A 108,921-nucleotide genomic window follows, 5' to 3' on the forward strand; every position below is an offset into this window, starting at 1 on the left:
GGAGGGATCAGGGCCGCAGCTGTTTGAGCGAAGCGAGTTCTGCGGACCCCCTCCGGAGTCGAGCACCGCAGGTTGCCCGTAGCGAAGCGAAGGGACGCAGACAGTAGGGTCGCCTTTCTTTTGCCTACTTTTCTTTGGCGAAGCAAAGAAAAGTAGGTCGCCCGCCGGGGCGAGACCCGGCCCCGGAACGCAAACACGCAACGAGAAGCAAACCGGCTCAAACCGCTTCCTCCTCAATCACAGCCCGCCGCGAGCTCCCCCCACCCAACCGATCAAACGCAAGGTAGATCACAGGCGTAGTGAACAAAGTCAGCAGCTGACTAACAATCAACCCCCCAAAAATCGCCAACCCCAACGGACGCCGCAATTCAGCACCTTCGCCAAAGCTCAACATCAACGGCACAGCAGCAAACAAGGCAGCCAGCGTAGTCATCAAGATAGGCCGAAACCGCAACAAAGCAGCCTGATGAATAGCCTCCCGAGGAGACTTCCCCTGAGTCCGCTCCGCATCGATAGCAAAGTCGATCATCATGATCGCGTTCTTCTTCACGATGCCGATCAGCAGAATGATCCCGATGATCCCGATCACCCCAAGGTCGTTGCCAGTAATCATCAAGGCAAGCAGGGCCCCGACCCCAGCAGAAGGCAGCGTAGACAAGATAGTCAGCGGATGCACATAGCTCTCGTACAGCACCCCCAGCACGATGTACACGCAAACCACCGCCGCCAGAATCAGCCACAACTGGTTCGACAGCGACTTCTCATAAGCCCCTGAAGCCCCAAGGAAAGTCATCGTCACGCTGCCGGGCAACCCGATCTCCTTCGCCGCCGCGCGAATCGCGTCGACCGAAGTCCCAAGGGAAACCCCGGGCGCCGTATCGAAGTTCAGCGTGCTCGCCGGGTACTGCGCCACGTGCGTGATCTGCAGCGGCGCCTGCTGCTCGGTGATGTCCGCAATCGCGGACAGCGGCGTCGCCGTGCCGGAGCCCGCAATCAGGCTCAGCTGCCCCAGCGTCTGCGGCGTATTCACCATGCCGGGACGCGCTTCGAGAATCACCCGGTACTGGTTCGTCTCGGTAAAAATCGTCGACACGATGCGCTGGCCGAACGCGCTGTAGAGCGCATCGTCCACCGTGCTGGCCGTGATCGACAGCCGCGCCGCGGTGTCGCGGTTCACGTTGACGAACGCCGCCAGGCCCTGCGCGCCGGCATCGCTGCTCACGTTGCGCACCTTGTCCGAAGTCTGCAGCTTGGCCACGAGCTTCTTCATCCACTCGGTGATCGCCGCGCTGTCCACGCCTTCGAGCGACACGCGGTATTCGGTCGGACCGGTCTCGGCATCGATGGTCAGGTCTTGCGTGGGCTGCAGGTACAGCGTGACGCCGGCCACCTGCCGCACGCGCTCGCGCAACCTGTCCATCACGTCCTGCTGGTTGCCGCGGCTCTTCGTCAGGTTGATGAGCATGCTGCCGGTGTGCAGCATGGTGTTGTTGGCTGCGTCCACGCCGACGAAGGAGCTGAGGTTCTCGACCTCCGGGTCTTCGAGAATGGCCTGCGCCGCTTGCAGTTGCAGCTGCGACATGCGATCGAAGGACACGTCCTGCGCGGCCTGCACGCGGGCCTGCAGCTGGCCGGTGTCCTGCGTGGGAAACAGGCCCTTCGGGATCGTGAGGTACAGCACCACCGTCAGCACCATGGTCAGCAGCGCGACCAGCAACGTGAGCGGCTGGTGCTCGATCACCCAGTGCAGCGAGCGGTCGTAGCGCACCATCACGCCGCTGAAGAAACGCTGGGCGCGTGCGCCGAAGCCATGGCCGGCCGGGTCTTTCTTTTCTTCGTGCTTGAGCCAGCGCGCCGACATCATCGGCACCAGCGTGAGCGACACCACGGCCGAGATCAGGATGGTGATGGCCAGCGTCACCGCGAACTCGCGGAACAGACGGCCCACCACGTCGCCCATGAAGAGCAGCGGAATCAGCACCGCGATGAGCGACACGGTCAGCGAGATGATGGTGAAGCCGATCTGCGTGGCGCCCTTGAACGCGGCCTGCAGCGGTTTTTCGCCCTCCTCGATGTAGCGCGCGATGTTCTCGATCATGACGATCGCGTCGTCCACCACGAAGCCGGTGGCGATGGTCAACGCCATCAGGCTCAGGTTGTTGAGGCTGTAGCCCAGCAGGTACATCAGCCCGAAGGTGCCGATGAGCGAAATGGGCACTGCGATGCTCGCGATGACGGTGGCGCGCAGGCTGCCCAGGAAGGCGAAGATCACCAGCACCACCAGCACCACGGCCAGCACGAGTTCCATCTCGACGTGCTGGACCGACGCGCGGATGCCGGCCGTGCGGTCGCTGAGCACCTCGATCTTCAGCCCTGCGGGCAAGCCGGTCTGAAGATCGGGCAACTGCTTCTTGATGGCATCGACGGTGGCGATCACGTTGGCGCCCGGCTGGCGCTGCACGTTCATGATGATCGCGGGCGACAGCTTGTTGGTGCCGTCGGCCTTGTTGCCGGCCCAGGCGCTCAGCTGGTTGTTCTCGGCGCTGTTGACCACCTGCGCCACGTCGACCATGCGGATCGGCGCGCCGTTCTTGTAGGTGACGATGAGGTTCTTGTAGTCGTCGACCGTGAGCAGCTGGTCGTTCGAGTTGATGGTGTAGGCGCGCTTGGGGCCGTCGAAGCTGCCCTTGGCGCCATTGGAGTTGGCTGCCGAGATGGCCGTGCGCAGCGTGTCGAGCCCGATGCCGTTGGCTGCCAGTGCCTGCGTGTTGGCCTGGATGCGCACCGCCGGGCGTTGCCCGCCGCTGAGCGACACCAGCCCCACGCCCGAGACCTGGCTGATCTTCTGCGCGAGCCGGGTGTTGACGAGGTTCTGCACCTCGGTGAGCGGCAGCGTGTCGGACGTGATCGAGAGCGTGAGCACCGGCGCATCGGCCGGGTTCACCTTGGCGTACACGGGCGGCGCCGGCAGGTCGGCCGGCAGCAGCGAGCCGCCGGCATTGATGGCGGCCTGCACTTCCTGCTCGGCCACGTCGAGCGTCTGGCCCAGCGAGAACTGCAGCGTGATGATCGACACGCCCGCGGCGCTGGTCGAGCTCATGCGGTCGAGCCCCGACATCTGGCCGAACTGGCGTTCCAGCGGCGCGGTGACGGTGTTGCTCATGACCTCGGGGCTGCCCCCGGGGTAGAGCGTCTGCACCTGGATGGTCGGATAGTCGACCTGCGGCAATGCCGACAGCGGCAGGAAGCGGAACGCCACCAGGCCGGCCAGCACGATGGCGACCATCAGCAGCGAAGTCGCCACCGGCCGGAGGATGAACGGACGTGACGGGTTCACCGGACGGCCTCCGTGCTACGGCTGCAGCTGCGACCGCTCATGGGCGGCGCCCACCCTGGCCACCTTCGCCGCCGCCTTCGGACATGCGCTGCCAGCGCTCCAGCGCCGCCGGGTCGCCGCGGTCCAGTGCTTCGAGGAAGCGCTTGCGGCGCTCCAGCTGCTGCGGGTCGTCCTTGGCGGCGTCGAGCATGCGCTGGCGCTGCTCGGCGGTCGGGAGCTTGGCGGGTGTTGCGGGTTCCGCTGCGGGAGCGGCAGCAGCCGGGCCCGATGCACCTGACGCGCCTGATGCGCCGCCCTTCGGCGCTGCCGCGCCGCCTTGACGGTGTTGTCCACGGCGCGAACCGCTCGCAGGCGCTGACGCCGCACCGGCCGGGCGTTCGACCTGGGTCTGCACGCGCGCGCCGTCCTTCAGCCGGTCGCCGCCTTCGATCACGACCTGCTCGCCGGCCTTCAGGCCCGACATGATCGCCACGTTGTCCACGCTCGATTCACCGCGCGTCACCGGCCGCTGCGACACCGTGCTGTCGTCGTTCAGCACATACACGTAGTCGCCGTTGGGGCCGTGGCGCAGCGCCGTGACCGGCACCACCACCGCGCTGGCCACGGTGCGCAGCAGCAGCCGCAGGTTGACGAACTGGTTCGGGAACAACGCGCTGTCGGCGTTGGCGAAGCGGGCCTTGGCCTTGACGGTGCCGGTGGCGGTGTCGACCAGGTTGTCGAGCGTGGAGAAGGCGCCGTTCGCAAGCTGGCGCGTGCGCGTGCGGTCGAAGGCAGTGGCGTCGAGCTTGGCGCCCTGCGCAAGGCGCTCCTGCACTTCGGGCACGCGGTCTTGCGGAATGGCAAATTCGACGTCGATGGGCGCAATTTGCGTGATGGTCGCAATGCCGTTGGTGGTGCCGGTCGAGATGTAGTTGCCCCCGTCCACCGGCCGCAGGCCGATGCGCCCGCTCACCGGCGCGGTGATGCGGCTCCAGGCGAGATTGAGCTTGGCCGTGTTCTCGTTGGCGCGGTCGATGGCCACGGTACCTTCGAGCTGCTTGACCAGCGCGGCCTGCGTGTCGACGTCTTGCCGGGCGATGGAGTCCTGCCCCAGCAGGGTCTGGTAGCGCTGCAGCGTGACGCGCGCCGCCGCCAGCTGTGCCTCGTCGCGCTGCCGCGCCCCGGTGGCCTGCCCCAGCGCGTTCTGGAACGGCTGCGGGTCGATGGTGGCGAGCACGTCGCCCTTCTTGACCATCTGCCCTTCCTGGAAGAGCACGGCCGTGAGCACGCCCGACACCTGCGGCTGCACGATCACGTTGGCCAGCGGCGTGACGGTGCCCAGCGCCTCGAGTTGCACCGGGATGTCCGCCTGCCTGGCCGTGGCAACACCGACCGTGCTGGAGGCTCCGCCACCGCCGCCGCGCCCACCCGGGCCGCCCGGCCCACCGGGGCCACCACCCTGCCGGCCGGCGCCAGGAACGCCACCAGGGCCGGCCGCGGGCGTCTTCGACCGCTGGATCAGATACCAGGCGCCAGCGCCCAGTGCCACGAGCAGCAGCAGGGTCAGCAGCCCGCCCACCCACCGGCGTCTGCGCACCGTCGGATGTGTTGGCGAGACGGTGGAAGGCAGAGGCTCGGGTGGTTTTTCTTGTTCCATGGGCGGTGCGTGCGAAAGATGCAGGGGGTGCGGACCGGGGTAGTACAGCGCGGAATGGTAGTCCCGCTCTTTGCTGCGCCGTAAAGCGACGGTAAAGCTGCCCGCACGGCATCCGCAATTCACGCCGCCCGGCTGCAATTCGCGCCGCATGCATGCATTCCGTCGCAAGCCGGTGGCTGGGGCGGGCGGGCGCCGGCACAGTCCACTCCATCGATTCCCTTGTGTCCCTTTCTTCAAGTTCTTTTCAAGATTTCTTCCACTTCAACGGAGCGCCACCATGCTGATGCAAATCATCCTTCACACGCCCAAGTGGGTGTTCGCCGTGTTCTTCCTGCTGCTGTGGCTCGGCGCCAGGCAGCTGCTCACCAACAACGTGAGCCTGAGCCGCGTCACGCTGATGCCGGTGGCCATGGGCGCGCTGTCGATCTACGGCGTGGTCTCCGTCTTCGGCGACTCCTTCGGCGCCCTGCTGGGCTGGGCCGCCGCCGCGGTGGTGATGCTGGCGCTGGTACTGCAGCGCCCGCTGCCCGCCACCACCAGCTACGACGCGGCCGAGCGCCGGTTCCACGTGGCCGGCAGCCCTGTGCCGCTGATGCTCATGATGGGCATCTTCCTGACCAAGTACGTGGTGGGCGTAACCCTGGCCATGCACCCCGAGGTGCGCCAGCAAGCCGCCTTCGGCCTCGTGATCCCGGTGCTGTACGGCGCCTTCAGCGGTGTCTTCGCGGCCCGTGCGGTGCGCCTGTGGAAGCTGGCCATCCGCACTGACGCTATGTCGGCCACGGCCCGCGCGGCCTAAGATTCCCTCGGCCACGACTTTCATCCAGGACCCGCCACCATGAACGCGCTCTTGCTGATCCTCAAGATCTCCGTCACGGTGGTGCTCGTCGCCTCCATTGCCGAGGCGCTGGTGCTCTCGTGGCGCAACGGCTGGCGCAGCTACGACTGGAAGGCGGCCGGCGTCTCGGTGGTCGACTTTCTTGTACGCGAGTACCCGTTGCGCTGGCTGCTGCCGCTGGCCTTCTGGACCGGCGCGATGGACTGGTTCTACGCCCACCGCCTCTTCACCCTGCCGATGGACCACTGGAGCGGCTGGGCCGCCTGCTTCATCGGCCAGGAGTTCTGCTACTACTGGTACCACCGCGCGGCGCACCGGGTGCGCTGGTTCTGGTGCACCCATTCCATCCACCATTCGCCGAACCAGCTGAACCTGTCGGCCGCCTACCGCTTCGGCTGGACCGGTCGCCTCACCGGCACGCTGGCCTTCTTCATGCTGGCACCGCTGCTGGGCATGCCGCCGCGGGTGATCCTGCTGATGCTCACGCTGAACCTGCTGTATCAGTTCTGGATTCACGCGACCTGGATCCCGCGCCTCGGGCCGCTCGAATGGGTGCTGAACACACCCTCGGCCCACCGCGTGCACCATGCCTCGAACCTGGAATACCTGGACGGCAACTACGGCGGCGTGCTGATCGTGTTCGACCGCCTGTTCGGCACCTACATTCCGGAGCGCGCCGACCTTCCCTGCCGCTACGGGCTGGTGAACCCGATCACCTCGCACAACCTCTTCGAGATCGAGTTCAGCCAGTGGCGCGCGCTGTTTCGAGACCTGGCCTCGGCTCGTTCGGTGCGCGCCTTCGTCGGCTACCTCGTGAAGCCGCCCGGCTGGAAGCCCGACGGGCCCGGCGACACCACCGAGGAGCTGCGGCAGCGCGCGGCATTGCAGACAGCACCTGCGCCGCAGCCCGCCTCTTCCGATTTCATTCCTGTTCAATACAAGGAGCTGTCATGACCTCTTATGCACCTTCCGATTCCTCCCGCTCCGACGTGGAGCGCCTCGCCCGCCGCCGCGCCGGCGCCAAGATGGGCTGGTACATCCACGCCTTCGTCTACGTGGTGGTCAACCTCGGCCTCGTCACCATCTCGGCCGCCAACGGCCACAGCTGGGCGATGTATCCGCTCATGGGCTGGGGCCTGGGCCTGCTGATCCACGGTGCGGTGGTCTGGTTCGTCGCGCCCGGCGGCGGCTTCTACGACCGGCTGGTGGAACGCGAACGCCGCGCGCTGGACGCCAGGGACCGCGGGTGAGCCTGGACCAGGCTGCCACCAACCAAAGGTTCAGGTCTGAAAACCTGAGGTCCATGCTGCGGCATGGCCTGATCACCGCTGTCTTCTGCTGCCTCATTGCCACCGTGATGACCATCACCGGTGGCGGCAACTGGGCCGGCCACCTGGTCTATTCGCTGTCGATCGGCACCGTGAGCTGGCTGTTCATCGACGGCGGCCGGCTCCTGCTCAGCGGGCACCGTGAAACCCTCTGGCCCGGATGGCCGTGGGGCTTTCTCCTGATCGCGGCGGGCGCGGCCGTCGGCTTCTTCGTCGGCAACCTCATCGGCGACGCCCTGTTCGGCGCACCCGCATTCGACTTCCTCGAATTCAAGGGCCACAAGCTGGCCACCGGCGTCACGATCACCATCATTGCGACGGTCGGCATGTGCTTCTTCTTCTACAGCCTCGGCAAGAGCAAGCACATGCAGGGCCAGATCGACCTGGCGCAGCGCAACGCCACCGAGGCGCGGCTGAAGCTGCTCGAAACGCAGCTGGAGCCGCACATGCTGTTCAACACGCTGGCCAACCTGCGCGTGCTGATCACCGTCGACCCGCCGCGCGCCGTCGCCATGCTCGACCGACTCAACAGCTACCTGCGCATGACGCTCAGCGGCTCTCGCGCGCTGTCGCATCCGCTGTCGGCCGAATTCGAGCGGCTGGGCGACTACCTGGAACTGATGTCGGTGCGCATGGGCGAACGCCTGCACTACACGCTCGACCTGCCGGAAGACCTGCGCGATGCGCCCGTGCCGCCGCTGCTGCTGCAGCCGCTGGTGGAAAACAGCATCCGCCACGGACTGGAGCCGAAGGTGGAAGGCGGCGAAATCGTCGTGCGCGCCCGCAGGGAAGCAGGCCAGCTGGTGATCGAGGTGAGCGACACAGGCGTGGGCCTCGACGCGGCACCGCCTTCGGAAGGCAGCGGCTTCGGGCTGGAGCAGGTGCGCGACCGGCTGGCCACCATGTACGGCGACCGGGGGCACATGAAGCTGGTGCCCTCGCCCGCCGGCGGGACCCGTGCCACGCTGAGCTTCCCTACGCCTGCCTGAACCACTCAACAACGACAAGATGAACCCCACCGCCCTCATCGCCGAAGACGAGCCCCTGCTCGCGCAAGCCCTCAAGGCCGAACTTGCGGTCGCCTGGCCCGAACTGCAGATCGTCGCCACCGCCGGCGACGGCCGCAGCGCCGTGCGCGAGGCGCTGCGCCTGCTGCCGCAGGTGCTGTTCTTCGACATCCGCATGCCCGGCCTCGACGGCCTCGGCGCCGCCGCCGAGCTGGCCGACTGCTGGCCGACCGATGAGGCGCCCATGCCGCAGCTGGTGTTCGTGACGGCTTATGACGAATACGCCACCCGCGCCTTCGATGCACAGGCCATCGACTACGTGCTCAAGCCCCTGCAGCCAGAGCGCCTGCGCAAGACCGTGAGCCGGCTGCGGCAGGCGCTGGCCGCCCGGCAGCCGGCGCCCACGCCAGCGCTGGCCGACGCGGCGCTCGAACAGACGCTCGCCCAATGGCGCCAAGTGTTGACCGCAGCCGGCGCAGGGGCGACGTCCGCTCCCGCACCGCTGCGCATGATCGCCGCCAGCGACGCTGGCGGCAGCACCGTGCGCATGGTGCCCATCGACGAGGTGCTGTACTTCGAAGCCGCCGACAAATACCTGCGCGTGCTGACCGCCACGCACGAATACCTGATCCGCACACCGCTCAAGCAGCTGCTGCCCCAGCTCGACACCGACACCTTCTGGCAGGTACATCGGGCAGTGGTGGTGCGCAGCGCGGCCATTGAGTCGGTGCATCGCGACGAGGCCGGCAAGCTGCATTTAATGCTGCGCGGCCGGGCCGAGAAGATTCCAGTCAGCCGCCTGTACGCCCATCTTTTTCGCGCCATGTGAAATTAGCCAGAAGCGCACCCAAAGAAAAAGCCGGCCCTTTCGGGGCCGGCTTTTTTCATTCAGTCACGAATGCCGTGGCGTTTTAGCGCCAGTGGCCATGGCCGCGGTAGTAGCCACGACCGTAGTAGCGCGGGCCGTAATACGCCGGCGGCGCGTAGTAGACCGGGGCCGGACGGTAGTACACCGGCGGCGGCGCGTAGTACGGCGCTGGCGGGGCGTAATAGACAGGGGCCGGCGGCGCGTAGACCGGGGCCGGGTAGTAGGCCGGACCGCCCACGCCCACTGCCACGCCGGGAACGCCGACACCGATGGACCAGCTGACGTCGCTGCGGGCGCTCGCCGAAGTGGCGGCAAACAATGCACCGGCTGCCACGACGCCTGCGGCGGCCCATTTGAAGAAGGTTGAACGTGTGAGGCTCATGATTCGGACTCCTTGTTACGGTGGGCTGCGTTCGGGTGTGAACCGCCCATGTGTGTATTGAACGCGGCAATTGCAAAGGGGGTGCACCGGGCAATGTGAAGAACGTTGCCAAAGGTAACTCATAGAGGGTGCCCCCTAAAATGCCACGATGACCTCCCCGACCGACAAAAGCGGCGCCAAGACGACCGCTGCTCCGAGCAATTTCCTGCGCCACGTGATCGAGAACGACCTCGCACAAGGTGCCTATTCTGGCCGCAAGTGGGGCGGTTCGCCCGGCAACGCCGCCCATCACGCCCAGGGCATGGTCGATCCGGCCAAGGTGCGCATGCGCTTTCCGCCCGAACCCAACGGTTACCTGCACATCGGCCATGCCAAGAGCATCTGGCTCAATTTCGAGCTGGCCAAGGAATACGGCGGCGTGAGCCACCTGCGCTTCGACGACACCAACCCCGAGAAGGAAGACCAGGAATACGTCGACTCCATCCGCGACGCGGTGAAGTGGCTCGGCTACGAAACCTACCTGGCCGACCGCCCCAGCGCCCCCGGCACGCTGCAGCCGCACGAATACTTCGCGAGCGACTACTTCGACTTCATGTACGAGGCCGCCGAATACCTCATCGGCGCCGGCCTCGCCTACGTAGACGAGCAAACCGCCGACGAAGTGCGTGCGAACCGCGGCGACTTCAACACGCCCGGCACCGACAGCCCCTTCCGCACCCGTACGCCCGAAGAAAACCTCGCCCGCTTCCGCGCCATGCGCGACGGCCAGGTGGCCGACGGCGCCGCCATCCTGCGCGCCAAGATCGACATGGCCAGCACCAACATCAACATGCGCGACCCCGCGCTGTACCGCGTGCGCCGTGCCACCCACCACAACACCGGCGACAAGTGGTGCATCTACCCGATGTACACGTATGCGCACCCCATCGAAGATGCGCTGGAGCAGATCACCCACTCGATCTGCACGCTGGAGTTTGAAGACCAGCGCCCCTTCTACGACTGGCTGCTCGACCGCCTCGCCGAAGGCGGCCTCATCGCCAGCCCGCATCCGCGCCAGTACGAATTCGCGCGCCTCAACGTGACCCACGTGCTCACCAGCAAGCGCAAGCTGCGCCAACTGGTCGAAGAAAAATACGTCGACGGCTGGGACGACCCGCGCATGCCCACCATCGCCGGCCTGCGCCGCCGCGGCTACACGCCAGAGGCACTGCGCCTGTTCTGCGAACGCAGCGGCACCACCAAGTCGGGCGGCTGGATCGACTACGCCAGCCTCGAAGCCGCGCTGCGCGACACCCTCGACCCCGTCGCCCCGCGCGCCATGGCCGTGCTCGACCCGGTGAAGCTCGTCATCACCAACTGGGGTGAGCTGATGGGTGGCGACAACGTGCTCGACGACTGCTCGGCGCCCGTGCACCCGCACCACCCCGAAATGGGCAAGCGCGACTTCAAGCTTGGCCGCGAGGTGTGGATCGAACGCACCGACTATGAAGAAGTGCAGCCCAAGGGCTTCTTCCGCCTGTTCCCGGGCAACAAGGTGCGGCTGAAGTACGGCCACGTCATCGAATGCACCGGCGGCACGAAGGATGCGAGCGGCAAGCTCGTCGAAGTACAGGCCACGCTGGTGCCCGACACCAAGAGCGGCACGCCCGGCGCGGACGCGATCAAGGTGAAGGGCAACATCACCTGGGTGGCGGCTGCGGATGCGGTGCAGGCCGAGGTGCGGCTCTACGAGCGGCTGTTCGCGGCGGCGAACCCGGGTAGCAGCGAACTGCTGGACGAGCTGAACAAGCAGAGCCTGGAAGTCTGCTCGGCGTTCGTCGAGCCTTCGCTGGCCAAGGCGGAGCCCGGCGTGGGCATCCAGTTCGAGCGGCACGGGTACTTCGTGCGCGATTCGAAGGGCGGTACGGACGGCAAGCTGGTGTTCAACCGCGCGGCCGGCATGCGGGACAGCTGGGGCAAGTAACCCGGTCGTTCTTGGCTGCTTATTCGGGCCGCTTGTAGACCACGCCGATCACCGCGCTGTTCTCATCGGTGGTGCACACGGCGGAGCGGCCCTGCGGCCCGACCTTCAGGTTGATCGTGTAGACACCGTCGCGCGGCGTCGTCCCCTTGTCCGCAAGGATGCTGGCCGCAGGCACCCTGAGTTCTCGCGCGGCGGCAGCCACGCAGTTCTTGACGCTCGCCTCAGGCGCGCCGCCCACGCGGATGCCTGGGCTGTTGCACGCCGCCAGCAGAAGGCCTGCAATCGCGGCGCAGGCAAGATGGATGAAGCTTCGCATCGTCATTCCAGGTTCTCCTGTGTGATGAACCGATTGGAACCGCCAGGACCATCGAATGTTGCAGGACAGACCCGGGCTATCCTGTCGGCCAATGAATTTTCCGAGCCCTTCTTCCCGCCTGATCCGCTTCAACAAGCCCTACGGCGTACTCAGCCAGTTCACGCCCGAGGGCCGCTGGCGCGGCCTGAAAGACTTCATCGACATTCCCGATGTCTACGTCGCCGGCCGGCTCGATGCCGACAGCGAGGGTCTGCTGCTGCTCACCGACGACGGCAAGCTCCAGGCGCGCATCACCGATCCGCGCTTCAAGATGGAGAAGATCTACTGGGTGCAGGTGGAAGGCATGCCGACCGAAGCTGCACTCGCCTCCTTGCGCAGCGGCGTGCAACTCAACGACGGCCTTACACGCCCGGCGAGGGCGCGGCTGCTCGACCCACCGCCCGAAGTGTGGGAGCGACAGCCGCCCATCCGCGAGCGCAAGAGCATTCCCACCGCGTGGCTGGAGCTGGCGATCAGCGAAGGCCGCAACCGCCAGGTGCGGCGCATGACGGCGGCCGTGGGGCTGCCGACACTGCGCCTGATCCGCGCCGCCATCGGGCCTCATACGCTCGACGGACTGGCGCCCGGCACCTGGCGGGAATAAGCAACCAGCGCGGCAACGCACGAACAGCCGCACAACCTTCATTCTTCAAGCCTCTTCCATGCACATCCCCAATCTCGCTCCCCTTGTCCTGAACCGCCGCAGCACCATGCTCGGCGCCATCGGTCTGCTTGCATTGCCCGCAACGCACGCCAACGCCGCAACCCCGGCCAAGACGAAGAAACAGCCGGCGCAGCCCGGCGTGTGGCCGCACGCGTCCCAGGTGCCGGGTGGCGTGGCCCGCTTGTCGCTGGGCCCATCGGCCAAGCGGCCTCAAGCCTTCGCGGGCGACGTGCCCCTGCTCGTGCTGGGCGACGCCATCGAATGGACCGCACTGGTCGGCATTCCGCTCGCAGCCGAATCCGGCGAAGCCAGCATCGCAGTGCGCACCGAAGGCAAGCCCGAGCGCCAGATCGCCTATACGGTGGCTCCGAAGCAGTACCGCGAACAACGCCTGACAGTGGCACCCCGCACGGTCGACCTGTCGCCCGAGGACCAGGCCCGCTACGAGCGCGAACGCGACCACCAGGCCACCGTGATGGCCACGCTCACGGACATGCGAGCGGATGCATCGCTGCAGATGCGCGTGCCCGTACCGGGCCGCCGCTCAAGTTCGTTCGGCCTGCGCCGGGTGTTCAACGGCCAGTCGCGCAATCCGCACAGCGGCATGGACATCGCGGCGGGCACAGGCACGCCGGTGCTGGCGCCGCTACCCGGGAAGGTAATCGACACGGGGGACTATTTTTTCAACGGCGGCACCGTGTGGCTCGACCACGGTGGCGGGCTGCTGACGATGTATTGCCATCTGAGCCGGGTCGATGTGAAGGTCGGCGACGTGCTGAAGACCGGCGAGCCACTGGCTGCCGTGGGTGCGACCGGTCGGGTGACGGGGCCGCACCTGCATTGGTCTGTGATGCTGAACCGGGCGATGGTGGACCCGGCGCTGTTCATCGCGGCCTGAGATCCAGCGAGGAGCCACATTACACTCGGCACCATGCGCCCCTCTGAAGCTCTGCTCCAGCATCGCGATCGCATCCGCGAGATCGCGCTGAGTCACCACGTCAGCAGTGTGCGAGTGTTCGGTTCCGCTCTGCGCGGCGAGGACGGGCCCGACAGCGATCTCGATCTGCTGGTGGAGCCCACGGCGCAAACCACCCTGATGGACATCGGAGCCATCAGGTACGAACTGAAGAGCCTTCTGGGCATGGAAGTAGACGTGCTCACGCCCAACGGCTTGCCTCCCAAGTTTCGCGATCAGGTGCTGCGCGAGGCTGTACTGGTATGAGTCGAAGAGATCCGCAACGTGTGGCGGATTATCTGGGCCATATCCTCCAAGCGATCGACAGCATTCGCGACTACACGAGCGGCGCTACTGCCGACAGTTATCTCGTCGACCGGAAAACGCAGGACGCAGTGGTGCGCAACCTGGAAGTGATCGGTGAAGCCAGCAACAACATCGTGAAGCACCATGCGGAATTCGCCGCCGCCCACCCCGCCGTTCCCTGGCGCTTCGCCTACGAGATGCGCAACGCGCTTTCCCATGGCTACTTCACCATCGACCACACCATCGTCTGGCAAACCATCCAGCACGATTTGCCATCGCTTCGCGAGCAGATTGCGAAGCTGTTGGAATCCTGAGCCTCGCCGCTTCATGAGTCGAGACGTCTGAAGACGCCGCTGCGCCACGCACTCAACGCCAGCACTAGCGGTTCATTGCGGGCGCGGTGCTCGTCTGCCGATCAGCCTCAAATCGGCTTGGTCAGATACACCGCCTCGCGCCCCACGATCGCCCTCTGCGCCGGCATGAAGATCGTGCAGTCGTCGCACAGCGCGCGGATTTCCTCCGCGCCGTTTGTCGCAATCAATTCGCCCTTGGCAAAAGTCTCGAAGCCGATCAACGGGCGCACGAACGCAAAGTCCGCCGACTTGATGACATGCGTCTGCAGCAGCTGAAAGCGCCGCTGCGGTTCGGGGGCCGGCGTGGCCGGGTCCTTGTCGACGAGGCCGAAATACGCGAGGAAGTCGTAGGTGACGGCAGTGGCCAGTTCCGAGGCGGAACGCAAAAAGTGCTGGCCGCACTCAACCACCATCGCCACGCCCTTGCCGTCCGGGCCGCCGTGGCTGCCGTACTGGATCAGCGGCGTGCCCGAGCCCAGGCCGTCGGGCATCACGAGGTGCACCGACGGGCGGCCGATGGCCAGCGCGACCTTGGCGTTGCGCTCGAACGCCGGGTACACCCAGAACGGCACGACAGGCTGGCTGGTCGAATGGATGTCGAGGATGTGATCGGCCGCGTCCACCACCGGGCGCAGGACGCGCGCACGGCTCAGCTCGGGGCTGTCTTCGGTGCCATCGAGCCACTCGGGCGACCAGATGCGGTTGAGGTTGTGCACGAGCTGGCGGCTGTCGAAGGGCAGCGCCTCGTTGAACGATTCGTACGCTGCCACGTTGGCAAAGCTCACTGTGAGCGTGCCGATCTTCGGGCGCACGTCGTTGTCGAGCAGGTGCGTGGCCGCCGTCATGCCGCAGATCTCGTTGCCGTGCGTGAGTGCGTTGATCAGCACGTGCGGGCCGGGCTTGCCGGACTCGAAGCGGTGTACGTAGTCGACGCCGACGTTGCCCTTGCGGTAGGCGGAAAGATCGCGAGGGAGGACTTCGAGGGCGGGGGGAGATTGGGTCATGGGGCCGTGGGGTGTGAAGCGGAGCAGTCGGGCAAGTTTGCTACAGGGCGCACATTCGTGCTGAGCGGCCCTGGCCCTGCCTGCCCGGAAACCCTGCAGGGCTTCCACCTCGCCACGCTGGCGACTACCAGTTGACCTCCCGCTCCGGTGTGGCCGAGATGTGGTGGATCGACAGGTCGGCGCCGTCGTATTCCTCCTCCTGCGACAGCCGCAGCCCCAGCGAAGCCTTGAGCGCGCCGTACACTGCTGCGCCCGCCAGCCCCGCCCATGCCACTCCGATGACGGTGCCGATGAGCTGCGCCCACACGTTCACGCCGCCGATGCCGCCCAGCGCCTGCGTGCCGAAGATGCCCGCCGCGATACCGCCCCAGGTGCCGCACAGGCCGTGCAGCGGCCACACGCCGAGCACGTCGTCGATCTTCCATTTGTTCTGCGTGAGCGTGAACATCTTGACGAAGATGGCGCCCGCCACGCCGCCCACCACCAGCGCGCCCAGCGGGTGCATCAGGTCGGAGCCGGCACACACGGCCACAAGCCCCGCGAGCGGGCCGTTGTAGACGAAGCCCGGGTCGTTCTTGCCCATGGCCAGCGCCACCAGCGTGCCGCCGACCATTGCCATCAGCGAGTTGACGGCCACCAGGCCCGAGATCTTGTCGATGCTCTGCGCGCTCATCACGTTGAAGCCGAACCAGCCCACGCACAGCACCCACGCGCCCAGCGCCAGGAACGGAATGTTCGACGGCGGATGCGCACTCAGCGAGCCGTCGCCCCGGTAGCGGTTGCGCCGCGCGCCCAGCAGTAGCACCGCGGGCAACGCCAGCCAGCCGCCCACCGCGTGCACCACCACCGAGCCCGCGAAGTCGTGGAATTCGTGGCCGGTGAGCGAGGCGATCCAGCCTTGGATGCCGAAGTGCTTGTTCCACGCGATGCCCTCGTACAGCGGGTAGACGAAGCCGACGATCACCGCCGTGGCGATCAGCTGCGGCCAGAACTTGGCGCGCTCGGCAATGCCGCCCGAAATGATGGCCGGAATGGCCGCCGCGAAGGTGAGCAAAAAGAAGAACTTCACCAGCTCGTAGCCGCTTCTTGCCGACAGTTCGGTGGCGCTCACGAAGAAATGCGTGCCGTAGGCCACGCCATAGCCCACCAGGAAATACACGATGGTCGACACCGAGAAGTCGACCAAGATCTTCACCAGCGCATTGACCTGGTTCTTCTTGCGCACTGTCCCCAGTTCGAGAAAGGCAAAACCGGCGTGCATGGCCAGGACCATGACGGCGCCGAGAAGGATGAACAGCGCGTCTGCGCCCTGTTTGAGTGCGTCCATTGGAGCTTCTTGCTGATTTTTGGTTTGAATTGGTGCGCCGCACCCGAATCACCCGGAGCGGCGGGCCAATGAAGCAAAAATGGTGCCAAAAGCTCTTCTATGGTGCGCAATGAACCAATAGCGGGCTCCGGCTAGCCCGCCATGCACCGGATCAGCCCGCGCCGGCGCGCAGCGCGTCCCGGTAGCGGCGGCTGCAGGGCACGGTGGTGCCGTCGTGCATGTGCAGCCGGGCGTCGCCGCCGTCCAGTGGCTCGATTTCCTTGATGCGCCCCAGGTTCACGGCGTGGCTGCGGTGCACGCGTACGAAGCGGGCGGGGTCGAGTTGAGTCAGGAAGTCGGTCAGCGTGGCGCGCAGCAGGTAGTCGTGGCCGTTGACGTGCAGGCCAACGTAGTTGCCTTCGGCCTGCAGCCAGTCGATGTCGGTGGCGGCGATGAGGAATTCGCGGCGCAGCTTGCGCACCAGAAAGCGCTCGGGGCGTGCAGGCTGCGAAGGCGGGGTATCGGGTTCGGAGGGTTCGACCGCCTCCGGTTCCGCCGGAGCCTCCGGCGCATCGAGCACCCGCGCCTCCCCCTGCAGCCGGAGCATGAAAAGCCGGTAGGCCCAGATGCCGAAGACGATGCTCACGTACACCCGCACGTCCTTCAGGTACTCGTAGCCCCACTGGCCGACCCAGCCGCCGAAGTCGTAGCGCTCGCCAGCCACGGCATACACCAGCGCCCGCAGCCCGAACATGCCCACCACGTGGACCGCGCTGAACACCACGCTCGCCACCGCATGCCAGACCACGAAGCGCAGCACATGGCCGCGCACCAGCGGCGACAGCCGGCGCTCGACTGCAACCAGCGCCGGAACCAGCAGCAACAACACCAGGTGGCTCGATCCCTCCCAGGTCGCGACCTCCCAGTTGGCACGCGGCACGGCGCGCGTGCGCGCATCGATGATCGCCACCATCGTGCTGAACACGGCCTGCAGCGTCATCAGAACGATCCAGAAGGCCACCTCCACGTAGCGGCGGACCGGCTCGTAGCGCTCGTACAGGTTCTTGCGGGGGTCTCCCATGGCCGGGATTCTCCCGAAAACGGGCCTTGGGGCGGCGAATTTCGTCCCGTTTCGTCCCTCGGGGCTACCGCTCGTCACAAAGCGGGGGCGATCCATCCCCCCGGTGCGCCGGGCAAGGGTCATGAGGTCGAGCATCGCTGCTCCCAGCTTCGAGGAGTCTCCAGATGACCGCCCCAACCCTCCCGCCCGACCATCGCCGCCACGACATCGACGCCCTGCGCGCGCTGGCCTTCCTGTTCGTCATCCTCTATCACGTGGGCATGTACTACGTGGCCGACTGGCCCTGGCACCTCAAAAGCCCGCATGCAGCCGAATGGCTTCAGTGGCCGATGCGCGTGCTGAACCTGTGGCGCATGGACCTCGTCTTCCTGATCTCCGGCGTGTCGCTCGGCTTCCTGAGCCGGGGCCAGGGCACCTGGGGCCTGCTGCGCAGCCGGGGCCTGCGGCTGATGCTGCCGCTGGCCTTCGGCATGGCGGTGATCGTGCCCTACCAGGCCTATGCGCAGGGCGTGGCCAGCGGGCTGGTGGCGCCGGGCTTCGGCGCCTTCCTGCTGCGCTACCTGTCGATGGCCGAACCGTGGCCGAAGCGGGCCTTCGATGGCGCGGAATTCGGCATCACCTGGAACCACCTCTGGTACCTGCCCTACCTCTTTACCTACACGGCGCTCGTCGCGCTGACGCTGCCGCTGTGGAACTCCGCCGCCGGCCAGTGGCTGCGCCGCGGCTTCAACAGCCTGCGCGGCTGGAAGCTGCTGTTGCTGCCTATGGTGCCGCTGCTGGTCTTCACGATGCTGCTGGCCTCGCGCTTTCCGCCCACGCACAACCTGGTGCGCGACTTTCACCTGCACAGCCTCTACTTCACGATGTTCCTCTACGGCTACTGGATGGGCGTGGACACCGGCATATGGAAGGAGTTGGAACGCCTGCGCCGCGTGTCGCTCGCGCTGGCGGTCGCGGCGATCGCCACCTTCATCGCGCTGCGCGTTGGCGCGAAGGGCCCGGCCTCGGGCCCGCTGATGGACACCCTGCGCATGCTCTACCTGTGGCTGGCCGTCGCCACCATCCTCGGCCATGGCCACCGCTACCTGAACCGCCCGTGGCCCTGGCTGCGCTGGGCCAACGAGTCGGTGTACCCGTGGTACGTGCTGCACCAGACGCTGATCATCGTCGGCGTGACCGCGCTGGCCCCGCTCGCGCTCGGCCCGGTGATCGAGCCCGCGCTGCTGGTGCTGCTGACGCTGGTCGGCTGCTGGGCACTGACCGACGGGCTGATCCGCCGCTTCAACCTGCTGCGGCCGCTGTTCGGGCTGAAGCTCAGGCGCGCGGCTTCAGTTGAAGCTCGTCCACGGGAACGAGGATTGCGTTCCCCGTCGCCACGAGCTTGAGCGCATCCTCGCCCTTGCCTTCAGGCTGCGCATAGAGCTCGGACGCGACAAACACCTGCTTGCGCCCGGCCTTCGCCACGCGCCCGCGCGCCACGAAGGCACTGCCCACCGCGGGCGACATGAAGTTCACCGAGAAGTGCGAAGTCATCACGCGGCCTGCCAGCGTGCCGGCCGCGTAGCCGCTAACGGTATCGAGCAGCGCGGAGATCATTCCTGCATGGAGGAATCCGGCGAACTGGCCCATGTCCTCCGCGCGCCAGTTCATGCGCAGTTCGGCTTCGCCGTTGCCGGCCCGCGTGGCCTCGATGCCGGCCCAGCGATTGAAGGAAGCGGCCGCGTTGGTGGCCTTGACGATTTCGAGCATGGCGTGTCCTTTGCGAGTGGGTGAGGAGTGGTTCGATCCACTCTACGAACCGCACATGACAAGCACCGTCACGCACGCGACGAAAGGGGTCGCGCGCAGTTGCATTGGCGACAGCCGCGCTCCCGAACGCCCTCAGAAATCGAACTTGGCCGACAGCTCGAAGGTCCGACGCGGCGCCAGCAGCACCTGGCTGGTCGCACGCCCGGCCCAGGTGGCGTAGAGCTTGTCCGTCAGGTTGCGCACGCGAAAGCTCAGCAGCGCGTTGCGCAGCCGGTAGCTCACGGCTGCGTCGAGCGTGGTGAAGCCGTTGATGCGGATCTGGTTGGCGTTGTCGGTGTACATGTGGCCGGTGCGGTTCAGCGAGGCGAAGTACTCGAACTTCGAGCCCTCGGGCCGGTAGGTCGCGAACAGGTTGGCCACGTGCTCGGGCACGTTGGGCGGCGTCTTGCCCACGCGCGAGACGTTGCCCGCTTCCACCAGCGTGTCGAAGCGCGCGTCGAGCGCGGCGATGTTGCCGGCCAGCGTCCATTCGCGCGTCGGCCGCCACACGGTCGACAGCTCGATGCCGCGCGACGACTGGCTGCCGTTGTTCACCGTGTTGTTGGGGTTGTTCGGATCGCGCGAGAGCACGTTGCCCAGCTCGATCCTGTAGGCGGCAGCCGTCCACTCCAGGTTTGCCGCGGGAATGCTCTGCTTGAAGCCCACCTCGGCCTGCTTGCCGCGCGACATCGGAAAGGCCGCGTTCGAAGCCGACAGCAGGAACAGCGAGTTCACCGGCAGCGTGGCGTTGGTGTACTGCGCATAAACGCTGGAGTCGGGCGTGATGTCGTACACCGCGCCGATGCGCCCCGAGGTCGCGCGATAGCTGGCGCCGAAGCGCGTGTAGCTGCCCAGATTCAGGTCGGCAATGCCGCGCTCTACCTCGGTGCGGTCGTGCCGCAGGCCGCCCACCAGCGTGAGGTTGCGCACGGGCTTCAATGCGTCTTCCACGAAGACCGAACTCACCTTCACGTTGGCGCTGGTGTTGGTGCGGTTGCCGGAGCCCGTGCTGAGCGCCGGGCTCTCGTTGAACGGCGCCAGGTACGGATCAAACACCGGCACGCGCAGCAGGCTGGCGGTGGCGGCACTGCTGTCCGAGAAGCGGCGCTGGCTGCCGAAGCGCGTTTCGCTGTATTCGCCGCCGACGACGAAGCGGTTGTCCATGCCGCCGAGCGTGCCCTTGTGCGTGGCGTCGAAGCGGTTCAGCCAGAAGTCCTGGTCGTGCGTGATGAGCGTCTGGTCGCGCGCGATGTTGGCCGGCGCCACGAAGACGGCGCTTTCGGAATTGCGGAACACGCGGTTCGCCTTGTTGGCCGAGAACTCGTTGCGCCACGACCAGCCGCCGTCGAGCTGCCCGGTGAGGCGTGCACGCAGCCAGTAGGTTTCCGAGCTGTTCTCGTCGTCGGGCACGTTGTAGTTGTTGCCGATGAGGCGCCGGTCGATCACGCGGCCGTCCGGCGTGCTGACCACGTTCGTCGGCTGCGTGGCGAAGCTGCGCGGCACCAGCGGCGTGCCCCAGTAGGCCTGGTTGTCGTCGCGCAAGTAGTCGAACGACAGGTCCAGCTTCACCGAGCCGCCGAAGTCGACCATCAGCCCGCTGGTGAAATGGTCGATGCGCTCGCCGTTGCGCGCGATGGTGCCGACCTTGCTGTCGTTGCGGCTGTAGTCCAGCCGGTAGGCGCTCGCATCGCCCAGTGCGCCGCCGAAACCGAAGGCCGCGCGCGTGGCGCCGTAGCTGCCGTACGAAAGCAGCGCTTCCTTGTGCGGGTTGTCGCGATCGGGCCGCTTGGTCACGAAGTTGACGACGCCGCCGATGGCGCCCTCGCCGTCGAGCACCGAAGCCGGGCCTTTCAGCACTTCGATGCGGTCGTAGTTCCAGGTGTCCTGCACGCGGTTGGTCACGCCCGCGCCGGAGCTGCGCACGCCGTCGTACAGGTACTGCAGGCTGGTGAAGCCGCGCGTGGACAGCGTGGTCGGCGACGACGGCGGCCCGCCGCCCGACAGGCCCGCCATGCCGCGTAGCGCCTCGCTGAAGGTGCGCGCGCCGCGCTGCTGGATGGCGTCCTGCGTGAGGATCTCGACCGAGGCCGGCGTCTCGCGCACCGACAGGCCGAGCCGCGAGGCGGTGCCGCTGGACGCACCCAGGTGCAGGCTGTTGGCGTCGCGGCTGTCCTCGACGGTGACGGTGCCTAGCTCGGCTTCTTGCGCATAGGTCGACGGGAATGCCGTGGCGGCGGCCACCGCCATGGCCGTGCGGATGAACAGGGTCATTTTTTTGAAGTTTGAGGAAGAAAAACCGGGGCCGCTCACGCGACGGAGAAGCGACGCAGCCGCCATGCGGCCAAGCCGAACAGCAGCAGACTCGGCACCAGCAACTGCAGCACGGCCCATGCAGCATGGCCGCGCACGAGACTCGCGGGCTCCTCCTTCCATGCAAAGGCAGGAATGCGGTCGAAGTCGGCCGGCGAGAGCGCGTCGCGCGCGTCGATGCGCTGGGAGAAGAAGCGCTTCCACGCCTCGTGATGCGCGACGGTCTGCGCCTCGAAGCGTGCCTGCCGCCGCGTGCCGGTGCCGGCCAGCGCGGTCATGCCTTCGTAGGCCACGGCCGCTGGCGACACCGCGCTGAAGCGGCCCAGCAGCGCCTGCTGCCCGGCCTGCTGCGCATCGAAGCGGTCGAGCTCGGGCTTGATGGCCTCGTCGACTTCCTTCTCGATCAGGTAGTTGCCCAGCAGGCGGCCGGCGATCTCGATCTTGCCGTCGCGCGGCACGAGGATGGCACCGCGGCCGACGTGCTGGTAGTCGGTACTCATCAGGTCGGCATGGCGCTTCATGGCCTCGGCCGTGACGATGCGTTGGTGCGTGGCGAGTTCGGTGCGCGACGGCGCAGGGCTGGCATGCGTCACCGCGAGGTTCAGCAGCACGGGCACGACCAGCACCAGCAGCACCCAAGCGATGACCAGCACCATCGCGTTGGTGGCCGACGAAGCGCCGAAGGCGTTGACCGCGACCACCAGAGCGAACCAGAAGAGCGCATACGCCGCCACCAGCAGCGCCCACCAGAGCGTGACGTCCGAGGAGCCGGCAAGGCCCGCCTGTCGCGCCACCAGCAGCACGGCCACCGGCAACAGCACTGCCGGCCCCAGCAGCACCGCGGCGCGCACCGTGAGCTTGCCCGCGAGCAGCGTGCGCAACCGCAGCGGCTGCGAAAGCAGCAGCCTCAAGGTGCCGTTCTCGCGCTCGGCCGACAGCAGGTTGTAGCTGAGCGCGAAGATCAGCAGCGGCAACAGGTAGACGATGACGAAGGCCAGGTCGAAGTGCCCGCTCAGCAGGTGCCACGGGCTTTCGATGTCGCTCGGGTTCATGAACACCACGCGGCTCTGGCTCGTGACCTTGAACTGGCTGGGGAACAGGTCGCTCTGCCCCAGCGCGACCGGGTCCAGCGGCGCGGTCGGCAGGATCGCGCTGTGCCCGCCGTAGCCGCTGGCCATGCGCGACGGATCGGCCGGGTTCTCGAAAGGCGTGGGCTGCGTGGTGCCGGCGAGGATGCCCTCGAGCAGCACGCGCTGCGCGGCGCGGGTGTCGCGGTCGGCCTGCGCGACGGCTGCCTGCGCGCGGTCGCGGCTCGCTGTCTGCAGCAGGCCGTTGCCCAGGGCGTAGGCCACGAGCAGCAGAAAGAGCGCGCCAACGGCCCAGAGCGAACGCTCGGCGAACATGAGGCGGCATTCCTGGCGCATCACGGCGAGCAGGCGCCTGCCCTGCGGCGGGTGAAGAGAGGGGTTCATCGCCATGTCTCCTCAGAGCGCGCGCTGGCCCGTGGCGGCGAAGGCCGCGAAGGCGGCGGCCAGCAGCAGGCCGCCACACAGCACCGCCAGGCTGCGCAACTGGTGCCACAGTGCCCAGCCCGCGCTGGGCGGGTGAAAGTCGAACGGCGGCACGGTGGCCCACAGCTCTGGCGTGGCCTGGTAGGCGAAGTGGCGGTCGCCCATCGGGTCGGCATGCGCCACAAGGTCTTCGCTCATCAGGTCCTGGATGTGGCGGCGGTGCAGTTCGGCGGAGGTGGTGAAGCTGCGGTGGTGCGCGAAGTCGGTGCCGGCCATGCCCATCGAGAAGCTGCGCACGGCCAGCAGCGGCAGCAACAGGCCGCTCCACTCCTGCACTTTCTGCTGTTGCTCCCAGGTGTCCCACAGGCGGCCGTAGTGGCGGTCGTACACGGGGTACGAGGCCTGGTCGTCGAGCCGCAGCGCGATGCCCCATTTTCCCAGCGGCACGTCGCGGCCCCAGCGCTCGGTGGTGCCGAAGTTCTTCTGCCAGACCTGGTCGGACACGGCCTTGAGTTCCGCGCCCAGCGCCTGGTTGAACTGCAGCCGCGTGGGGCTGGGAAACCATGCGCGCGACAGCTCGGACAGCACGCGCGGCGCCATCACCGCCTGCGCGACCCACAGCGCGAGCAGCAGCGTGATCGCCATGCGCGAGCTCGACGAAAGAGCCGACACGCCGAGCACCAGGAACACGAAGATGCCGAGGTACACGGCATGGCCGAGCGACCAGGCGGCAAGCCGCAGCAGCGCATCGAGCCGCTCGCCCTCCCCTGCGCCAACGGCGACCGCAACCGCCGCAATGAGCGCGGCCGGCACCAGCAGTACAGCCAGCGAAGCCGCGAGCGCCAGCGCCTTGCCGGCCAGCAGCCGCAGCGGTGAGACGCCGAGGCTCAGCGTCTGCCGCAGGATGCCCTGTTCGCGCTCGCCCGCGAAGGCGTTGAAGCCGAGCACGATGACCAGCAGCGGCCCGAGCACCTGCAATATCCAGCCGACCGACAGGTTGCCGAAGCGCTGCAGGCCGGTCGCGTCCTGCGCGGCGTTGAACTTCACCTCGCTCTGGCGATGCGCCTGCAGCCAAACGGTGCTGCCGATGAAGGGGTTGATGCCCGGATCGATCATCGACAGCGCGGCTTCGGGCTTGAAGGCATGCATGCCCTGGTGTGCCGCGTCGTGCGGATGGCGGCGGTCCTGATGCAGCCAGTCGCGGTAGTCCATCGCTTGCGCGGCCTGCTGCTCGGCCCGCGCGTCGCGCTGGTGCGCCCAGCCCACGACCAGCGCGGTGAACAGCAGCACCGCGACCAGCCCGCCGGCCCAGTACAGGCGCCCGTCGCGCAGGCGCTCGAGAAATTCGCGTCTTGCGATCCAGTTCAGCAGCAGCATGAATCTCATCCCCTCATGTGCTGCAGGTACAGGGACTGCAGGTCGGTGCGCGCGATCTGCTCCTCGCCATTCAGGCTCTCGACGAGCCGCCCGCGCTTCATGATCCCGACGCGCGTGGCGGTCTGCTGTGCATGGAACAGGTCGTGCGTGGTGGTGAGCACGGCCACTCCGTTGTCGGCGGCGCGGCGCAGCAGGCCCGAGAACTCGGCGGCGGCATGGGGGTCGAGCCCCGAGGTCGGCTCGTCGAGCAGCAGCGCCTTGGCCTGCTTGGCAATCGCCACGGCGATCCACACCTTCTGGCGCATGCCTTTCGAATATGCGGACACGCGCTTGTCGGCGGCTGCATGGTCGAGCCCCACCTCGGTCATCAACTCCAATAGCCGCTCCCGCGGCAGCTCGCGGCCCAGCGCCAGTCCCGCAAAGAAGCGCAGGTTCTCCAGCCCCGAGAGCGTGCCGTACAGCGTGACCTGCTCGGGGATGTATGCCACGTGCTGCTTGGTGGCGACGGGGTGGCGCGTGACGTCGATGCCGTTGATCTCGACCGTGCCGGCCGTCGGCTCGATGAAGTTCAGGAACAGGTTGACGGTGGTGGTCTTGCCCGCGCCGTTCGCACCCAGCAGGCAGTAGATGTCTCCGGCGCGGATGTCGAGATCGAGGCAGTCGAGCGCGGTGTGCGTGCCGTACTGTTTGGTGAGGCCGGTGGCTCGGAGCATGGAAGCAATCCAGGTTGGGAGGAAGACGCGCGCAGGCTCGCGCCGGCGCACGGGCGCCGAGGCGTTGCTCGTTCAGTGTTCGTGGAAAGGCCGGCGCTCGATGTGCACCGGCCGGCGCTTCATGTCAGCGCTTGTTCTTGTGCTTCGCGCCGCCCTGCCTGGCCTTGAAGCGCGGGTTGGACTTGCAGATGACGTAGGTGCGGCCGCGCCGCGTCACCACCTGGCAATCGCGATGGCGCTTCTTTGCTTCCTTGAGCGAGGAAAGGACTTGCATGGTCGTACAGGGGCCGTAGGTTTCGGACCCGCGACTATACGCTATTGAGAATTCATTCTCAATAACACGAGAACGCTGACTGGCAGCCAACTTGCCGCCGGTGGCGCGGTCAATGCGCCCTGGGTGCGCGCCCCTTGGGGCTGGTGCCGGCGCACGACGCGCACAGGCCGTGCAGCGTCACCTCGTGGCTCTGGACCTGGAAGCCCTTCGGCACCAGGTCCGTCATCGGCCCGGGGCATGCGTGCAGCAGAAAGACCTGTCCGCAGTTCGAGCAGTGAAAGTAGTGGTGATGGTGATCGGCTTCGTGCCCGTCGTGCTTCGAGTGGCCATGTCCCTTCGCATGTGCGTCGGGCTTGCAGGCCACCTCGTAGCGGGCGGGCTCGCCGGGCAGCTCGACCTTGGCGATCTCGCCGTCCGCCAGCAGCAGCGACACCTGACGGTACACGGTCGACAGGCTGATCTCGGGCACGATCTCGCGCGCATGCGCCAGGATTTCGGGGGCGGTGAGAACGCGACCTGCGTCGCTGAAGGCGGAGAAGACGGCGTTGCGTTGGCGCGTGAGACGTTGCATCTGGATTCGGATTGCTGGCTGCTGGCTGGCTTCGCGGGTGGATGGATGGATAGGCGGCGTACGGCATTCAGCCGACGGTGCGGATCACGTTCCCCTGCGGGTCCCTGATTGTCGTCTTCTGGACCTTCCAGCGCACGGCGCCGAAGCCCGGCACCTCATACGTACCTGCGATCGGCTTCAGCGTGCGGGCCAGTTCGCGCACGGTGGCGTCGCTCAGGTGCAGCGTCAGCTTGCCGTCTTCCGCGGCCACGCGGTCGGCCTCGCCGTGCTCGAAGACCAGCGCACGCTCGCGGCTCGCGAAATGAAACCCGCGCCCGAAGGGCAGCCGCAGCGGCAGCAGCGCGACCAGCTCGTCGACCTGTCGCGCGCCAATCGTGATCTCGGTGATCGGTGCACGCAGCAGCCGCTTGCTCGTCTCCCAACCGAGTACGTCGGTGAAGAGAAAACCGCTGGACGAGCCGTCGCGCGCCGCGCCCTCCTCCACGCGCCGGCGCACCTCGGGGTCTTCGAGCAGCGATGGCCGCGCGAGGTCGGTCACCCACAGCGGCATCGCGGGCAGCAGCGCATCGAGCAGCTTGCGCGTGTCCCAGCGCTTGCATGCCTGTTCCTCGTCTTCCGTCAGCCCGACGACCTGGAGGAAACGCATGCGCCCGTTCGGCGTGTCGATGGCTGGCAGCTCCGGGTCGAACACAAAGCCCATCGAACGGATCAGCGTCTCGCGCTCCAGCGCAATGGGGCCGTTGGCGGTCATCCAGTGGCCGTCGTCGAACACATTGCCGCTCTTGAACACGTAGCGCGCGAGGTTCTGCAGGAAGTTGATGGCCCATGCGGGCGGCTCGGCCTCGTCCGGCTCGCAGGCCAGGCGGAAGGTCAGCTCGAAACCGTAGCCGCTGATGTCGGCGTCGCTCGATTCCTTGGCGTACAGCTCGCTCAGCCCATAGCTCAGGTAGTGCCAATGCGGCACCGGCTCCATGCGCTTCCACACGCTCACGCCGTCGAGCGGATCGGGCCCGCCGAGCATCCACTTGAGGACGGTGGCGTAGTGCTTCGGCTCCTGGCCCGGATAGAGGCGCTCCAGTGCGGCGGTGATGGCGTCCCAGCCCGGCGAGAGATCGTCGTCGTTGTCCTGGCCTTGCGCTGCCTGCGTCATGTCGGTCCTTGCGGTGTCTGTCGATGGCGGCAAGCCTACACCGGGCCATCCTCAGGCCCGTGTCAGGCCGGCGTGGCATCCTCGGGCGTCGAATTGCTTTTTTCGGGAGACAGCAACGTGAGATGGATCCATCGGCGGGACGCATTGGCCCTGTCGGCTGCCTGCGCCGCGTCCGCCCTGCTCGCCGCAACGGGCTGCGGGCAGAAAGACGTGCCCGCCGCCTCCGCACCGACCCCGCCTTCACCCGGCAGCATCGAGATCACGCAGGCAGACATCGACTGGTTCCGCCGCAGCCGGGCCGAGTGGATCGACTGCGAATCGGGTGCGCCGGGCATGGTGCCGCCCGACATGTCGCTCGAACAATACGAAGACCTGCTCGACGGCGGCAGCTCGCCGGCCTTCGACCGGTTCGTGAACGTAACCACCGCCTTCTTCCTGCATGCGAGCTTCGTCGCCGGGCACTACACCTTCGAGCCACCCTTCGCGCAGCGCGCGGCCTTCGACGTGACGGACGAGCACATCCGCCTGCTGCGGCGCGCGAACTGGCTCAGCTTCCTCATCGACTGCAAGCGCCCCTACGGCGACTTCACGCATTTCGAGATCGACATGGCCGACATCCTCGGCCTGCCGGTGACGAAGGACGCGAAGGGCTACGCGCAGATCGGCAAGGACGCGGAAAAGCGCATGGACGCGCTGCATGCCGACATGCTCCCGACGCTGCAGGCGTACATCCGCTTCGCGCGGCTCAACCCCGGTCGCTACGTGGTGCCCGGGCGCGGCGTGGCGCAAACGGCGGGGCGGCCGCTGTGCCGGCCGGTGTCGGCCACGCGCCTGGCGATGTATCAGCGCGCGCTGGCGGCCGCCGGCCCACGCTCCGATTCGCACCGCGTCGCCGCGCTCGACGAGGCCGCCAGGGCGCTGTTCGCGCTGGACTGAGCCGCTGCCGTTGTCGCCACTGCGGCACGCGCGCACAGGGCAGCGAGCGCCAGCCCGAACGCCAGCGCACTAGCCACGGTGCGCCAGAGATTCGCGGCGTTCCAGCGCAGGCGCGTCTGAGCCCAGTCGGACGGCAGCGCCTGCGGGTTCCACGACTCGGTGTAGGCGTTGAGCGGCAGGTTGACCTGCGCCGTGAACACCACGATGCCCAGGCCGTAGAGCACGCCGGCCAGCAGCAGGCACCACCACCAGCCCTCGCGGCGCGCGGCCCATGCCGCGCCCACGGCCAGCGTGCATAGCAGCGGCGGCCCGAAGAAGAAGCCGAAGAACATCGCGTGCCGCACGTTGCGGTTCAGGCTCGACTGCACGAGTGCGTAGGTGGCGCCGTCCATCTGCAGGGTGGCGAAGTTGACGTTGGCGCTGTAGGTCCAGAAGAAGCCGGCCATCACGCCCAGCCAGAAGATGGCGAGCGCATGGCACATGAGCGACAACCGGATCATCGACGGGCGAAAGCACATGGCAGGGACCTCCTGCCCTCACTGTCGGGCCGCCGCCGGCCTGGCGCCTTAACCGTCGATAAGTCCCATCTCTGCACGCAGCCGCGACAGCGACACGTCGGTCATGCCCAGGTACGACGCCAGATGGCGCAGCGGAATGCGGCCGGTCCATTCGGGGCGCTCACGCAGCAGGGCCTCGTAGCGCTGGCGCGCCGTGCACTGCAGAAAGACCTGCTCGCGCCGCATCTTGTCGTCGAGCAGCCCGGCCAGCGCGCGCAGCTGCAGCGCGGTCCACGAAGGCAGCGTGCCCACCGCGGCCTGCAGCGCGGCATACGGAAGGCGCCAGGCCGTGGCCGGCGTCAGCGCCGCAATGAAGAAGGCCGCGGGCTCGCGCCGCATCGTCTCGGTCACGGGCCAGATGAACGCGTCTTCGGCGTGGAAGTTCTTGTTTGACTCGCGCCCTTCGCTGTCGATGTAGAAGAGCCGCAACAGGCCGCGCTCGACCCAGAACGCGTGCTGCCACGCGCTGCCGGCTGCCAGCAGCGTCTGGTGCGCGTCCAGCGACTCGCTGCGCGCCTGATCGGCGAGTGCTGTCAGCGATGCTGGCGACAGCTCGGGAAAGCGCCGCGCCAGCGCCTGCTGCCAATCGGACACGGCAGGCATCGCAGCAGCCTCAGGCGTCCTGTTCGGGCGCAGTCTCGGGCTTCGGCTTGCCCTTTTGCTTGCGCGCCGCCTTCTTCGCCGCGCGCTCGGCATCGGCGCGCTGGCCATCGGCCAGCCACAGCGCGAACTCGTCGGGCGTTTCGAGCGTGACGCGCCCGAGGTTGCCGGCGCGGAACTCGTGCATCACGATCTCCGCCGCCTTCTGCAGGTTGACCTTGCCCTTGCCCAACAGCGCGCCGCGCTTGCGGCCGATGGTGTCGAGCAGCGATTCGTCCTTCATGCTGGCCATGGTCTCGGCGTCGAGCTCCACGAGCTTGAAGCGCGCGGCCACGCCGGCGGCGTAGTGCGTCTTGAGGTAGTTGAGCAGTTCCAGTGCCACCTCTTCCTCGTCGAAGGCGTTGCGCCCCACCGCACCGCTGGCCGCGAGGTTGTAGCCGCTCTTGGGCACGATGATGCGCGGCCACAGCATGCCGGGCGTGTCCCAAAGGTAGAAGTCGTCGGCCAGCGTGATGCGCTGTTCGAGCTTGGTAATGCCGGCCTCGTCGCCGGTCTTGGCCTTGCGCCCGCCGGTGAGCGTGTTGATGAGGGTGGACTTGCCCACGTTGGGAATACCGCAGATCAGCACGCGCATGGGCTTGGCCATGCCGCCGCGGTTGGGCGACAGCTCGTGGCAGGCCTTCACGAGCTGCTGCGCGGGCGTGGTCTGGCTCGCGTCCAGGCCGATGGCACGCGTGGCGGGCAGCGCGTTGTAGTGCGCCAGCCAGAGCACGGTGCGCGCCGGGTCGGCCAGGTCCTGCTTGTTGAGCACCTTGAGCGTGGGCCGGCCGGCCGTGAGTTCGGCCAGCATCGGGTTGGCGCTGGAGCCGGGCAGGCGCGCATCGAGCAGTTCGATGACCACGTCGATGTCCTTCACCCGCTCGGTGATGGCCTTCTGGGTCGAATACATGTGACCGGGGAACCACTGGATCGCCATCGATGGGCTCTTTCTTTCGCACTGTCTCTGTCTGGGAATGGGGTGGCCCGTCAAGGGGCCGGGTGCGCATTGTGAACTGCGAACCTGAACGGGAGCTTGTTGCTACGCTTTCGATAGCTGCAAGCGGGCATTCTGCCTTCGCTTTCGGCTTGTTCGACCCTAGAATCCGCGCGCTGCTCTCCGCAGCAATTCAAACAACTCCGAGGGAAATCCATGTTCAAGCGCCTTGCCGCTGCCGCCCTGCTGGCAGCCACCGTCGTGCCCGTATCCGTCGTCCACGCCCAGCGGCCCTCCCCGCCGCCCGGCCAGCTGATCAACGGCTTCCTGTGCTGCAACATGCGCACCTACGGCGACTCGATCAGCGACATCAACTACGACGAGCAGGGCACGCGCATCGTCGCCGTGGGCACGCCGGCGCGCATCACGGCCTACGACTTCCGCTGGTTCAGCCTCGACCTCGCCGGCAAGCCGCAGCGCATCAAGAACGACTACAGCCGCAACATCCCGTTGCCCGCGTTCGCGCAGCGCTACGTGGTGACCCAAGACCCGAAGCAGAAGATGGCCGCCTTCCCGCCCGCGGTCCGCGACGCCATCCTCGCCGGCAAGGTGATGCCCGGCATGACGCGCGAGCAGGTGCTGATGGCCATCGCCTACCCCGTGGCCAGCGAGAACCCGAGCCTGGACGCCCCCGTGTGGCGCTACTGGCGCGACAGCTGGTCGGAGTTCCAGGTGCAGTTCGACGAGAAGGGCCTCGTGAAGGCGGTGGTGGGCGACCCTGTGGCGCTGAGCCGCGTGCTGGCGGCGGCGCAATAACCCTAAATTCTCGCGCGACTCACTCGCGCCCTCGCAAGGTCAGCCGCGTCATCTGACCGGCATCGCCCGTGAAGTTCAGTTGCCCGTTGGCATCGTGGCCGTGAGCCAGCCCGACTGAACTCACCCGCCACCTGCTGGTAGTTTGCATAGCGCTGACCCCAAGCTACTTCGCTCTGTAAGGGCCAATCTTCCGGGACGCCAGCAGCGCTGTCGCTCTGCTGGCCATTCGCTCCAGCTCGGGCAGCAAAGGCGTTGTCCTTTTTAGAAGCTATATCAGGGCTATGTTCTGTCAGGCTCAAGCAGCTTCACCAGCTTGCTCACCATCTCACTGTGGTCCACCTCGCCCAGGTTCGAGATAATCCCGTAGCTGCCATGCTGGCGGTACATCTCGCGCACCCGCTCGCCTACCCAGGACGGGAACTGCTTCAGCAGTTCGGGATCCTCGTACTTGACGATCCGGCCGGCAACAGCAAAGGCCAAATCGTCCTTAAAAAACTCGGCGTCTTCGCTCTCCAGATACTCTCGACGGAGCATGTCGACTTCGTCTTCAGGAGTCATGTCACTTCCTTCCATTTCCGCTCAGCATATTGCGGAACTGCTGTAGCCACCAGTCACCAGTCACCAGTCACCAGTCACCATCTTGAACCGCTTCCCAGTGCAGGTTGCCCACTCGATCAGAACGTATCAAGTGCTTGTACTCGGTCGTTGACATCGGAGAGGGCAAGTACTTCAAGCCCTGCGTCTCGTGGATTTCGTGCGACAGAATCTGCGCGATCGCCTCGTCGCTGTTGAAGACATCCTTGCGAACGTAGACCGGGATCTTGGATGAACCGTCCGCCATCCGACTGGCGGTGCCCTGCTTGAACGACACAGAAGATACCTCCCCCGATACGTTGCCGTAGGTGGCGTCAAAGTCGAAGCCAAGCCTCTTTGCCCGCTCTCGGTACGCGTCCTCACTCAGCTTCACGATCCGATACTGAGCCAACGTCTCCGCATCGTGTCCCACGCACTGCAGCAGCTGCAGCGCCTCCTCCGGCGAACGCAGCGCCTCCCAGGGTGCGCGGAGCGCGCATCAACTGACCCGCAGGAACGAAGGGCGCCAGCACCTCCATCGTCAAGCCGAACGCAGGCGTGTCATACGTTGCCCTCAAGTCGGAAGGCCTCGGGATGTCCAGGCCGAAGGCTCGATAGGCTTTGCGCGCCAAGCCACTCGCCGAAAAGGCCATCTCGCTGACTTCGGATGCATCCATCAACAGGTTCCACGGCACCCTGGCCGTTTCTTTCGCAGCGCTCCACAGCGACTGGTTGTCTGCGGTGGTTGGCGCGAACTGTCCGGAGCCATTCAAGAAGTCCGTGGTTGTCTTGACCATGCGCGCTCGCAGTGCCGCGCTGGCCGCAATCTTTTCCTTCGACGCAGGAAGCTGGCGACCATTGGCCGCCGGACCGACAGCATCGTCTCCGAGTGCATCCCACCTCTGCGCAGCCTCAATCGACAGAGGGCCTGCGCCTGCCTGGAACGCCCGCCTCTGCGCATCCGTCAGGGGCGGCGCCGACTTTTGCAGGACTTGCGCCGCAGCCGCGTGCGCTCCCACGTCCACGTCTGCGTCGTCCCAGTTGAAGACAGCGCCGGTTCCTTGCGGCTGCGACTGACTCGCAAGGCTCTCGCCCGGCACATTGCCGAACGCATTCACAAGTCCTTGCAGTGCACACGTCCCGATCACTAGGTTCGCAAAGCCTTCACGTCTACTCCATCCGAGAGTTCCATCACATCGACGTCCTGCTGTTCTCCGGTGGCGCGGGTCAACTGCCAAGGTTGGTCGACGGTTTGTGGCTCGAGTAGCACCTCCATCTGGACCGCAATGGCCAACCCTCGCATTGCCTTCTGAGGGCTTATAACGGGAGCGACCGATTCAGGCCATGACAGAAGGAAACTTTGGCGAAATCCCATCGAATGCATATCGACCTGCAAAAAACCAATTGCGTTCTCAATCTTAACATCCAGAGATTCAACAGAAAATCCGAGCGTAGAATTTAATTCTTTCAAAATCTTAGTTTCAGGGCATTCTTTTTTCAAAAAGAATTGAATACTTTGAACTGAAACCATGATTACCTCCTCTGCTTGACAACATCGATAAGACTCTGAGTGCGCGTCACCTGTTCTGGAGTAAGAATATTTTTAGCGGCAAGATTTTCCAAAGTCATTAACGCACGATCACTTCCTTGTTTTTGCGCTTGAGCCAGTATTTTATATTCCTGCGAAGAAACGTTAATTACATCTGGCCCAGATATAGGGTGCAGCGATGTGTCATGCATTCCCCATACACGACCTGACGATGTAGTAAATTCTTGGCCATCTCTAATCGCAAGACCTCGCTGAATCTCAGTGACATCTACGAATGCGTCAGACCTATCACCTATAAACAAAGAATTTCCTGTGGCTTTCGGAATAGTCAATTTCCCCAATAGATGGCGCTGCGAAAGCGTAAGACTACTCCAATTCTCTAAGGCTGGAGCCCATCCTTCAGGCGTTCTTGGCCCAATGAATTTAGGATCATCGACGCTTCCAGAATAGGATCCTGCTTGAAAGGTTGGCCTAAATGCAGATCGATTCGAAGGCCCCGCATAGGGTCCCGTCGTTCTGATGCTCGACGACATTGACCCGCCCATCATCATCGATGCGCCGCCCACCCCGTACATCTCAGGACCGTCCATTGTTTCCATAGGACTCAGCAAGCCGCGGCTTGCACCGGCGGTATGCAGGCTCAGCGCTGCGCTCTGCAACCACAATCTTTCTTCGTTCGAGCCCGCATTTTTTATAGCCGTTCGCACGTCCGTAAGTGCGCCCTGCAATTCCGCGCGCGTCAGGTCCCTGCTATCGGCCACGTTGTGGGCTGCATCGACCGCGAGCCGCGTTCGATCACGTGCAGTTAGGAGTGATCCGGCCACGTCTGCATAGTTGATTGACGCGCCGCTGTTCATTGGTGCTGGAGCGCGGGTCGCCCAGTTGTTGAGCTCTGCAGTTTCATAGCTAGCGGTTGCCGCCTGCGCCGATCTTTGTTTTTCCGTCGCGACGAGTTCAGCCCGTCGGTTCAGCCCCGCAGCATTGTTGCTCTCGATGCTGCCACCAGCCGCCAAGAGCTCGCCCAACCGATCATTGCTCATCACATCCAGGCTCGGCGCCAGCACCGTGCCACCCGCATAAATCAGCGGACTGCCCCATTGGTTCGTCCTCAGGTTGTTTGCACTTTTCATCACCGCCATGCCGGCGAGCCAGTTGTCTCCGTAGGTCTGCTTGGCCAGACCTTCGAGAGTGCTGTCGCCTCGCACGTTCAGTCGCGTGCTGGCGATGCCCGGACCGTGCTGGGCCACATACAGGTCGTCCTGCATATCCATACCGTTTCGGGCATTCAAGCCTTCGGCAGCCGTTGCAGCGCTATAGGTCGGCAGTCCCATCGGATTCATGACAGCGTCGCGCATCGCACGGACTTCACCAAAGTCAGGCGTGGCCGACACGCCGGCCCATCTGCCGTTGCGTGCGATGAGATCGCCCAGCGGGTCATCGCTGCCAGAGCCCTGCCCGTTGGCGCCCGCGATGGAGTCCCCCAACGCATTGCCAACGCCAGTGATGCCACTGGCTGAGCCGCTGTACCCGTAACCCTTGCCGACTGGAATGTTTCCCCATTGGAAGTCTTCACCAAACACAGGGGTTCTTGCCCGCTGCCCATTTGCCGCTGCGAGCGAGTCTCCGATCACATTGCCGAAAGCGTCAGACGCCAGCGCAGCCGCACTGATCTTGCCGCCGCGCACAGCCTGCACCACGAGGCTTCCGCCCAGACCCGAGGCCAGGCTCTTTCCGATCTCGAAGCCATTGAGCGGGTTGTAGTCCATCGCCGCATTCAGTGCCTGGCTGACACCTGCACTGGCCGCGGATGCGGCGACCGATCTCCAGTTGAACTTGTCCTGCAGCCCCGTGACCACGGCGATGCCTTGTGTGGCGGCATTCGACAGCGCTTGCGTGACGATCCTGCCCACGAGGGGCGTAGTCGCCTTGGCCACAGCGCTCCCCAGACCAGTAGCCCCAAGCCCTGCGGAGATGGCGCCACCCAACGCCCCCAGCGCCACGCCCTTCCAACTGAACGAGTCCTGCGCTCCGATGGCGATGCCTACGGTCTGCCCCGCGACGGAGCCTGCAGCCCCGGCCGCAGCGGCGCCCGCGACGCTCTCGACGCCGATATAGACGCCCGTGTAGACCGCCACCACAACCGAGACGATGGCCACAATGACCTGCCCGAACCCACCACAGCTCTCCTTACCCCCTCCCCCCGGCATCGCCATCAGCGCCGGGCTGGTGTCGCCGATGATCTTGCTCGGGTCGTAGGGCTTGAAGGTGTCCGCGTTGTTCGCGCTGCTCACATGCGTGGGCACGATCAGCACTTGGCCCCGCTGGAGCTCGCTGCCACTCGCCACGCCGTTCGCGTCCGCGAGCAGGTACCACAGGCTCGAGTCGCCGTAGACGCTCTTGGCAATGCTCTGCAGCGTGTCTCCCGCACGCACCACGTAGCTGCCCGGCGTGGCCGCCGGATGGTCCCCATCGATGGGCCGGTAGCCGAATCCGAAGCTGGCCTTGGGCACGAAGAAGTGCGGCAGGTTCGGCGGGTTCACCAGCATCTGCTCGTTCACGCTCAACCCGTAGCGCCCCAGCACTTCGCCATTGACCACCAACTGGCGTTGCGCCTGGCCACCCATGTAGCTGGTGTACAGCGTCGTCCCGTTGACGTCGTTGACGAAGATGCGGTTGTCCTTGCCCAGCAGTTGGATGTTCTGGTCGCCCGCTGCGGCCATCTGGCCGTTGGCATCGAAGATATGGAAGCTACGGCCGATCGACTGGGCACTGTTGGGCGTGCCCACCGTGGTGTTCAGCACCCCGGTCGACTCCGTGCGGTAGCCCTCGGCGCGTCCCACGTTGTTGGTCACGTAGGTGAAGCTGGTGTTGCCCGGCATGAGGTTGCCGCTGAAGTAGCCCAACAGGTTGCCCGCCTTGTCGTAGCCGATGCCAGACCCTTTTCCGAAGCCCAGGATGTCCAGGTTGTGCGCGGCGTTGTCGTAGATGGTGCTGTCGCGCCTTATCCCGTACTCGTAGCGGTTCTGGGTCAACAGCTGGCCGTTCTTGTTGTACGTGTTGATGCGCCCGTCAATCGCACCGCCGGCCATCGCGTAGTAGGGCGCGCCGTTGGCGGCCATGTGCGCGAACGCATAGTCGAAGGCCAATCCCACGGAATGGTTCGCGCTGGTCACCACGCCGCTGGCCACCACGCGGCTGGCGCCATCGTAGAGGCGCTCGTCCACCCGCACACCGTCGCGCGTGACGGTAGACAGGCGGTTCATGCGGTCGTAGGTGTACTCCTCGGTCGTTTCTCCCCCGACGCTGGTCCACTGGCCGTTGATCGACGCCAGGTGTGTGCCCGTGCTGGTGTCCCTGGTGCGGTTGCCGTTGTAGTCATAGCTCAGGCGGTGCCCATCGGGGCCGAGCGTGCTGCCATCGGTGCTCACGGAATCCACCAGGGTCTGGCGGTTCATCGCGTCGTAGGTGAAGTACCTGTCGTTGTCGACGCCCACGCCAGTGGCCGGATCGTTCACCCTTGTATGGATACGGGTGCGATTGCCGACCTTGTCGTACTCGATGTCGATGGTTGCACGGCCCCCGCTGTCGCCCACCCAGCGCATGCGACCCAATGCATCGTAGGCAATGCTATTGTCCTGATAGGCAATGCCTGCCTGCTCGGTGGTCTCGCGCACACGGCGCCCCGCCAGGTCGTAGGAATAGCGGGCGGTCTTGCCGAGACTCGCATCGTGAACCTGCAACAGCTGACCGGCCGCGTCGTACTGGTAGCTCAAGTCCTGAGTCGGATTCGAAGAGCCAGGGAATGTCACCGCGTTGGAAGCGTTGGTGCTCGTCTGACGGGTCAACTGTCTGGCGTTGTCATAGCTGTAGCTATAGGTAGCGCCGCCGATGTCGCTGCGGCCCTGGAGCCGGCCGAAGTAGTCGTACTTCCAAGTGGCCAATGCACCGTTGCCATCCATTTCGATGATCTTGCGGTTGCGCGCATCGTAGGCGGCCTGGGTCACTTCACCCTCGGCCAGGGTCGTGCGAATGAGGTTGCCGCGCAGGTCGTAGGAATAGCGAATGGTGTCGCCGTTGCCGTTCGTCTGGCTGGTCTTACGGCCCGCTGCATCCCAGGTGTTGGTCTCCACGACCTCGCGATTACCTTGCGGCGCGACCTCCAGATTGGCGCCTTGATAGACCGCCACAGCCTCATGCACGGTCTTCAGCGAGCGATTGAACTTGTCGCTGAGGAACCGTTTTCTCTTTCCTTCGGCATCGATGGTGCGTACCTTGCTGCCGAAGGCGTCGTAGGCATGGCTGACCACGCCGGTGCTGACACCGTTGCCGTCGGCATGCAATTCACGCACGAGATTTCCACCGGCATCCCACTCCTGGCCATTGATGCGTTCTTTGGCATCGCGTACCGCCACCTGACGACCCATCGCGTCGTAATAGATCCTCGTCACAGCGACGTTGGGGTTGACGATGTTGCCGTATGCATCAACACCCGAATTGCCGTCGCGATCCGTCTGGACCTGCGTGGTCAGCTGGTTGTTGGCGTTATAGCGATAGTGCGTGATCCACCCGGCAGAGCGCGGATCGCTAATGCTCACGACGTTGCCCCAACGGTCGACGTTCTGGTTGATCACGGGGCGCTGCTGTGCCCCGGGGTTGTCCTGAGGCGCGCGCTCTGCCAACGCCTGGAAGACAACGCGGCCCAGAAGATCGTATGTGGTGTCCGTACGGCGCACGTCGGACAACTGACTGGCCTGGGCAGCATTGTTCAAGCTAGCGAGGTCGAGGTTGCCCCTCCCCGAGCCCGCGCTGCGAACTTCGCTTGTCTGACGGCCCAGAAGGTCGTACAGCGCGACCTTGTCCACACCATCGCCTGCGTTGGTACGCCACAGACGCCCCGCTCTGTCGTAGTCGAAATACTCGCCGGCCTGTCCATTGACACGCTTGGACACCATCTCGCCAAAGGCGTTGTAATCCATGACCGTTTCGACGACTTGCCCCCCGGCATCTCCTATGTTCAGGTAGCCCTCGCCATTGGCTTCGGCGGGAGTGCCCTGCCACAGCAGAACCCATTTGCCGCCGGCATCCTGCTGCAATATGCGGATAGTGCTGACAGTACCGATCGGATCGGTTGGCGTGAGCTTCACACCCTGGGACAGCTCGACACCGGATGCCTGATCGAACACCTGCGAGAAGGTCGCAGGCTCGCCGGGATTCATCTTTGGCGGAACGCTTCCGTCATCGGGGGCCGCAGTTTCGGGCGTGACGAAATCGAATTCGACCTTCACCGCGCCACCGTTGGCCTTCACGATGTTGGCCATCTGAACCACAACTTTGCCGTTGGCGGACTCTTGCCCCGGCGCGTTCGGATTGACGGACTCGGGAACGCCCAGCATCAGAGTTACCTTGGGGTTCGCAGCGTAGACCCCGTCGGCTCTCGCACGCCCCTCTGTGTAGGTCGCGTTGTCGCTAGCGGTGCCGGGGTCAATCACACGGGTCTGGCGGCCCAATTCGTCGTATCCGTAGCGGCGGAACAATCGCTGTTCCGTCTTGTCCCCGCCGCGCACGTTCTGCCATTCCTCGGTAATCTGTCCGCGATCGTTGTAGTTGCTGTAGTGATTAACGCCCATGGCGTCGGTACTCTGCACCACACGCCCGAGCACATCGTATTGCGCATAGCTTGTACGGTCAGTGCTGGAAACCAGCTCAGCATCCTCATAAGGATCCATCTGTACCGTATCGGGCAGATAGAAATGGTCTCCGACAAGCGGGTTGTACATGCGCACGAGGCCTGTGTCGAACTGTGCGCTCCGCGCATCGCCGACATAGCCGACGATGCCCTGAGGCGTGGCTCCGGATTTCCGCACGAGATCGTCGACCTCATCCTTGCTGGTAGTCAGCAAATAGTAGGCCGAGAAAGGCTGGAGTTCAGGCGGCCAGAAGGGCGGCAGACGCAGTTGGACCTTGTACAGCGGCACGGTTTTTTCCTGCTGCCAGGAAGCGACATACCCAATGATTCCCTCGTCATGCCAGAGGCCCGACGCCACCAGTTCGTCACGCTTTTCGATCGATTGCGTGTAGTAGTGCAAGGGACCGAAGAAATCAGTACGCACCCTGTAAACAGCTTCTCCGCCGTCGAAGGGTGTCGCCGACATATAGCCGATGTTTCCATTCAACTGCCAGCCGATGGCCTGTGCGCGGGCGACCTCGGGGTTCGGCACTGCAAGAAACGCCGGCATGGGGCGAGGATCGGCGGGCTTGTCCTCAACGTCGGCGCCGTTGATGTACTCGGTCTTGGTGACCACGTTGCCGTGGGCATCGCGGCGGAACACCGTGAGCGGGGTCACACGAGTTGCCCCGTCGCTGCCCGCACGCGTGGGTTCCGCCACCGCCGTCACGCGCCCGAGCGCATCGTAGTAGCTGTAGGTTGACGCGCCCGCCGCATCGGTGGTGCGCGTAAGGTTACCCACGGCGTCATAGCCGTAGCTGGTGGTCAGGTTGCCGCGTTCGCTCGTCCCGTTGGCAGCGGTGCTGTATTCGACATGTACCCGCGTCTCGCTGGTCTTTCGGTTGTTGCGGTTATAGATGGTCGTCGTGCGCCGATCATTGGCAGCATCCGCGGTTGGGATCGGCGTGCGGGTAGTTCGTGTGTCGGCTATTCCTTTCCACATCGCGAGGTTGGAAGTGCCGATCCATCCAGAGAGCGATCTGGCGTACTCGACGCGATCCACCACGTTGCCAGTCGCATCGAAGACCTGGGTGGTGAGGTAGCCCAGCGCATCGACCGTAGCGACCTGCTGCCCACGCTGGTCATAGTAGTTGGTGGCCGCCAGTACCCAACTGTCCGAATTGAGGCGCTGTGCCACCTGCACGAGGTTGCCGAAACCATCGTAGGTGTTGCGGGTTGACTTGCCCTCGAAACCATACCTGGCACCGGAGCCCGCCGCGCTGTCATGGAATGAGACGGACGGCTCCTTGACTTCGATGGCCCGTCCCAAACGGTCATAGCTGGTGAGGATGGTGCGGTCTGCGTCCCCGGGGCGCAGCCCCGCCATCACAAACTCGGCAGACGGTTCGCGCCGATATGGCCAATCGGCTTCGGCTCCCAGGTCAATGCCCCGCGCATAGCGTGTGAGCGCCGTCGCCTCCCCGAAGACATTGCGCTGATAGCCCGTGACGTACCCGAGGGCATCAAGCTCATGAACCACACGGCCAAGGGAGTCGTACGTCTTGTAGCTCCAGTTGCGGCTCACGTCGAGATTGGCGGTGGCGTTTCCGAAGGCATCGTAAGCAGTCTCGGTGCGGGGACCGAATTCCGATCCAATATTCTCAGGGTATTCCACCCAGACTTGGCGCCCAAGCCTGTCGTAACCGTAGCGCGTGGTTCGAGACTCCAGATAACCACGGCCCCAGGCCTCCGTTCGCGATTTCATGTTGCCAAGAGCGTCGTACGCCATCTTGGTGACAACCGAGTCCTCGCCGCTGCGGCTCTCGTCGACTTCCAGACGTCCCTTCGAGCCCGGTCTCACCGCCGTGAGAGCGACCCGCGGCGAAGTCTCCGAAATCATTCGCCCCATGCCGTTGTACTCATAGGTCCAGACAGCGCCCTTGGCATTGGTGTAGCTGGTCTTGTTACCCCTTGAGTCGTACGTCCACGATTCGGTGCCATTCATGGCATCGACACTGAAGACGACGCGTCCAAGGGCATCGACCTCGAAACTCTTGCTGCGGTCGTCCGGATTGATTGCAATGGCTGCCGCAACGGCGGTGCCGTCCGTGCCCTGCGGAATGGGCCGCGCGTACTGCGTGGTGCCGCGTACGCGCCCAACTCCGTCGTAGTCGGTCTTGCTGACGTAGCCCAAAGGATCCACGCCGTAGATCAAACGGCCACTTGCATCGAAGACCTGGCGCGAAACGCGATCGGCAGTCGCGTCAGGTGTCGTGCGAGAACGCATATCGTTGGGGGCAGCCACACTACTCAGCCCCGTCGTGTCAATCGCGCGCGCATACCTGCGGGTCTTGATCACCCGGCCGATTCCGTCGTAGCCGACCTCGGTGATAGCACCCGATGCGTCGACGGTGAAAACCTGACGCTGCGCCTGATCGTAAGCAAAGCGTGAGATGCGATCCGCCCCGCTCTTTGTCACTCCGGCAGGATTGAAGGCTACCTGATTGGTGCCTGGACTCGATACAGGCGGGGCGACACGGCTGGCATAACTTATTTGCTGCGTGAGATTGCCAAAGGCATCGTAGGCGTTATGGATGACGCCCCCCATGGCGTCGATTGTGAAAGTACGTCGTCCTGCACCGTCATAAGCCATCACAGTAACGCGATCGGCCGACGCATCAGGCGTCAGTTCGGCTTCGAGCATGGCAGCGCTCAACCTCCAGAAGTGGTTCGCGCCCATTTCAGTGAAACGACTGTCCGTCAGAGTTCTATCCAAGGGCAGATTGCGCCTCCACCCCCCAAAGGCGGTAACGCCAGTGACATCCCTGACTACATCGGCAAACTGCCGACTCTGAATCATCCGCCCCGCGCCGTCATAGCTGTTTCGCGTTACGCCGCCTTCGGCATCCACGGAATAGGTCAGGCGCCCCGCCGCGTCATATACGAAATAGTTGCTGCGATCAGCCTGGTGCGTCTGACCGGTCGACGCCTTCCATGGCAAAGTCGCGTGCACTGTTTGCCGCAGCAAATGGCCTGCCCCGTCGTAGTCGTACGATATTTCCTCGCGGCTATCGAGCGAAGGGCCGTATGGCCCTCCCATTGAACTTCTTCCCTGCCACTTCGACCGGTACGACACACGATTGGCTGCGTCGTAGATGTAGTGGGTGACCAGATCCTGATAGTTGTCCTGCACGCTGTCCGGCGATGCGTCGCGCCCAACGGTGTCGACGAACCGGGTGCGGTATGTGACATTGCCATTGGCATCGTATTCATTCGACGTCACGGACCCTTCGCCATCTACGCTCCATGTCAGCCGACCCGCAGCGTCGTAGATGTTGCGAACATGTTGATCGAGCTCGTCATCGGCCTGCGGCAACGGCGGGGTTTTTCCGTCCCACGCGGCTAGCGCCAAGGCGTCGAGGCGGTTGGCATAGGCTCGCCGCTCGAGAGCATTACCGTTGCCGTCATATGCAATGCGGAGTACGCCTCCAACGCCATCGACCTGCCAGGCGGCACGATTCGCGGCATCAAAGACGGTACGCAAACGCTGGTCCCGCGTGTCGTCGGCCATGACAGTCGGTACGGAGCGACCGTCCCATGCATCGAACGCCGCACCGGTCAGGGCATTCGCATAGGTGCGGACTTCGGTGATGTTGCCGTTGGCGTCGTAGCTGTTGCTACTTACGCCGCCGGCGCCACCCACCTTCCAGGCAGCTCGGTTGAGTGCGTCGTAGACCGTACGTACGCGTTCGTCGCCAGCATCGGCAACGACAGCGGGATCCGAGTCCGGCTTCCAGGCGGCCAGATCGATGCGCCGAGCGTAGGCGCGGGTCTCGACAAGATTGTTCGACGTGTCGTATCTGTACTCGATGACAGCGCCTGTTCCATCCACGGAGAAATGCAATCGTCCGTCGCGGTCGTAGCGGCGGCTCTGCACCATGTCCGTGGCCGGATCGGCCACCACATAAGCGGCAATATCGATTGCACTCGGCGCGTCGGACAGCTTGTCACGCTGCACCGGGGTGGTATAGCGAATGGCTCGGGTCACGCGACCTTCGCTGTTGTAGACACTCCGAGACACGTTGCCGAGCGCATCCAGTGTGTACTCCAGTCGATTGTTCGCGTCGTAGGCGTAGTTCGTGACGTTGCCATTCGCATCGAGGGCTTTCACCATGTTGCCGTTGCCGTCGTACGTGTAGCTACGCGCAAGGTTCAAAGGACCGAGTCTGTCATCCTGGGAGGACAGCGGATCGTTCGGATCGAGCACTTCCTTGACGCGCCGCCCCACACCGTCGTAGGTGTACTGCGTGACAACACGGTTTGGATCCGTGACGCTGAGCACCTTGCCCGTGGTGTCGTATTCGTAGGCGGTGGCAAGGGCCAGGCCCTGAGGGTCGACAACCTGGCGCACAACCTGCCCGCCGCGATTGAATTCGGTAGTTGTAACAACGCCTCGGGGATCTTTGACGCTGATCTTCTGGCCTTTGGCGTCGTAACCGTAGGTGGTCACAAGGTTTAGACCCGCGGCATCTACCGTTCGCGTGAGCAGCCGGTTGGCGGCGTCATAGCCGTAGTCGGTAATAACGCCGTTGGCATCGGTGCTGCTGAGCGTGAAACCAGCCTTGTCGTAGGTGCTTCCCGTAGCGATGCCCTCGGGGGCCTCGGTGCGCAGCAGGTTGCCGCTCTTGTCGTAACTGTAGGTGGTGGTATTGCCTCGGCCGTCACTCACGCTATGGATCTGGCCCTGACGGTTGCGCACCGTGGTCATGCGCACGCCTTCCGGCGTTGTCACGGTCATGCTGCGGTTGACCTGGTCGTAGCTATAGCGAGTGACATGCTTCAACGTGTCTCGCTGTGTCAGTACGCGGTCGAAGGCATCGTAGGTCGTGGCCCGTTGCGCGCTGAGCGCATCGGTCATGGCGACCGTCCGGCCGAGCCGGTCATAGGTGAACAGGCTTCGATTCTTGTTACCGTCCAAGCGCTCGGTCACTCGGCCAAACGCGTCGTAGGTTCGGCCCTCGACAACGAGATCACTGTCCCTGGAATTTTTTACCAACAGGCCACGCCGATCAAAGCTGGCCGTATCGATCACGCGATAGCCGGTCTGCAGGGCGTAGCTGCTGGAAATGGCTTCGCGGAAGGCGTTGTACGAATAGTTGGTGATGTCGCCCAGTGCACTGGTGCTGCTGGCCTTGGTGCCAGTGGCGTTGTAGCGGCTCAGGACGCGGGTGTCCTTGGCGTCATCGGCCACACCGTCAAGCAAGCGGATCAAGGTCTCGGTGTTCAGACCGCCGGGTGTCGCGGTCGCCAGGGTGGAGATATCCACGGGGGTAGCGTAGACGACTTGCTCGGAAAGCTGACCTTGAGCGCTGTAACGGCTCTCGGCAACCTCGCCGAGATCATTGACGGTGTAGGCCAGGCGTCCGACGGCATCGTAGAAAAAGAGCGTGCGGCGGCCATTGGCGTCCGTTGTACTGGCGCGGCGTCCGGCAGCATCGTAGGTGTGTGTCAGGCCGTTGGTGGCCCACAGGCTCAAGGGGTCGGAGAGCGCAACGGCGTCGCTGCCGCGCCCGTCAAGTTCTCCGATGAGGCGGCCTTGGATGTCGTAGCGCCGCCGGCTGGTAAGTTCATCCACCGTGCCAACCGCTGTGGTGGTCTGCACAAGCTGGCCAACGCGGTCGTAGGTGAATTGGGTGAGCGTGCCCTCCGCATTGGTGCGGCTCAGGAGTTGGTTGGCGGCACTCCATGTCTGGACTATCCGCTGATCTTGAGCGCGGTCGGCCGCGGGGCGAATGCTCTGTAGCGTAGACGTGCTGCTAACTGCGCCAGCCTTGTTAGCGTACCGGATGGTCTGCGTGATGTTGCCACGAGCATCGTAGGCGGTCTCGCTCAAGTCGCCTTCGCCATCGACCTGGCCGACCAGCCGGCCTCGGGCATCGTAGAAGTTGTAGGTGTGGACATCATCGACACTCTCACCGCGACGCAGCCCGGCGAGACTTTGCCTTGCACGAGCGTTTGCAACGGCGGGCGCGCGATCGATCACAGTGATCGCGCGCTCAGCATAGCGGACGGTTTCGATGAGTTCGCCTGCGGCGTTGTACTTGTACTCGGTCAGATAGCCTTCACCGTCCAGCAATCCTTGCAGTCGGCCATCGCGGTCGTACAGGCGGCTGACTGTGCGGTCCTGAGCCGCGTCGGGTTTCACTGGCGGCGTGGCGCCACCTGCGGCGCCTCTCACCGATTGCGTGAAAGTCAATTTGGAGCCAACCGTGTCCGCGTCGCCCGCATAGATGGCCGTGATGAGCTGATTTCCTGGCGACAGGCGTGCACCTGCCAAGGTGGCCATGCCATTGATCGCCGAGGCGGTGCCCAGAAAGTCCAACCCTTGGTAGAAGCTCACCAGGCTGCCGGCGCGCGCGCCATGAAAATCCACGGCCAGCGCGCCATCTTGTGCAATGGATACCTCACTATGATTGGCAAGCGCGGTACGCGCCTTGCCGGTCGAAACGGTCGAAACGGTCGAAACGATCGAAACGATCGAAACTACGGTGGAAGCCTCCGAGCCAGCGTTGTTACCATCTCCCGAGTACACCGCCTTGATCACGTGATCACCGACCGTGAGGCCGCTCTCGAAAAGTTGGCTCCGCCCGTAGTACACACTCGCGGTGCGCAACAATGTGCTTCCATCGTAGAAGCTCACCCTTCCTCCATCAGGGACACCTTGCCCCTCGATGCTGGCCTGAAGCATCAGTGATGAGCCATAAATCTGGGGTTCCAGCCTCATCGAACTGACTGCCGGCACCGCCCGTATCTGCTGCCGGAGCTCCCCGTCCCAAGGCGTGTAGGTGTAGGCTTGGTAGTTGGCATCGCCGGAGTATCGAACTGCGAGGCTGTAGGAGCCGGGCGGCAGATCGCTGACGGTGAGGGTCGCAAACCCTCCGAACAAGGCGGCCGTACCCAGCGTTCGGCCCGAGTCGAAGATCGTGACCGTCCCGGTAATCGGCGGGGCATCGACGTCACTGTCATCCGAATTCCGGATCGTGACAGAAAGGGTCAGTGGCTGCCCCGCCACTGACACCTGCCGGGACGAAGTGAGTTCGCCCAGAGCGGGGCGACCCGGTCGCACGTGCACCCGGGTTGTTGCTACGGCGACCGGCGCGTTCGTCCCGTCCACGTACACCACCGTCAAGTCTTCCTGGCCGACCTGAAGTCCAGCGATCCGAATCCGCCCCGGTGATGCAGGATCCACCGCATGGTTTCCAATCAGCGTCTGCCCCTTGAAAACAGCGAAGGAGCCCCCCTTGAATCCACCAGCGCCGCCGATGTTCTTCAGTTCGATGCTAAGGGGCTGGCCCACCGTGCCGTCGTAGCTCGACGAAGCGAAGGACATGGCTCGCGTGACTGGCGGTTCCACGCTCTGTCCACCAGGAAGTACCTGGATCGCCCGGATCGTGGCTCTCCCATCGTCCCATCGCATCTGTATACCTAGACCAGTCTGATAGGCATCATCCCCCCCGTAACTCGCGCTGAGGATGATGCTCGAGCCGACTGGAAGATTGCTGGTCGTGAAGCTGGCCAATCCATTGACCACCGCAGCCGAACCAAGGAACTGTGTGTCGGCAAAGAAACTCATCAACCCGCTTGCGGGGATTCCAGCGGTGCCCTGCACCTGCGCCGTCAATGTCACCGGCTGCCCTTGCATCACGCTCGTGGCCGGGGTGTTCAAGTCGACGTAGGAAGCGTAGGAAGGAATCTTCGGAACTGAAACTTCCAACAAAGCTTCGCTTGCTGCGTAGGTGGTATCGCCGCTGTAAACAGCGCGCAACCCATGCACCCCCACTGCAAGTCCGCCCGCCGGCAAATAGACCAGTCCATCGGAGACGGTACCGATACCCAGCAGCTGTGTGCCGTCATAGAAGCGCACGGTGCCGGTGAGCTCTCGGACCGCCATATCACCGTCGCCGACCGAGAGAGCCAGGGAAAAGGGCTGCCTTGCGATGACAGTTGCGGGCAAGATGGTCAAGTTCGTGCGGACCTGTTTCGTATTCGCAGACGCCACGACCTTCTGTATCAACGCGGACTGCGCGGACGCTGAGGGATCGCCAGACGGCTCATGACTGTCATCACCCGAATAGCTCGCGGTGATGCTGTGGATACCCAGGATAGGATCATTCCGCTCCAGCTTGGCCGTGCCGTCGACTATGTCGGCCACGCCCAAGGCAACGCCGTCGCGGTAAAAAGTGATCGTTCCCGTGGGCTGAGAATCGCCCGCAGCCCGAACGCGCGCCGAGAAAGTCACCGGACTGCCGCGCACCGCAGCCTGCGACTGCGTGGACGATGCGAGGTCGATACGGACTAGAGCGCGCTCGACAACTACCTGCACCGTGCCCGTCGAAACCCGTCCTTGCGCAAGTTCCCCGTCATACACCAGCGTCAGGTCGTGCGTGCCAACCGGCAGGCTGGGCAACATGATCCAGTCGCTGTTTCCGGCTTGGCCGCGCCCGATCAGCGTCTTGCCGTCGAAGACCAGGAAATCACTCGCGGACGGGTTGGAGACTTGAGGAACCGTCAGTTTGATGCCGATCAATTCTCCGATCACTGCGCGCCCGACCTGATCGATCAGGAGCGATTGGACCCGCGGCGGGGAAACGTCCTGCGATCCGGCGACGACCTCTAGGCCCGGTCCCTGCACGACGATGGCGTTGGCACCGTTTCCGTCGAGCCGGTAGCTCGCACTGAGCACAACTTGCGATCCCACCGGGAGATAGTTGGTGACCAATGTCGCCCGGCCATTGACGACCTCAGCGGTGCCAAGGTACCGGCTGTCCGCAAAGAAACCCACTCTTCCGTCTGCCGACTTACCGATCACCCGCATGCTCAGGGTGACCGGGTCGCCCTGTACGGTGCTCGTTGCGGAGGCTTCAAGCGTCACGAAAGGGTCCGCATGACGGTCGCTTTGCACATGGTGTGCATCGCCTGTGTACTCAACCCGGTAAGACGCCTTGCCACCCACAGGCGGAGCGACGTCCAGTGTCGCAATGCCATTGAGCAGCGACGACTGGCCGATCACATTGTTGCCATCGTAAAAAACGACAACACCCTGCGGCAACGGCGGAAACTCGCCGTGCCCCACGACCGTCGCTTTCAGGCGCAGCAATGCATCCTGGCGGGACACCTGAAGGGTCGTTTTAGTGGCGGTCTTTTCGACCGTGATCTGTGTTTCAGCCGAAACCGTTTCATACGTCGAGTCCCCGGCGTACACCGCGCGGATGCTCACGCTCCCGACCGGAAAAATCGGCGCTTTGAGCATTGCCAGTCCGTCGATGACGGAAGCAGCACCGATCAAGACGCCATTGCCATAGAACTGCACTTCGCCCGTCGCTCCGGGAAGGCTCACAGGCAGTGCATGCGTCAGGGCCATCGACAGGACGACCGCGTCTCCGCTCACAAGCTGAGACGATGAAAGGGTCAGTTGCGCGCTGGTTCGTGCAGGCATCACGGTGACTTGCGCCGCCGAAGACATGCTTGCGAGTTTTTGCGCACCGGTCGTGTACGAGGCGCGAATGCTGTTGACACCGCCTGGCAGCTCGTCGGAAACGAAAGTGGCAGTGCCGCCAATCACCGGCGCGCTGCCGAGGGCTGTATCGCCGCTGAAGAAAGTGACTATGCCATTGCTGCTCGCGTCAGCGACGCTGGCAGTCATAGTCACCGCAGTACGGATTGGCACCGGGCCAGCATCCGCGCGCAATGTCACCGCGACGTTGCCTAACTCTCTAGGGCCATTTTTCGCCTCCAGAAGACGCACGTCCACCGGATTTGCAAGTTTGGTGGTTGACAGCACTCGCGAAGCGCTGTCATAGACAGTCTGCGTGACGTAACCCAACCCATCGACCTGAAAGGCCAGCCGGTTGGCTCCGTCATAGAAGTTCCAGACTTTCTGGTCTTCCGGCTTGGATGCCGGACGCAGCGCGGCGAGGCTTGTGGTGGTGTTGGTAGCCGACCATGCTGTGGTGGGCAAGCTAGCTCCATCCACCAGCACACCGGTATCGATTCTTTGGCTGTACGCAATGGTCTGCCGCAGCGTCCCGTTGGAGTTGTACGCATACTCGATCACTGCACCAGTGGCATCGATGTCCGCGATCTTTTGATTTGCCTCGTCGTACAGCATCCACTTGCGTGCGCCAGCGGGGTCCTGCGTCATCAGCAGGTTGCCGCTCTTGTCGTAGATGTACAAGGTAGTGCCGAGCACGCCGGCACCCGCGCTTTGCTGCGTCACACTGACCAAGCGCCCTGCACGATCGTAGGCTGAAGTGGTGACCAAGCCACTGGCGATGCTGATCGTGGCTTTGCCACCGGCGTCGTCGTAGCTGGTGAGCGTGGTGTTCGGTGTAACGCCACCATCCAACGAGGGGCCACTGGCACTGAGCACACGCCCCAAGCCGTCGTAGGTGTAGGTCGTGGTTGAGGCAGCATCGCCCGGCTCGATCTTCTGCAGCAAGAGACCGCGAGCGTCGTAGATGTACCGTGTCGTCGCCGCGCTTGCAGCAATACCCTGCCCATTGGCTCCGACTTCGGCATAGACCGTGCTGCTGCTCAACGCACCTCGGCCATCATAGACATAGTCGGCGCGCCGGGTCTTCGCGAGGTTCTGCGCTTGTTGCCAAGCGACCATTTGAGCCTCGTCGGGCATCCGGCGCGATGCCTCCCAGGCCGCGTAATAGTCATAGGTGCCCTCCCTGTATTCGATAGCAACAGTGCGCTGACCATAGGCGTCGTAGCGGTATTCGGTGACGTTGCCTTGAGCACCGATGACGAAGCGCAATCGGCGCGGGTTGTCTTGCGCATACATATAGCGCACGGTCTCGGGAGAAGAGCCCGATGTTCCTGGCGGGCCTTCTACATGAGTCGTCTCGCTCAGCAATTGGTTCTGCTCGCCATATTCACGCGAGCGGTAGCCCCGGGCAGAGTCGTGTTCCGCGCTCAAGTTGCCGCGCTGGTCATAGATGAAGTTGACCCGATAGCCCTCCCCATCGCTTGCCTCCTTCACGTTGCCGGCGGCGTCATACGAATAGCTGACCTGGCTCGTGCCACTCGGATGGTTGGCCGTAACGCCTTGACGCAGCTTCAGCAATTGACCTTGCGCGTCATAGCTGTAGACGCTCTGGGCGCCCAAGGGATCGGTGACGATGGTGGCGCCTTGCGCGGTGTCATAGCTGAAGCGGGTGACAGCGCCAAGCGAGTCAGTGACGCTGGCGACTTTGTAGGCACCACCATATTGCACGTAGGTGAAGGCAAGCGTGGTGCCATCACTCTGGGCAACGCTTGCCACTCGGCTGCTCGTGCCGTCGTAGGTGTAGGTCGTGACGTAGGTTCGACCATCGGCGATGCTGCCATCCTCCGGGCTGAGGTCGACGGTGACGGTGGACAGGCGGCCGCTCTTGTCGTAGCCGTATCGCACCCGAGTCAGACTGGCGCCGCCCGCATCGACGCTACGGATCTGGATCAACTGGTTGCCGCTGTAGTCGTAGTAGGTGACCTCGCCATTGGCATCGGTTAACGACTGGACGGTTCCATTGGCGTTGTATGCGTACCTGACGGTGTTGCCATCCGAATCCGTGGCGGACACAAGGCGCCCTTGCCCGGTGGACTGATAGCGCTCGGTGAGGCCGCTGTCACCATCGGTCCAGACGAACTGCGAGGCACTGCCGTCATATGCGACAGTGTCGAAAGCACCCGCACCGCCGGTGCTGACGTAGCGGCTACTGGCCACATCCCAGGTGTAGACAGCCTGGGCTCCGTCGCGGTCGGTTCGCCTGAGGCTACTGTCAAAAGAAGCCACGGCCCCCGTGAGCGCCACCTTCTGGCCAAAGGCGCCTACGCGCCAGTTGTCGGCGTTGTCGTCGTCCAGCAGGCCCTGGCTGTTGTAAGTACGCACGCTCAGGACATCGGGGCCACGGCCCACCAGGAGTTCGTCCCTGTTCTGCAGCACGAGGTTGCCTGTGGCAGCGTTGACGAAAGACTGCTCACCGTTGCGCCCTTGGGCCGCAGAGCCATGAACACCGCGTTGACCCAGGACGGCCAGAGAAGACAAGCTCAAGCCCAGACCATTGCCGCTGACGATTGAAACCATTTTTATTCCATCCCTGTTCGATGTATGACACACCGCCGGCGGCGTCCCGCTGGGACAGGTCAGCACCCCAATCTCTCTACTGGATTACTGGCCGCGCGACTCTCGACCAATACATCCAAAGGGGTTGGAATTTATTCAGCGAAAGACCGCTCGATCAGTCTGTTAACAACTAAACAGATCGTGATCGGGCTGGAGGTGGCAAGTAGGTTGCGATCTGCAGGACACGTCGCGTGTCGGTCAATCCCACATCTCAGCTCGAAGCCCTGTTTGAGGTCTTGATAGACGCGCTCGACATGCAATACGCCAGCGCCAATGACGCGACACCGACCGCTTGGTTAACAACACGCAGATCTCGTCAGTCATTTCCCCGCTTCAGCAGATTTCTTTTTTTCTTTACCGAACTGCGAAGACGATGGCTCTATCGACGCTTTCCTTCAGGATTGAGAGTGGCGGCCAAAGTCACCCATCGCACCGGCATGAACTAGCCCATTTCCAACTTCAAGTCGGACACCCGCGTCTATCTACCTGAAATCCCTGACACGAATGCATCCACGGCTGCATCCCTCGTCCGGATCAACTGCGCGGTCGAGTGACGCTTGGCGATAGCACTTGCCGCCACCGTCAGGGACTCGTCATCCAAAAGCCTCCTGACGCTTGCCGCCACTGCACCCATGCGAGGCATCCAGGTGATTCCCGCACCGTGGCCTTCCACCCGCCGGGCAAACATCAGCTTCTCTACATCCATCGGCATCATCAGCTGTGCCTTTCCCGCAAGTACGGTGGAACACACCACCGAACCCGAGCCGTAGTTCACAACCACGTCCGCCCGCTCAAGAGCTTCGGTCAACCTGACGGGAGAACGATCGATCTGAATACAGGAGCCTTCGTAGCGATGTAGCGCCACATCGGTCGCGTCAGGCCATACACAACAGGTGGCAACGCCAGCAAGGCGCAGCGCTTCGAGGACAGCACCCACACTTGCCATCCCCCCACGCAGATAGGCAAAGGCATGCTTGCCGCTTCGCCCGCTTGCTTTCGGCCAGCGAGGTGCAGACATGGCCCGCTCCAGGGTAAAAGGACCCGCATAGGAAAAATCGGCACGCGCTCCATACGGGTCCGTCTCGGGGATTGCATCGGACAACTTTCTTGGCCACGCGAAAAACTTCTCGAGACAAAGCTCCACACCGAAATCCTTGCCGACGCGGTGGATCGTTTCTGAAAGCCGTTCGATGCCCTGACTTCTTGCCAGGTTGACCAACGGGCCTCGCGCATGGTCATCGAAAGCAGGGAATTCGACGGGAGGTGCATCGAATCCGTTCGTCAACTGCATAGCCTGGAGGTTTCCCAGGCAGGCAGCCAACTGCGCCACTGGGGCGTAGTCACACAATATGGAGATTGGTCGGATGGACTCGAACAGCTTCAGCCATTGACCCACCGCGACTGAGACGGCCTGGGCGTCCGCGAAACCCTGCGCCAAGAGAATGTCGGCGAACGAACCGAACCGTTCAGATGTCGGGGCGCCTGCGGCAGCAAACGCCCTGCGAGGTCTAAGCACAGGCGCGGGATGACAACAATTGCCCCCGATCCCGGCCCAGGGGTGAGCAAACTGAGCTCGGGGGATGACCCAGACCGGCTCTCCATGCCTTCCCCTGATCAATGCATCCATCTCGGCCAGCCGAGTCAGATGACCGAGATTTCGTCCCTGCTCCCAGGCCAACAAGACGCGACGAAGACTCATGACAAGAAATCCCTCCAGACAGTCGGATCAGCAGTGGAATTGGCCCTGATCCGGTTTCCTTATTGCTTTTGGGTTGGATTCTCCGACTCTTGGTCGCACTGCAACCCGGTCTTGGCCGCAAGTTTCAGTGCAAATTCCATTTGCTCCTCTGTGAACCTGCTTCTCTTCACGATATGCCTCCAATTTCAACGGGTGAAAAGAGCCTTGCTAGAGGGTTTTGCATCGCGGAGATGCTTTCCGCCCCTATGATTTGACCGAGTGCGGCGCCCGAGCGTCGGTCGAATCGAAAACCCTTTGATGGAGTTACCCGCGATGAAACCCGTCTCCGAACTGCTCAAGCGCCATGATTCCGCAGCATGGCGCACCTCCCCCGACACCAGCGTGTTCGACGCGCTGGCCACCCTGGCGCACTTCGAGGTCGGCGCGCTGATGGTGATGGAAGGCGAGAAGCTGGTGGGCTTTCTCTCCGAACGCGACTACACCCGCAAGGTCGCGCTGCAGGGCAAGAACTCGAAGGAAGTGAAGGTGCGCGAGATCATGACGCCCGACGTGATGACCGTCACCCCGCAAACCCGCACACGCGCCTGCATGACGCTGATGAGCCAGCGCAAGTTCCGCCACCTGCCGGTGGTCGACGGCGACAAGGTGGTCGGCATGATCTCCATTCAAGACCTGATGGACGACATCATCTCGGACCACGAGGCCACCATCGAGCAGCTGACCACGTACATCCAGAGCTGACCCGGCTCGCCGCATTGCGGACCCTGCCCGGCACATGGGTAGGGAACAGGCCTACGTGCACCGCGGCGCTTCAGCGCGCAAAGTGAGCTTTCGTTCATCCATCCAGCAGGGACATTGCATGCAGATTCAGGTCAACACGAGCAACGGAATCACGAACAAGGACGCGCTGGAGCGTTGGGCCGACACCGAGATCAAGCAGCACCTGAGCCGTTTCGTCGAGGACGTGACGCGCGTCGAGGTGCACCTGAGCGACGAGAACCACGACAAGACCGGCGGCGGCGACAAATGCTGCGTGATGGAAGCGCGCCTGGCGCACCACCAGCCGCTGGCGGTAACACAGCACGCGGCCAGCCTCGACGAGGCCTTCCGCGGCGCGGCCGACAAGCTCAAGCGTTTGCTGGACAACACGCTGGGCCGCCTTCACAACCACCGCGACCGCGGCTCGATCCGCACCGACCCGAGCTTTATCGCGGAGTAGCCGGAGCAACAGGTGCCGCAACGCCGCGCCTGCCGCGTTTCGGCGGCTTCAGGCTGGGCGTCTCGGCGGGGATGAGTGGCGGGCGGTGGCCGCTGGCCATCCACTCGTCGTAGAAGTCGATCTTGCGGTCGACCAGCGACAGCGCCCGCTTCCACTCGGCGATGGTCTCGGTCACGCGCTCGCGGTGGGCCGCAAGCATGTCGCGCCGCTGGCGCAGCGTGACCTTGCCCTGCACCGCCAGCGTGGTGTATTCGCGCATCTCGGCAATCGACATGCCGGTGCGGCGCAGGCGCTCCATCAGGTCGAGCCAGCCAACGTGCAGCTCGACGTACAGGCGCCGGCCGCCCTCGTCGCGCGCCACGCCGGGCACGAGGCCCTGCGTCTCGTACCAGCGGATGGCATGCACCGTGCGGCCGGTGCGCGTGGCCAGCTCGCCGATGTGAAAAGGCGTTCCCGTATCAGCCGGCATGTGCGGCCGCTGTGACCGAAGGCGCCTGCAGCGCCTCCTGGACCAGTGCGGTGTCGAAGTACTCAGTCAGCTCTTTCACCTTGCCTCCTTCGAGTCGGTAGACGTAGCAGTAGCGGTTGTTGTAGCGCTTGCCGGCCTTGGTGGGCACGTCGCCGCTGAACAGCACCACCACCCGGTCGCCCTCGGCGATGATGCGCTCGGTCTTGCTCACATAGGGCCCCGCGAACTGCGCGAAGAGCGGGTTTAGCAGCTCTTCGCGAATGGCCTTCTTGCCCCGGTAGGTGCGCGACCACGGGGTGCTGCCTTCGAGCTTCCAGCTGGCGTCGTCGGCAAGGCTGTCGACGAAGACCTGGCCGTTGCCCTTGTCCAGCTCGTCATGGATGCGCTGGACCAGGGCCTTGTTGTCGATCGTGTTCATGGCTTGATTTCCTTGGGTTGAATGAATGAACCGGACACCCGGTGAATTCATTGGAAATGCTCGAGTGCACTCGAGGTCAAGCGCGCCATGAACACTGGGGCCGGTCAGCCCCTCTTCGCGTTCGCCATGCCCTTGGCGACTTCGTTCGCGCCCTGTGCGGTGCCGCTCTGCGGCACGGCCTCGCCCTCGCGATCGGTCACCTCGGACAGACGCGCCGCCAGCTGCTCGGGCGTGTCGGCGGCAATGCCCAGCCAGGCGCCCTGCGTCAGCGTGATGTGCGCGGCCTCGAAGGTGCCGGCACCGGCGCAGAGGATGGTGCGGTTGGGCGCGTCCTGCGCGGCCAGCACCAGCATTGCGGGCACCACGGCCTCGGGGCGGAAGGCTTCGAGCATTTCCTTGGGGAACAGGTCCTCGGTCATGCGGGTGGCGGCGGTGGGCGCCAGGCAGTTCACGCGGATGTCGTTCTTCGCGCCTTCGATGCTCAGCGTTTGCATGAGGCCCACCAGCGCAAGCTTGGCCGCGCCATAGTTGCTCTGGCCGAAGTTGCCGTACAGGCCGGTGGACGATGTAGTCATCACGATGCGGCCGTACTTCTGCTCGTTCATGAGCGCCCAGACGGCCTTGGTGCAGTTCACCGCGCCCATCAGGTGCACATCGACCACCAGCTTGAAGTCGGCCAGCTCCATCTTGGCGAAGCTCTTGTCGCGCAGGATGCCGGCGTTGTTGACGAGGATGTCGACGCGGCCCCAGGCATCGACTGCCTGCTTGACCATGGCCTGCACCGCCTCGAAGTCAGTCACCGATGCGCCGTTGGCAATGGCTTCGCCGCCGGCCGCCTTGATCTCGTCAACCACCGCCTGCGCAGCGCTTACCGAGCCGCCGGAGCCGTCGCGCGCGCCGCCTAGGTCGTTCACCACCACCTTGGCGCCGCGCGCCGCCAACGCCAATGCATGCTGGCGGCCCAGGCCGCCGCCCGCGCCGGTCACGATGGCCACGCGGCCCTTGAAGTCGATGTTGCTGCTATTGCTGTTGCTCATGTCTCTCTGTCGCTTTCCTGGGGAGTTGCCGTTGTCCGGTTGCCGCTCCTGCGGCAGCGTGGCGTTTTACCCCAGAAAGGCGCACGACCCAGTCATGCGCGCGTCAGCCGGCATCGCCCGGCGTCACCCGGGAAGCGACGCGCGCACCTGCGCACAGAAGTCCACCAACTGGTCGAGCTCGGCCGACTTGTCGAAGAAGGCATCGGCGCCCAGTTGCCGCGAACGCTCGCGCATGGCGGAGTTGGCGTAGTTGCTCAGCACGATCACCTTCTGGTGCGGCGCCCGGTGTCGGCAGGCGCGGATCACGCCCAGCCCGTTGCCGCGCCGCAGGAACAGGTCGACGATGGTCAGGTCCCAGTCGCCGGTGTGCTGGTCCAGCCAGGCCACGGCCTCCTCCTCGGTGCTGGCGGAGGCCACCACCTTCGCGTCAGTCACGTCTTCCAGGAATCCGACGAGGTTCTCGCGAATCACGGGGCTGTCCTCGACTAGATAGGCCTTGAAAGTCATGGGGAGGTCGCGAGGTCGGTGCTTGCGCGGTGCATGGAGGCATCCTCGCAGCCCCACGGCCGCACGCGGTGAGCCATGCAGGCCAATGCCTGTAGGTCATCGGCCACCGCTGCTGTCGGTCATTCCGTGCCTATGGGCGTCTGCCGAGTCCTATTCCGGGCGTCGGCAACTGCTGAATGCCCTGCCGGGCGGCGGCCGCGTCCTGCACCGCCATTGCGCGCTCGAAGCCTGCGCGCGAGCTCAGGCGCTTCCAATACTGCTGTACCGCGGGGCCGAAGCGCTCTTGATGGCCTAGCACCCTGGCCAGCAGCAACGCGTAGCCGATCGAGATGTCGGCCGCCGTGAACCGGTCGGCGCATGCGAAGTCTTGCGTTTCCAGCAGCCTTTCGAGCGCCCGCAGGCGCACGAAAAAGAACTGGGCGTAGTCCTCCGCGGCCTGGGGCTGGCGGCGGTCTTCCGGCTCCAGCAGGGTGTAGCGAAGCACCAGGGTCTGCGGAAAGGTCAGCGAGGCCTCGCCGAAGTGAAGCCAGTTCAGGTAGTCCCCGTAGCCGGCCTCCTCGCGCTCCACATTCAGCGAGGTGGGGGCGTTGATGCTGGCCAGGTACTGGCAGATGGCCGCCGACTCGGTCATGCGCGTTTCGCCATCGACCAGCAGAGGCACCGTGCCCTGCGGGTTGATCTTGAGGTACTCGCGGTGCAGCACACGCGGCGGAAACGGCAGCATCTCCAGCCGGTAGGGAACGCCGAGCTCCTCGAGCATCCAGAGAACGCGGAACGAACGTGCATTCGCGCAGTGGTAGAGCGTGATCATCGGATGGAGGGCTCGACGCCGGAAGTTGCCGCGCCGATGGTCGCACGCGCACTCCACGGCGCCTTGCGTCGATTGGCTGCGGCGAGCACAGCCAGTCGGCGCAAGTTTTCTTCCGCGCCGGCGAATAGCCTGCGGACTCTTGCGATCGACGATCGCGATTGCGGAGTGTCCATGCCGTCCCTGAAATCGAAAACCCTCTTCATCACCGGCGCCAGCCGTGGCATCGGCAAGGCCATTGCCCTGAGGGCCGCGCGCGATGGCGCCAACATCGTGGTTGCGGCCAAGACGGCGACGGCCGACCCCCGCCTGCCCGGCACGATCCACAGCGCAGCCGAAGAAATCGTCGCCGCTGGCGGACAGGCCCTCGCGGTGGTGGTCGACGTGCGGGACGAAGCCCAGGTCCGCAGCGCAGTCAACGCAGCGGTGGAGCGCTTCGGCGGCATCGACATCCTGGTCAACAACGCCAGCGCGATCCACCTCGAGACTGTCGAGCGCACGCCGATGAAGCGCTACGACCTGATGTTCGAGATCAACGCGCGGGGCAGCTACCTGTGCGCGCAAGCCTGCCTGCCGCATCTCGAAAAGGCGGCTAACCCGCACATCCTGACCCTGTCGCCGCCGCTCGACATGAACCCCAAGTGGTTCGCGCGCCACGCGGCCTACACCACCTCGAAGTACGCGATGAGCATGCTCAGCCGCGGCCTGGCCGAAGAGCTGCGCGGGCGCGGCATCGCGAGCAATTCGCTGTGGCCGCGCACCGTCATTGCCACCAGCGCCCTGCGCATCGCGGCGCCCGACGTGGCGGGACAGGCGCGCCTGCCAACCATCATGGCGGACGCTGCGTGGCACATCCTGATCCGGCCGAGCCGCGAGCTCACAGGCCAACTGCTGACCGACGAGCAGGTGCTGCGCGATGCCGGCGTCACCGACTTCGAGCCCTACCTGGTAACACCGGGCGTCGAGCCGCTGATCGACTTTTTCGTGGAACCGTGACCAGGCCACCGTGCCGCCCCAAGGAGACCATCGCATGCAAGCAGCCGACGCCGAACGCGCAAGCATCGCCCGCATTTCGCTCGCAGACGTCGTGCGGCGCAGCGCGAGGCGAGATCCGGACAAGATCGCAGTCATCCAGGGTGATCGACGGATCACGTTCGCGGCGCTCGATGCCGCGAGCGAGCGCGTAGGCGAGGCACTGCGCGACCACGACTTCGCCGACCGCCGCATCGCGACGATGTGCGTCAACTCGATCGAGCACCTCGCGGCCATCCAGGCCATCCACAAGTCGGGCAACGTCTGGGTGCCGGTCAACGTCCAGCTCGATGCGGCCTCCATCGAGCATGTGCTGAGCCACGCCGAAGCCAGCGCGGTTTTCATCGACGCAGCGCTGTTCGAAGTGGCGGCACTGCGCACACTGGTGGAGCGCCTGGGCCTGTTGACGGTGGTGATCGGCGCACAACACCAGGCCACCGCCGGCACGCTGCATTTCGACGCGCTGGCATCGCGCCCGCCAGCGCAGCCGCTGTCCATCGCCCGTGGCGACGATGACCTCGCACTCATCATGTACACCAGCGGCACCACGGGAAAGCAGAAGGGCGTGATGCATTCCCATCGCTCGGTCCATGGCGCGCTGCTGAGCTGCGCGCAAAGCTTCGAGGCCACCGAACGCGATGTCGTCGTCTCGGTGCTGCCGCTGTTTCACTGCGCCCAGCACGCCATCAGCACCGGCGCATTGATGGTCGGCGCAACGCTGTGGCTCGCCAACGGCTTCGATCCCGCGGCCATGCTGGCGGCCATCGGGCGCGAACGCATCACCTGGCTGTCGTGCCTGCCGATGATGTTCGATGCGCTGATGAAGCACCCCCAGCGTCCGCAAACCGACTTCTCGTCGCTGCGCCTGTGCATGTACGGCCTGGCGCCGATGCCGAAGAACCTGCTCGCGGACATCCGGCGCGACATGTGCGCCGACGTGCGCCTGGGCACCGGCCAGACAGAGATGTACCCGCCGACCATGGTCTACCGCGCAAGCGACCATCCCGACAAGGACGGCAACTGCTGGGGCGTGTCGGTGGCGGGGGTGGAGACCGCCGTCATGGACGACGACGGCCGGCTGCTCGGGCCGGGCCAGGTCGGCGAGATCGTCCATCGCGGGCCCAACGTCTTTCTCGGCTACCTCAAGGACCCGGAGGCCACCGCCGCGGCTCGCCGCTTCGGGTGGCACCACACCGGCGACATCGGCATGTTCGACGCCGACGGGCACATGCTGTTTCTCGACCGCAAGAAGGACATGATCAAGACCGGCGGCGAGAACGTTTCCAGCGTCAAGCTGGAGGCCGTGCTGCTCGCCCACCCCGCTGTCGGTGCCGCGGCGGTGGTGGGCCTGCCGCATCCGCATTGGGGCGAGGCGGTTGCTGCGTTCGTGGTCTTGCGTCGCAATGACGGCTCGTGCAGCGAAGATGAACTGCTGTCGTTCTGCAAAGAGCGCCTCGGCCGGTTCGAGGTGCCCAAGTCGATCCGCTTCGTCGACGGGATGCCGATGACGCCGACGGGCAAGATCCAGAAATTTCAGCTGCGCACGGCCCACTTGGCGCTCTTCGAGTCCGGGGAGGGATAGGCGCAAGGCTCAAGGCAAGCTGAACGCCATGAGTTCCCCGGTCGACTCCCCACCCATGCCGCCCGGCAGAAACAGGCCGCCACCGACATAGAGATGTTTGCCATCGGTGGCAGCACCGGCGGCATGGCGGCCTCGCGGCATTGGCGCAAGCGTTCGCCAGGTGTTGGTCTTCGGATCGAATCCTTCGTTCTCCGCAAAGGTTCTTTTCTCCTGCGGGAATTCACCACCCAGCACAACCGCAAGGCCCTTGTAGTAGGCATAGGCCAGACCACTGCGCGCAGTGGGCAGCGGTGGCGCCGAAGTCCAGGTGTTGCTGGCCGGATCGTAAATATCGTGCAGGTCGGTTCGATCGCCTGGGTTGGTAAAACGACCACCAATGACATGGATCTTGCCGTCGGCGGCAATCACCGCTGCGTGATCCCGGGCCTTAGGCAACGGCGCAAGTGCCGTCCATGTGTTTGCGACCGGATCGTAGACCTCGTTGGTGGTGACCGTGGCGTTGGCCGGATTGCGCCCCCCAATGGCATAGACCTTGCCGTCGAGCACGGCCACGCCCACGGAACCGCGGCCGGCGCTCATCGGGGCGAGCGTTCGCCATGTATCTGCGGCCGGGTCGTATTCGAATACCGCCGCCTGCCCGTCCTTGTGCACCACGCCGACAAAACCACCGACGGTGATGATTTTTCCGTTCACCACCGCGACACCGAGATGGTCGAGCGCGCGAGGCATGGACTGACGCACGCTCCAGGTATCGGCCGCGATGTCGTACGCCTCATTGCGAGCCACCGAGGTGCCGTCGATCATCCCTCCCAGCGCGTAGATCTTGCCGCCGACCACGGCAAGCGATAGCTCGGCACGGGGCGTGATCATCGGCGCCTTCTGAATCCAGGTGCCGGCAACCGGGGCCGTCTGGCAATGTCCACTCGAGGCGGCGGCGCCGAGCACGAGGGCCAGGGCGCGCACGACAAGGCATCTGAAGATCTGCATGGAAGCTTCCTGTTCGATTCACTGGCCCAACCCGAAGAAGGTCCGGCCGCAGGATGACAGAGCAATGTCGACATTGGCAATTCTCATGTTCATCTATCGGACAAGACCATGGTTTCAAAGGGCCGGTGCCAGAACAATCCGTACTTGTGCAGCAACGGATTGGTTGCCCCGTTTGTTGGAGCACAGAACGCCAACCCAGCCCCTGGAAAACCATGTTCTTCTACTTTCCCGAAAACTACCGCTGGTCTCTTGCCGTGCTTCGCGCCATCGCCGCGGGCGGACTGTTTGGCGAAATCGACTGGGCCTGCTCCCGCCTGAAAGACGCGGCGCGGGTGCAGCCTTCCGGCGACGTGGAGGCCTGGCATCGCGCGTGGGGAGAACTTGGGCGCCAGCTGGAGCAGTCGGCGGCCGACGCCCTGTCGCGCGGCCATCGCGTCAGCGCCAGCGATTTCTCCCTGCGCGCCTCGGTCTACCACCAGTGGGCCGAAGGGCTGCTGGACCCTGACGACCCCCGCGCCGAACTTTCCTACGCCAAGCACCTGTCGTGCTTCGAGACCTTCGCGCGGCACCGCGACCCCGCCATCGAGCTGGTCGACATTCCTTTCGAGGGCAGCGTGATCCCGGCCTACCTGGTGCCCGCCGTGGGCCGCAGCGGCCCGGGGCCGGTGGCGCTCCTGTCGGATGGGCTGGACGCAAACAAGGAAGAGATGTTCTACGTGGCGTTGAATCTCGCGCGGCGCGGAATCACCACCCTCGCCTTCGACGGGCCGGGCCAGGGCTCGGCGCTGCGCGTGCATGGCCTGACCGCCCGCCACGATTTCGAGAAACCGGTGACGGCCTGCGTCGACTGGCTCGTGCAGCGTCAGGACGTCGACCCCACACGCATCGGCATGGTGGCGGCCAGTTGGGGCGGCTACTACGCACCGCGCGCCGTCGCGTTCGAAAAGCGCATCAAGGCCTGCGCGGTAATGGGCGCGGTCTTCGACACCCATGCCTGCATGGTCCGGCGCGTCGGCTACGTGCCGGGCCAGGGCGCCACGCAGCTGGGCAACAGCGCACCGCTGGGCACCACCGGCAAGCAGATCCTGCGAATCCTCGGCGTGCCTGACTGGGAAAGCGCGTTCCGCAAGCTGGAGGATTTCCGCCTCGAAGGCGTGGCCAGCCGCATCGACTGCGACCTGTTCATCGTGCACGGCGCCAACGACCGCCATGCGCCGCCTTCGGAAGCGCAGCGCCTGCTGGAGGCAGTGAGTTCGCGCCACAAGCAGTTGCGCGTGTTCACCGAAGAAGAAGGCGGTGCAGCCCACGTCAACCTCGACCGGCCTGAGCCCGCGCTGAGCCTGGTCTGCGACTGGATGGCCGAACGCCTGCAGGAGACGACACCCCATGACCACGCCTGAATCTTCCTGGATCGGTTGCGATGTGCAGGGCGACGTGGCCACCATCCGGCTGCAGCGCCCGGAGGCCGGCAACCGGCTCACCAACGCCATGGCGCTGGCACTGGCCGAAGCGCTGGATGCCGCGCGCGACAGCCGGGTGATCGTGCTGCGCGCCGAAGGCGCCGACTTCTGCCTGGGCCGCGAAATGGCGCCGCCGCCGCCCGGCGCGGGGGTCAACGCGGCCGACGTACTGCGCGAGGACGCGGGGCCGATCCAGGCGCTCTACGAGGCGTTCGGCCGCTGCCGCTCGCCGGTGGTGGGGATGGTGGCGGGCCGGGTGTGGGGCATCGGAACGGTGCTGGCCGCGCGCTGCGACCTCACGCTGTGCGAGGAAGACAGCAGCTTCGCGCTGCGCGAACTCGAACGCGGCATTCCGCCCTGCATCGCCATGGCACCGCTGCTGGACCGGATGCCGGCCAAGGCGCTGGCGCACCTCGTCTTTGGCGCGGAGCCCATCGGCGCGCGCGAGGCGCTGGCCGCGGGAATCGTGGGCCGGGTCGTCGAGAGCGGCCGGCTGCAGGCCGAGGGCGATGCCTTGGTGCAGCGCCTTCTTTCCTTCCCGGTGCCGGCCGTGCAGGCGGTGAAGCAGTTCCTGGCGACCGCGCCGCGCCACCACGAACCCAATGCTGTGCTTTACGGGGCGGGCCTGCTGGCCAACGTGCTGGGCTCGCGCTGAGCGGCAGCGCCGGTGCGGCGCGGCGCGGCGCGGCGCGGCGCGGCGCGGCAAGGAAAACAAAAAAGGAGACATCACCATGCGACTTTCATTTCTTGCGCCCCTCGTGGCCGCCTTCGCGCTGGCGGGCGCATGTGCGCCCGCCGTATCCGCCACCTACCCGGAAAAGCCGATCCGCATCCTTGTCGGCTTTCCGGCCGGAAGCACCGGGGACCTGATCGTGCGCATCCTCGGGCCGCGCATGGGGCAGGCCCTGGGCCAGCCCGTCATCGTCGAGAACCGGCCGGGCGCGGGCAGCAGCATCGCCGCCGAAGCCGTGGCCCATGCCGCGCCGGACGGCCACACGCTGCTGCTGAGCACCACCGCGAATGTCATCAACCCCAGCCTGTATCCGAATCTCCGCTTCAGTTTCGTCAAGGACCTGACGCCGGTGACGCTGCTCGCCGAGGCGCCCGCGCTGCTGATCGCGCGCGCCGACCTGCCCGCCCGCACGGTCAAGGAGCTGGTCGCCGCGGCATCCGAAGCGCCCGGCAAGTTCAGCTACGGCTCTTCGGGCAATGGCACCTTCACGCACCTCTATGGCGAGCTGTTCAACCAGTCGGCCCAGGTGCGCCTGACGCACGTGCCCTACAAGGGGGGCGCCCAGGCACTGACCGACGTCATGGCCGGCCGGGTGGACCTGGCCTTCACGCCGGCAGCGCCGGTGATGGCGCAGGTCACCGCCGAAAAGGTCAAGGCGCTGGCGGTCATCGGCCGGCATCGACTTGCCGCCCTGCCGCTGGTGCCGACCTTTGCAGAAGCCGGCATCGCCGGCTTCGACTCGGCACTCTGGTTCGGCCTGCATGCGCCCGCGGGCACGCCGGGCGCGGTCGTCGAGCGGCTGTCCACCGAACTGCAGAAGGTGCTTGCCGACCCCGAAGTCCGCCGGCAGCTGAGCGACCAGACCGTCGAGGCCGTCGCCAGCACGCCGGCCCAGTTCGCGAGCACCATCGCGAGCGAATCGTCGAAGTGGTCCAAGGTGATCGGCACCGCGGGCATCAAGATCGACTGACGCAGCACGCCCGCACGGGCAAAGGAGAACGCACATGACTCTGGGCCACGAAATCCGGGGCAGCGGCCCCCAGCGGGTGATGGTCCTGCACGGCTGGTTCGGCGACCACGGCATATGGGCGCCGACCTATCCACTGCTGGACGAAGAGGCCTTCACGTATGCCTTTCCCGACTACCGCGGCTACGGCGCCTCCCGTGCCATCGGGGGCGAGCACACGATCGCGGAGATCGCCGCCGACAGCCTCGAGCTCGCCGACCGACTGGGGTGGGAGCGCTTCAGCCTGCTCGGCCACTCCATGGGCGGCATGGTGGCGCAGCGAGTGGCAATCGATGCGCCCGACCGCATACAGGCCGCCGTGTGCGTGACGCCGGTGCCGGCTTCCGGCGTGCCGCTGCCTGCAGAGGTCGCGGCGCTGTTCGCATCGGCGGCCAGGAGCGACGAGGCGGCGCTCGGCGTGATCGAGACCTCGCTGGGCTCGCGCCTGACGCCTGCACTGGCCCGCTCGATCCTGGCCCACCAGCGCGGCACGTCCGAGCCCGCCGCCTTCGAGGACTACTTCGGCGCATTCTCGAAAACCGATTTCTCCGACAGGGCCGCGGGGCTGCGCGCGCCGCTGATGGTGCTGGTGGGCGAGCACGACGGGGGCGTGTCTTCCGACTTCGTGCAAGCCACCTTCCCCCGCATGTACCCGCACGCGCAGATCGAGACGCTGCCGAATGCCGGCCACTACCCGATGCTCGAAACGCCGGCGTACCTCGTGACGCGGGTCGAAGCCTTCCTGCGGCAGCACGACGGCGACTGAAGAAGCCGCCAGCCGCTTCAGGTCTTGCGCTTGCGCAGCAGCACTTCCACCGACTGCGTGGCACTGCGCAGCATCTCGGCCACCTGCTCGATGCGCCGCTGGCTCAGCCGCTGCGACAGGGCGGCAACGCTCAGCGCGCCCACGGCCTGCCCCATCGAATCCCTGAAGGGCACGCCGACCGCCTTGACGCCCAGGCTCACGCGGTTCTGGATCACCGCGGCGCCCATGGCGCGCGTCTGCACACAGGCCTGCGCCAGATCCTGCGGCGACAACTTTCCGAAGGCCGCCAGGCTCGGCCCCACCCTTTCGATGATGTGGGCCCGCTCTTCGTCGTCGATGGCCGACAGGATCGCGAGCCCGCCGGCGCCCACGCCCAGCGGGCGCCGGCTGCCGACCTCGAGCACCAGCGCGCGGACGGGAAAGGCCCCCTCGCGGCGGTGCATGCAGACCGCATCGAAGCTGCTGCGCACGACCAGGTAGACGGTGTCGCCCGTCTCCTGCGCCAGCGTGCCCATCGCAGGGTCGCACAGGTCGCGGATGTCGTGCATGGTCGAGCCGGCCACGCCCAGTTCGAATGCCAGCGGGCCGAGCTTGTAGCGCCGGAGCTCATCGTTGAAGACCGCCAGTCGTTCCGCGGCCAGCTGCCCCAGGATGCGATGCACCGATGGATGCGGGATCTGCGATTTCTCGGACAGCTCGGTCAGCGCCAACCCGCGGGGGCCGGCGGTGGCCAGCAATTTGAGAATCACCACGCCTCGTTTCAGCGAGCCTGCATCGGAGGGCGTTTTCATGTTCGATTGATGGACAAACGACTGGTTGGAAGCGAGTCATTAGAAAACAATTCCCGCTGGAGCCATAGCGGCGCCCCGTCTATCGGACACCACTCTTGCCGAACGGCGGGGCGAGCGACGGAACCCAACGATCAAGGGCAGTCATGAAAAAGCACAGGGCGCTTTGCGGGAGGTTTCGATGAGCACGATGCAGGAATGCGCTCTTGCGCTGAAAGACAGGGTCGCCGTCGTCACCGGCGGCAGCAGCGGCATCGGCGCCGCCTGCGTGCGCGCACTGGCGGACGCGGGGGCGACGGTGGTCATCGGCTACAACGAAGGCGCGGAGCGCGCGCAGGCACTGCGCGCGGAGTTGCCGGGCGAGGGCCACAGCACGCTGCGGATTCCGCTGACCGACAGCGCGGCGCACGCCGCCATGGCGGACACCCTGCATCGCAGCTTCGGCCGCGTCGACGTGCTCGTGAACTCGGCCGGCTTCACACAGCGCATTGCGCACGGCGACCTGGATGCGCTGGCACCGGCACTGTTCGACGAAATACTCGCAGCCAACGTCGGCGGCCCGTATGCCATCACGCGCGCGCTCATGCCGCTGTTGAGTGCGTCCACCGATGCAGCCGTGGTCAACGTGTCTTCCGTGTCCGCATTCACGGGCCTGGGCAGCAACATCGCCTATTGCGCCGCCAAGGCCGCGCTCGACACCATGACCGTGTCGATGGCAAGAGCCTTCGGCCCCGTGCGCTTCGTCAGCGTTTCGCCCGCGGCGGTCGACACCGATTTCGTCCGCGGCCGCAACCGCGACGACCTGCTGAAGAAGGCCGCCGCCACGCCGCTAGGGCGCATCGTCACACCGCATGACGTGGCGCTCGCCGTGCTGGCCTGCGTGACGCATCTGCGCACGGCCACGGGCACGCGGATCGTCATCGACGGAGGGCACAGCCTGTGACCGCCGGGCCCGACGCGACCACCCGCATGCTCGTGGAGCAACGCACCTACACAACCCATCCCGGCCAGTGGCGGGCCTACCTGTCGCTGTACGAAGCCAAGGGCCTGGCGATACAGCGCCGCATCCTCGGCCGCATGGTCGGCTACTACCGCACCGAAACCGGCCCGCTCAACCAGGTGATCCACATGTGGGCCTACGTGGACATGAACGAGCGCGCCGAGCGGCGGGAGCTCCTGATGGCCGACCCGGCATGGAAGGCCTACGTGGTGGAAATGCTTCCGCTGCTGCAGAGCCAGGAATCGAAGATCCTGCTTCCCGCGCCCTTCTTCACGCCCCGGTGGCAGGACTGACGACCGCATCGATCCGGAACAAAGGATGGAGACACCATGACAACGCTCGACTACCAGAGCGGATTCGGCAACCAGTTCGCCAGTGAGGCGCTTCCGGGCGCCCTGCCCGTCGGGCACAACTCGCCGCAGCAGGCGCCGCTGGGCCTGTATGCAGAGCTGCTGTCCGGCACGGCCTTCACGGCGCCGCGCGACCACAACCGGCGCACCTGGATGTACAGAAGGCGCCCCAGCGCCATGCATGAAGCCTTCGCGCGCATCGACGACGGCAACTGGCGCAGCGGACCATTCACCGAGGCGGAAACGCCGGCCAACCGGCTGCGCTGGAACCCATGGCCGATGCCGGCCGGGGACTCGGACTTCGTCGACGGCATGCTGACCATCGCCGGCAACGGCGACCCGCACGCGCAGACCGGCTCGGCAGTGCATGTCTATCGCGCGAACCGTTCGATGGACGGGCGCTACCTCGCGAACTCCGACGGCGAACTGCTGATCGTGCCGCAGCATGGCGCGCTGCTGCTCCATACCGAGCTGGGCCGCCTGCACGTCGCGCCCGGCGAGATCGCGCTGGTGCCGCGGGGCATGCGGTTTCGCGTCGCGCTGCACGAGGGTGAGGGCGATGGCGAGGCGCGAGGCTATGTCTGCGAGAACTATGGTGCGCCCTTTCGCCTGCCGGAGCTGGGGCCGATCGGATCGAACGGGCTGGCCAATGCACGCGACTTCCTGGCGCCCGTCGCGGCTTTCGAAGAAGACGCCGGCCCCGTGCGCATCGTCAACAAGTTCATGGGCCACCTCTGGGAAGGCAAGCAGGCCGGCACGCCGCTGAACGTGGTCGCGTGGCACGGCAACCTGACGCCCTGCAAGTACGACCTGGCGCGGTTCATGGCCATCGGCACGATCAGCTTCGACCACCCCGACCCGTCGATCTACACGGTGCTGACTTCCGGCACCGACACGCCCGGCGTTGCCAACTGCGACTTCGTGATCTTCCCGCCGCGCTGGCTGGTGGCGGAAGACACCTTCCGCCCGCCCTGGTTCCACCGCAATGTGATGAGCGAACTGATGGGACTGGTGCGCGGCGTGTACGACGCGAAGGCCGAGGGCTTCGTGCCCGGCGGCGTGAGCCTGCACAACTGCATGCTGCCGCACGGGCCCGACGCCGCCACCTTCGAACGGGCAAGCACCGCCGAACTCAAGCCGCACCGCCTCGACAACACGCTGGCCTTCATGTTCGAGAGCCGCCACGTGTTCCGGCCCACGGCGCAAGCGCTTGGCGCCGCCAATCTGCAGCCGGACTACGACGCGGTATGGCACGGGTTCAGGGCTGCCAAGGCCTGACGAAAAGAGACAACGACCATGACGGCTTTCACCCGGCGCGACTTCGTCTTCGCCACCGCCTCCGCACTCGCGCTGCAGCCTCCGGCTCGCGCACAGAACGACTACCCCAGCCACCCGATACAGCTGTGCCACGGGTTCGGCGCGGGCGGCAACGCCGATGTCGTCTCGCGCCTGCTCGCCCAGAAGATGCAGGAGACGCTGAAGCAGCCCGTGGTCGTCGAGATCAAGAGCGGCGCGGGCGGGCTGATCGCCACCGACTTCGTGGCCAAGGCCCGGCCCGATGGCTACAACATCGTCATGCTCACCGGCGCGCACACGGTGTCGGCTGCGCTGCGCAAGACGCTGCCCTACGAGCCGGTGAAGGACTTCGCATTCGTCTCGACCGTGACGAGCTTTCCCTTCGTCATTGCCGTGCGCGCGGAGCATCCGGCCAGGAATCTCGCGGAACTGCTCGCCACGGCGCGCCAGGCGCCGGAGCGGGTCACCTTTACTTCGGTGGGCGTGGGCTCGACACAGCACATGGTCGGAGAACTGCTGGGCGTCAGCGCCGGCGTCAGGTTGCTGCACGTGCCCTATCGCGGCGGCGGTGCACCAGTGCAGGCGGTGATCGCCGGCGACGTCGACATCCTGGCGGACACGCTGACCGTTGCAACGCCGCACATCCAGTCGGGCCGGCTGCGCGCGCTGGCGGTCACCAGCGCGCAACCCTGGCCGTCGATGCCGGAGGTGCCTGCCGTCGCGAGCGTGCTGAAGGGCTTCGAGATCCGCTCCTGGCTGGGACTCGCGGCGCCCGGCGGCACGCCGCCGCAGGTGATCGAACGTCTCGATCGCAGCGTGCGCGCGGCGCTCGGCGACCCGGCTGTCAAGGCAACGCTGGCATCACTGGGCAGCGAACCCGCGCCCTCTTCGTCCGTTGAGATGAAGTCGATGATCGAGCGCGAGATCAAGCGCTGGAGCGAGGTCGTCGCCCAGGCCGGTATTCCCCGGCAGTGAGCGCCGATGCCGATCGGGTAACCGCTACAGGATGTCGCCCTCCCGCCGAACGCCATCCAGCAGCGTCATACGGAAGATCTCGACCAGCGGCCGCAGATTGACGTTGTGCCAGGCCGCCCATAACGGCGTCCTGTAGGTGAACCACGGCAGCTCGCGCAGCACCACGCCGGCCGGCGCATGGCGCCGCAGGCTGCTCTGCACCATGGCCACGCCAAGGCCCGCCGCCACCAGGCCCAGCGCAGTCAGTGGCTCGGCGGCCTCCATCGAGATGTTCGGCGTGAAGCCCGCCTTGGCGCACGCAGCGATGAAGCCGTCGTGCGTGAGCGCGCTCTCCTTTTGCTGCACCGCGATCCACTCCAGTTTCCCCAGCGCGGTCGGCGTCAGCTTGGTGACCGAAGCGAGCGGATGCGACTCGGGCAGCGCCAGCAGCATCGGGTCGCTCAACAGCAGCGCGCCCTTCAGGTCGGGATCGTTCGCCAGCGGCGGCTCGCACACCAGCGCGATGTCCAGGCTGCGCTGCCGCAACCCCTCGAGCTGGTCCACCGACTGCTGGTTGTAGAGCGCGATGTGCACCGCGGGCCGCGTGGCGCGCAGGGCTCGAAGGGCATCGGACAGCACGCCGGAGTGCATGGCGTTCTCGATGTAGCCGATACACAGGCCGCCTTCGTCGCCGCGGCCCAGCCGGCGCGCCAGCGACTCCAGGCGGTTGGCGTGCGTCAGCAGCGCGCGCGCCTCCGCAAGGAAGGTGCGGCCATCGGCCGTCAGGCGGATGCGCTGCTGGCTGCGTTCGAACAGCGTGAGGCCGAGCCGCTCTTCCAGCTGCGCGATCTGGCGGCTCAGCGGCGATTGCGAGATGTGCAGCCGCTCGGCGGCACGGCCGACATGCTCGTCTTCCGCGACGGCGACGAAATAGTGAAGTTGGCGGATGTCCAGCATTTAAGACCTGTCAAGACTCAAGTTTCACCAATTATGTCTTGGACAGACTCAACCCCGAAACCTACAGTGAAGCCATCCGATAACCAACAAGGACTTTCTTTCATGAGCATCAAGGACAAACTCCCCGGCCTGCTGGGCTTTGGAACCGCCCCACTGGGCAACATGTTCCGCAACATCCCCGAGGCGGAAGCCCTGGCCACGGTCGACGCGGCCTGGGCGCACGGCATCCGCTATTTCGACACGGCCCCGTTCTATGGCGCGGGGCTGGCCGAGATCCGCCTGGGCGCGGCGCTGGCGAAGCACCGGCGCGACGACTACGTGCTGAGCACCAAGGTCGGCCGCCTCGTGCTGGACGAAACCGAAGAAACGGCCACACGCGACCTGGGCGAAAAAGGTGGGCTCTTCGAGTTCGGTCGGCCCAACAAGCTGGTCAACGACTATTCGGCGGACGCAACCCTGCGCTCGATCGAGGACAGCCTCCAACGGCTGAAGACCGATCGTCTGGACATCGTCTGGGTGCACGACATCGCCCAGGACTTCTACGGCGACGAATGGCTCGCGCAGTTCGAAGTCGCCCGCAAAGGCGCGTTTCGCGTGCTGACCCGCCTGCGCGAAGAAGGCGTGATCAAGGCCTGGGGCCTGGGTGTCAACCGCGTGGAACCGTGCGAGCTGACGCTGGACCTGAGCGAGGCAAAACCCGACGGCTTCCTGCTGGCCGGCCGCTACACCCTGCTGGACCACGAGCGGGCCCTGCAACGCCTGATGCCCGCGGCCGCCAAGCAGAACGTGGACATCGTGGTGGGCGGCCCGTACAGCTCCGGCATCCTGGCTGGCGGCACGCACTTCGAGTACCAGAAGGCATCACCGGAAATCATCGCCAAGGTCGAGCGCATCAAGGCCGTAGCGCAACGCCACGAGGTCGGCATCAAGTCCGCCGCGCTGCAATTCTCGCTGGCCAATCCGGCAGTGGCGGCCGTGATTCCCGGTGCGAGCCGCCCCGAGCGCATCGCGGAAGATCAGGCCGCGCTGGCTGCGGTGATTCCGGCGGCGTTCTGGGATGAGATGCGCGAGCAGAAGCTCATCGCAGCCGATGCGCCGGTTCCGGCGGGCCGCAAGGAAAAATAAGACGGATCGAAAGCGCGGAGAGAGCCGGCTCTCTCAGGCAGCCACCGCCATGCGGCCGCGCGCCATGCCCAGCCGCGCGGGCGAGACGTACTGCTCGCGGTAGATCTCGAAGGGCATGGTGTCGGCCGCCTCGATGCGCTTCTGCTCCTGAATCGACTCGGCCGTCATCTGCTCGAACTCGGCCTGTTGCGCGGCCGAGAACGGCAGGCCCAGCAGCGCGGCACGGGTCTGCTCCGATTGGGCTCGCACGAAGCCGATGAAGGAGTTGCCGTGGTCCTTCTCGATGGCCGCGAGCACGCGGGCCGAGGGCAGGCTGTCGGGGTTCTGCAGCGCGGCCCTGGCGGCGCGCACCGCGTCGGCATGCGCCGTGGTGCCGCCCTGCGCCGCGTCGAGCGCTGCGGCAATGGGCAGGCACTGCTCGACCAGCTCCAGGCCCCACTCGGCCAGTGCCACTTCGCGCCCGTCGCGCTGCAGCTTCAGGCCCGGCTCGCGACCGCGCGCGGCCGTGAGGTGCTGGTTGTGCGCGAGGTCGGCAATTTCCTGCGGCGTGTCGTCGGGACTGTCGCTCAGCAGGCAGTGCAGCAGGAACACGTCGATGAAGCGCATGGTCTGCGCGTTGATGCCGACAGTCTCGAAGGGGTCGAGGTCCATCAGGCGCACTTCGACGTACTCCACGCCGCGCTCGCGCAGCGCATGCAGCGGGCGCTCGCCGGGGTTGATCACGCGCTTGGGGCGGATGGTGCCGTAGAACTCGTTCTCGATCTGCAGCAGGCTGGTGCCCAGCTGGTTGTAGTCGCCGCCGAGGTTGCGGATGCCGATGGATTCGTACGCCGGCCACGGGCGCGTGAGCGCGTCCTGCAGCGAAGCGCCGTAGCCGTCGAGGCTGTTGTAGCTCACGGCCAGCGAGGCCTGCGCGTCGCTCTGGTAGCCCAGGCGGCCCATGCGCAGCGAGGTGCCGTGCGGCATGAACATGCTGCCGTCGCCCAGCGGCTGCAACTCGTGCGGGCGGCCCGCAACAAAGCTCGAACACAAGGCCGGCGAAGCGCCGAACAGGTACAGCAACAGGAAGGCCTGACGGCGGAAATTGCGGATCAGCGCGAAGTACTGTTCGCTCGACACGTCGGGCAGCGACCAGTTGTAGTGAATGCCCGAGATGGTCTGCATGCGGCGGCCATAGCGGTGGCTCAGGCCCATGCGGTAGACGCTCTTGGCACGGCCCACGTTCGACGAGCCATAGCGGCCGATCGGAATGGTCTCGTCGGTCGGCAGGCCGCAGGGCATGCTCGACACCCACAGGCGCTCGTCGCCCAGGCCGTCGAGCACGCGGTAGGTGAACTGGTGCACCCGCGTGAGTTCTTCAAGCGCCGATTCGACGTTCGCGTGCACGCCCGTGATGAGTTCGAGCTGCGATTCGCTGAAGTCGGTCGTGATGTGCGGATGCGTGAGCGCGGAGCCCAGGGCCACGGGATGCGGCGTCAGCGCGAGCTTGCCGTCCGGCAGCGCGCGCAGGCTTTCCTTCTCGATGCCACGTCGCATGCCCTGGAGGCGTGCGGTTGAAATTGCACCCAACCTCTCCTGCAATCTGTTGCTCATATTGTTATGACCCATCAATCTTCTGAGGGGCTGGAAGGTAGCACGGGCACGCGGGCACTGCTTGTGCAGGGAATCCCTAGGCAAGCTATCCTGTCATGCGCTATGTTTTTGATAGCTGTCTGCATAGACGACACGCCAGTGAACGGCCCCGATGGCTCGTGAATTTCAGGCCTTGGCGCGGCCTGCCGACAGATCAATCTCGTCCGACTGGTAGACGTGGATCTCCGGCATGCCGTCGGCCATGGCCGCCAGCGCCTTGCCGAAGGCGCGCGAGGCATCCACGCGGAAGTGCACCTGCAGCGCAGCCATGTCGCTCCAGCGCTCCACGAAGGTCAGGCGCAGCGGATCCTGCACGTCGGTGGTGACTTCATGCGAGATGCAGCCGGGTTCGGTGCGCGAGCGCAGCACATGCTCGGTGCTGATGGCGAGCATGGCCTGCAGGGTGTCGGGCTTTGCCAGGGCGTGTCCGATGACCAGAATCATTTTCTTGTCTCCTTCGACGAGGTTCAGCCGAGCACCCGCAGCAGGAAGCGGTTGAGGTCGGCGATTTCTTCCATGCACACCGAATGCGCCATCGTGTATTCGTGCCACTCGACGGTATAGCCCAAGGCGGCCAGCGCGTCGCGCGAACGCACCGCGGTGGCAAGGGGCACCACGGGGTCTTGCCGGCCATGGGCGAGGAATACGGGCGTTTCGTGGTTGGCCGCGTGGCGTTCGGCGGCCGTGGTGGCCGCGATCGGCAGGTAGCCCGAGAGGCCGACGATGCCGGCCAGCCGTTCGGTATGGCGCAGGCCAGTCATGAGCGCCATCGCGCAGCCTTGCGAGAAGCCGGCCACCACGATGCGGTCGGCGGCGATGCCCCGGGCCTTTTCGTTGGAAATGATCGCCTCGATGGCCGCCTGCGAGCGGCGCAGTCCGGCTTCGTCTTCCTGCGCTGCCAGGTCGGGCAAGGCGATGTCGTACCAGGCCGGCATCTGGTAGCCGCCGTTGATGGTCACGGGCATCACCGGTGCATTGGGGAACACGAAGCGCACCGGGCCAACAGCCGAAAGCTCGAGTTCGTTGGCAATGGGCACGAAGTCGTTGCCGTCGGCGCCGAGGCCGTGCATCACGATCACCGTGGCGGTGGGGTTGGGGGCGGTTTCGATCTCGATGGGAGGACGGGACATGGTCGGGCAAAGGTATTCAGGAACGCGGATGACCGCACCTTAGCGCATCCGGGCCCAGCCCAAGCCACGGAAACGGCCGGTTGGCTGACTTGCACATCGTTGCGATGTGCCACCGTGCGGTTGCCTTGGCAGGCGACTGTTTGACTGTTTGTTATTCGGCCTTGATACCCACGGCCTTCACGATCTGTGCATAGCGCTCGTATTCGGCCGCCACCTGCGTCTGGAACTGGCGCTGCGGATAGCCCGTGGCCTCGATGCCCTGCGCCGCGAGTTCTGCGCGGGCAGCCGGGGCCTGCACGATGCGCCCCGCCTCCGTTGCGATGGCATCCAGCACCAACTGTGGCGTGCGCGCCGGCGCGAACAACCCGAACCACGTGCCCGAGCGGTAGCCCGCGTAGCTTTCGCCCACGGTCGGCACCTCGGGCAGCAGCGCGTGGCGCTTCTCGCCGCTGGTGCCCAGCGCCACCAGCCGGCCGCTGCGGATGTGGGGCAGCGCGGGGCCGACCGCGATGAACATCACGTCGACCTGCCCCGCGATCACGTCCTGCATGCCCAGTGGGCCGCCGCGGTACGGGATGTGCGTGACGTAGATGCCAGCCTTCTGCTTCAGCAGTTCCATGCTGAGCTGCTGCGGGCTGCCATTGCCGGCCGAGGCGTAGTTGATGCGCCCAGGATGGGCCTTGGCCGCGCGCACGAAGTCGGCCACCGTGTGGAAGCCGGTCTTCGGGTTGGCGACCAGCACGAAGTCGATCTGCCCGAGCGACACCATGGGCACCAGGTCGCGCCGGGCGTCGTAGGGCAGGCCGGCCTGGATGTTGGGGAGGATGGTGATGGGGCCGTCCGCGCCCACCAGCAGTGAGTAGCCGTCGGGCTGCGACTTGGCCAGCCCGTCGGCAGCCAGGATGCCGGCCGCGCCGGCGCGGTTGTCGACCACCACCGGCTGCTTCCATTGCTCCGACAGGCGTTGCGCCAGGTAGCGCGCCAGCACGTCGGGCGAGCTGCCTGGCGTGTTCGCAACCGTGATGTGCACGGGCTTCGACGGATAGGCGGCAGTCGCCGGTTGCGCTTGCGCGGCCACGGTCAACGAAGCGCAGGCCCACAGGGCAAGGACAGGCTTGAGCAGCTTCGACACGAGGAAATGGGCACGCATGGCGAACTTTCGGTTGCAGGAGGCAAAGCGCGCGATTCTGTCGCGCCCTCGCCCGCAAGCGAACGACCCATTTGTCAGATGCTTAGGCGGGTTCCGGCATATGCGGCACGCCGAGCTCACTCAACTGCCGATAGAAAGCATCGACCTGCTGCTGCGCCCCCTCGCGCATCGCCGCATTGCGCCGCGCGCAGCTCTCGGCATCTTCCATCGCGCCCGCCTCGCCCACCTTGCGCGAAGCGTCCTGCACGAAACGGCACATCGGGTAGCGGCGTTCACCGAAGGCGCGCAGCGTGGCATCGGCAATACCGTGTCGCGCGAGCATGTCGGCCAGCACCACCGCGTCTTCCACTGCCATCGCCCCACCCTGCCCCATGAAAGGTGTGGAGGCATGCGCCGCATCGCCGATCAGCAGCACGCGGCCCACGTGCCAGGGCAGCGGCGCCTGCACCTCCTCGACGGCCGTGTAGAGCACTTCGGAATCCGCGCCGAGCTGGTCCAGAAACTGCCGCGCCGGGCCGCCGAACTCGGCGAAGCGCTCGCGCATCAGCGAAGGCCAGTTCTCCTTCGGATACCAGCTGCCGGCCGGCTCGCTCACCGTGCCGAAGATGTAGAGCCTGTCGTGGCTGATCGGCATGATGCCCAGCCGCTTGCCGATGCCCATCATCATGATCTTGGCGTCCAGCGCGGGCGGCCGCTCGTGCACGCTGCGCCAGACACCAAAGCCGGTGTAGCGCGGCGTGACCGGGCCGGCGACGGCTTCGCGCACCTGCGAGCGGATGCCGTCGGCGCCGACGACAAGGTCGAAGCGCTCTGCAGTGCCGTCGGAGAACACGACCTCCGCGCAATCGCTGCCTTCCGGCGATTCGATCTTCGCCACGGTGGTCGCCAGCCGTATCTCCACACCCAGCGCATCGAGCCGCGCGGCCAGCACGCGATGCATCTCCGCACGCCTGATGCCCACGATGGGCGCCGCGCCGCCACTGGAGCGCGGATAGAACACATCGACGATAAGCTCGCCGTGGTGGTCGAGGTAGACATTGCGGCCGTCCTCGATGGCAAAGCCCGCTTCGAGAATGCCCGGCAGCACACCGACCTTGCGCAGGGCCTCGAGCCCGTTGCCGTAGATGAAGATGCCCGAGCTCTGGAAGCGCCACTCGGCCTGCTTCTCGACCAGCGTGACGCGAAAGCCTTTGTAGGCCAGCGCGATGGCGGCCGAGCAGCCCGCGATGCCCGCGCCGACGATCAATACCCTTGCCGCCTGCGTCATCGCACCACCTCGACCAGCGCCTCGCACACGCGCCCGATGTTCGACCTGTTGAGCCCCGCGACGCAGATGCGCCCCGCCCCCACCACGTACACCCCGAAGCGCGACTGCAGCACCGCGATCTGCGCCGGAGACAAACCCGAGTAGCTGAACATGCCGTTCTGCTCGACGAGAAACCCGAAGTCCCGCCCCGGCAAGGCTTCACCCAGCATGCGGTGCAGGCTCGTTCGCATCTCGCGCATGCGGCCACGCATGGCGTCCAGCTCGGCGCGCCATTGCGCATTCCACGCCGGGTTGGAAAGAACCGCCTCTACCAGTGCCGCGCCCTGCGCCGGCGGGCATGAATAGCTGCGGCGGATCGCCAGCTTGAGTTGCCCCAGCAGCCGCCCCTTGTCGGCCGAAGGCGCATGCACGCCCAGCGCACCCACGCGCTCGCCGTACAGCGAGAAGATCTTCGAGAACGAACTCGCCACCAGGCAGGCGACGCCGCGCCGCACGCATTCGCGCACGGCCCATGCGTCTTCGTCCACGCCGTGCGCGAAGCCCTGGTAGGCCATGTCGAAGAACGGCAGCAGGCCGCGCTGCGCGATCACGTCGAGCAGCGCATGCCACTCGGCCTGCGACGGATCGACGCCGGTAGGGTTGTGGCAGCACGGGTGCAGCAGCACGACGCTGCCGGCCTGCAGCTTCTGCAACGTGGAGACGGCGCCGTCGAGGTCGAAACGGCCCGTCGCCTTCGCGTAGTACGGATAGCTTTCGACGCGGAAGCCTGCGCCGCTGAAGATCGCCGCGTGGTTGGCCCAGGTCGGGTCGGGCATCCAGATCGCGGCATCGGGCAGCACGCCTTTCAGGAAATCGGCGCCGACCTTCAGCGCGCCCGTGCCGGCCACGGTCTGCACCATCACTATGTCCGCGGCCGTTTCGCCGAACACCAGGTCGCGCACCGCGTGGCGGTAAGCCTCGCCGCCCTCGGTCGGCAGATAGACGCTGGGGCCGCGCGCGCCCACGCCCTCGGCACGCGCCGCCCGCACCGATTCGAGCACCGGCACCTGCCCCGCTTCGTCGCAATAGATGCCGATGCCCAGGTTGACCTTGTCCGGCCGCGGATCGGCCTTGTAGACCTCGAACAGGCCGAGGATGGGATCGTCGGCATAGGCAGGCAGTTGATCGAACACGAAATCTCCAGAGCAAAGAAACAGGCTCAAAGCTGCGTCCGCACAGACCACAGCTCGGGAAAGAAACGGTGATCGACCACGCTGCGCAGCCACCCCACGCCGGCCGAGCCGCCCGTGCCCGGCTTGAAGCCCAGGATGCGTTCGACCGACACGAAATGCCGCCAGCGGTACTGCGAGAACACGTCGGCAATGTCCATCAGCGCCTCGCCGAGGCGGTAGAGATCGTTCTCGGGCGTCGGATCGCCATACACCCACAGCCACGCCGCCTCGACGCCCGGGTTCGGCACATAGGGCGCCGACCAGTCGCGCGCAAGCGCCTCAGGCGGCACGGCGATGTCGCGCCGGTGCAGCAGCGCCAGCACGTCGTCGTACAGGCTCGGCGAATTCAGCGCGCGCTCCATGTAGGGCCATACGTCGGGGTTGTTGGCATGCGCGCGCGCCAGCGGAATCGACTTGTTGCCGAGGATGAACTCCACGTGCCGGTACATGTACGACTGCTGCCCCGAGGCAATGCCCAGCGTGTTGCGGAACTGGTTGAACTCGTGCGGCGTGATGGTCGAGAGCACGTCCCAGGTCTTGCCGAGGAATTCGAGCAACGCACGCACGCGCGGCACCAGTTGCAGCGCGCCGGCCACGTCGTCGGCCCGGATGCGCGACTGCATGTTGGCCAGCTCGTAGTGCATCGCCTTGAAGGTCAGTTCCTTGCAGTGCGTGATGCACATGAAGACCATCTCGTCGTGGCCTTCGCTGCGCATGTGCTGCAGGCTCAGCAGCAAGTCGTTGCGCTGGTGCTCCAGGTAGGGGTTGCTGCTGCCCTCGAAGGCCACCAGCGGCTCGCCGTCGGTGTTGCGCACGGTGGCCGCGCGCTGCTGGTTGTCGCCGATGACGATGGGTTTGACCAGCGACAGTTCGAGCGCGGGGTTGCGCACTTCGGGAATGACTCTTTTGCGTGGGGTGGCCATGCGCCGATTGTTCGGCCCGCGCGCAGCCGCCTCAACCTCCGGCACACCGGATTTGGGCACCGACCGTCCGGGACGGTGGATTCAGTCGGATTCGGGCCCGCCCTGCTGGCGGGCATACGCGCTCGGCGTCATGCCCGTCCAGCGCTGGAAGGCGCGCGAGAACGCCTTCTCCGACGCATAGCCGACCGCCTCGGCCACCTGGTGCAGGCTCAGCTGCCGGTTCTTGAGCTTCTCGGCTGCCAGCGTCATGCGGTACGAGCCCAGGTAGTGCATGGGCGTGACGCCCACCAGCGCGCGAAAGCGCTCGCTGAAGATGGTGCGCGACAGGTAGCTGGCTTGCGCCAGCGTGGCGACCGACCACGGATGCTCGGGCCGCTCGTGCATCAGCGACATCGCGCGGGCGATGCTCTCGTCGTCCAGCCCGCGCAGCCTGCCGAGCTGCTCGCCCTGGCTCTGCGCCTGCGGCTGGGCATAGAGGTGCTCGCACAGGATGTGCACCAGCAGCAGGTCGGCCATGCGCGCCGCCGACAGTTGCCAGCCCGGGCGCTGGGCCACGGTTTCGTTCACCAGCGACTCCATGGCCTGCGCGAGCGAGGCGGTGGTGGGAATCTGCGCCTGCCGCAGCACGATCAGCGGCGGCAGGCTGCCGATGATCGAGCCCAGCCCCTGCGCGGGCATCCACAGATGCAGCGAGAACAGTTCGGTGACCGGGCCGCCGCCGCCATGCGAGAACACGATGGGGTGGTCGCCATGCCGGCCAACCGAGTGCGCCTCGATCAGCGTGCGGAACGGCACCGGCTCCAGCCCCGGCTCAGACGACACGGTGTGCGCCCCGCCCTGCGGCAGCATCGCGATGTCGTGCGGCGCCACCTGCACTGGCTCGGCGCCGTCCACCGCAATCCAGTACGGCGCGCCGGTGCACATGCGGATCAGCGGGCCGGCGACGCCTGTCGAATGCAGTGCCCAGGGGGCGGACAGCGAAAACCGCGCGGTCACCGCCCTTTCTGACTTGTACGTCGCAAGCACATGGCTGAGTACGTCGCCGCCCCGCTCTGTGTCCATGCTGTTCGTGCCGCCCGCTGGTGTGTCTCGATGGCGGCGATTATCTGGCATGTCAGGCGGGCGATTGCGCCCCGCGCTACCCAAGGCGCCCCGGGATGCAACACAATGGCGTTTCGCAAGAAGACCGCATGAAGACAACGACCTCGCACCCGAAGCCCCCTCGCGCCGCCCCGTTCGACAGCGAAACGCTGCTGCGCGACAGCGGCTTGCGCGTCACGCGCGCCGCGCAGACCGTGCTCGAACTGATCGAACACAGCTCGCAACCCCTCACGCACGAGGAGGTGGCCTCGGCCTACACCACCGCCACCGGCGAAACGCCCGACCGCGTGACGGTCTACCGCGTGCTCGACCGGCTGGTGGAGGCCGGCCTGTGCGACCGCCGCGTGGGCCCCGACCGCGTCAACCGCTTCTCGCGCCATGTGGAGGCCGAGTCAGGCAACACCTTCGAGTGCGACCAGTGCCACAAGGTGCTGGCGCTGCCGTCGGACCCCGAGCTGCCGAAGGTGATGGGGCGCCTTGGTAAGGCCTTGCGCAAGCAGGGCATCGACACCCGCCATACCGCCCTCACCCTTCACGGCACCTGCGGCGACTGCGCCCGCTAGGCTTTTCTCACACGTTCCACGAGGGGAACGGATCCGGAAAGTTCTGCCACCACGAGGCGCCGAAGCGCATCTCGTTTTCCGTGAGCAGGCACTCGTCGAGTCGGGCGCGCAACGCGTCTTCGTCCATGCCGATGCCGATCAGCACCAGCTCCTGCCGCGCATCGCCCGTGGCCGGGTCCCAGTTCTTGTGGATCAGCTCCAGCCCGTCCGGGTCGGTCGGCCAGTGCTCGCGCGGCACCGCCGCCCACCAGAACCCCGCCGCGCCATAGCGGCAGGCGCCGCCGGCCTGCGACCACGAACCCGCGCGCGTGGCGCGACTCGCGAGCCAGAAGAAGCCCTTGGAGCGCACCACGCCTTCCCATTCGCTTTGCACCAGCTTCCAGAATCGCATCGGGTGAAACGGAATGCGCGAGCGGTAGACAAAGCTGCGGATGCCGTATTCCTCCGACTCCGGCACGTGCTCGCCGCGCAGTTCGGCCAGCCAGCCGGGCGCCTGCTCGGCCTGCTCGAAGTCGAACAGGCCGGTGTCGAGCACGCGATCGAGCGCCACGCGGCCGAACTCCGACACCTCGATGCGGGCGCGCGGGTTCAAGCTTCGCAAGATGGCCATCAGCCGTTCGCGCTCCTCGGGCGTGACCAGGTCGGTCTTGTTCACCACCAGCACGTCGCAGAACTCGATCTGCTCGATCAGCAGGTCGACCACCGTGCGCGTGTCCTCGTCGCCGAGCGACTGGCCACGCTGGCCGAGGCTGTCGGGCGAGCCGTAGTCGCGCAGGAAATTGAAGGCGTCAACCACCGTCACCATGGTGTCGAGCCGGGCCACGTCGGCCAGGCTCTTGCCGTCTTCGCCGGCGAAGGTGAAGGTCTCAGCCACGGGCAGCGGCTCGGAAATGCCGGTGGACTCGATCACGAGCTGATCGAAGCGCCCCTCCTTCGCGAGCCGGTTGACCTCGATCAGCAGGTCTTCGCGCAGCGTGCAGCAGATGCAGCCGTTGCTCATCTCCACCAGCTTCTCGTCGGTGCGCGAGAGCTCGGCGCCTCCGTCTCGCACCAGTGCGGCGTCGATGTTGACCTCGCTCATGTCGTTGACGATGACCGCCACACGCCGGCCCTCGCGGTTGTGGAGGATGTGGTTCAGCAGCGTGGTCTTGCCGGCGCCAAGAAAGCCGGAGAGCACGGTAACGGGGAGGCGGTCGGCCATGTGGGCAGGCTCCATATATGCAACAGGATTGCATTATATGGATCAACGCAACCTTGTTGCGTTTTACTGCCTGACCCCGGCCGGCGTCGACCGTTCGCCTACCATCCGGAAGATGACCTCCGAACCCCGCACGCCCTTGCAACTCGTCTGGCCTTCGCACGAACACCTCCCCAGCTACATCGCAGCGCTGGAAAGCGGCTGGTCGCCCAACAACCTACGACCCGAAGCCGGCCAGGAAGAACTGGCGCAGATCCGCACCGACCCCGCGCGCTTTCTCGCCAACCTCGTCGATCGCGAAGCCAAAGGCCCGCCCGTCAAGCTGCCCGACGGCGGCACCGTGCCGCGGCTGCCGAGCTACCGGCGCTGGATGTGGGATGGCGAGTTCTGCGGCAGCATTCAGCTGCGCTGGCAGCCCGGCACCAACGCCCTGCCCGCCTACTGCCTCGGGCACGTCGGCTACGGCGTGGTGCCGTGGAAGAGCGGCCGGGGCTATGCCAAGGCCGCGCTGCGCGCACTGCTACCCGAGGCGCGCGCGGCAGGCCTCGACTACGTCGAGATCACGACCGACCCCGACAACCTCGCATCGCAGAACGTGATCCGCGCCAATGGCGGCGTGCTGGTCGAGGAGTTCGTCAAGCTGCCAGAGCTCGGAGGCACGCCGGAGCTTCGGTTTCGCATCGACGTTCGAGACCTGAACGAATCCCGCCTCTAGATCAGCACCTTGCGGATGCGCGCCGACACGAGGTCGATGGCGCTCACGCTCACCACGATGATGATCATCACCGCACAGGTCTCGGCGTACTGGAAGCCACGAATGATTTCCCACAGCACCACGCCGATACCGCCCGCACCCACCATGCCCACCACCGAGGCCGAGCGCACGTTCGACTCGAAGCGGTACAGCGCAAACGAGATCCACAGCGGCATCACCTGCGGCAGCACGCCGTACACGATCTCGTGCAGCGCACTCGCGCCCGTGGAACGGATGCCCTCCACCGGCTGCGGGTCGATGGCCTCCACAGCCTCGGCGAAGAGCTTGGCTAGCACGCCGGTCGTGTGCACCCAGAGCGCCAGCACGCCGGCAAACGGCCCCAGGCCCACGGCCACCACGAACAGCATCGCGAACACCATTTCGTTGATGGCGCGGCAGCTGTCCATCAGCCGGCGCATCGGCTGGTAGACCCACCACGGCACGATGTTGGCCGAGGCCAGCAGCGCCAGCGGCACGGCAGTCACGACCGCCAGTGCCGTGCCCCACAACGCGATCTGCAGCGTGACCACCATCTCCTGCAGGTACATGCGCCACTGCGTGAAATTCGGCGGAAAGAACTCGGCGGCGTAGGTCGCCATGTTGCCGCTGTCCCGGATGAGGTCGAGCGGCCGCATGTCAGCCCCCTTCCAGGAGGCAAGCAGCAGAAGCAGCAGCACGGCCCAGGACAGCTGCCACGCCAGGTTGCGCTTGGGAGGCACCGTTGTTGCGAGCGACGGGCGGGTCATCGGAATCGAGGAAGGCATGGCGGGAGATCGGTCGTGCGGCTGCGTTCGAAGCTCAGTTCAGCGCGGCCAGCTTCTTGTCGATGTCGGCCAGGCGCGTTTTCTTGTCGGCGTCGCTCAGCACGGTGTCGGCTTCGATCTTGTTGCGCTGGCCGAAGAGTTCGATCTGGCGGATGGGCAGCAGTTGCTTGTCGCTCGATTCCTTGAAGCCCGAGAGCTTCGAGATCTTCATCATGATCTCCTTCTCGCGCGGATCGGACTTGGCGTAGTTGAGGAAGAAGTTGCGGATCTTCGTCTTCGTGGCTTCGGGCAGGTCCTTGCGCATGACCAGCGGGTCGAGCGGAATCAGCGGCGAAGTCCAGACGATGCGGATGTCCTTGAACTTCTCGGGGAAGCGCTCCTTGATCTTTTCGAGGTTCTCGCTGTTGTTGGTCGCCACGTCCACCTGCTTGTTGGCCACGGCCAGTGCGTTGGTTTCGTGGTTGGCGCTGCGGGTGACGCGGAATGCGGTCTTGGCGTCGACCTTGTTCTGCGCAAAGACGTAGAAGCCGGGCACGAGGTAGCCCGAGGTCGAGTTCGGTTCGCCGTTGCCGAAGCTCAGGCTCTTCGCGTTCTTCAGCACGTCGTCCAGCGTGTTGAGTTGGCTCTCGCGGTTGACGATGAGGTACGAGTAATAGCCCTGGGTGCCATCGGCATTGACCTTCTGTGCGAACACTTCGCCGCCCGCGCGGTCCACGGCCTCCATTGCCGACTTGTTGCCGAACCAGCCGAGCTGCACCTTGTTGAAGCGCATGCCTTCGATGATGCCGGCGTAGTCGGGCGCGAAGAAGGCCGTGACCTTCAGGCCGGTCTGGCGGTTCAGGTCATCGATCAGCGGCTGCCAGTCGGCCTTGAGGTTTTGCGACGACTCGGTCGAGATGAGGCCGAAGTTGATGTCCTGCGCGAACGCGCCGACCATGCCAAGGCCGAGGGCCATGGCTGCACATAGTTTCTTGATCATGGATGACTCCAAAGAGGGGGGAAGAAGGGGAAGAAAGAGAGACACGAAGCGTCCGCGGACGCGAGAAAAATTCAGGCAGCGCTCGCCGGTTGCGCCGACCAGGGCAGCACGGTGGGTGCCGCCGGCACGTGCGCCCCGGCGCCTTCGGCCACGGGTTCCGCGGGCCGCAACAGCTCTTCGGCCTGTACGCCGTACAGCTCGTGCAGCAATGCGGGTGTCAGCGCCGAGGAAGGCCCGTCGAACACCACCCGGCCCTGGTTCAACGCCACCACGCGCGGGCAGTACTTCATCGCGATGTCGACCTGGTGCAGCGAGACGAGCACGGTGCAGCCGTCTTCGCGGTTGATGCGCGCCAGGATCTCCATGACCTTGCGCGACGACTCCGGGTCGAGCGAGGCGATGGGCTCGTCGGCCAGCACCACCTTGGCGCCCTGCACCAGCGTGCGCGCAATGGCGGCGCGCTGCTGCTGCCCGCCCGACAGCGTGGAGGCACGCTGCGCATGGCAGTCGGCAATGCCGACGCGCGCCAGTGCATCGAGGGCGAGCGCGCGCTCCTGTGCGTTGAACAGGCGCATCCAGCTGCGCCACCACGGCATGCGGTGCAGCGAGCCCACGAGCACGTTGACCAGCACCGGCAGCCGCGCAACGAGATTGAACTGCTGGAACACGAAGCCGACCTGCGATCGCACCTTGCGGATGTCGCGATGCACGCGGCCGCCCTGCTGCACGCAGCAGCCATCGATCTCCACCAGCGACTGCGTGGCGCCGTCGGCCGCCACCAGCCCCGCGATGTGCCGCAGCAGCGTCGACTTGCCGGAGCCCGAGGCGCCGATGAGCGCCACCATGTCGCCGCGCGCCACGTCGAGGTTGATGTCGCACAACGCGTGCTTGCCGTTGGCGAAGTGCTTGTTGAGCTGTCGGATGTGCAGGATGGTGTTCACGGCGGGCCTCAAAGTCGTCTAGACAAATGCAGTTTCGCCAACCGGTATGACGCAGCAGCGACACTTCGGCGACGGCTCCATGTCATGCGAAGGTTCAGATCACGCGGCGCCCTTCGCGCCATGCGCCGCGCACCAGCGCATGCCGTGCGCCGTCCGGCAGCGTGCACATGCGCACCTGCACAAGGTCCGCGCGAAGTCCTGGCACGAGCGCGCCGCGGTCATGCAACCCTGCGGCGCGTGCGGGCGTGCGCGTCACCATGGCCACGGCTTGCGGCAGCGTGACGAGCGCGTCGTCCACCAGCCGCATCGCCGCGCCCAGCAGGCTGCTGGGCACGTAGTCGGACGAGAGGATGTCGAGCAGGCCGTCGCGCGCCAGATCGGCCGCCGCCACATTGCCCGAGTGCGATCCGCCGCGCATCACGTTCGGGCCGCCCATCACATTGGCCAGGCCGAGCTCGCGTGCCGCGCGTGCCGCCACCATCGTGGTCGGAAACTCGGACATGCTCGCGCCCTCGGCATGAGCCTGCTCGACGTGCGCCGCCGTGGTGTCGTCATGGCTCGCGAGCGCGACGCCATGCGTGCGGCAGTAGTCGACGAAGTGCCGCCGGTGCGGCTGCACGTACTCGGTCTGCAACCGGCCGGCCTCGGCCACCCGCTGCTCGAACTTGCTGTCGCTCCAGCCCTTCTTGCCAGTGTAGTAGATGCGCGCCAGCTCGATGTTCTCCCACTGCCGCTGGCCGGGCGTGTGGTCCATCAGCGAGATCAGCGACAGCCGCGGATGACCGCGAAACGGCTCGAACAGCTCGACGGTGTTGGGCGCGGGCAGCTCGCAGCGCACGTGCAGGTGATGGTCGGCGCGCAACAGGTCTTGTGCGGCGCAGGCATCGAGCATGGACAGCGTCGCGCCCCAGGTGCTGCCGCGCAGGCTCTCGGGGTCGGCCTCGCCCACGCCGAGTGCGTCGAACACGGTAGTGATGCCGGCCGCAGCCAGCTCGGCGTCGTGTGCCAGCAGCGCGGGCAACGGGCCCCAGTGCACCTTCGGGCGCGGCATCAGGTGGCGCTCGAAGTTGTCGGTGTGGATCTCCACCAGACCCGGCAGCAGGTAGTCGCCGTCGAGGTCGATCGAACCTTCGGCGCTCGGCCCGCTGTGGATGGCGTCGATGCGCCCGTCAGCCACCGACAGAGAACCCGACACCACCTCGTCCGCCAGCACCATGCGTGCGTTCGAGAACACAGTGCCCGCGCTCATGGCTGGCTCCTGAATTCACCGACGTTGACGCGCCGCGTGGCCACCGCGGCCCCCACTTCGGCGTCGTGGAAGATGCCGACCGTGGCGGCGCCGCGCGCCGTGGCTTCGCGGATCAGCGCGATGACCGTGTCGGTGTTGGCCGCGTCCAGCGAGGCTGTCGGTTCGTCCAGCAGCAGCAGCGGCTTCGGTTTGATCATGTTGCGGGCGATGTTGATGCGCTGCTGCTCGCCGCCCGAGAAGGTGGCAGGCGGCAGGTGCCACAGCCGCTCGGGAATGCGCAGGCGCGTGAGCCAGCGGCGGGCCTCCTCTCGCGCGGCCTCGATGCCGGCAGGGTCGCCACCGGCGTCCTCGGCCAACGGCTCGGCCACCACGTCGAGCGCCGGCACGCGCGGAATCACGCGCAGGAACTGGCTGACATAGCCGATGGTGTCGCGGCGCAGGCGCACCAGCTCGCGCGGCGTGACCTGCGTCACGTCGACCGGGCCGTCGCCAGACTGCACCGTGATGCGCCCCGCGCTGGCACGGTAGTTGGCGTAGATGAGCTTGAGCAGCGTGCTCTTGCCCAGGCCCGATGCGCCGTCGAGCACCACGCACTCGCCGGCCGACACGCTCAGGTCGACCTCGTCGAACACCGAGAGCTCGAGCTGGTTCTGGTGATGCAGCGTGAAGCGCTTGGCCACGCCCTTGATATGAAGCAATGGAGCCGTCATGGTGTGAGTACCGAAGAAACGAGCAGTTGGGTGTAGGCGTGCTGCGGGTCGTCCAGCACCTGGTCGGTGAGGCCGGACTCGACCACGCGGCCGTGTTGCATCACGACCATGCGGTGCGCGAGCAGACGCGCCACGGCCAGGTCGTGTGTGACCACGATGGCGGCCAGCTGCATCTGCCGCGTGAGCTGGCGCAGCAGGTCGAGCAGGCGGGCCTGCACCGACACGTCGAGCCCCGAGGTCGGCTCGTCCATGAACATCAGGCGCGGCTGCGTCACCAGATTGCGCGCGATCTGCAGGCGCTGCCGCATGCCGCCCGAGAAGGTGCGGGGCGCATCGTCGATGCGTTGCGGATCGATCTCCACGCGCTGCAGCCACTCGGCGGCGGTGGCGCGCAGGCGGCCGTAGTGGCGCTCGCCAAGGCCCATGAGCCGCTCGCCGACATTGGCGCCGGCCGACACGTCCATGCGCAGGCCATCGGCCGGGTTCTGGTGCACGAAGCCCCAGTCGGTGCGGGCAAGCAGGCGCTGCTGGGCCTCGGACATCGAGAAGATGTTTTGCAGGCCACCACCGCGCACCTGGAACTCAACGCTGCCGGCATCGGGCTTGTCGCGCGCGGCAATGGCATTGAGCAACGTCGACTTGCCGGAGCCCGACTCGCCGACCACGGCCAGCACTTCGCCGGGCCAGAGATCGAAGGATGCGTCGTGCAGCGCCACGCGGTCGCCGTAGCGCTTGCCGATGCCGCGCACGCGCAGCAAAGGAGGATGGGAGAGTGCGGCGTTCATGCGAGGGCCTGTTCTTCGGGTGCGGGCTGCCCGGCCGATACCTGCTGGCGTGACTGGCAGTAGTCGGAGTCGGAGCACACATGCATGCGCGTGCCCTGGTCGTCGGTGATGATTTCGTCGAGGAAGCTGTCGGTCGCCCCGCACAGCGCGCAGGGTTCGTCCCAGCGCTGTACTTCGAACGGGTGGTCTTCGAAGCCCAGGCTCTCCACCGGCGTGTAGGGCGGCAGCGCATAGATGCGCTTCTCGCGCCCGGCGCCGAAGAGCTGCAGCGCGGGGTTCATGTGCAGCTTCGGGTTGTCGAACTTCGGAATCGGCGACGGCGACATCACGTAGCGGCCGTTGACCAGCACCGGGTAGTCGTAGGTGGTGGCGATGTGGCCGTAGCGCGCGATGTCCTCGTACAGCTTCACGTGCATCAGGCCGTACTCGGCCAGCGCGTGCAGGGTGCGCGTGGTGGTTTCGCGCGGCTCCAGCCGCTGCATGGGTTCCGGCACCGGCACCTGGTAGACCATTACCTGGCCCTCTGCCAGCGGCGCTTCGGGAATGCGGTGGCGTGTCTGGATCAGTGTTGCCTCTGCTGTGCGCGTGGTGGTCTCGACACCCGTGGTGCGCTGGAAGAAGCGGCGGATGTTGACCGCGTTGACGGTGTCGTCCGAGCCCTGGTCGATGACCTTGAGCACGTCCTTCGGCCCGATGACCGCGGCCGTGACCTGGATGCCACCGGTGCCCCAGCCGTAGGGCAGCGGCATCTCGCGCGAGCCGAAGGGCACCTGGTAGCCGGGAATGGCCACTGCCTTCAGGATGGCGCGGCGGATCATGCGCTTGGTGCGCTCGTCGAGGTAGGCGAAGTTGTAGGTGGTGGTGGTCATGGCTGTGCGCCCTCCTCGGGCTGGCTTGCGGTCGCGCGCATCTTCCGCACGAGCTCGAGTTCGGACTGGAAGTCGACGTAGTGCGGCAGCTTCAGGTGCTGCACGAAGCCCGATGCTTCGAGGCTGTCGCTGTGCGAGAGCACGAACTCCTGCATCTGCGCGGGCGCCTCGACGGCCTCGCCGAGCTCCTCCGCACGCAATGCGCGGTCTACCAGGCTCATGGCCATGGCCTTGCGCTCGCTGTGCCCGAAGGCCAGGCCGTAGCCGCGTGTGAACTGCGGCGGCTCGGTCTTGCTGCCGGCAAACTGGTTCACCATTTCGCACTCGGTGAGCTCCAGGTCGCCGATGGAGATGGTGAAGGGCAGTTCCTCCGGTGCCAGCTCCAGCTCGACGCTGCCCACGCGGATCTCGCCGACGAAGGGGTGGCTGTGCGAATAGCCACGCTGCGTTGAATAGGCCATGGCCAGCAGGAAGCCCTCGTCGCCGCGCACCAGGTTCTGCAGGCGCGTGGCGCGGTCGGCCGGAAAGCGCAGCGGCGTACGCGTGAGGTCCGTGGGCGCGGGGTCGCCGGGGGGAGTCTCGTGGGTTTCGATCAGGCCCTCGTGGTTCAGCAGGTCGACCACGCGCGGCGTGACAGTGGATGCTGCGGTGTTTGCATCGGTGCGCGAATCAGGCTGCGACGACTGGGCATTGGCCAGCAGCGTGAAGTCGAGCAGGCGCTGCGTGTAGTCGTAAGTCGCGCCCAACACCTGCCCGCCAGGCAGGTCTTTGAAGGTCGCGGAGATGCGGCGGTCGAGCTGCATGCGCGCGGTGTCGAGCGCAACGCTGGTGCCCAGGCGCGGCAGCGTTGCGCGGTAGGCGCGCAGCAGGAAGATGGCCTCGACCATGTCACCTGCCGCTTGCTTGATGGCCAGCGCGGCCAGTTCGGGGTCGTAGACCGAGCCCTCGGTCATCACCCGGTCGACCGCGAGCTTGAGCTGCTCGCGAATCTGCGACACCGACAACTCGGGCATGGCCGTGTCGCCGCGGCGTTGTTCGGCCAGCAGCTCGTAGCTGCTGAGGATGGCGGCTTCACCGCCTTTGACGGCAACGTACATCTCAAGCCTCCTGTTCGATGCGCGTGGTGCGCGGCAAGCCGACGATCTGTTGCGGCGCGGCCAGGAACAGGTCAATGCCGCGCGGAAATCCGGCGTGGTTGGCTGCCCACTGCGCGGTGAAATCCGAAGCACCGGGGCGCGGGAGGCCACCGACCTCGACGCGCGTGCTGTGCTGGATGCCGGGGCCGCGCAATGTCCACCCGGCCTTGCCGCCTTCGGTCAACGCGGCCACGTCGAGCACGCAGGTGGCCGACTGGTCGGGGTAGGCATCGCTGCCCTTGGCAAAACGCTCGAGCGGTGGGCATTCATCGCCCTGCGCGACCCATGCGAACTGCGCGTTGTCTGGCGCATCGACCAGCACGCAGCCTGTGTGAAAGCGCAGCCATGCGGCGGCGTCGCTCCCAGCCAGCGAGGGCGAGAGCCAGAGGGTGCAATCGGGATCGAGCAGCGCCAGCAGCAGCGCGGCGGATGCGGCGTGACCGCGCGACGGTGTCTGCGCGTCGTGGGGCAGCGCGATCACGCGACCGGGATGCGACAGCGCCTGCAGCGCGGCACGAAACACCGACTGGCTGCCCAGTGCCGGGTCGGAAAAGCCCGCGCCGAGTTTGGAGAGATCGTGTGCGTTCATTCGTCGCCCTCCTCTTCGTCGGCCACGCCGGCTTCACGTGCGACCGTGAAGAACTCGACCTTGCTGCTCTGAGCGCGGGCATGGCGTTGGGCGCGCTGCAGTGCGAGATGGCGGCGCAGCAGCGCCAGCAGTTGGGTGTTCAGCAGGGCCTGCTGCTGCGGGTCTTGCAGTAGCGCATCGGCCACTGCTGCCAGTTGCGCGTGGCGGTGCGAGCGGCCCAGCACGTAGGCGACGCCGACTGCATCGCTCATGCCACCTGTTTCGCCCAGGCGCAATGCGCAACGCGTGACCGTGACCTCGCCCACGTTGAATCGCTCGCCCGTGCCACCGGCGCGGCCCTGCACCATCACCAGCCCGGTCTCGGGCGGACGCAGCCAGTGCGGCGTACCCTGTGCATGGGCGCCCAATGCAGGCTCGAGCAGGTCGAGCGGCGCGCGTGCCAGCGTGGCCATCCACTGCGCACGGTCTAGCGGGCGCTCTGACGGTTCCGTGTCAAAAGCATGAAACATGAGAGTGATATTCTGAAAGTTGTATAGACAAATTGAACAACCGGCGCGAGCTTAGAGAGCGCACAAGACGACTTCATGACAACCACAACAAGCCCTTCCGCACCTCTTCCAGCGCGTCCGCCGCGCGACAGTTTCTGGACCCGCATCGCCGCAGACCTCGCCGACGCGATCGCGCGCGGCGTCTATCCCCCGGGGCAACGGCTACCCTCCGAACACGCGCTGGCAGAGCAGTTCGGCGTCAACCGCCACACCATCCGCCGCTCGCTGGCCGACCTCATCAACCAGGGCCTGCTGCGCGCCACGCAGGGCAGCGGCACCTACGTGGAGGAGTTCGCGGTCGACATCGCAATGGGCAAGCGCCCGCGGCACCATCAACGCCTGGCGCAGGCGGGGTTGCGGGGCGCGCTGCATGTGGTCGCATCCAGCACCGTTCGCGCCACCGCCGCACAGGCCCGCGCGCTGAACGTCGCGGCGCGCAGCACGCTGCTGTGCCTGAACGTGATCGGCGATGCGGAGGGACAGCCGCTGCACTTCAGCGAGCGCTTCTTTCCCCTGCCGCGCTTCGCCGGACTCGAGGCCGTGGTGCGCGAAACCGGCTCCATCACCGCCGGCTTTGCCGCCCACGGCGTGGACGACTACACGCGGCGCGAAAGCCGCATCACGGCACAGATGCCGGAACCCGAGGTGGCCGCGCAGCTGCGCCAGCCCGTGGGCCGGCCGGTGCTCTTCGTCGAAAGCGTGAACGTGGACACCGCCGATGCGCCCATCGAATACGCGCGCACCTGGTTCGCCGGCGACCGCACCACGCTGACGGTGAAATACGATGAGTGAGGGCCACGCACAACCGCACCGCAGGGCGCACCGCTACGCAGCCTATTTCGCACCCGCCATCGGGAGCGCATGGTGGGAGGCCGGCGCCCAATGGCTGGGTCGCTGCGCGGCCAGCGGCCAAGCCAGGGCGCAGCCGGTCTTCGACGGACTGCCCGCCGACGTGCAACGCAAGGTCACGGCCGCCCCACGACGCTACGGCTGGCACACCACGCTCGCGGCGCCCTTCACGCTGTGGCCGCACATCGAGGAAGCGACCCTGCGCGATGGCCTGCAAACGCTCTGCCAAGCCTGGGAGCCCTTCACGATGCCTGCGCTGGAAGTGGCATTGCTCGACGACTTCCTGGCGCTCGTGCCCGTGCAGCCGAACCCCGCGCTGAACGCTGTGGCTGGTGCCTGTGTGACGGGCCTGCATGCCTTTGCCGAACCGCTCTCACCCTCGGAGCTTCAGCGCCGCCGCGCGGGCGGTCTCACGCCTGAAGAAGACGCACTGCTGCTGCGTTGGGGCTACCCCTTCGTGCTGGAGCGCTTCCGCTTTCACATGTCGCTGACTGGCTCGCTGCGCGACGTCGAGCCCGCGATGGTGGAGGTCCTGCGCACAGCGGCGCAGCAGCACTTCGGTGCGCTGCTGGCATCGCCTCCCTTGCGCTTCGAGGCCATCGGCCTTTTCGCGGAGCCCACGCCCGGCGCCGACTTCGTGTGCCTGGCGCAGATGGAGCTGGGGCGATGACCGGACGGCTCGTGTATGTCGCTGGACCTTCGGGCGCCGGCAAGGACAGCCTGCTCGCATGGCTGAAGGAACAACTGGCGCCCGACGCGCCGGTCGCATTCGCCCGACGCACCATCACGCGCGCGGCCACGGAAGATGGCGAGCAGCACGACAGCATCGACATGCAAGGCTTCCTGCGCCTGCGCGAAGGTGGCGCCTTCGGGCTCGACTGGGAAGCCAACGGCCTTGGCTACGGTGTGCGCCATACAGAGTTGCCACCGCAGCGGGGCAGCTCCGTCGTGATCGTCAACGGATCGCGGGCCTACCTGCCCGAAGCCGCGCGCCGCTTTCCTCACATGACGGTGGTGCACATCACGGCCAGTGTCGAGACCCTGCGGCAGCGCCTGATGGCAAGAGGCCGCGAGTCGGCCGACATGATCGAGGCGCGCGTGCGGCGCGCGCTCGATTTCCGAATGCCCGCGGGCCTGGCCACCATCGAGATCCACAACGACGACCGCGGGCTGGCCGAGGCCGGTGCGCAACTGGCCCACGCGCTCGGGCTGGCCGCCATCGCGTGAAGCTCACGCCGGTCTACATCTCGAACGCCTCGACCTGCCGCCCATCGATGTCGGTGAAGCCGTATTCCCGCGCCAGATCGGCCACGCGCAGCACCTCGCCGCTTTTCTCCATCACCTTCGGATCGCCCGCCAGCGCGACGACCGCTCGCCCCAGATAGCGCGGCGATTCGGTGCGCGCCAGCGCCGGGCGCTCGTGCCAATGCGCCTCGTCGGTCTTGTGGCCCGCGAGCACGAACTCCGTGCGCATCCAGCCGGGCGACAGGGCAATGGAAGCGACGTTGTACGGCCGCAGGTCTTGCGCCATGCCGAAGGCCAGCCGGGTCATCGAGGCCTTGGCCAGGTCGTAGAAGAGGCTGCCACGCAGATAGTGGCCACGGTCCCAGAAGGTGGTGGTGAGGATCAGCCCCTTTTTCTGTCGCACCATCAGCGGCGCGGCACAGCGGCTGGCCACGAGATGGTTGCGCACGCCGCGGTCGAACATCGAATCCCAGTTCGACAGCGGGTGCTCCCAGAACGGCGCTTCGAACACGCCGTTGAATGTCTCGTGGCCGCCCCAGGCGTTGTTCACGAGCAGGTCGATGCGGCCCGTGTCGCGCTCCACGCGAGCGAAGAGCGCCGCCACTTCTTCTTCGCGGGTGTGGTCGCACTGCACTGCGATGCCGCGCCCGCCCATGCGGGTGACTTCGTCGGCGGTGTCATCGATGCTGCCGGGCACGGCTTGCATGTCAGACAGGGCCAGCAACTGGCCGTAGGTTTGCGCGGGCTGTTCGCGTGTGCTGCGCCCGGTGACGTACACCGTGGCTCCGGCGGCGCCCAGTTCCAGCGCGATGCCGCGCCCTGCGCCGCGGCTCGCGCCGGTCACCACGGCCACGCAGTCCTTCAGCGGGCGGTGGGTATTTTCGTTCTGCATGTTCGGTTGCTCCTTCGATCTGCCTGTGCAAGAGCTGACGAAGATAGTGCGCGCTCAACGCGCCGTCTTGGAAGAACCCGAAACGGCATGCCCCATGAACTCGGTCGGCGTGACGCCGCAGAGCGCGCGGAATTCGTTCACCAGGTGCGACTGGTCGTAGAAACCGCTGTCGAGCGCCACGTCCGCCCATGCGGGCGACGATTGCAGGCGCAGTGCGCGAAGGCAGCCGTGCAGTCTCGCGAGCCGGCTCCATGAGCGAGGCGTAAGCCCGACGTGCGCATGAAAGAGCTGCTGCAGGCGCCGCTCACCAACGCCGACGGCGGCCGCCACTTCGCGCAACGGACGGCGCCCGTCCGATGCTGCGATCAACCTTGCCGCATGCATCGCTACGGCTGCTGGCCGGCCAGCGGCATCGCCATCGGGCAGCCGGCGTTGCAAGGCGGCGTGCAGCAGTGCCACCCGCGCTGCATCGTCCGGCGCCTCGGCCATGCGTCCGAGCAGCCCCGAACCTTCGCCGTGCCACAGCTCATCGAGATGCACCACGCTGCCGCCGATCTCGCCGGCCGGCAACCCCAGCAGCGCAGCGGCGGCACCAGGGCGCAGGGTGACGGAGAGCCCCTCCACCTTGCGCCGCATGCGCACCACCACAGGCGCGGCCGAAGCGCCAATGGCTTCCACCGCCAGCCCCTCGCCTTCGCCGGCGGACGGCGCATCGCCGAGGTTGAAGACCAGCCGCACCGCACCATCGGGCAGCACGCGCTCGCTCACCTCGTGGCCATCGGCAAAGGTCTCGCGGTACAGCATGATGTGAGAGACATGCGCCCGCAGCGCCGACCCCACCGGAAACGCGCAAAGCGTACCGGCCGGCACGCCAGATTCCGGCCCGTGCAACGGGTCGTCATCGAGGCGAAGAAAGAGGCGTTCGGCCATGGCCGTCCATTGTGATGAAAACCCCGCCCGGGAGCGAGCCGGCCACGGTCGCCGAAAATCGGCCGCTTCGCCCGCGCACACGAATGCCCGCCATCGCTCTCCCCGTTCTCTATTCGTTCCGCCGTTGCCCCTATGCGATGCGGGCCCGGCTCGCGCTGATTGCGAGCGGCCAGCGCTGCGAGCTGCGCGAGGTGGTGCTGAAGAACAAGCCGGCCGAGATGCTGGTGGCCTCGCCCAAAGGCACGGTGCCCGTGCTGCTGACCGAAGACGGCACGGTGCTCGAGCAAAGCCTCGACGTGATGCTGTGGGCCCTGCGGCGCGACGATCCGCTGCGCTGGCTGCAGCCCGGAACCGGCACGCTGCAGGACATGCTCGCGCTGATCGCCGCCTGCGACGACGACTTCAAGCCCCAGCTCGACCGCTACAAGTACCCCGACCGGCATGCGGATGGCGGTGAACCCGCGCGCGAGCGTGGCGCCGTGTTCCTGCGTGACCTCGAAACCAGGCTGTCGGCTTCGCCCTACCTGACCGGAGCGCACGCCACACTGGCCGATGCCGCCCTCATGCCCTTCGTGCGCCAGTTCGCGATGGTCGAGCCCACATGGTTCGCCGCCCAGCCCTGGCCCCACCTGCAAACGTGGCTGTCTGGCTGGGCCACCTCGGACCTGTTCGAGCGCGCCATGCACAAGTACGCGCCCTGGAAGACCGGCGATGCCGGCGTCAGCTTTCCGCCAGCTTAGCTAGCCACCCATCGCCGCTGCCGAGGCTCGCTGGATGCATTCGACGAAGTGCTGCGCGGCCGGCGTCAGCAGTTGCCCACGGCGCTTGATGACGCTGACGCTCAGCATGGGCAGCTCTTCCTCGATCTCCACGCGCCGGATGCCGTGTCGTTTGAAGGTCAGCGTCGCCAGTGGCTCGACGAACAGGCCGACCAGGTCCATCTGCCCGACCAGCGCCAGCGCCACCGTGACCGACTGCCCCTGTATCACCCGCGCCGGCGGCGGCAGTCCCAGCGGCAGCAACGGCGATACGGCCTCACGGCCGCTGAAATGGTCGTCGCCCGGAAGAATCCACTCGGCCTTGTAGAGCTCGCGGATCGAGCGGCTCGCGCGCAGCGGATGGCGCTCGCGCAGACCCACCACCAGTTTCACCGGAAAGAGCTCCATCGCCTCGAACTGCGGATCGAGCCGGCCCGGCACCACGTGCGCCACCGCGAAGTCGAGCGAGCCCTCGCGCAGGCGCCCCAGCATCCAGGGCAGCACCGTTTCGCTGAACTGCACGTCGACAGCAGGCAGCCGCGAGTGGAAATCCTTGAACGCGGCCGGCAGCACCGTGAGCGCGAACGAAGTGCTGACGGCCAGCGAGACCTGGCCGGTGAGCCCGTCGCGGATCTGCGCGATCTCGTCGCGTGCGCGCTGCATGTCGGCCAGCAGCAGCCGCGCGCGCGGCGCGAAGGCCCTGCCGAACTCGGTGAGCCGCACGCCCTTGACGCTGCGCTCCACCAGCGGCGCGCCGACTTCGCGCTCCAGCTCACGCACGATCTTGGTCACGGCCGGCTGCGAAATGCCGAGGACGCGTGCCGCAGCGCGAATGCTCATCTGCTCGACCACCGCCACGAAGGCGTGCAACTGATTGGGTTTCATGACAACCAAAAGTTATCTTTGACGCCCAATTATTGTCTTTTCATGACAGCAGTGAGTCTCTAGCATCCGGCGCGGTCAGGGCGTAGATACCTTCGACCGACATCCTCGAAAAAGCAAAGCCAACACTGGAGAGCCATGAGCACCCCAAGCAAGCAGCCATCGTCGTCCACATCCCCCGCTCGCCCCGCGCGCAGGCGCCAGACCATCGTGGCCACCACCATCGGCAACGGGCTGGAGTTCTTCGACTTCACCGTCTACGGTTTTCTGGCGCTGGTGATCGGCAAGCTGTTCTTCCCGACCTTCAACTCATACGGCCAGCTGCTGCTGACGGTGGCCAGCTTCGGCGTGGGCTTCATCATGCGGCCGCTGGGCGGCATCGTGATCGGCGCGTATGCCGACCGCGCGGGCCGCAAGAAGGCCATGACGCTCACGATCTTCCTGATGGCGCTGGGCTGCGCGCTGATCGCCTTCACGCCCACCTACTCGGCCATCGGCGTGGCGGCGCCCATCGTCATCGTGCTGGCACGGCTTATCCAGGGCTTCTCGGCCGGCGGTGAAGTGGGTGCATCGACCACGCTGCTGGTGGAACACGCCACGCCGGCCAACCGCGGCTACATGGCGAGCTGGCAGTTCGCGAGCCAGGGCCTGGGCGTGATGCTCGGCGCTGTCGTGGTGGGCCTGCTGACCTTCACGCTGTCGACGGAATCGATGCAAAGCTGGGGCTGGCGAGTGCCCTTCATCATCGGCATGCTGATCGCGCCGGTGGGCATGTACATCCGCCGCCACCTCGAAGAGTCTCTGCACATCTCGCCGGAAGAAGCCGCTGCGCCGCGCGAGAGCAGCCTGAAGATCGTCTGCACACAGCACGGCAAGACGGTGCTGGCCGCGATTCTTTCGCTGGTGGGCGGCACCACGGCCGCGTATGTCGTCACGTTCTACATGCCGACGTATGCCGTGCGCGAACTCGGCTTCACGCCGTCGGTGGCGCTGTTCGGCGCCGCGCTCACCGGGCTGATCTCTTTCGCCTTCGCGCCTTTCGTCGGCAAGCTGTCGGACGTGGTGGGCCGCAAGCCGCTCATCGTCTGGAGCCGCATCGTGCTGGCGATCCTGATCTACCCGGGCTTCCTGTGGCTCAACGCCTCGCCCACGCCAACGGTGCTGTTCGTCGTGCTCGGCGTGTTCAGCTTCGGCCTGGTGGTACAGACGGTGCCCGGCATCACGATGCTGCCGGAGATGTTTCCGAAGGCGGTGCGCGCCAGCGGCATGTCGCTGGTGTACAGCGTGGGCGTGGCGCTGTTCGGCGGTTTCGCGCCCTTCATCAGCACCTGGCTGCTCAACGCCACGGGCAGCAAGCTCGCGCCGGCCTGGTACCTTGTGGCGATGACGGTGGTTTCGCTGCTCGGCCTGCTCTGGTTGCGCGACCATACGGGCCGCGACATCGATGCGGCCGGCGCCCACGCAGCGGCCTGACGACTTTCACTATTTCAAGCACAGGAGTCCCCACCTCATGCCAACAACACAACGCTCTGCCGCCACGCGGTATTTTTCGGGCACGTATGTCGAAGCCCGCGCCAAGTTCCTCGAGGCCGCAGCGCAGCGCGGCGCGGCCGTCGAATCGTTCGTGCTCGAAGCGCACCGCGGCGCGCTCGGCGAAGAGCTCGCCACCGACGTGGCGCTGATCGGCGCCATCGACGCGAAGAAGGTGCTTCTCGTGACCTCGGGCACGCACGGCCCCGAAGGCTTCTGCGGCTCGGGCACGCAGATTGCCACGCTCAACGACGCCGACCTGCTCTCGCGGCTGGAGAAGGCCGGCGTCGCGCTGCTGCTGGTACATGCCATCAACCCGCACGGCTTCTCGCACCTGCATCGCACGAACGAAGACAACATCGACTTGAACCGCAACCACATCGACTTCAACGCGCCTCTGCCGGTGAACGCCGAGTACGCCGATGTCGAACCACTGGTGCTGCCCGCGACCTGGCCGCCGACGCCCGCCGACGAAGCGGCCGTGGCCGCCTACATCGGAAAGCACGGCATGGTCGCCTTCCGTACCGCCGTCACCAAGGGCCAGTACACCTCGCCCGACGGCCTGTTCTACGGCGGCACCGCGCCTTCGTGGAGCAACAAGACCATCCGCTCGATCCTGCGCAAATACGCAGCCTCGACCACGCACCTCGGCTGGATCGACGTGCACACGGGCCTCGGCCCCTACGGCCATGGCGAAAAGATCTACCCGGGCCGCAACACGCCCGAAGACCTCGCGCTGGCCCATGCATGGTGGGGCGCCGACGTGTTTGCGCCGTTCGCGGGCGACTCGGCCTCGGCCGACGTGTCGGGCCCGGTGATTTCGACCGCATACGACGAATGCCCGAACGCGAAGATCGCGCCGATGGGCCTGGAGTTCGGCACCCTGCCTGACCTCGAAGTGCTGACCCGCCTGCGCGCCGATACATGGCTGCGTCGCCACCCCGAGGCACCGGAGGCGCAGAAGCGCGAGATTCGCGCAGAGCTGCGCGATGCGTTCTACTGCGACAACGACGAGTGGAAGGGCATGATCCTCGGCCAGACCCGCGTCGTGCTTCTGCAGACGCTCCAGGGCCTGCGCAAGGCCTGACGACCGATCAGCCGAAGTTCGGCGCGCGCCGTTCGCGCAGCGAGGCGATGCCCTCGCGCACGTCGGCGCCCGCGAAGCCCATGAATTCGAGCGCCAGCGAGGCGTCAAAGGTCGGGCCAGCCTGGCGCAGCCAGTTGTTCAGCGCGTACTTGGTGAGGCGAATGGCGCTCTGGCTGCCGGCCGCCAGCCGATCGGCCACCTCGTAGGCGCGCGGCAGCAGGTCGGCCTCGTCCACCGCGAGCGACACGAGGCCGATGCGCTCGGCCTCTTCGCCGCTCACCGGCTCGCACAGCAGCAGGTGGTACTTGGCCTTGGCCATGCCGCACAGCAGCGGCCAGACGATGGCCGCGTGGTCGCCCGCCGCCACGCCCAGGCGCGTGTGGCCGTCGACGATCTTCGCGTTCTTCGTGGCGATGGAGATGTCGGCCAGCAGCCCCGCCACCAGCCCCGCACCCACCGCCGGGCCGTGCATGGCGCTCACGATGGGCTTGTCGCAATTGATGATGTTGTAGACGAGGTCGCGCGCCTCGCGCCACACGCGCTGGCGCACCGCGTCGTCGGTGGTCATGTCCTGCACCATCGCGAGATCGCCGCCACCCGAGAAGCCCTGGCCCTCGCCCCGCAGCACGGCGCAGCGCACCGTGTCGTCGGCAGACACGTCGCGCCAGATCTCGGCGAGTTCGCGGTGGCCGTCATGGCCCGCCGTGGGCAGCTTGCCGTTGGCGGCCCGCATCTGGATGTCGAGCACCGCGCCATTCACACCACGGCGCGCGATGGCGAGGGTCTTGTAGCGGGTGTAGTCCATGGCGGGTGTCTCTTTCTATTTTTTCGCGGCCACTTCGCGGCAGCGCTGCACGTTGGTATCGAAGCGCGAGGCCAGTCCGGGCTCGCATTCGTCGGATGGGGTGAGCTTGCACATGCCGACGACCACGTAGTCCATGACCGCCGACGTGCACATCGGGTAGGCCGCGAGATCGGGATTGGCCTTGACCTTGAAGCCCCAGCGTTCGGAAAACTGCACCGTGCGGATCATCGCGCCGTGGAAGAAGCTGCGGTCCTTGGCGGCGATGGCTGCCTCCATGCGGGGCAGTTCCTCGTTCAGGTAGCCGACCGAATCCAGCGGGAAGCCGGACGGGTCCTGCTGCGCGGTGGCGAGGGATGCGGCGAGCACGAGGGGCAAGGCGGCAAGGGCCCGCAGAGCGGGAAGGCGCCTGGAACGATGGGGAGTGCTGTGGAGGTGCATGGCATCGAATTTTGCAACGTTTTGAAGCACTTTTGAATGCACGGCGATGCGTAGGCGCTACGCCCTACTTGCCCTTCTTCTGCTTGTCGAACTTGCGCCAGTACTGGAATTCGTCCTCGTGCACCTCCAGGTCGATCTCTGAAATGCGCGACTGCAGGCGCTCCTGAACCTCGGCAACCGCCTTGTTGAAGACCAGCGGACCGATCTCTTCGAGGAAGAAACCGAGCAACGCCCCCGCCGCGATGTTGCCGATCGGCTCCTCCATGTTCTCGCGGAAGTAGCGCTCGATGGAGGTGATGGCCTGCTGGCGCGCTTCCTTCGGTATCTCGATGGTCATGGCTGCTCGTTCCTCGGGCGTTCGGGCTGCCGATTGTGCCGCCCGCCTCTTCGCTACCATGCGCGCACACGACAACACCGGAGACAGACACCATGAAGTTCCGCCCCGCCGCGCTCGCGGCCCTGGCCGCCCTGGCCACGCTCATCGGCTGCACGAACCTGACCCCCACCGTGCCGCAGCGCCAACTGATGCTGGTCGCCAACGACGAGAAGCAGTCGTGGAACGACGCCGGCGTCGTGATCCTCGGGCCCATGGGGCGCGACACCGTGCAGGTGCTCGACATCGGCACCGACCCGCTGGCGCCCAAGGTGGTCGGCACGCTGCAGCTGGACAACACCATCGCCGGCCCGCCGACCAACCTCGCGATCACGCCTGGCGAAACGCTAGCGCTGGTCGCCAACTCGCTCAACGTGGTCGAGGAGAACGGCGTACGCAAGCAGGTGCCCGACAACCGCCTCTTCGTGATCGACCTGACCACCACGCCACCCAAGCTGCTCGACACCCTGCAGGTCGGCAAACAGCCTTCGGGCCTGTCGATCAACCGCACGGGCGACCTCGCACTGGTGGCCAACCGCGCCGACAACTCGGTGAGCGTGCTGCGCATCTCGGGCAAGAAGGTGACGCTGATCGATACCGTGGCCATGGGCGATTCCGTAGCGCACGTGCGCTTCACGCCAGATGGCAAGCGCGCGCTGGCAGCCAAGTTCCCGAGCCACAAGATCGCGCTGCTCGAGGTGAACGGCGAGAAGGTCAGCTACAACAAGGTCGACCTCGCGGCGGGCCTGTGGCCCTACAACGTCGACGTGACGCCCGATGGCAAGCTCGCGCTGACGGCCGACAACGGCAACTCGGGCGCATCCGACGGCCAGGTCGACACCGTGAGCGTGATTGATCTCGAAGCTGCGCCACCGCGCGTGGTCGACAAGGTGGTGGTCGGCGACGGCCCCGAGGGTCTGGCGGTGAGCCCGACTGGCAAGCATGCTGTGGCGGTGATCCTGCGCGGCAGCAATTCTTCGAAGAGCGCCTACTTCTACAACCGCAACGGCTCGGTGGTGCTGCTGAAGATCGACGGCAAGAAAGTCACGCGCGCCAACGAAGTGGTGGTGCGCGGCCTGCCCGAAGGCGCGGTGTGGAGCGCCGACGGCAAGTATCTGTACGTGGGCAACTTCATCGACCAGGACATCACGATCCTGCGGCTCGATGGCGACACGCTGGTGCCTACGGGCAAGTCGTTCCCGCTGCAGGGGCATCCGGCCTCGATGCGCGGGACAATGACGCACTGATCGACCCACACTCCCCCGAATCCGAACGAAGAAGCCATGGCGCAGCAACCCAAACGACAACTCCGCACGCTCGAACGCGGCATCCTCTGCCTCGTGATCGGCGCCGCCGTTCTGCTGGGGCCGCGCTTTCTACAGGGCACGCGCTGGTTCGAGATGGTCGCCGGTGCCTATCTGGTCGGCTGGTTCGCGCTGGTGCTGGGCGCGGCGCTGATCGTGGTCGAGCTGGTGAAGCGCGGCAAGACGCGCCAGTAAAGGAAAGAAAAAACCCGCCTTGCGGCGGGTTTCGGCAGGAAGGGCACTCGGCCGGCAGCGGGCTCAAGCCTTCTTGCCGCGCAGCTTTCCGACCAGTTCCACCCCGGCCAGCACGATGGCACCGGCCACCAGGCCCACACCGGCATTCACACCCATCGAACCCAGCGTGCCGAACACACCGCCCGTGGCCTTGGCCCAGTCTTCCACCGCATGGCCCAGTGCAGGCACGCCGTGCACCAGGATGCCGCCGCCCACGAGGAACATCGCGGCCGTGCCGGCCACCGACAGCGCCTTCATGAGCCACGGCGCCGCTGCCAGGATGCCGCGGCCCAGGGCCCGCGCGCCTGCACTGGCGCGCTGGCTCAGGTAGAGGCCCGCGTCGTCGAGCTTCACGATGCCGGCCACGAGGCCGTACACGCCGATGGTCATGATCAGCGCGATGCCGACCAGCACGCTCAGCTGTGTCGTGAAAGGCTGGCCCTGCACGGTGCCCAGCGTGATGGCGATGATTTCGGCCGAGAGGATGAAGTCGGTACGCACGGCGCCCTTGATCTTGTCCTTCTCCATGGCAACCACGTCGATCGAGGCGTCGGCCACGGCCTTTTCGTGGCGCTCGGTGTCGGCGTCGTGCTCCTTCTTGTGCAGGAACTTGTGCGCGAGTTTCTCGGCGCCTTCAAAGCAGAGAAAAGCACCGCCGACCATCAGCAGCGGCGTCACCAGCCAAGGCAACCAGGTGCCGATGGCCAGCGCCGCGGGCACGAGGATGGCCTTGTTGACGAACGAGCCCTTGCACACGGCCCACACCACCGGAATCTCGCGATCGGCCTTGACGCCGGACACCTGCTGCGCATTGAGCGCGAGGTCGTCGCCCAGCACGCCGGCCGTCTTCTTGGCGGCCACTTTGGTGAGGATCGACACGTCGTCGAGAACGGTCGCGATGTCGTCGAGCAGCAGGAGCAGGCTGGTGGCCATGGGCAGGATTCGGGCTGAAAAAGAAGCGGCGAGCTTATCCGCAGCCGCCAACCGCCCCTGCAATAACCGTACGAATCAAAGAGCGCTGAACGCAATGGCCAGCACCGCGGCGAGCGATGCGCCGAACAGCGCCAGCCCTACGCGGCGGCGGCGGTGCGTGAGCATCCACAGCGCCATGCCCGACATCGACAGGAAGATCAGGCTGCCGGCCAGCGTGTCGACCAGCAGGATCCACGGCAGAGGCATGCCGCCGCCCTTGTGCATGTTGGTGAGCGTGGCGACAAAGCCGTTGTGCGTGGTGGTGACACCGACAGAGCGGTTGCCCTGCCAATACTCGACCTGCACGATCTCGTTGGGGCCGCCGAAGTTGAACACCCAGCGCGCGGGCTGCGTGAGCACGGGAGCGCTCTTGTCGCTCTTGTCGGCCCAGGCGACGGGCTTGGCGGGCTCGATGCGGCGGGAGTTGGGCGGGCCGCTCATACGCAGCGCACCCTGCAGCCACTGGCTCATGGCCTCGGGCGTTTCCGGCACGGGGTCGGGCAGCACCAGCTGGGCGCGTGTGCGCTCCTGGGCCTGCGGCAGCTTCAGCACGTCTCGGTGGTTGAGCCAGATGCCGCTGAAACCGAACAGCAGCCCCAGCACCGCGCCCCAGAGGCCGAACCAGCCGTGGGTGCGGCGGATCCACTGCACGGCAGTCGTGCGGCGCTGGTGCGCGCGCACGCGCGCGGCGTGGCCGAGGGCGGTGCCGCCGGAATCCATGTCAGGAAACGTCGCGCTTGAGGCGGATTTCTTCGACGCGCACGGTGCCGAAGGCGGTGGTCTTGGCGGTCTTCATCTCGCGCTTGAAGCCCGCGAGTTCGTGAAAGCGCATGGCGCGGTCATTACGGATCGGCACCCAGATGGTGACCGTCGTGCAGCCCTCTTCTTCCAGGCCTTCGCGCGCGGCGTCCCAGAGGGCCACGCCCACGCCCTTGTCCCAGTGCTCGGGCTTGACGTAGATGGCCCAGATTTCGCCGGTGGTGGGCGGGGTCTTGGGGTCGCGCGAGCGGTCGAAGCCGACAAAGCCGACGATTTCGCTGCCCAGCACGGCCACGCGCACCTGCGGCTCGCTGTATTCGATGGCCTCGCGCCACTTGGCTTCGCGGGTGGCCGGGGCCAGGGCACGCAGCTCTTCCTCGGGAAGGATGCCTTCGTAGGCGGCCTTGGCGGCGAGGGAATGGATTTCGGCGACGGCCTTGGCGTCGCGCAGTGTGGCGGGGCGAACTTCGTAATCTGACATGAATGCGGGGAAATCAATGGAACCGCGTATTGTCGCCGCACCGCTAAACTGCTTGCCGCATCCGTCGTAACAACAGGAGAAATCGACATGGCCAAGAGTCAGCAACGCAGCACCAAGGAAGCGAAGAAACCGAAGAAGGACACCTCGCCGCCCAAGCCTGTGGGCACTGGCGGCATCGAGCCCGTTCGCACGATCACGACGGCGGTCATTCCCCGCGGCAAGCTCAAGAACAAGTGACGAACGACGCTCCAGCACCTGCCCCGACGGCCCCCGCAGCCGCAAAGGCCCAGCCGCGCAACCCGCTGCATGGGGTCACGCTGGAGGCCATCGTCACTACGCTGGTCGATTACTACGGGTGGGAACACCTGAGCGAGCTCGTTCCCATCCGTTGCTTCACGCTCGACCCGAGCGTGAGCTCGAGCCTCAAGTTCCTGCGCAAGACGCCGTGGGCGCGCGAGAAGGTCGAGAGCCTTTACCTCTTCATGCTGCGCGAGCAACGCCGCGAACAGCAGCAGCAGCAGCAGCAACAGCAAAGCCAGCCACCGCAGCCATGAAGGTCCGACTCGAGCCCTCGGGCCTCGACTTCGAGACCGACGCCGGCACCACGCTCCTGAAAGCCGCCGAGGCCGCCGGCATCGAGCTGCCGAGCTCGTGCCGCAACGGCACCTGCCGCACCTGCATCTGCCAGCGGCTGTCCGGCGAAACCCGCCACATCATCGAATGGCCCGGCCTGAGCGCCGATGAGAAAGCCGAAGGCTGGATCCTGCCCTGCGTGGCGCAGGCGCTGGGCGACATCACGCTCGACTCGCCGGGCGCGCGCACCCTGTTCGCAGACTAGGACTTGACCAGCGGCCTGACCGAAGGCGCCGCCACCACCAGCCGGTCCCGCTGCGCCAGCGACGGGAACAGCCTGAACCAGGTCAGCGCGACCAGCATCGTCCCCACGCCGCCCACCACCACCGAGCCGACCGGCCCGAGCAGCGCAGCCGTGGCGCCCGACTCGAATTCGCCGAGTTGGTTGCTCGCCCCGATGAAGATCGAATTGACCGCGCTCACCCGCCCTCGCATGGCATCGGGCGTTTCGAGCTGCACCAGCGTCTGGCGGATCACCACGTTGACCATGTCGGCGCCACCCGAGACCGCCAGTGCAATCAACGAGACAACGAAGCTCTTCGAGATGCCGAACACCACCATGCACAGCCCGAAGAGCCCGATGGCCAGCAGCAGCGTGCGCCCCACGCGGCGCTCGACCGGCCGGCGCGTGAGCAGGATCGACATCACCAGTGCCCCCACCGCCGGCGCGCCGCGCAGCAGGCCGAGCCCCCAGGGCCCGGTGTGCAGGATGTCCTTGGCGTAAATCGGCAGTAGCGCCACCGCGCCGCCCAGCAGCACCGCGAACAGGTCCAGCGAGACCGCGCCGAGCACGGGCTTGCGCTTCCAGATGAAATCGACGCCCGCGAACACGGTGGCCAGCGTCACCGGCTCGCGCGCGGCCGGCGTGTAGGCGTAGCGAAGCCGCAGCACCAGCCCGCAGGCGACGACAAAGAAGGCCACGCTGGCGCCGTAGACCACCGCCATGCCCGCCACGAACAGCAGTCCGCCGAGGGCAGGCCCGCCGATGATCGCGCCCTGCATGCCCGCCGAGCTGAAGGCCATCGCGCGAGACAGCATGCTGGGAGGCACCAGCAGCGGCGTCAGTGCCTGCTGCGCCGGCATCTGGAAAGCCCGCACTGCGCCCAGCACCAGGGACAGACCCAGCAGCAGGCCGCGCGAGTCGTGCTTTTCCAGCACCGCAAGCAGCAGCACGAGCCCCACCAGACCCTGCACCGCAAAACAGGCCGCCACGATGCGCCCGCGATGGTGGCGGTCGACGATGTGGCCGGCCAGCAGCGCCAGCAGCAGTGCGGGCACGAACTGGTAGAGGCCGACGAGGCCCAGGTCCCAGGCGCTGCTGGTGAGCTCGTACATGTGCCAGCCAATGGCCACCAGCAGCATCTGCGATGCGGCAGTGCCGAACAGCCGCGCCGTCCACATCTGCATGAACGGGCGTTCGCGCGTCAGGTCGGAAAAGCTGGGGGGACAAGAGGAAACGGAGGCTGGGGCGGGGCCGGACATTCGCTCAAGGATAGCCGAGGCCGGATGAGCGGGGCATGAGGGGCCGGGAATGCGGGAACGGGCCGCCATCGCGCTCTCTACACTCTACGGCATCCATGACGACCGCGCCGCCGCTCCTGCAACCCGTTCACGAAGACCCGTACCTGCTGGTGCTCGACAAGCCCGCCGGCCTGCTCTGCGTGCCCGGCCGCGGCGAGGACAAGCAGGACTGCCTGAGCGCACGTGCCATGCGGCAGTGGCCCGATGCGCTGATCGTGCACCGGCTCGACATGGCCACCAGCGGGCTGGTGGTGATGGCGCGCGGCATCGAAATGCAGCGTGCGCTGAGCGCGGCCTTTGCCGAGCGCCGGGTGCACAAGCGCTATGAAGCCATCGTCGATGGCGCAATGCCGATGCGGGAAGACTGGTCGCTGATCGACGCACCGCTGATGGCCGACTGGCCGCGCAGGCCGCTGCAAAAGACCGACCCGGCGGGCAAGCCCAGCGTCACGCGATGGAAGGCGATTTCATTGCTGCCCGGCGAGCCTGCCGCGACCCATGTGCTGCTGGAGCCACTGACCGGCCGTTCGCATCAGTTGCGCGTGCATCTGCTGTCGATCGGACATCCGATTCTTGGCGATGCGCTGTACGGCGATGCCGCCCTGCAGGCACGCGCGCCACGGCTGCTGTTGCATGCGAGCGAGCTGGGGTTCGTGCACCCGGTGACGCAGCAGGAGCTCTACTTCAAACGGCCGCCCGATTTCGTCGTCGTTTCCTGACCGATCAGTCAGCCAGTCAGCCGCCCTTGACGACCAGCACGGGCATGTTGGCGTCCTGCAGCACGCGCTGCGTCACGCTGCCGAGCAGCAGCTTCTCGATGCCGCTGCGGCCATGCGAGCCCATCACGATCAGGTCGGCCGCGATGGCGATGGCCGTGTCGACGATGCCTTCGTGCACCACATGGCCGTCGATCACACGCTGGTCGCTGTGCAGGCCCTCGGCCGCAAGCGCCGCCACACCGCGTGCGAGCGCCGCGTTGGCGCTGGCCGTGGCCGCTGCGAGGTATTCGTTCTGGCCGAGCGCATAGTCCGCGCCCACGCCGATGAAGGGGTAGTTGTCGATCACGTGAATCAGCGTGATGCGGCTACCGAAAGCCAGCGCGAGGCCGCTGGCCTTGCTGACGGCGAGCATGGAAGTTTCGGAGCCGTCGATCGGAACCAGGATGTGATTGAACATGGCGGGACCTCGCTTTCGTTCGCAGACAGACACGGCCCACATGGAGCCGGGCCCCGAATTTAACCGCTGTTCCGCGGACGGATTGTAGGACTCGTGCCAGCGACGGCGCACTGCACCGCCGCGCGGCTTCAGTCCCCCTGGAAACCCTTGGCGCGGCAGGTGATCACGAGCGTGTCGCGCCAGCCTTCGCCGCCCTCTTCCAGCGGCTGGATCGGCGTCGATTCGTGGATCACGCGCGCGTCGTCGAGCACGAGCAGGCTCCACGGCTCGGTCATGGTGAAGCGCTCGCCGCGGCGGCCGTTGGCTTCGAACACACGCGTCTCGCCACCCTTGATGCCGTGTCGGCCGACGAGTGCCACGGCCACGAGGTCCACTCCATCGCGGTGCGCGCCCTCGGGCGTCGGGCGGCCGATGCCACCGGCGGTGTCGATGCGGAACTGGTGCGCTTCCACGTACCAGCGTTGTGGCGCACCACGCATGTCGCTGCTGGCCTTGCCGAGCTGCTGCAGCAGCCGCTGCCACACGGGCTGCGCCACGGTGGCGTCGAGCATCGGCGCGAACCAGCGCTGCATGCCGCCGTGCAGGGCGTTGTATTCGACCGGCTGCCAGTGCGCACGGTGTGGCACTTGCTCCAGCGTGCCACGGTCGTCGGCTTCGACGGTGAAGCAGGCATGGCGACGCGTGCGATAGCGGCCGCCGTCCTTCAGGTATTCGTCGGGCGGGAGATCGTTCCAGTCAGCGTGCAGTGCATTCAGCTCCGCGAGCGGAACGCCAAGCCATTCGCTGACGCCCTGCGGGCTGAGCACCGCGTAGCCTTGATCGCGCAGTGCGGCGGGCAGCTCGGCGGGTGCGATGAAGGGGGGAGTGAAGGCGGCCGTGGTCACTGCGCGCTGACCTTCACGTCCTTCCAGAACGCGACGCGGTCGCGGATCTCTTCGGCTTCGGGCTTCGGGTCGGCGTAGTACCAGGCGGCGTCGGTGTTGAGCTCGCCGTTGACCAGCAGCGAGTAGTAGCTGGCGGTGCCCTTCCAGGGGCAGGTGGTCTTGTGGTTGCTGAAGGTGACTGCGTCGCGATTGAGCGAACTCATCGGGAAATAGTGGTTGCCTTCGACGAGCACGGTGTCGTCGCTTTCGGCGATGGTGACGCCGTTCCAGGTTGCTTTCATGGTCTTGGTCTCCAGGGGGAGGGTTGCGGGCGCTGGCCGTTGCGCTGCCGCACGGGGCTTGGGTATTGTGCCGTTGCTTGGCTTGGCCGCTTTCTTCGGGGCGATATGGGCACTATTGCTTTGTTTGTTTTCGGGGGCCGGGTCTCGGCCCGGCGGCCGACTCACTTTCTTTTGCTTCGCTGTATGGACCGGGGACCTTGGAAACAGGTGTGCGCGGACATAGGAAACACGTTGGCAGGTTAGCGCTTTACAAGCAAGGAGTTCAAGTCCAGCCGCATGA

The 108,921-nt window shown here is 66.0% G+C and carries 105 protein-coding genes; 41 read left to right on the forward strand and 64 right to left on the reverse strand.

Going from position 1 to position 108,921, the window contains the following annotated elements:
- Positions 1-217 precede the first annotated feature (217 nt).
- Together ACSFBF_RS32680 and ACSFBF_RS32685 are read right to left on the reverse strand one after the other, a co-directional pair.
- Positions 218-3,337 (reverse strand): efflux RND transporter permease subunit, encoded by a 3,120-nt coding sequence (locus tag ACSFBF_RS32680; RefSeq protein WP_435474346.1) that lies wholly within the window; start codon positions 3,335-3,337, stop codon positions 218-220.
- Positions 3,338-3,374: 37 nt separating this feature from the next.
- A complete protein-coding gene (locus ACSFBF_RS32685) occupies positions 3,375-4,973 on the reverse strand; it encodes an efflux RND transporter periplasmic adaptor subunit (protein ID WP_435474348.1) in 1,599 nt (532 codons plus the stop codon).
- Between the two features lie 277 nt (positions 4,974-5,250).
- On the opposite strand from ACSFBF_RS32685, the gene ACSFBF_RS32690 reads away from it, so the two are divergent.
- The 5 genes from ACSFBF_RS32690 to ACSFBF_RS32710 are packed head-to-tail and all read left to right on the forward strand — an operon-like array spanning position 5,251 to position 8,975.
- Complete coding sequence (locus ACSFBF_RS32690; protein WP_435474350.1) at positions 5,251-5,772, forward strand: DUF6622 family protein; 522 nt, start codon at positions 5,251-5,253, stop codon at positions 5,770-5,772.
- A gap of 39 nt (positions 5,773-5,811) precedes the next feature.
- The gene (locus tag ACSFBF_RS32695; RefSeq protein ID WP_435474352.1) at positions 5,812-6,765 is read left to right on the forward strand and encodes a sterol desaturase family protein; all 954 of its coding nucleotides are present in this window, start codon (positions 5,812-5,814) and stop codon (positions 6,763-6,765) included.
- The gene (locus ACSFBF_RS32700) at positions 6,762-7,061 is read left to right on the forward strand and encodes a 2TM domain-containing protein (protein WP_435474354.1); all 300 of its coding nucleotides are present in this window, start codon (positions 6,762-6,764) and stop codon (positions 7,059-7,061) included. Before ACSFBF_RS32695 ends, ACSFBF_RS32700 begins: the two co-directional genes overlap by 4 nt.
- 53 nt (positions 7,062-7,114) lie before the next feature.
- Positions 7,115-8,128 carry a sensor histidine kinase gene (locus tag ACSFBF_RS32705; RefSeq protein ID WP_435474356.1) on the forward strand — a complete coding sequence of 338 codons (1,014 nt, stop codon included), beginning with the start codon at positions 7,115-7,117 and terminating at the stop codon, positions 8,126-8,128.
- A gap of 19 nt (positions 8,129-8,147) precedes the next feature.
- Positions 8,148-8,975 carry a LytR/AlgR family response regulator transcription factor gene (locus tag ACSFBF_RS32710; protein ID WP_435474358.1) on the forward strand — a complete coding sequence of 276 codons (828 nt, stop codon included), beginning with the start codon at positions 8,148-8,150 and terminating at the stop codon, positions 8,973-8,975.
- A gap of 82 nt (positions 8,976-9,057) precedes the next feature.
- Here the strand turns inward: ACSFBF_RS32710 and ACSFBF_RS32715 are convergent, their stop codons facing one another.
- Entirely contained in the window at positions 9,058-9,396 is a 339-nt protein-coding gene (locus tag ACSFBF_RS32715; RefSeq protein ID WP_435474360.1) for a hypothetical protein, read from the reverse strand.
- Positions 9,397-9,544: 148 nt separating this feature from the next.
- Here ACSFBF_RS32715 and ACSFBF_RS32720 point away from each other — a divergent pair, with 148 nt between their 5' ends.
- Entirely contained in the window at positions 9,545-11,359 is a 1,815-nt protein-coding gene (locus ACSFBF_RS32720) for a glutamine--tRNA ligase/YqeY domain fusion protein (RefSeq protein ID WP_435474362.1), read from the forward strand.
- 19 nt (positions 11,360-11,378) lie between these two features.
- Here ACSFBF_RS32720 and ACSFBF_RS32725 read toward each other — a convergent pair whose 3' ends face one another.
- Positions 11,379-11,681, reverse strand: a complete 303-nt coding sequence (locus ACSFBF_RS32725; protein ID WP_435474364.1) for a hypothetical protein — start codon at positions 11,679-11,681, stop codon at positions 11,379-11,381.
- Between the two features lie 85 nt (positions 11,682-11,766).
- Here ACSFBF_RS32725 and ACSFBF_RS32730 point away from each other — a divergent pair, with 85 nt between their 5' ends.
- From ACSFBF_RS32730 to ACSFBF_RS32745, 4 genes are read left to right on the forward strand one after another with little or no spacing between them, the layout of a single operon-like run.
- Positions 11,767-12,318 (forward strand): rRNA large subunit pseudouridine synthase E, encoded by a 552-nt coding sequence (locus ACSFBF_RS32730; RefSeq protein ID WP_435474366.1) that lies wholly within the window; start codon positions 11,767-11,769, stop codon positions 12,316-12,318.
- A 58-nt stretch (positions 12,319-12,376) separates the two neighbouring features.
- Complete coding sequence (locus tag ACSFBF_RS32735) at positions 12,377-13,276, forward strand: peptidoglycan DD-metalloendopeptidase family protein (RefSeq protein ID WP_435474368.1); 900 nt, start codon at positions 12,377-12,379, stop codon at positions 13,274-13,276.
- 33 nt (positions 13,277-13,309) lie between these two features.
- Positions 13,310-13,600, forward strand: coding sequence for a nucleotidyltransferase family protein (locus tag ACSFBF_RS32740; protein WP_435474370.1), 291 nt, complete (start codon positions 13,310-13,312; stop codon positions 13,598-13,600).
- A gap of 20 nt (positions 13,601-13,620) precedes the next feature.
- Positions 13,621-13,953, forward strand: coding sequence for a HepT-like ribonuclease domain-containing protein (locus tag ACSFBF_RS32745; RefSeq protein WP_435474372.1), 333 nt, complete (start codon positions 13,621-13,623; stop codon positions 13,951-13,953).
- A 107-nt stretch (positions 13,954-14,060) separates the two neighbouring features.
- Here ACSFBF_RS32745 and ACSFBF_RS32750 read toward each other — a convergent pair whose 3' ends face one another.
- The 3 genes from ACSFBF_RS32750 to ACSFBF_RS32760 all read right to left on the reverse strand — a co-directional run bounded on the left by ACSFBF_RS32750 (position 14,061) and on the right by ACSFBF_RS32760 (position 17,383).
- Positions 14,061-14,996, reverse strand: a complete 936-nt coding sequence (locus ACSFBF_RS32750) for a M14 family metallopeptidase (RefSeq protein WP_435474374.1) — start codon at positions 14,994-14,996, stop codon at positions 14,061-14,063.
- A gap of 124 nt (positions 14,997-15,120) precedes the next feature.
- Complete coding sequence (locus ACSFBF_RS32755) at positions 15,121-16,323, reverse strand: ammonium transporter (protein ID WP_435474376.1); 1,203 nt, start codon at positions 16,321-16,323, stop codon at positions 15,121-15,123.
- Between the two features lie 151 nt (positions 16,324-16,474).
- Entirely contained in the window at positions 16,475-17,383 is a 909-nt protein-coding gene (locus tag ACSFBF_RS32760) for a LytTR family DNA-binding domain-containing protein (RefSeq protein WP_435474378.1), read from the reverse strand.
- Between the two features lie 164 nt (positions 17,384-17,547).
- Here ACSFBF_RS32760 and ACSFBF_RS32765 point away from each other — a divergent pair, with 164 nt between their 5' ends.
- Positions 17,548-18,768 carry an acyltransferase family protein gene (locus ACSFBF_RS32765; protein ID WP_435474380.1) on the forward strand — a complete coding sequence of 407 codons (1,221 nt, stop codon included), beginning with the start codon at positions 17,548-17,550 and terminating at the stop codon, positions 18,766-18,768.
- Here ACSFBF_RS32765 and ACSFBF_RS32770 read toward each other — a convergent pair.
- The 8 genes from ACSFBF_RS32770 to ACSFBF_RS32805 all read right to left on the reverse strand — a co-directional run bounded on the left by ACSFBF_RS32770 (position 18,698) and on the right by ACSFBF_RS32805 (position 27,077).
- The gene (locus ACSFBF_RS32770) at positions 18,698-19,132 is read right to left on the reverse strand and encodes a PaaI family thioesterase (RefSeq protein WP_435474382.1); all 435 of its coding nucleotides are present in this window, start codon (positions 19,130-19,132) and stop codon (positions 18,698-18,700) included. The two genes, ACSFBF_RS32765 and ACSFBF_RS32770, sit on opposite strands and share 71 nt — an antisense overlap.
- 132 nt (positions 19,133-19,264) lie before the next feature.
- Positions 19,265-21,442: a TonB-dependent receptor gene (locus ACSFBF_RS32775; RefSeq protein WP_435474384.1), complete on the reverse strand. Its 2,178-nt coding sequence runs from the start codon at positions 21,440-21,442 to the stop codon at positions 19,265-19,267.
- Between the two features lie 35 nt (positions 21,443-21,477).
- Complete coding sequence (locus tag ACSFBF_RS32780; protein WP_435474386.1) at positions 21,478-22,953, reverse strand: ABC transporter permease subunit; 1,476 nt, start codon at positions 22,951-22,953, stop codon at positions 21,478-21,480.
- A gap of 12 nt (positions 22,954-22,965) precedes the next feature.
- Positions 22,966-24,369, reverse strand: coding sequence for an ABC transporter permease subunit (locus tag ACSFBF_RS32785; RefSeq protein WP_435474388.1), 1,404 nt, complete (start codon positions 24,367-24,369; stop codon positions 22,966-22,968).
- Positions 24,370-24,374: 5 nt separating this feature from the next.
- Positions 24,375-25,082, reverse strand: coding sequence for an ABC transporter ATP-binding protein (locus ACSFBF_RS32790; protein WP_435474390.1), 708 nt, complete (start codon positions 25,080-25,082; stop codon positions 24,375-24,377).
- 124 nt (positions 25,083-25,206) lie between these two features.
- Positions 25,207-25,356, reverse strand: coding sequence for a type B 50S ribosomal protein L36 (gene ykgO, locus ACSFBF_RS32795; protein ID WP_435474392.1), 150 nt, complete (start codon positions 25,354-25,356; stop codon positions 25,207-25,209).
- Positions 25,357-25,465: 109 nt separating this feature from the next.
- Entirely contained in the window at positions 25,466-25,927 is a 462-nt protein-coding gene (locus ACSFBF_RS32800; RefSeq protein ID WP_435474394.1) for a Fur family transcriptional regulator, read from the reverse strand.
- 67 nt (positions 25,928-25,994) lie between these two features.
- A complete protein-coding gene (locus tag ACSFBF_RS32805) occupies positions 25,995-27,077 on the reverse strand; it encodes a suppressor of fused domain protein (protein WP_435474397.1) in 1,083 nt (360 codons plus the stop codon).
- Between the two features lie 117 nt (positions 27,078-27,194).
- Between ACSFBF_RS32805 and ACSFBF_RS32810 the strand changes: the two genes are divergently transcribed.
- Positions 27,195-28,013, forward strand: a complete 819-nt coding sequence (locus tag ACSFBF_RS32810; RefSeq protein WP_435474399.1) for a hypothetical protein — start codon at positions 27,195-27,197, stop codon at positions 28,011-28,013.
- Here ACSFBF_RS32810 and ACSFBF_RS32815 read toward each other — a convergent pair.
- The 3 genes from ACSFBF_RS32815 to ylqF are packed head-to-tail and all read right to left on the reverse strand — an operon-like array spanning position 27,920 to position 30,146.
- Complete coding sequence (locus ACSFBF_RS32815; RefSeq protein WP_435474401.1) at positions 27,920-28,531, reverse strand: anthrone oxygenase family protein; 612 nt, start codon at positions 28,529-28,531, stop codon at positions 27,920-27,922. The genes ACSFBF_RS32810 and ACSFBF_RS32815 overlap by 94 nt on opposite strands.
- A 48-nt stretch (positions 28,532-28,579) precedes the next feature.
- Positions 28,580-29,173 (reverse strand): Crp/Fnr family transcriptional regulator, encoded by a 594-nt coding sequence (locus ACSFBF_RS32820; protein WP_435474403.1) that lies wholly within the window; start codon positions 29,171-29,173, stop codon positions 28,580-28,582.
- Between the two features lie 10 nt (positions 29,174-29,183).
- Positions 29,184-30,146 carry a ribosome biogenesis GTPase YlqF gene (gene ylqF / locus ACSFBF_RS32825; protein ID WP_093078725.1) on the reverse strand — a complete coding sequence of 321 codons (963 nt, stop codon included), beginning with the start codon at positions 30,144-30,146 and terminating at the stop codon, positions 29,184-29,186.
- A 213-nt stretch (positions 30,147-30,359) separates the two neighbouring features.
- On the opposite strand from ylqF, the gene ACSFBF_RS32830 reads away from it, so the two are divergent.
- Positions 30,360-30,959 (forward strand): cell envelope protein SmpA, encoded by a 600-nt coding sequence (locus tag ACSFBF_RS32830; RefSeq protein ID WP_435474406.1) that lies wholly within the window; start codon positions 30,360-30,362, stop codon positions 30,957-30,959.
- A gap of 279 nt (positions 30,960-31,238) precedes the next feature.
- Here ACSFBF_RS32830 and ACSFBF_RS32835 read toward each other — a convergent pair whose 3' ends face one another.
- The 5 genes from ACSFBF_RS32835 to ACSFBF_RS32855 form a co-directional block, all read right to left on the reverse strand.
- Complete coding sequence (locus tag ACSFBF_RS32835; protein WP_435474408.1) at positions 31,239-31,517, reverse strand: hypothetical protein; 279 nt, start codon at positions 31,515-31,517, stop codon at positions 31,239-31,241.
- 67 nt (positions 31,518-31,584) lie between these two features.
- On the reverse strand, positions 31,585-31,926 hold the full coding sequence (locus ACSFBF_RS32840) for a hypothetical protein (protein ID WP_435474410.1): 342 nt from the start codon (positions 31,924-31,926) through the stop codon (positions 31,585-31,587).
- Positions 31,913-32,650, reverse strand: a complete 738-nt coding sequence (locus ACSFBF_RS32845; RefSeq protein ID WP_435474412.1) for a hypothetical protein — start codon at positions 32,648-32,650, stop codon at positions 31,913-31,915. The genes ACSFBF_RS32840 and ACSFBF_RS32845 overlap by 14 nt, the downstream gene beginning before the upstream one ends.
- A gap of 29 nt (positions 32,651-32,679) precedes the next feature.
- Entirely contained in the window at positions 32,680-33,063 is a 384-nt protein-coding gene (locus tag ACSFBF_RS32850) for a hypothetical protein (RefSeq protein WP_435474414.1), read from the reverse strand.
- Positions 33,064-33,065: 2 nt separating this feature from the next.
- Positions 33,066-50,876: an Ig-like domain repeat protein gene (locus ACSFBF_RS32855; protein WP_435474416.1), complete on the reverse strand. Its 17,811-nt coding sequence runs from the start codon at positions 50,874-50,876 to the stop codon at positions 33,066-33,068.
- A 230-nt stretch (positions 50,877-51,106) separates the two neighbouring features.
- Between ACSFBF_RS32855 and ACSFBF_RS32860 the strand changes: the two genes are divergently transcribed.
- Positions 51,107-51,361 (forward strand): hypothetical protein, encoded by a 255-nt coding sequence (locus ACSFBF_RS32860; RefSeq protein WP_435474418.1) that lies wholly within the window; start codon positions 51,107-51,109, stop codon positions 51,359-51,361.
- A gap of 32 nt (positions 51,362-51,393) precedes the next feature.
- Here ACSFBF_RS32860 and ACSFBF_RS32865 read toward each other — a convergent pair whose 3' ends face one another.
- Positions 51,394-52,206 carry a glycosyltransferase gene (locus ACSFBF_RS32865; RefSeq protein WP_435474420.1) on the reverse strand — a complete coding sequence of 271 codons (813 nt, stop codon included), beginning with the start codon at positions 52,204-52,206 and terminating at the stop codon, positions 51,394-51,396.
- Between the two features lie 720 nt (positions 52,207-52,926).
- Between ACSFBF_RS32865 and ACSFBF_RS32870 the strand changes: the two genes are divergently transcribed.
- Positions 52,927-53,355, forward strand: coding sequence for a CBS domain-containing protein (locus tag ACSFBF_RS32870; RefSeq protein WP_435474422.1), 429 nt, complete (start codon positions 52,927-52,929; stop codon positions 53,353-53,355).
- 118 nt (positions 53,356-53,473) lie between these two features.
- Positions 53,474-53,833 carry an HPF/RaiA family ribosome-associated protein gene (locus ACSFBF_RS32875; RefSeq protein ID WP_093059157.1) on the forward strand — a complete coding sequence of 120 codons (360 nt, stop codon included), beginning with the start codon at positions 53,474-53,476 and terminating at the stop codon, positions 53,831-53,833.
- Here the strand turns inward: ACSFBF_RS32875 and ACSFBF_RS32880 are convergent.
- The 5 genes from ACSFBF_RS32880 to ACSFBF_RS32900 form a co-directional block, all read right to left on the reverse strand.
- Complete coding sequence (locus ACSFBF_RS32880; protein ID WP_435474424.1) at positions 53,820-54,302, reverse strand: MerR family transcriptional regulator; 483 nt, start codon at positions 54,300-54,302, stop codon at positions 53,820-53,822. The genes ACSFBF_RS32875 and ACSFBF_RS32880 overlap by 14 nt on opposite strands.
- Positions 54,292-54,720 (reverse strand): nuclear transport factor 2 family protein, encoded by a 429-nt coding sequence (locus ACSFBF_RS32885; protein WP_435474426.1) that lies wholly within the window; start codon positions 54,718-54,720, stop codon positions 54,292-54,294. Before ACSFBF_RS32885 ends, ACSFBF_RS32880 begins: the two co-directional genes overlap by 11 nt.
- Positions 54,721-54,824: 104 nt before the next feature.
- Complete coding sequence (locus tag ACSFBF_RS32890) at positions 54,825-55,757, reverse strand: SDR family NAD(P)-dependent oxidoreductase (protein ID WP_435474428.1); 933 nt, start codon at positions 55,755-55,757, stop codon at positions 54,825-54,827.
- 123 nt (positions 55,758-55,880) lie between these two features.
- Positions 55,881-56,264 (reverse strand): response regulator, encoded by a 384-nt coding sequence (locus tag ACSFBF_RS32895; RefSeq protein ID WP_435474430.1) that lies wholly within the window; start codon positions 56,262-56,264, stop codon positions 55,881-55,883.
- Positions 56,265-56,394: 130 nt separating this feature from the next.
- A complete protein-coding gene (locus ACSFBF_RS32900; RefSeq protein ID WP_435474432.1) occupies positions 56,395-57,075 on the reverse strand; it encodes a glutathione S-transferase family protein in 681 nt (226 codons plus the stop codon).
- A 171-nt stretch (positions 57,076-57,246) separates the two neighbouring features.
- On the opposite strand from ACSFBF_RS32900, the gene ACSFBF_RS32905 reads away from it, so the two are divergent.
- Positions 57,247-58,068 carry an SDR family oxidoreductase gene (locus ACSFBF_RS32905; RefSeq protein ID WP_435474434.1) on the forward strand — a complete coding sequence of 274 codons (822 nt, stop codon included), beginning with the start codon at positions 57,247-57,249 and terminating at the stop codon, positions 58,066-58,068.
- 34 nt (positions 58,069-58,102) lie between these two features.
- Positions 58,103-59,686, forward strand: coding sequence for a class I adenylate-forming enzyme family protein (locus ACSFBF_RS32910; RefSeq protein ID WP_435474436.1), 1,584 nt, complete (start codon positions 58,103-58,105; stop codon positions 59,684-59,686).
- A gap of 9 nt (positions 59,687-59,695) precedes the next feature.
- On the opposite strand, the gene ACSFBF_RS32915 is transcribed toward ACSFBF_RS32910, so the two are convergent.
- Positions 59,696-60,673: a Kelch repeat-containing protein gene (locus ACSFBF_RS32915; RefSeq protein WP_435474438.1), complete on the reverse strand. Its 978-nt coding sequence runs from the start codon at positions 60,671-60,673 to the stop codon at positions 59,696-59,698.
- A gap of 212 nt (positions 60,674-60,885) precedes the next feature.
- On the opposite strand from ACSFBF_RS32915, the gene ACSFBF_RS32920 reads away from it, so the two are divergent.
- The 4 genes from ACSFBF_RS32920 to ACSFBF_RS32935 all read left to right on the forward strand — a co-directional run bounded on the left by ACSFBF_RS32920 (position 60,886) and on the right by ACSFBF_RS32935 (position 64,638).
- Entirely contained in the window at positions 60,886-62,073 is a 1,188-nt protein-coding gene (locus ACSFBF_RS32920) for an alpha/beta hydrolase family protein (protein ID WP_435474440.1), read from the forward strand.
- Positions 62,060-62,788: an enoyl-CoA hydratase/isomerase family protein gene (locus ACSFBF_RS32925; RefSeq protein ID WP_435474442.1), complete on the forward strand. Its 729-nt coding sequence runs from the start codon at positions 62,060-62,062 to the stop codon at positions 62,786-62,788. Before ACSFBF_RS32920 ends, ACSFBF_RS32925 begins: the two co-directional genes overlap by 14 nt.
- 76 nt (positions 62,789-62,864) lie before the next feature.
- A complete protein-coding gene (locus tag ACSFBF_RS32930; RefSeq protein ID WP_435474444.1) occupies positions 62,865-63,836 on the forward strand; it encodes a tripartite tricarboxylate transporter substrate binding protein in 972 nt (323 codons plus the stop codon).
- Positions 63,837-63,870: 34 nt separating this feature from the next.
- Positions 63,871-64,638, forward strand: coding sequence for an alpha/beta fold hydrolase (locus ACSFBF_RS32935; protein ID WP_435474446.1), 768 nt, complete (start codon positions 63,871-63,873; stop codon positions 64,636-64,638).
- A gap of 17 nt (positions 64,639-64,655) precedes the next feature.
- Here the strand turns inward: ACSFBF_RS32935 and ACSFBF_RS32940 are convergent, their stop codons facing one another.
- Complete coding sequence (locus tag ACSFBF_RS32940; RefSeq protein WP_097199562.1) at positions 64,656-65,429, reverse strand: IclR family transcriptional regulator; 774 nt, start codon at positions 65,427-65,429, stop codon at positions 64,656-64,658.
- Between the two features lie 178 nt (positions 65,430-65,607).
- On the opposite strand from ACSFBF_RS32940, the gene ACSFBF_RS32945 reads away from it, so the two are divergent.
- From ACSFBF_RS32945 to ACSFBF_RS32960, 4 genes are read left to right on the forward strand one after another with little or no spacing between them, the layout of a single operon-like run.
- Positions 65,608-66,369 carry an SDR family NAD(P)-dependent oxidoreductase gene (locus ACSFBF_RS32945; protein WP_435474448.1) on the forward strand — a complete coding sequence of 254 codons (762 nt, stop codon included), beginning with the start codon at positions 65,608-65,610 and terminating at the stop codon, positions 66,367-66,369.
- Positions 66,366-66,719 (forward strand): NIPSNAP family protein, encoded by a 354-nt coding sequence (locus ACSFBF_RS32950; RefSeq protein WP_435458134.1) that lies wholly within the window; start codon positions 66,366-66,368, stop codon positions 66,717-66,719. The genes ACSFBF_RS32945 and ACSFBF_RS32950 overlap by 4 nt, the downstream gene beginning before the upstream one ends.
- Before the next feature lie 36 nt (positions 66,720-66,755).
- The gene (gene hmgA, locus ACSFBF_RS32955; protein ID WP_435474451.1) at positions 66,756-68,054 is read left to right on the forward strand and encodes a homogentisate 1,2-dioxygenase; all 1,299 of its coding nucleotides are present in this window, start codon (positions 66,756-66,758) and stop codon (positions 68,052-68,054) included.
- Positions 68,055-68,072: 18 nt separating this feature from the next.
- Complete coding sequence (locus ACSFBF_RS32960; RefSeq protein WP_435474453.1) at positions 68,073-69,047, forward strand: Bug family tripartite tricarboxylate transporter substrate binding protein; 975 nt, start codon at positions 68,073-68,075, stop codon at positions 69,045-69,047.
- 24 nt (positions 69,048-69,071) lie between these two features.
- Here the strand turns inward: ACSFBF_RS32960 and ACSFBF_RS32965 are convergent, their stop codons facing one another.
- The gene (locus ACSFBF_RS32965; protein ID WP_435474455.1) at positions 69,072-69,983 is read right to left on the reverse strand and encodes a LysR family transcriptional regulator; all 912 of its coding nucleotides are present in this window, start codon (positions 69,981-69,983) and stop codon (positions 69,072-69,074) included.
- A 102-nt stretch (positions 69,984-70,085) separates the two neighbouring features.
- On the opposite strand from ACSFBF_RS32965, the gene ACSFBF_RS32970 reads away from it, so the two are divergent.
- Positions 70,086-71,108 carry an aldo/keto reductase gene (locus ACSFBF_RS32970; protein WP_435474457.1) on the forward strand — a complete coding sequence of 341 codons (1,023 nt, stop codon included), beginning with the start codon at positions 70,086-70,088 and terminating at the stop codon, positions 71,106-71,108.
- A 33-nt stretch (positions 71,109-71,141) separates the two neighbouring features.
- Here the strand turns inward: ACSFBF_RS32970 and gshA are convergent, their stop codons facing one another.
- From gshA to ACSFBF_RS33010, 8 genes are all read right to left on the reverse strand, one after another.
- Positions 71,142-72,701 (reverse strand): glutamate--cysteine ligase, encoded by a 1,560-nt coding sequence (gshA, locus tag ACSFBF_RS32975; protein WP_435474459.1) that lies wholly within the window; start codon positions 72,699-72,701, stop codon positions 71,142-71,144.
- A gap of 165 nt (positions 72,702-72,866) precedes the next feature.
- A complete protein-coding gene (locus ACSFBF_RS32980) occupies positions 72,867-73,184 on the reverse strand; it encodes a putative quinol monooxygenase (protein ID WP_435474461.1) in 318 nt (105 codons plus the stop codon).
- Between the two features lie 23 nt (positions 73,185-73,207).
- Complete coding sequence (locus ACSFBF_RS32985; protein ID WP_435474463.1) at positions 73,208-73,870, reverse strand: alpha/beta hydrolase; 663 nt, start codon at positions 73,868-73,870, stop codon at positions 73,208-73,210.
- A 151-nt stretch (positions 73,871-74,021) separates the two neighbouring features.
- A complete protein-coding gene (locus tag ACSFBF_RS32990) occupies positions 74,022-75,020 on the reverse strand; it encodes a Bug family tripartite tricarboxylate transporter substrate binding protein (protein WP_435474465.1) in 999 nt (332 codons plus the stop codon).
- A gap of 82 nt (positions 75,021-75,102) precedes the next feature.
- Entirely contained in the window at positions 75,103-76,287 is a 1,185-nt protein-coding gene (locus tag ACSFBF_RS32995; protein WP_435474467.1) for an FAD-dependent oxidoreductase, read from the reverse strand.
- Complete coding sequence (locus ACSFBF_RS33000) at positions 76,284-77,459, reverse strand: amino acid aminotransferase (protein WP_435474469.1); 1,176 nt, start codon at positions 77,457-77,459, stop codon at positions 76,284-76,286. The genes ACSFBF_RS32995 and ACSFBF_RS33000 overlap by 4 nt, the downstream gene beginning before the upstream one ends.
- A gap of 26 nt (positions 77,460-77,485) precedes the next feature.
- Complete coding sequence (locus ACSFBF_RS33005; RefSeq protein WP_435474471.1) at positions 77,486-78,421, reverse strand: tryptophan 2,3-dioxygenase; 936 nt, start codon at positions 78,419-78,421, stop codon at positions 77,486-77,488.
- Positions 78,422-78,502: 81 nt separating this feature from the next.
- Positions 78,503-79,483, reverse strand: coding sequence for an AraC family transcriptional regulator (locus ACSFBF_RS33010; protein WP_435474473.1), 981 nt, complete (start codon positions 79,481-79,483; stop codon positions 78,503-78,505).
- A gap of 128 nt (positions 79,484-79,611) precedes the next feature.
- On the opposite strand from ACSFBF_RS33010, the gene ACSFBF_RS33015 reads away from it, so the two are divergent.
- The gene (locus tag ACSFBF_RS33015) at positions 79,612-80,085 is read left to right on the forward strand and encodes a Fur family transcriptional regulator (RefSeq protein WP_435474475.1); all 474 of its coding nucleotides are present in this window, start codon (positions 79,612-79,614) and stop codon (positions 80,083-80,085) included.
- A gap of 7 nt (positions 80,086-80,092) precedes the next feature.
- Here ACSFBF_RS33015 and zigA read toward each other — a convergent pair whose 3' ends face one another.
- Positions 80,093-81,286, reverse strand: coding sequence for a zinc metallochaperone GTPase ZigA (gene zigA / locus ACSFBF_RS33020; RefSeq protein ID WP_435474477.1), 1,194 nt, complete (start codon positions 81,284-81,286; stop codon positions 80,093-80,095).
- 112 nt (positions 81,287-81,398) lie between these two features.
- Here zigA and ACSFBF_RS33025 point away from each other — a divergent pair, with 112 nt between their 5' ends.
- A complete protein-coding gene (locus ACSFBF_RS33025) occupies positions 81,399-81,998 on the forward strand; it encodes a GNAT family N-acetyltransferase (RefSeq protein WP_435474479.1) in 600 nt (199 codons plus the stop codon).
- Here the strand turns inward: ACSFBF_RS33025 and phnE are convergent.
- The 10 genes from phnE to phnG all read right to left on the reverse strand — a co-directional run bounded on the left by phnE (position 81,995) and on the right by phnG (position 90,568).
- Positions 81,995-82,801 (reverse strand): phosphonate ABC transporter, permease protein PhnE, encoded by an 807-nt coding sequence (gene phnE, locus ACSFBF_RS33030; RefSeq protein WP_435474481.1) that lies wholly within the window; start codon positions 82,799-82,801, stop codon positions 81,995-81,997. The two genes, ACSFBF_RS33025 and phnE, sit on opposite strands and share 4 nt — an antisense overlap.
- Positions 82,802-82,835: 34 nt before the next feature.
- On the reverse strand, positions 82,836-83,780 hold the full coding sequence (gene phnD, locus ACSFBF_RS33035) for a phosphonate ABC transporter substrate-binding protein (protein ID WP_435474483.1): 945 nt from the start codon (positions 83,778-83,780) through the stop codon (positions 82,836-82,838).
- Between the two features lie 71 nt (positions 83,781-83,851).
- The gene (gene phnC / locus ACSFBF_RS33040; RefSeq protein WP_435474485.1) at positions 83,852-84,721 is read right to left on the reverse strand and encodes a phosphonate ABC transporter ATP-binding protein; all 870 of its coding nucleotides are present in this window, start codon (positions 84,719-84,721) and stop codon (positions 83,852-83,854) included.
- 94 nt (positions 84,722-84,815) lie between these two features.
- Positions 84,816-85,970 carry an alpha-D-ribose 1-methylphosphonate 5-triphosphate diphosphatase gene (locus tag ACSFBF_RS33045; protein WP_435474487.1) on the reverse strand — a complete coding sequence of 385 codons (1,155 nt, stop codon included), beginning with the start codon at positions 85,968-85,970 and terminating at the stop codon, positions 84,816-84,818.
- Positions 85,967-86,680, reverse strand: coding sequence for a phosphonate C-P lyase system protein PhnL (phnL, locus tag ACSFBF_RS33050; RefSeq protein ID WP_435474489.1), 714 nt, complete (start codon positions 86,678-86,680; stop codon positions 85,967-85,969). The genes ACSFBF_RS33045 and phnL overlap by 4 nt, the downstream gene beginning before the upstream one ends.
- Positions 86,677-87,465: a phosphonate C-P lyase system protein PhnK gene (phnK, locus tag ACSFBF_RS33055; protein ID WP_435474491.1), complete on the reverse strand. Its 789-nt coding sequence runs from the start codon at positions 87,463-87,465 to the stop codon at positions 86,677-86,679. The genes phnL and phnK overlap by 4 nt, the downstream gene beginning before the upstream one ends.
- Positions 87,462-88,334: an alpha-D-ribose 1-methylphosphonate 5-phosphate C-P-lyase PhnJ gene (locus ACSFBF_RS33060; protein ID WP_435474493.1), complete on the reverse strand. Its 873-nt coding sequence runs from the start codon at positions 88,332-88,334 to the stop codon at positions 87,462-87,464. Before ACSFBF_RS33060 ends, phnK begins: the two co-directional genes overlap by 4 nt.
- A complete protein-coding gene (locus tag ACSFBF_RS33065) occupies positions 88,331-89,431 on the reverse strand; it encodes a carbon-phosphorus lyase complex subunit (protein ID WP_435474495.1) in 1,101 nt (366 codons plus the stop codon). Before ACSFBF_RS33065 ends, ACSFBF_RS33060 begins: the two co-directional genes overlap by 4 nt.
- A 1-nt stretch (position 89,432) precedes the next feature.
- Positions 89,433-90,059: a phosphonate C-P lyase system protein PhnH gene (phnH, locus tag ACSFBF_RS33070; protein WP_435474497.1), complete on the reverse strand. Its 627-nt coding sequence runs from the start codon at positions 90,057-90,059 to the stop codon at positions 89,433-89,435.
- Positions 90,056-90,568, reverse strand: coding sequence for a phosphonate C-P lyase system protein PhnG (phnG, locus tag ACSFBF_RS33075; protein WP_435474499.1), 513 nt, complete (start codon positions 90,566-90,568; stop codon positions 90,056-90,058). The genes phnH and phnG overlap by 4 nt, the downstream gene beginning before the upstream one ends.
- Positions 90,569-90,643: 75 nt before the next feature.
- On the opposite strand from phnG, the gene phnF reads away from it, so the two are divergent.
- From phnF to phnN, 3 genes are read left to right on the forward strand one after another with little or no spacing between them, the layout of a single operon-like run.
- Positions 90,644-91,399, forward strand: a complete 756-nt coding sequence (phnF, locus tag ACSFBF_RS33080; protein WP_435474501.1) for a phosphonate metabolism transcriptional regulator PhnF — start codon at positions 90,644-90,646, stop codon at positions 91,397-91,399.
- Entirely contained in the window at positions 91,392-92,126 is a 735-nt protein-coding gene (locus ACSFBF_RS33085; protein ID WP_435474503.1) for a DUF1045 domain-containing protein, read from the forward strand. Before phnF ends, ACSFBF_RS33085 begins: the two co-directional genes overlap by 8 nt.
- Complete coding sequence (phnN, locus tag ACSFBF_RS33090) at positions 92,123-92,683, forward strand: phosphonate metabolism protein/1,5-bisphosphokinase (PRPP-forming) PhnN (RefSeq protein WP_435474505.1); 561 nt, start codon at positions 92,123-92,125, stop codon at positions 92,681-92,683. The genes ACSFBF_RS33085 and phnN overlap by 4 nt, the downstream gene beginning before the upstream one ends.
- 13 nt (positions 92,684-92,696) lie before the next feature.
- Here the strand turns inward: phnN and ACSFBF_RS33095 are convergent, their stop codons facing one another.
- Both ACSFBF_RS33095 and ACSFBF_RS33100 read right to left on the reverse strand, forming a co-directional pair.
- Complete coding sequence (locus tag ACSFBF_RS33095) at positions 92,697-93,593, reverse strand: SDR family NAD(P)-dependent oxidoreductase (protein ID WP_435474507.1); 897 nt, start codon at positions 93,591-93,593, stop codon at positions 92,697-92,699.
- A 54-nt stretch (positions 93,594-93,647) separates the two neighbouring features.
- Complete coding sequence (locus ACSFBF_RS33100; protein WP_435474509.1) at positions 93,648-94,523, reverse strand: helix-turn-helix transcriptional regulator; 876 nt, start codon at positions 94,521-94,523, stop codon at positions 93,648-93,650.
- A gap of 83 nt (positions 94,524-94,606) precedes the next feature.
- Here ACSFBF_RS33100 and ACSFBF_RS33105 point away from each other — a divergent pair, with 83 nt between their 5' ends.
- Positions 94,607-95,263: a glutathione S-transferase gene (locus tag ACSFBF_RS33105; protein ID WP_435474511.1), complete on the forward strand. Its 657-nt coding sequence runs from the start codon at positions 94,607-94,609 to the stop codon at positions 95,261-95,263.
- On the opposite strand, the gene ACSFBF_RS33110 is transcribed toward ACSFBF_RS33105, so the two are convergent.
- Complete coding sequence (locus ACSFBF_RS33110; protein WP_435474513.1) at positions 95,264-96,166, reverse strand: LysR family transcriptional regulator; 903 nt, start codon at positions 96,164-96,166, stop codon at positions 95,264-95,266.
- A gap of 135 nt (positions 96,167-96,301) precedes the next feature.
- Here ACSFBF_RS33110 and ACSFBF_RS33115 point away from each other — a divergent pair, with 135 nt between their 5' ends.
- Positions 96,302-97,636, forward strand: coding sequence for an MFS transporter (locus tag ACSFBF_RS33115; RefSeq protein ID WP_435474515.1), 1,335 nt, complete (start codon positions 96,302-96,304; stop codon positions 97,634-97,636).
- Positions 97,637-97,673: 37 nt separating this feature from the next.
- On the forward strand, positions 97,674-98,780 hold the full coding sequence (locus ACSFBF_RS33120) for a M14 family metallopeptidase (protein ID WP_435474517.1): 1,107 nt from the start codon (positions 97,674-97,676) through the stop codon (positions 98,778-98,780).
- Between the two features lie 7 nt (positions 98,781-98,787).
- Here ACSFBF_RS33120 and ACSFBF_RS33125 read toward each other — a convergent pair whose 3' ends face one another.
- The 3 genes from ACSFBF_RS33125 to ACSFBF_RS33135 form a co-directional block, all read right to left on the reverse strand.
- Positions 98,788-99,585: an enoyl-CoA hydratase/isomerase family protein gene (locus tag ACSFBF_RS33125; RefSeq protein ID WP_435474519.1), complete on the reverse strand. Its 798-nt coding sequence runs from the start codon at positions 99,583-99,585 to the stop codon at positions 98,788-98,790.
- 15 nt (positions 99,586-99,600) lie between these two features.
- Positions 99,601-99,951, reverse strand: a complete 351-nt coding sequence (locus ACSFBF_RS33130) for a hypothetical protein (protein ID WP_435474521.1) — start codon at positions 99,949-99,951, stop codon at positions 99,601-99,603.
- A gap of 136 nt (positions 99,952-100,087) precedes the next feature.
- On the reverse strand, positions 100,088-100,360 hold the full coding sequence (locus tag ACSFBF_RS33135; protein ID WP_258350342.1) for a DUF2164 domain-containing protein: 273 nt from the start codon (positions 100,358-100,360) through the stop codon (positions 100,088-100,090).
- Between the two features lie 92 nt (positions 100,361-100,452).
- Here ACSFBF_RS33135 and ACSFBF_RS33140 point away from each other — a divergent pair, with 92 nt between their 5' ends.
- On the forward strand, positions 100,453-101,643 hold the full coding sequence (locus tag ACSFBF_RS33140; RefSeq protein WP_435474523.1) for a lactonase family protein: 1,191 nt from the start codon (positions 100,453-100,455) through the stop codon (positions 101,641-101,643).
- Positions 101,644-101,679: 36 nt separating this feature from the next.
- On the forward strand, positions 101,680-101,895 hold the full coding sequence (locus ACSFBF_RS33145) for a hypothetical protein (protein ID WP_435474525.1): 216 nt from the start codon (positions 101,680-101,682) through the stop codon (positions 101,893-101,895).
- Between the two features lie 63 nt (positions 101,896-101,958).
- Here the strand turns inward: ACSFBF_RS33145 and ACSFBF_RS33150 are convergent, their stop codons facing one another.
- The 3 genes from ACSFBF_RS33150 to ACSFBF_RS33160 all read right to left on the reverse strand — a co-directional run bounded on the left by ACSFBF_RS33150 (position 101,959) and on the right by ACSFBF_RS33160 (position 104,146).
- On the reverse strand, positions 101,959-102,867 hold the full coding sequence (locus ACSFBF_RS33150) for a DUF808 domain-containing protein (protein ID WP_435474527.1): 909 nt from the start codon (positions 102,865-102,867) through the stop codon (positions 101,959-101,961).
- A 75-nt stretch (positions 102,868-102,942) separates the two neighbouring features.
- Positions 102,943-103,626: a PepSY-associated TM helix domain-containing protein gene (locus tag ACSFBF_RS33155; RefSeq protein ID WP_435474529.1), complete on the reverse strand. Its 684-nt coding sequence runs from the start codon at positions 103,624-103,626 to the stop codon at positions 102,943-102,945.
- A gap of 1 nt (position 103,627) precedes the next feature.
- Positions 103,628-104,146 (reverse strand): GNAT family N-acetyltransferase, encoded by a 519-nt coding sequence (locus ACSFBF_RS33160; RefSeq protein ID WP_093059111.1) that lies wholly within the window; start codon positions 104,144-104,146, stop codon positions 103,628-103,630.
- An 87-nt stretch (positions 104,147-104,233) separates the two neighbouring features.
- On the opposite strand from ACSFBF_RS33160, the gene ACSFBF_RS33165 reads away from it, so the two are divergent.
- Genes ACSFBF_RS33165 through ACSFBF_RS33175 form a run of 3 tightly spaced genes read left to right on the forward strand, consistent with a single transcriptional unit; the run spans position 104,234 to position 104,984 of the window.
- Positions 104,234-104,383 carry a hypothetical protein gene (locus ACSFBF_RS33165; RefSeq protein ID WP_013542593.1) on the forward strand — a complete coding sequence of 50 codons (150 nt, stop codon included), beginning with the start codon at positions 104,234-104,236 and terminating at the stop codon, positions 104,381-104,383.
- Complete coding sequence (locus ACSFBF_RS33170) at positions 104,380-104,700, forward strand: VF530 family protein (RefSeq protein WP_435474532.1); 321 nt, start codon at positions 104,380-104,382, stop codon at positions 104,698-104,700. The genes ACSFBF_RS33165 and ACSFBF_RS33170 overlap by 4 nt, the downstream gene beginning before the upstream one ends.
- A complete protein-coding gene (locus ACSFBF_RS33175; protein ID WP_435474534.1) occupies positions 104,697-104,984 on the forward strand; it encodes a 2Fe-2S iron-sulfur cluster-binding protein in 288 nt (95 codons plus the stop codon). The genes ACSFBF_RS33170 and ACSFBF_RS33175 overlap by 4 nt, the downstream gene beginning before the upstream one ends.
- Here the strand turns inward: ACSFBF_RS33175 and ACSFBF_RS33180 are convergent.
- Entirely contained in the window at positions 104,981-106,261 is a 1,281-nt protein-coding gene (locus ACSFBF_RS33180; protein WP_435474536.1) for an MFS transporter, read from the reverse strand. The two genes, ACSFBF_RS33175 and ACSFBF_RS33180, sit on opposite strands and share 4 nt — an antisense overlap.
- A gap of 95 nt (positions 106,262-106,356) precedes the next feature.
- Here ACSFBF_RS33180 and ACSFBF_RS33185 point away from each other — a divergent pair, with 95 nt between their 5' ends.
- Entirely contained in the window at positions 106,357-107,019 is a 663-nt protein-coding gene (locus tag ACSFBF_RS33185; RefSeq protein WP_435474538.1) for an RluA family pseudouridine synthase, read from the forward strand.
- Positions 107,020-107,035: 16 nt separating this feature from the next.
- On the opposite strand, the gene ACSFBF_RS33190 is transcribed toward ACSFBF_RS33185, so the two are convergent.
- The 3 genes from ACSFBF_RS33190 to ACSFBF_RS33200 all read right to left on the reverse strand — a co-directional run bounded on the left by ACSFBF_RS33190 (position 107,036) and on the right by ACSFBF_RS33200 (position 108,641).
- Entirely contained in the window at positions 107,036-107,476 is a 441-nt protein-coding gene (locus ACSFBF_RS33190; protein WP_007833935.1) for a universal stress protein, read from the reverse strand.
- A gap of 128 nt (positions 107,477-107,604) precedes the next feature.
- Complete coding sequence (locus ACSFBF_RS33195) at positions 107,605-108,360, reverse strand: 2OG-Fe dioxygenase family protein (RefSeq protein ID WP_435474540.1); 756 nt, start codon at positions 108,358-108,360, stop codon at positions 107,605-107,607.
- Complete coding sequence (locus ACSFBF_RS33200) at positions 108,357-108,641, reverse strand: DUF427 domain-containing protein (protein WP_093059105.1); 285 nt, start codon at positions 108,639-108,641, stop codon at positions 108,357-108,359. The genes ACSFBF_RS33195 and ACSFBF_RS33200 overlap by 4 nt, the downstream gene beginning before the upstream one ends.
- Positions 108,642-108,921 lie beyond the last annotated feature (280 nt).

The organism is Variovorax nivicola (assembly GCF_051216475.1).
Lineage (GTDB): Bacteria > Pseudomonadota > Gammaproteobacteria > Burkholderiales > Burkholderiaceae_C > Variovorax.

Bases quoted from the DNA above. Each gene is read 5' to 3' on its own strand.
- ACSFBF_RS32760 (WP_435474378.1), bottom strand. From the start codon at position 17,383: ATGGGAGACCCCCGCAAGAACCTGTACGAGCGCTACGAGCCGGTCCGC.
- ACSFBF_RS32915 (WP_435474438.1), bottom strand. From the start codon at position 60,673: ATGCAGATCTTCAGATGCCTTGTCGTGCGCGCCCTGGCCCTCGTGCTC.
- ACSFBF_RS32905 (WP_435474434.1), top strand. From the start codon at position 57,247: ATGCCGTCCCTGAAATCGAAAACCCTCTTCATCACCGGCGCCAGCCGT.
- ACSFBF_RS32930 (WP_435474444.1), top strand. From the start codon at position 62,865: ATGCGACTTTCATTTCTTGCGCCCCTCGTGGCCGCCTTCGCGCTGGCG.
- ACSFBF_RS32750 (WP_435474374.1), bottom strand. From the start codon at position 14,996: ATGACCCAATCTCCCCCCGCCCTCGAAGTCCTCCCTCGCGATCTTTCC.
- ACSFBF_RS33135 (WP_258350342.1), bottom strand. From the start codon at position 100,360: ATGACCATCGAGATACCGAAGGAAGCGCGCCAGCAGGCCATCACCTCC.
- ACSFBF_RS32830 (WP_435474406.1), top strand. From the start codon at position 30,360: ATGTTCAAGCGCCTTGCCGCTGCCGCCCTGCTGGCAGCCACCGTCGTG.
- ACSFBF_RS32990 (WP_435474465.1), bottom strand. From the start codon at position 75,020: ATGCGTGCCCATTTCCTCGTGTCGAAGCTGCTCAAGCCTGTCCTTGCC.
- ACSFBF_RS32875 (WP_093059157.1), top strand. From the start codon at position 53,474: ATGCAGATTCAGGTCAACACGAGCAACGGAATCACGAACAAGGACGCG.
- ACSFBF_RS33175 (WP_435474534.1), top strand. From the start codon at position 104,697: ATGAAGGTCCGACTCGAGCCCTCGGGCCTCGACTTCGAGACCGACGCC.
- ACSFBF_RS32970 (WP_435474457.1), top strand. From the start codon at position 70,086: ATGAGCATCAAGGACAAACTCCCCGGCCTGCTGGGCTTTGGAACCGCC.
- ACSFBF_RS32850 (WP_435474414.1), bottom strand. From the start codon at position 33,063: ATGGTTTCAGTTCAAAGTATTCAATTCTTTTTGAAAAAAGAATGCCCT.
- ACSFBF_RS32790 (WP_435474390.1), bottom strand. From the start codon at position 25,082: ATGCTCCGAGCCACCGGCCTCACCAAACAGTACGGCACGCACACCGCG.
- ACSFBF_RS32765 (WP_435474380.1), top strand. From the start codon at position 17,548: ATGACCGCCCCAACCCTCCCGCCCGACCATCGCCGCCACGACATCGAC.
- ACSFBF_RS32775 (WP_435474384.1), bottom strand. From the start codon at position 21,442: ATGACCCTGTTCATCCGCACGGCCATGGCGGTGGCCGCCGCCACGGCA.
- ACSFBF_RS33190 (WP_007833935.1), bottom strand. From the start codon at position 107,476: ATGTTCAATCACATCCTGGTTCCGATCGACGGCTCCGAAACTTCCATG.
- ACSFBF_RS33060 (WP_435474493.1), bottom strand. From the start codon at position 88,334: ATGACCACCACCACCTACAACTTCGCCTACCTCGACGAGCGCACCAAG.
- ACSFBF_RS32705 (WP_435474356.1), top strand. From the start codon at position 7,115: ATGCTGCGGCATGGCCTGATCACCGCTGTCTTCTGCTGCCTCATTGCC.
- ACSFBF_RS32710 (WP_435474358.1), top strand. From the start codon at position 8,148: ATGAACCCCACCGCCCTCATCGCCGAAGACGAGCCCCTGCTCGCGCAA.
- phnN (WP_435474505.1), top strand. From the start codon at position 92,123: ATGACCGGACGGCTCGTGTATGTCGCTGGACCTTCGGGCGCCGGCAAG.
- phnE (WP_435474481.1), bottom strand. From the start codon at position 82,801: ATGCCTTCCTCGATTCCGATGACCCGCCCGTCGCTCGCAACAACGGTG.
- phnD (WP_435474483.1), bottom strand. From the start codon at position 83,780: ATGATCAAGAAACTATGTGCAGCCATGGCCCTCGGCCTTGGCATGGTC.
- ACSFBF_RS32780 (WP_435474386.1), bottom strand. From the start codon at position 22,953: ATGAACCCCTCTCTTCACCCGCCGCAGGGCAGGCGCCTGCTCGCCGTG.
- ACSFBF_RS32980 (WP_435474461.1), bottom strand. From the start codon at position 73,184: ATGATTCTGGTCATCGGACACGCCCTGGCAAAGCCCGACACCCTGCAG.
- ACSFBF_RS33150 (WP_435474527.1), bottom strand. From the start codon at position 102,867: ATGGCCACCAGCCTGCTCCTGCTGCTCGACGACATCGCGACCGTTCTC.
- ACSFBF_RS32940 (WP_097199562.1), bottom strand. From the start codon at position 65,429: ATGAAAACGCCCTCCGATGCAGGCTCGCTGAAACGAGGCGTGGTGATT.
- ACSFBF_RS32995 (WP_435474467.1), bottom strand. From the start codon at position 76,287: ATGACGCAGGCGGCAAGGGTATTGATCGTCGGCGCGGGCATCGCGGGC.
- ykgO (WP_435474392.1), bottom strand. From the start codon at position 25,356: ATGCAAGTCCTTTCCTCGCTCAAGGAAGCAAAGAAGCGCCATCGCGAT.
- ACSFBF_RS32900 (WP_435474432.1), bottom strand. From the start codon at position 57,075: ATGATCACGCTCTACCACTGCGCGAATGCACGTTCGTTCCGCGTTCTC.
- ACSFBF_RS32870 (WP_435474422.1), top strand. From the start codon at position 52,927: ATGAAACCCGTCTCCGAACTGCTCAAGCGCCATGATTCCGCAGCATGG.
- ACSFBF_RS32785 (WP_435474388.1), bottom strand. From the start codon at position 24,369: ATGCTGCTGCTGAACTGGATCGCAAGACGCGAATTTCTCGAGCGCCTG.
- ACSFBF_RS33005 (WP_435474471.1), bottom strand. From the start codon at position 78,421: ATGGCCACCCCACGCAAAAGAGTCATTCCCGAAGTGCGCAACCCCGCG.
- ACSFBF_RS33120 (WP_435474517.1), top strand. From the start codon at position 97,674: ATGCCAACAACACAACGCTCTGCCGCCACGCGGTATTTTTCGGGCACG.
- ACSFBF_RS32695 (WP_435474352.1), top strand. From the start codon at position 5,812: ATGAACGCGCTCTTGCTGATCCTCAAGATCTCCGTCACGGTGGTGCTC.
- ACSFBF_RS33045 (WP_435474487.1), bottom strand. From the start codon at position 85,970: ATGAGCGCGGGCACTGTGTTCTCGAACGCACGCATGGTGCTGGCGGAC.
- ACSFBF_RS33145 (WP_435474525.1), top strand. From the start codon at position 101,680: ATGGCGCAGCAACCCAAACGACAACTCCGCACGCTCGAACGCGGCATC.
- ACSFBF_RS32720 (WP_435474362.1), top strand. From the start codon at position 9,545: ATGACCTCCCCGACCGACAAAAGCGGCGCCAAGACGACCGCTGCTCCG.
- ACSFBF_RS32725 (WP_435474364.1), bottom strand. From the start codon at position 11,681: ATGACGATGCGAAGCTTCATCCATCTTGCCTGCGCCGCGATTGCAGGC.
- ACSFBF_RS32925 (WP_435474442.1), top strand. From the start codon at position 62,060: ATGACCACGCCTGAATCTTCCTGGATCGGTTGCGATGTGCAGGGCGAC.
- ACSFBF_RS32835 (WP_435474408.1), bottom strand. From the start codon at position 31,517: ATGACTCCTGAAGACGAAGTCGACATGCTCCGTCGAGAGTATCTGGAG.
- ACSFBF_RS32820 (WP_435474403.1), bottom strand. From the start codon at position 29,173: ATGCCTGCCGTGTCCGATTGGCAGCAGGCGCTGGCGCGGCGCTTTCCC.
- ACSFBF_RS33115 (WP_435474515.1), top strand. From the start codon at position 96,302: ATGAGCACCCCAAGCAAGCAGCCATCGTCGTCCACATCCCCCGCTCGC.
- ACSFBF_RS32920 (WP_435474440.1), top strand. From the start codon at position 60,886: ATGTTCTTCTACTTTCCCGAAAACTACCGCTGGTCTCTTGCCGTGCTT.
- ACSFBF_RS32800 (WP_435474394.1), bottom strand. From the start codon at position 25,927: ATGCAACGTCTCACGCGCCAACGCAACGCCGTCTTCTCCGCCTTCAGC.
- ACSFBF_RS32770 (WP_435474382.1), bottom strand. From the start codon at position 19,132: ATGCTCGAAATCGTCAAGGCCACCAACGCGGCCGCTTCCTTCAATCGC.
- ACSFBF_RS32935 (WP_435474446.1), top strand. From the start codon at position 63,871: ATGACTCTGGGCCACGAAATCCGGGGCAGCGGCCCCCAGCGGGTGATG.
- ACSFBF_RS32740 (WP_435474370.1), top strand. From the start codon at position 13,310: ATGCGCCCCTCTGAAGCTCTGCTCCAGCATCGCGATCGCATCCGCGAG.
- ACSFBF_RS33100 (WP_435474509.1), bottom strand. From the start codon at position 94,523: ATGGCCGAACGCCTCTTTCTTCGCCTCGATGACGACCCGTTGCACGGG.
- ACSFBF_RS33185 (WP_435474538.1), top strand. From the start codon at position 106,357: ATGACGACCGCGCCGCCGCTCCTGCAACCCGTTCACGAAGACCCGTAC.
- ACSFBF_RS32815 (WP_435474401.1), bottom strand. From the start codon at position 28,531: ATGTGCTTTCGCCCGTCGATGATCCGGTTGTCGCTCATGTGCCATGCG.
- ACSFBF_RS33105 (WP_435474511.1), top strand. From the start codon at position 94,607: ATGCCCGCCATCGCTCTCCCCGTTCTCTATTCGTTCCGCCGTTGCCCC.
- hmgA (WP_435474451.1), top strand. From the start codon at position 66,756: ATGACAACGCTCGACTACCAGAGCGGATTCGGCAACCAGTTCGCCAGT.
- phnF (WP_435474501.1), top strand. From the start codon at position 90,644: ATGACAACCACAACAAGCCCTTCCGCACCTCTTCCAGCGCGTCCGCCG.
- ACSFBF_RS32880 (WP_435474424.1), bottom strand. From the start codon at position 54,302: ATGCCGGCTGATACGGGAACGCCTTTTCACATCGGCGAGCTGGCCACG.
- ACSFBF_RS33025 (WP_435474479.1), top strand. From the start codon at position 81,399: ATGACCTCCGAACCCCGCACGCCCTTGCAACTCGTCTGGCCTTCGCAC.
- ACSFBF_RS32685 (WP_435474348.1), bottom strand. From the start codon at position 4,973: ATGGAACAAGAAAAACCACCCGAGCCTCTGCCTTCCACCGTCTCGCCA.
- ACSFBF_RS32885 (WP_435474426.1), bottom strand. From the start codon at position 54,720: ATGAACACGATCGACAACAAGGCCCTGGTCCAGCGCATCCATGACGAG.
- ACSFBF_RS33180 (WP_435474536.1), bottom strand. From the start codon at position 106,261: ATGTCCGGCCCCGCCCCAGCCTCCGTTTCCTCTTGTCCCCCCAGCTTT.
- ACSFBF_RS32730 (WP_435474366.1), top strand. From the start codon at position 11,767: ATGAATTTTCCGAGCCCTTCTTCCCGCCTGATCCGCTTCAACAAGCCC.
- ACSFBF_RS33155 (WP_435474529.1), bottom strand. From the start codon at position 103,626: ATGGATTCCGGCGGCACCGCCCTCGGCCACGCCGCGCGCGTGCGCGCG.
- phnL (WP_435474489.1), bottom strand. From the start codon at position 86,680: ATGACGGCTCCATTGCTTCATATCAAGGGCGTGGCCAAGCGCTTCACG.
- ACSFBF_RS32715 (WP_435474360.1), bottom strand. From the start codon at position 9,396: ATGAGCCTCACACGTTCAACCTTCTTCAAATGGGCCGCCGCAGGCGTC.
- ACSFBF_RS33125 (WP_435474519.1), bottom strand. From the start codon at position 99,585: ATGGACTACACCCGCTACAAGACCCTCGCCATCGCGCGCCGTGGTGTG.
- phnG (WP_435474499.1), bottom strand. From the start codon at position 90,568: ATGTTTCATGCTTTTGACACGGAACCGTCAGAGCGCCCGCTAGACCGT.
- phnK (WP_435474491.1), bottom strand. From the start codon at position 87,465: ATGAACGCCGCACTCTCCCATCCTCCTTTGCTGCGCGTGCGCGGCATC.
- gshA (WP_435474459.1), bottom strand. From the start codon at position 72,701: ATGAGCAACAGATTGCAGGAGAGGTTGGGTGCAATTTCAACCGCACGC.
- ACSFBF_RS33085 (WP_435474503.1), top strand. From the start codon at position 91,392: ATGAGTGAGGGCCACGCACAACCGCACCGCAGGGCGCACCGCTACGCA.
- ACSFBF_RS32890 (WP_435474428.1), bottom strand. From the start codon at position 55,757: ATGAGCAACAGCAATAGCAGCAACATCGACTTCAAGGGCCGCGTGGCC.
- ACSFBF_RS32985 (WP_435474463.1), bottom strand. From the start codon at position 73,870: ATGTCCCGTCCTCCCATCGAGATCGAAACCGCCCCCAACCCCACCGCC.
- ACSFBF_RS32895 (WP_435474430.1), bottom strand. From the start codon at position 56,264: ATGACTTTCAAGGCCTATCTAGTCGAGGACAGCCCCGTGATTCGCGAG.
- ACSFBF_RS32805 (WP_435474397.1), bottom strand. From the start codon at position 27,077: ATGACGCAGGCAGCGCAAGGCCAGGACAACGACGACGATCTCTCGCCG.
- ACSFBF_RS32735 (WP_435474368.1), top strand. From the start codon at position 12,377: ATGCACATCCCCAATCTCGCTCCCCTTGTCCTGAACCGCCGCAGCACC.
- ACSFBF_RS32755 (WP_435474376.1), bottom strand. From the start codon at position 16,323: ATGGACGCACTCAAACAGGGCGCAGACGCGCTGTTCATCCTTCTCGGC.
- ACSFBF_RS33165 (WP_013542593.1), top strand. From the start codon at position 104,234: ATGGCCAAGAGTCAGCAACGCAGCACCAAGGAAGCGAAGAAACCGAAG.
- ACSFBF_RS33160 (WP_093059111.1), bottom strand. From the start codon at position 104,146: ATGTCAGATTACGAAGTTCGCCCCGCCACACTGCGCGACGCCAAGGCC.
- ACSFBF_RS32700 (WP_435474354.1), top strand. From the start codon at position 6,762: ATGACCTCTTATGCACCTTCCGATTCCTCCCGCTCCGACGTGGAGCGC.
- ACSFBF_RS33010 (WP_435474473.1), bottom strand. From the start codon at position 79,483: ATGGACACAGAGCGGGGCGGCGACGTACTCAGCCATGTGCTTGCGACG.
- ACSFBF_RS33065 (WP_435474495.1), bottom strand. From the start codon at position 89,431: ATGTACGTTGCCGTCAAAGGCGGTGAAGCCGCCATCCTCAGCAGCTAC.
- ACSFBF_RS32965 (WP_435474455.1), bottom strand. From the start codon at position 69,983: ATGCTGGACATCCGCCAACTTCACTATTTCGTCGCCGTCGCGGAAGAC.
- ACSFBF_RS32855 (WP_435474416.1), bottom strand. From the start codon at position 50,876: ATGGTTTCAATCGTCAGCGGCAATGGTCTGGGCTTGAGCTTGTCTTCT.
- ACSFBF_RS32865 (WP_435474420.1), bottom strand. From the start codon at position 52,206: ATGCAGTTGACGAACGGATTCGATGCACCTCCCGTCGAATTCCCTGCT.
- ACSFBF_RS32960 (WP_435474453.1), top strand. From the start codon at position 68,073: ATGACGGCTTTCACCCGGCGCGACTTCGTCTTCGCCACCGCCTCCGCA.
- ylqF (WP_093078725.1), bottom strand. From the start codon at position 30,146: ATGGCGATCCAGTGGTTCCCCGGTCACATGTATTCGACCCAGAAGGCC.
- zigA (WP_435474477.1), bottom strand. From the start codon at position 81,286: ATGGCCGACCGCCTCCCCGTTACCGTGCTCTCCGGCTTTCTTGGCGCC.
- ACSFBF_RS32690 (WP_435474350.1), top strand. From the start codon at position 5,251: ATGCTGATGCAAATCATCCTTCACACGCCCAAGTGGGTGTTCGCCGTG.
- ACSFBF_RS33200 (WP_093059105.1), bottom strand. From the start codon at position 108,641: ATGAAAGCAACCTGGAACGGCGTCACCATCGCCGAAAGCGACGACACC.
- ACSFBF_RS33095 (WP_435474507.1), bottom strand. From the start codon at position 93,593: ATGCAGAACGAAAATACCCACCGCCCGCTGAAGGACTGCGTGGCCGTG.
- ACSFBF_RS33015 (WP_435474475.1), top strand. From the start codon at position 79,612: ATGAAGACAACGACCTCGCACCCGAAGCCCCCTCGCGCCGCCCCGTTC.
- ACSFBF_RS33110 (WP_435474513.1), bottom strand. From the start codon at position 96,166: ATGAAACCCAATCAGTTGCACGCCTTCGTGGCGGTGGTCGAGCAGATG.
- phnH (WP_435474497.1), bottom strand. From the start codon at position 90,059: ATGAACGCACACGATCTCTCCAAACTCGGCGCGGGCTTTTCCGACCCG.
- ACSFBF_RS32910 (WP_435474436.1), top strand. From the start codon at position 58,103: ATGCAAGCAGCCGACGCCGAACGCGCAAGCATCGCCCGCATTTCGCTC.
- ACSFBF_RS32945 (WP_435474448.1), top strand. From the start codon at position 65,608: ATGAGCACGATGCAGGAATGCGCTCTTGCGCTGAAAGACAGGGTCGCC.
- ACSFBF_RS33140 (WP_435474523.1), top strand. From the start codon at position 100,453: ATGAAGTTCCGCCCCGCCGCGCTCGCGGCCCTGGCCGCCCTGGCCACG.